The organism is Alkalihalobacterium sp. APHAB7, assembly GCF_048323755.1.
In the GTDB taxonomy this organism is placed as follows: domain Bacteria; phylum Bacillota; class Bacilli; order Bacillales; family Bacillaceae_F; genus Alkalihalobacterium.
In genome coordinates, this window is sequence record NZ_JBLWFS010000010.1 from 1 (window position 1) to 115,343 (window position 115,343).

At 37.6% G+C, this 115,343-nt stretch carries 113 protein-coding genes and 2 pseudogenes (1 of these 115 running past the window's edge); 89 read left to right on the top strand and 26 right to left on the bottom strand.

The window, feature by feature from the left end; translation table 11 throughout:
• The 6 genes and pseudogenes from ACNSTQ_RS11700 to ACNSTQ_RS11725 all read left to right on the top strand — a co-directional run.
• The coding region (locus tag ACNSTQ_RS11700) for an IS3 family transposase (protein ID WP_418200139.1) at positions 1-90 on the top strand (90 nt) is incomplete at its 5' end.
• 38 nt (positions 91-128) lie between these two features.
• A pseudogene (locus ACNSTQ_RS11705) lies at positions 129-536 on the top strand (SDR family oxidoreductase); the annotation flags it as partial.
• A gap of 482 nt (positions 537-1,018) precedes the next feature.
• The gene (locus ACNSTQ_RS11710; RefSeq protein ID WP_418199999.1) at positions 1,019-1,471 is read left to right on the top strand and encodes a BsuPI-related putative proteinase inhibitor; all 453 of its coding nucleotides are present in this window, start codon (positions 1,019-1,021) and stop codon (positions 1,469-1,471) included.
• 139 nt (positions 1,472-1,610) lie between these two features.
• Positions 1,611-1,844 carry a lipoprotein gene (locus ACNSTQ_RS11715; protein WP_418200000.1) on the top strand — a complete coding sequence of 78 codons (234 nt, stop codon included), beginning with the start codon at positions 1,611-1,613 and terminating at the stop codon, positions 1,842-1,844.
• 391 nt (positions 1,845-2,235) lie between these two features.
• A complete protein-coding gene (locus ACNSTQ_RS11720; RefSeq protein WP_418200001.1) occupies positions 2,236-2,577 on the top strand; it encodes a VOC family protein in 342 nt (113 codons plus the stop codon).
• Between the two features lie 196 nt (positions 2,578-2,773).
• Complete coding sequence (locus ACNSTQ_RS11725; protein ID WP_418200002.1) at positions 2,774-3,319, top strand: hypothetical protein; 546 nt, start codon at positions 2,774-2,776, stop codon at positions 3,317-3,319.
• Positions 3,320-3,420: 101 nt separating this feature from the next.
• Here ACNSTQ_RS11725 and ACNSTQ_RS11730 read toward each other — a convergent pair whose 3' ends face one another.
• From ACNSTQ_RS11730 to ACNSTQ_RS11740, 3 genes are all read right to left on the bottom strand, one after another.
• Positions 3,421-3,816, bottom strand: coding sequence for a hypothetical protein (locus tag ACNSTQ_RS11730; protein ID WP_418200003.1), 396 nt, complete (start codon positions 3,814-3,816; stop codon positions 3,421-3,423).
• Positions 3,817-3,963: 147 nt separating this feature from the next.
• Positions 3,964-4,143, bottom strand: a complete 180-nt coding sequence (locus ACNSTQ_RS11735) for an H-type small acid-soluble spore protein (RefSeq protein ID WP_418200004.1) — start codon at positions 4,141-4,143, stop codon at positions 3,964-3,966.
• Between the two features lie 116 nt (positions 4,144-4,259).
• Positions 4,260-6,704: a SpoIID/LytB domain-containing protein gene (locus tag ACNSTQ_RS11740; protein WP_418200005.1), complete on the bottom strand. Its 2,445-nt coding sequence runs from the start codon at positions 6,702-6,704 to the stop codon at positions 4,260-4,262.
• A gap of 301 nt (positions 6,705-7,005) precedes the next feature.
• On the opposite strand from ACNSTQ_RS11740, the gene ACNSTQ_RS11745 reads away from it, so the two are divergent.
• The 7 genes from ACNSTQ_RS11745 (at position 7,006) to ACNSTQ_RS11775 (ending at position 16,745) form a co-directional block, all read left to right on the top strand.
• Positions 7,006-8,106, top strand: a complete 1,101-nt coding sequence (locus ACNSTQ_RS11745; RefSeq protein WP_418200006.1) for a CapA family protein — start codon at positions 7,006-7,008, stop codon at positions 8,104-8,106.
• Positions 8,107-8,115: 9 nt separating this feature from the next.
• A complete protein-coding gene (locus tag ACNSTQ_RS11750) occupies positions 8,116-8,979 on the top strand; it encodes a nitroreductase family protein (protein ID WP_418200007.1) in 864 nt (287 codons plus the stop codon).
• Positions 8,980-8,981: 2 nt separating this feature from the next.
• Positions 8,982-9,992 (top strand): LLM class flavin-dependent oxidoreductase, encoded by a 1,011-nt coding sequence (locus ACNSTQ_RS11755; RefSeq protein WP_418200140.1) that lies wholly within the window; start codon positions 8,982-8,984, stop codon positions 9,990-9,992.
• A gap of 454 nt (positions 9,993-10,446) precedes the next feature.
• Positions 10,447-13,347, top strand: coding sequence for an EAL domain-containing protein (locus ACNSTQ_RS11760; RefSeq protein ID WP_418200008.1), 2,901 nt, complete (start codon positions 10,447-10,449; stop codon positions 13,345-13,347).
• A 260-nt stretch (positions 13,348-13,607) separates the two neighbouring features.
• Positions 13,608-14,102, top strand: a complete 495-nt coding sequence (locus ACNSTQ_RS11765; RefSeq protein WP_418200009.1) for a fasciclin domain-containing protein — start codon at positions 13,608-13,610, stop codon at positions 14,100-14,102.
• 670 nt (positions 14,103-14,772) lie between these two features.
• A complete protein-coding gene (locus ACNSTQ_RS11770) occupies positions 14,773-15,261 on the top strand; it encodes an RNA polymerase sigma factor (RefSeq protein WP_418200010.1) in 489 nt (162 codons plus the stop codon).
• Between the two features lie 62 nt (positions 15,262-15,323).
• Positions 15,324-16,745 carry a hypothetical protein gene (locus ACNSTQ_RS11775; RefSeq protein ID WP_418200011.1) on the top strand — a complete coding sequence of 474 codons (1,422 nt, stop codon included), beginning with the start codon at positions 15,324-15,326 and terminating at the stop codon, positions 16,743-16,745.
• Positions 16,746-16,875: 130 nt separating this feature from the next.
• Here ACNSTQ_RS11775 and ACNSTQ_RS11780 read toward each other — a convergent pair whose 3' ends face one another.
• Positions 16,876-17,331 (bottom strand): hypothetical protein, encoded by a 456-nt coding sequence (locus ACNSTQ_RS11780; protein WP_418200012.1) that lies wholly within the window; start codon positions 17,329-17,331, stop codon positions 16,876-16,878.
• A gap of 313 nt (positions 17,332-17,644) precedes the next feature.
• Here ACNSTQ_RS11780 and ACNSTQ_RS11785 point away from each other — a divergent pair, with 313 nt between their 5' ends.
• The 4 genes from ACNSTQ_RS11785 (at position 17,645) to ACNSTQ_RS11800 (ending at position 20,404) form a co-directional block, all read left to right on the top strand.
• Positions 17,645-18,943, top strand: a complete 1,299-nt coding sequence (locus tag ACNSTQ_RS11785; protein ID WP_418200013.1) for a chloride channel protein — start codon at positions 17,645-17,647, stop codon at positions 18,941-18,943.
• Between the two features lie 211 nt (positions 18,944-19,154).
• Positions 19,155-19,367: a GNAT family N-acetyltransferase gene (locus ACNSTQ_RS11790; protein WP_418200014.1), complete on the top strand. Its 213-nt coding sequence runs from the start codon at positions 19,155-19,157 to the stop codon at positions 19,365-19,367.
• A gap of 46 nt (positions 19,368-19,413) precedes the next feature.
• Complete coding sequence (locus tag ACNSTQ_RS11795; protein ID WP_418200015.1) at positions 19,414-20,034, top strand: NUDIX hydrolase; 621 nt, start codon at positions 19,414-19,416, stop codon at positions 20,032-20,034.
• A gap of 82 nt (positions 20,035-20,116) precedes the next feature.
• Positions 20,117-20,404 (top strand): TIGR04104 family putative zinc finger protein, encoded by a 288-nt coding sequence (locus ACNSTQ_RS11800; protein ID WP_418200016.1) that lies wholly within the window; start codon positions 20,117-20,119, stop codon positions 20,402-20,404.
• 410 nt (positions 20,405-20,814) lie between these two features.
• Here the strand turns inward: ACNSTQ_RS11800 and ACNSTQ_RS11805 are convergent, their stop codons facing one another.
• Positions 20,815-21,642, bottom strand: coding sequence for an ABC transporter ATP-binding protein (locus ACNSTQ_RS11805; RefSeq protein WP_418200017.1), 828 nt, complete (start codon positions 21,640-21,642; stop codon positions 20,815-20,817).
• Positions 21,643-21,870: 228 nt separating this feature from the next.
• Here ACNSTQ_RS11805 and ACNSTQ_RS11810 point away from each other — a divergent pair, with 228 nt between their 5' ends.
• The 12 genes from ACNSTQ_RS11810 (at position 21,871) to ACNSTQ_RS11865 (ending at position 39,126) form a co-directional block, all read left to right on the top strand.
• Positions 21,871-22,878 carry an ABC transporter substrate-binding protein gene (locus ACNSTQ_RS11810; protein ID WP_418200018.1) on the top strand — a complete coding sequence of 336 codons (1,008 nt, stop codon included), beginning with the start codon at positions 21,871-21,873 and terminating at the stop codon, positions 22,876-22,878.
• Between the two features lie 53 nt (positions 22,879-22,931).
• Positions 22,932-24,839, top strand: a complete 1,908-nt coding sequence (locus ACNSTQ_RS11815) for an iron ABC transporter permease (RefSeq protein ID WP_418200019.1) — start codon at positions 22,932-22,934, stop codon at positions 24,837-24,839.
• A gap of 203 nt (positions 24,840-25,042) precedes the next feature.
• Entirely contained in the window at positions 25,043-25,639 is a 597-nt protein-coding gene (locus ACNSTQ_RS11820; RefSeq protein ID WP_418200020.1) for an MSMEG_1061 family FMN-dependent PPOX-type flavoprotein, read from the top strand.
• Positions 25,640-25,749: 110 nt separating this feature from the next.
• Positions 25,750-27,450 (top strand): sigma 54-interacting transcriptional regulator, encoded by a 1,701-nt coding sequence (locus ACNSTQ_RS11825; protein WP_418200021.1) that lies wholly within the window; start codon positions 25,750-25,752, stop codon positions 27,448-27,450.
• Positions 27,451-27,778: 328 nt separating this feature from the next.
• A complete protein-coding gene (locus ACNSTQ_RS11830; protein ID WP_418200022.1) occupies positions 27,779-29,857 on the top strand; it encodes a hydantoinase/oxoprolinase family protein in 2,079 nt (692 codons plus the stop codon).
• Complete coding sequence (locus ACNSTQ_RS11835; RefSeq protein ID WP_418200023.1) at positions 29,857-31,620, top strand: hydantoinase B/oxoprolinase family protein; 1,764 nt, start codon at positions 29,857-29,859, stop codon at positions 31,618-31,620. The genes ACNSTQ_RS11830 and ACNSTQ_RS11835 overlap by 1 nt, the downstream gene beginning before the upstream one ends.
• 121 nt (positions 31,621-31,741) lie before the next feature.
• A complete protein-coding gene (locus ACNSTQ_RS11840; protein ID WP_418200024.1) occupies positions 31,742-32,989 on the top strand; it encodes a Zn-dependent hydrolase in 1,248 nt (415 codons plus the stop codon).
• A 14-nt stretch (positions 32,990-33,003) separates the two neighbouring features.
• On the top strand, positions 33,004-34,428 hold the full coding sequence (locus tag ACNSTQ_RS11845) for a cytosine permease (RefSeq protein WP_418200025.1): 1,425 nt from the start codon (positions 33,004-33,006) through the stop codon (positions 34,426-34,428).
• The gene (locus tag ACNSTQ_RS11850; protein WP_418200026.1) at positions 34,428-35,162 is read left to right on the top strand and encodes an aspartate/glutamate racemase family protein; all 735 of its coding nucleotides are present in this window, start codon (positions 34,428-34,430) and stop codon (positions 35,160-35,162) included. The genes ACNSTQ_RS11845 and ACNSTQ_RS11850 overlap by 1 nt, the downstream gene beginning before the upstream one ends.
• 107 nt (positions 35,163-35,269) lie before the next feature.
• Positions 35,270-36,505, top strand: coding sequence for a Zn-dependent hydrolase (locus ACNSTQ_RS11855; protein ID WP_418200027.1), 1,236 nt, complete (start codon positions 35,270-35,272; stop codon positions 36,503-36,505).
• Positions 36,506-36,521: 16 nt separating this feature from the next.
• Positions 36,522-37,916: a dihydropyrimidinase gene (gene hydA, locus ACNSTQ_RS11860; protein ID WP_418200028.1), complete on the top strand. Its 1,395-nt coding sequence runs from the start codon at positions 36,522-36,524 to the stop codon at positions 37,914-37,916.
• A 184-nt stretch (positions 37,917-38,100) separates the two neighbouring features.
• Entirely contained in the window at positions 38,101-39,126 is a 1,026-nt protein-coding gene (locus ACNSTQ_RS11865; protein WP_418200029.1) for a bile acid:sodium symporter family protein, read from the top strand.
• Between the two features lie 177 nt (positions 39,127-39,303).
• Here the strand turns inward: ACNSTQ_RS11865 and ACNSTQ_RS11870 are convergent, their stop codons facing one another.
• Together ACNSTQ_RS11870 and ACNSTQ_RS11875 are read right to left on the bottom strand one after the other, a co-directional pair.
• Entirely contained in the window at positions 39,304-39,963 is a 660-nt protein-coding gene (locus ACNSTQ_RS11870; protein ID WP_418200030.1) for a YpjP family protein, read from the bottom strand.
• Positions 39,964-40,292: 329 nt separating this feature from the next.
• Positions 40,293-41,315, bottom strand: a complete 1,023-nt coding sequence (locus ACNSTQ_RS11875; RefSeq protein ID WP_418200031.1) for a hypothetical protein — start codon at positions 41,313-41,315, stop codon at positions 40,293-40,295.
• A gap of 480 nt (positions 41,316-41,795) precedes the next feature.
• Here ACNSTQ_RS11875 and ACNSTQ_RS11880 point away from each other — a divergent pair, with 480 nt between their 5' ends.
• From ACNSTQ_RS11880 to ACNSTQ_RS11900, 5 genes are all read left to right on the top strand, one after another.
• Positions 41,796-42,650, top strand: coding sequence for a hypothetical protein (locus ACNSTQ_RS11880; RefSeq protein ID WP_418200032.1), 855 nt, complete (start codon positions 41,796-41,798; stop codon positions 42,648-42,650).
• A gap of 209 nt (positions 42,651-42,859) precedes the next feature.
• The gene (gene fosM / locus ACNSTQ_RS11885; RefSeq protein ID WP_418200033.1) at positions 42,860-43,282 is read left to right on the top strand and encodes a FosM family fosfomycin resistance protein; all 423 of its coding nucleotides are present in this window, start codon (positions 42,860-42,862) and stop codon (positions 43,280-43,282) included.
• 122 nt (positions 43,283-43,404) lie between these two features.
• Positions 43,405-43,593, top strand: coding sequence for a DUF4083 family protein (locus ACNSTQ_RS11890; RefSeq protein WP_418200034.1), 189 nt, complete (start codon positions 43,405-43,407; stop codon positions 43,591-43,593).
• A 95-nt stretch (positions 43,594-43,688) separates the two neighbouring features.
• Positions 43,689-44,123 carry a hypothetical protein gene (locus tag ACNSTQ_RS11895; protein WP_418200035.1) on the top strand — a complete coding sequence of 145 codons (435 nt, stop codon included), beginning with the start codon at positions 43,689-43,691 and terminating at the stop codon, positions 44,121-44,123.
• Between the two features lie 102 nt (positions 44,124-44,225).
• Complete coding sequence (locus ACNSTQ_RS11900) at positions 44,226-45,797, top strand: M3 family metallopeptidase (RefSeq protein WP_418200036.1); 1,572 nt, start codon at positions 44,226-44,228, stop codon at positions 45,795-45,797.
• 245 nt (positions 45,798-46,042) lie between these two features.
• On the opposite strand, the gene ACNSTQ_RS11905 is transcribed toward ACNSTQ_RS11900, so the two are convergent.
• Positions 46,043-46,396 (bottom strand): DnaJ family domain-containing protein, encoded by a 354-nt coding sequence (locus ACNSTQ_RS11905; protein ID WP_418200037.1) that lies wholly within the window; start codon positions 46,394-46,396, stop codon positions 46,043-46,045.
• A 163-nt stretch (positions 46,397-46,559) separates the two neighbouring features.
• Here ACNSTQ_RS11905 and ACNSTQ_RS11910 point away from each other — a divergent pair, with 163 nt between their 5' ends.
• A complete protein-coding gene (locus ACNSTQ_RS11910; RefSeq protein ID WP_418200038.1) occupies positions 46,560-47,021 on the top strand; it encodes a hypothetical protein in 462 nt (153 codons plus the stop codon).
• A gap of 224 nt (positions 47,022-47,245) precedes the next feature.
• Here the strand turns inward: ACNSTQ_RS11910 and ACNSTQ_RS11915 are convergent, their stop codons facing one another.
• Both ACNSTQ_RS11915 and ACNSTQ_RS11920 read right to left on the bottom strand, forming a co-directional pair.
• Complete coding sequence (locus ACNSTQ_RS11915) at positions 47,246-47,497, bottom strand: YjcZ family sporulation protein (RefSeq protein ID WP_418200039.1); 252 nt, start codon at positions 47,495-47,497, stop codon at positions 47,246-47,248.
• 124 nt (positions 47,498-47,621) lie between these two features.
• On the bottom strand, positions 47,622-48,470 hold the full coding sequence (locus ACNSTQ_RS11920; RefSeq protein WP_418200040.1) for a protein-glutamine gamma-glutamyltransferase: 849 nt from the start codon (positions 48,468-48,470) through the stop codon (positions 47,622-47,624).
• Positions 48,471-48,765: 295 nt separating this feature from the next.
• On the opposite strand from ACNSTQ_RS11920, the gene ACNSTQ_RS11925 reads away from it, so the two are divergent.
• From ACNSTQ_RS11925 to ACNSTQ_RS11940, 4 genes are all read left to right on the top strand, one after another.
• Positions 48,766-49,215: a hypothetical protein gene (locus tag ACNSTQ_RS11925; RefSeq protein WP_418200041.1), complete on the top strand. Its 450-nt coding sequence runs from the start codon at positions 48,766-48,768 to the stop codon at positions 49,213-49,215.
• Positions 49,216-49,246: 31 nt separating this feature from the next.
• A complete protein-coding gene (locus tag ACNSTQ_RS11930) occupies positions 49,247-49,657 on the top strand; it encodes a hypothetical protein (protein WP_418200042.1) in 411 nt (136 codons plus the stop codon).
• Between the two features lie 321 nt (positions 49,658-49,978).
• The gene (locus ACNSTQ_RS11935; protein ID WP_418200043.1) at positions 49,979-51,325 is read left to right on the top strand and encodes a diguanylate cyclase domain-containing protein; all 1,347 of its coding nucleotides are present in this window, start codon (positions 49,979-49,981) and stop codon (positions 51,323-51,325) included.
• A gap of 22 nt (positions 51,326-51,347) precedes the next feature.
• On the top strand, positions 51,348-51,863 hold the full coding sequence (locus ACNSTQ_RS11940; RefSeq protein ID WP_418200044.1) for a hypothetical protein: 516 nt from the start codon (positions 51,348-51,350) through the stop codon (positions 51,861-51,863).
• Positions 51,864-52,132: 269 nt separating this feature from the next.
• Here ACNSTQ_RS11940 and ACNSTQ_RS11945 read toward each other — a convergent pair whose 3' ends face one another.
• The 5 genes from ACNSTQ_RS11945 to ACNSTQ_RS11965 all read right to left on the bottom strand — a co-directional run bounded on the left by ACNSTQ_RS11945 (position 52,133) and on the right by ACNSTQ_RS11965 (position 56,298).
• On the bottom strand, positions 52,133-52,738 hold the full coding sequence (locus ACNSTQ_RS11945) for a hypothetical protein (RefSeq protein WP_418200045.1): 606 nt from the start codon (positions 52,736-52,738) through the stop codon (positions 52,133-52,135).
• 50 nt (positions 52,739-52,788) lie between these two features.
• Positions 52,789-53,280 (bottom strand): hypothetical protein, encoded by a 492-nt coding sequence (locus tag ACNSTQ_RS11950; protein WP_418200046.1) that lies wholly within the window; start codon positions 53,278-53,280, stop codon positions 52,789-52,791.
• A 78-nt stretch (positions 53,281-53,358) separates the two neighbouring features.
• Positions 53,359-54,834 (bottom strand): ATP-binding protein, encoded by a 1,476-nt coding sequence (locus ACNSTQ_RS11955; protein ID WP_418200047.1) that lies wholly within the window; start codon positions 54,832-54,834, stop codon positions 53,359-53,361.
• Positions 54,834-55,529 carry a response regulator transcription factor gene (locus tag ACNSTQ_RS11960; RefSeq protein ID WP_418200048.1) on the bottom strand — a complete coding sequence of 232 codons (696 nt, stop codon included), beginning with the start codon at positions 55,527-55,529 and terminating at the stop codon, positions 54,834-54,836. Before ACNSTQ_RS11960 ends, ACNSTQ_RS11955 begins: the two co-directional genes overlap by 1 nt.
• A 205-nt stretch (positions 55,530-55,734) precedes the next feature.
• Complete coding sequence (locus ACNSTQ_RS11965; RefSeq protein ID WP_418200049.1) at positions 55,735-56,298, bottom strand: DUF7010 family protein; 564 nt, start codon at positions 56,296-56,298, stop codon at positions 55,735-55,737.
• 323 nt (positions 56,299-56,621) lie between these two features.
• Here ACNSTQ_RS11965 and ACNSTQ_RS11970 point away from each other — a divergent pair, with 323 nt between their 5' ends.
• The 4 genes from ACNSTQ_RS11970 to ACNSTQ_RS11985 all read left to right on the top strand — a co-directional run bounded on the left by ACNSTQ_RS11970 (position 56,622) and on the right by ACNSTQ_RS11985 (position 60,408).
• On the top strand, positions 56,622-56,945 hold the full coding sequence (locus ACNSTQ_RS11970) for a hypothetical protein (protein WP_418200050.1): 324 nt from the start codon (positions 56,622-56,624) through the stop codon (positions 56,943-56,945).
• A gap of 497 nt (positions 56,946-57,442) precedes the next feature.
• The gene (locus tag ACNSTQ_RS11975; RefSeq protein ID WP_418200141.1) at positions 57,443-58,834 is read left to right on the top strand and encodes a protoporphyrinogen oxidase; all 1,392 of its coding nucleotides are present in this window, start codon (positions 57,443-57,445) and stop codon (positions 58,832-58,834) included.
• Positions 58,835-59,139: 305 nt separating this feature from the next.
• A complete protein-coding gene (locus ACNSTQ_RS11980) occupies positions 59,140-59,409 on the top strand; it encodes a hypothetical protein (RefSeq protein WP_418200051.1) in 270 nt (89 codons plus the stop codon).
• A 24-nt stretch (positions 59,410-59,433) separates the two neighbouring features.
• Positions 59,434-60,408 (top strand): alpha/beta hydrolase, encoded by a 975-nt coding sequence (locus ACNSTQ_RS11985; protein ID WP_418200052.1) that lies wholly within the window; start codon positions 59,434-59,436, stop codon positions 60,406-60,408.
• A gap of 55 nt (positions 60,409-60,463) precedes the next feature.
• On the opposite strand, the gene ACNSTQ_RS11990 is transcribed toward ACNSTQ_RS11985, so the two are convergent.
• Positions 60,464-60,910 carry a DUF2512 family protein gene (locus ACNSTQ_RS11990; protein ID WP_418200053.1) on the bottom strand — a complete coding sequence of 149 codons (447 nt, stop codon included), beginning with the start codon at positions 60,908-60,910 and terminating at the stop codon, positions 60,464-60,466.
• Between the two features lie 214 nt (positions 60,911-61,124).
• Between ACNSTQ_RS11990 and ACNSTQ_RS11995 the strand changes: the two genes are divergently transcribed.
• On the top strand, positions 61,125-61,487 hold the full coding sequence (locus tag ACNSTQ_RS11995; RefSeq protein ID WP_418200054.1) for an HIT family protein: 363 nt from the start codon (positions 61,125-61,127) through the stop codon (positions 61,485-61,487).
• A gap of 37 nt (positions 61,488-61,524) precedes the next feature.
• Positions 61,525-61,950, top strand: coding sequence for a hypothetical protein (locus tag ACNSTQ_RS12000; protein WP_418200055.1), 426 nt, complete (start codon positions 61,525-61,527; stop codon positions 61,948-61,950).
• A gap of 99 nt (positions 61,951-62,049) precedes the next feature.
• Here ACNSTQ_RS12000 and ACNSTQ_RS12005 read toward each other — a convergent pair.
• Positions 62,050-62,766: pseudogene (locus ACNSTQ_RS12005) on the bottom strand (zinc-dependent alcohol dehydrogenase); the annotation flags it as partial.
• A 191-nt stretch (positions 62,767-62,957) separates the two neighbouring features.
• Here ACNSTQ_RS12005 and ACNSTQ_RS12010 point away from each other — a divergent pair.
• From ACNSTQ_RS12010 to ACNSTQ_RS12025, 4 genes are all read left to right on the top strand, one after another.
• Positions 62,958-64,607, top strand: a complete 1,650-nt coding sequence (locus ACNSTQ_RS12010) for an ABC1 kinase family protein (protein ID WP_418200056.1) — start codon at positions 62,958-62,960, stop codon at positions 64,605-64,607.
• 1 nt (position 64,608) lies between these two features.
• Complete coding sequence (locus ACNSTQ_RS12015; protein ID WP_418200057.1) at positions 64,609-64,866, top strand: hypothetical protein; 258 nt, start codon at positions 64,609-64,611, stop codon at positions 64,864-64,866.
• Positions 64,867-65,369: 503 nt separating this feature from the next.
• Complete coding sequence (locus ACNSTQ_RS12020) at positions 65,370-65,525, top strand: hypothetical protein (RefSeq protein ID WP_418200058.1); 156 nt, start codon at positions 65,370-65,372, stop codon at positions 65,523-65,525.
• Positions 65,526-65,936: 411 nt separating this feature from the next.
• A complete protein-coding gene (locus ACNSTQ_RS12025; protein WP_418200059.1) occupies positions 65,937-66,431 on the top strand; it encodes a COG2426 family protein in 495 nt (164 codons plus the stop codon).
• Positions 66,432-66,591: 160 nt separating this feature from the next.
• On the opposite strand, the gene ACNSTQ_RS12030 is transcribed toward ACNSTQ_RS12025, so the two are convergent.
• Positions 66,592-67,833 carry a S8 family peptidase gene (locus ACNSTQ_RS12030; protein WP_418200060.1) on the bottom strand — a complete coding sequence of 414 codons (1,242 nt, stop codon included), beginning with the start codon at positions 67,831-67,833 and terminating at the stop codon, positions 66,592-66,594.
• Between the two features lie 354 nt (positions 67,834-68,187).
• Between ACNSTQ_RS12030 and ACNSTQ_RS12035 the strand changes: the two genes are divergently transcribed.
• Positions 68,188-68,427: a DUF3953 domain-containing protein gene (locus ACNSTQ_RS12035; RefSeq protein ID WP_418200061.1), complete on the top strand. Its 240-nt coding sequence runs from the start codon at positions 68,188-68,190 to the stop codon at positions 68,425-68,427.
• 444 nt (positions 68,428-68,871) lie between these two features.
• Positions 68,872-69,435, top strand: coding sequence for a hypothetical protein (locus ACNSTQ_RS12040; protein WP_418200062.1), 564 nt, complete (start codon positions 68,872-68,874; stop codon positions 69,433-69,435).
• A 191-nt stretch (positions 69,436-69,626) separates the two neighbouring features.
• Here the strand turns inward: ACNSTQ_RS12040 and ACNSTQ_RS12045 are convergent, their stop codons facing one another.
• The gene (locus tag ACNSTQ_RS12045) at positions 69,627-71,057 is read right to left on the bottom strand and encodes a sigma-54 interaction domain-containing protein (RefSeq protein ID WP_418200063.1); all 1,431 of its coding nucleotides are present in this window, start codon (positions 71,055-71,057) and stop codon (positions 69,627-69,629) included.
• Between the two features lie 203 nt (positions 71,058-71,260).
• On the opposite strand from ACNSTQ_RS12045, the gene ACNSTQ_RS12050 reads away from it, so the two are divergent.
• The 5 genes from ACNSTQ_RS12050 to rocF all read left to right on the top strand — a co-directional run bounded on the left by ACNSTQ_RS12050 (position 71,261) and on the right by rocF (position 77,045).
• Entirely contained in the window at positions 71,261-71,512 is a 252-nt protein-coding gene (locus ACNSTQ_RS12050; RefSeq protein WP_418200064.1) for a hypothetical protein, read from the top strand.
• A gap of 261 nt (positions 71,513-71,773) precedes the next feature.
• Positions 71,774-73,318, top strand: coding sequence for an L-glutamate gamma-semialdehyde dehydrogenase (gene pruA / locus ACNSTQ_RS12055; protein WP_418200065.1), 1,545 nt, complete (start codon positions 71,774-71,776; stop codon positions 73,316-73,318).
• 17 nt (positions 73,319-73,335) lie between these two features.
• Complete coding sequence (locus ACNSTQ_RS12060; RefSeq protein WP_418200066.1) at positions 73,336-74,529, top strand: ornithine--oxo-acid transaminase; 1,194 nt, start codon at positions 73,336-73,338, stop codon at positions 74,527-74,529.
• Positions 74,530-74,557: 28 nt separating this feature from the next.
• Positions 74,558-75,844 (top strand): Glu/Leu/Phe/Val family dehydrogenase, encoded by a 1,287-nt coding sequence (locus tag ACNSTQ_RS12065; protein WP_418200067.1) that lies wholly within the window; start codon positions 74,558-74,560, stop codon positions 75,842-75,844.
• Between the two features lie 301 nt (positions 75,845-76,145).
• Positions 76,146-77,045, top strand: a complete 900-nt coding sequence (gene rocF, locus ACNSTQ_RS12070) for an arginase (RefSeq protein ID WP_418200068.1) — start codon at positions 76,146-76,148, stop codon at positions 77,043-77,045.
• A 163-nt stretch (positions 77,046-77,208) separates the two neighbouring features.
• Here rocF and iadA read toward each other — a convergent pair whose 3' ends face one another.
• Positions 77,209-78,381 (bottom strand): beta-aspartyl-peptidase, encoded by a 1,173-nt coding sequence (gene iadA, locus ACNSTQ_RS12075; RefSeq protein ID WP_418200069.1) that lies wholly within the window; start codon positions 78,379-78,381, stop codon positions 77,209-77,211.
• A 22-nt stretch (positions 78,382-78,403) separates the two neighbouring features.
• A complete protein-coding gene (gene yfcC / locus ACNSTQ_RS12080; RefSeq protein ID WP_418200142.1) occupies positions 78,404-79,909 on the bottom strand; it encodes a putative basic amino acid antiporter YfcC in 1,506 nt (501 codons plus the stop codon).
• 594 nt (positions 79,910-80,503) lie between these two features.
• On the opposite strand from yfcC, the gene ACNSTQ_RS12085 reads away from it, so the two are divergent.
• The 9 genes from ACNSTQ_RS12085 (at position 80,504) to ACNSTQ_RS12125 (ending at position 88,408) form a co-directional block, all read left to right on the top strand.
• Positions 80,504-80,707, top strand: coding sequence for a hypothetical protein (locus ACNSTQ_RS12085; protein ID WP_418200070.1), 204 nt, complete (start codon positions 80,504-80,506; stop codon positions 80,705-80,707).
• Positions 80,708-80,792: 85 nt separating this feature from the next.
• Entirely contained in the window at positions 80,793-81,596 is an 804-nt protein-coding gene (locus ACNSTQ_RS12090; protein WP_418200071.1) for an SMI1/KNR4 family protein, read from the top strand.
• A 169-nt stretch (positions 81,597-81,765) separates the two neighbouring features.
• Positions 81,766-82,509, top strand: coding sequence for a class I SAM-dependent methyltransferase (locus tag ACNSTQ_RS12095; protein WP_418200072.1), 744 nt, complete (start codon positions 81,766-81,768; stop codon positions 82,507-82,509).
• A gap of 278 nt (positions 82,510-82,787) precedes the next feature.
• A complete protein-coding gene (locus ACNSTQ_RS12100; RefSeq protein ID WP_418200073.1) occupies positions 82,788-83,387 on the top strand; it encodes a class I SAM-dependent methyltransferase in 600 nt (199 codons plus the stop codon).
• A 151-nt stretch (positions 83,388-83,538) separates the two neighbouring features.
• Entirely contained in the window at positions 83,539-83,970 is a 432-nt protein-coding gene (locus tag ACNSTQ_RS12105; RefSeq protein WP_418200074.1) for a hypothetical protein, read from the top strand.
• Positions 83,971-84,249: 279 nt separating this feature from the next.
• Positions 84,250-85,041: an IucA/IucC family C-terminal-domain containing protein gene (locus tag ACNSTQ_RS12110; protein ID WP_418200075.1), complete on the top strand. Its 792-nt coding sequence runs from the start codon at positions 84,250-84,252 to the stop codon at positions 85,039-85,041.
• 168 nt (positions 85,042-85,209) lie between these two features.
• Positions 85,210-87,153, top strand: a complete 1,944-nt coding sequence (locus ACNSTQ_RS12115; protein WP_418200076.1) for an IucA/IucC family protein — start codon at positions 85,210-85,212, stop codon at positions 87,151-87,153.
• A gap of 98 nt (positions 87,154-87,251) precedes the next feature.
• Complete coding sequence (locus tag ACNSTQ_RS12120) at positions 87,252-87,647, top strand: rhodanese-like domain-containing protein (RefSeq protein ID WP_418200077.1); 396 nt, start codon at positions 87,252-87,254, stop codon at positions 87,645-87,647.
• Positions 87,648-87,910: 263 nt separating this feature from the next.
• The gene (locus ACNSTQ_RS12125) at positions 87,911-88,408 is read left to right on the top strand and encodes a nucleoside deaminase (protein WP_418200078.1); all 498 of its coding nucleotides are present in this window, start codon (positions 87,911-87,913) and stop codon (positions 88,406-88,408) included.
• A gap of 436 nt (positions 88,409-88,844) precedes the next feature.
• Here the strand turns inward: ACNSTQ_RS12125 and ACNSTQ_RS12130 are convergent, their stop codons facing one another.
• Both ACNSTQ_RS12130 and ACNSTQ_RS12135 read right to left on the bottom strand, forming a co-directional pair.
• Complete coding sequence (locus ACNSTQ_RS12130; RefSeq protein WP_418200079.1) at positions 88,845-90,533, bottom strand: formate--tetrahydrofolate ligase; 1,689 nt, start codon at positions 90,531-90,533, stop codon at positions 88,845-88,847.
• A gap of 594 nt (positions 90,534-91,127) precedes the next feature.
• Complete coding sequence (locus ACNSTQ_RS12135; RefSeq protein WP_418200080.1) at positions 91,128-92,378, bottom strand: erythromycin esterase family protein; 1,251 nt, start codon at positions 92,376-92,378, stop codon at positions 91,128-91,130.
• 277 nt (positions 92,379-92,655) lie between these two features.
• On the opposite strand from ACNSTQ_RS12135, the gene ACNSTQ_RS12140 reads away from it, so the two are divergent.
• The 8 genes from ACNSTQ_RS12140 (at position 92,656) to ACNSTQ_RS12175 (ending at position 99,388) form a co-directional block, all read left to right on the top strand.
• Complete coding sequence (locus tag ACNSTQ_RS12140; RefSeq protein ID WP_418200081.1) at positions 92,656-93,651, top strand: helix-turn-helix transcriptional regulator; 996 nt, start codon at positions 92,656-92,658, stop codon at positions 93,649-93,651.
• A 142-nt stretch (positions 93,652-93,793) separates the two neighbouring features.
• On the top strand, positions 93,794-94,366 hold the full coding sequence (locus tag ACNSTQ_RS12145; RefSeq protein ID WP_418200082.1) for a TetR/AcrR family transcriptional regulator: 573 nt from the start codon (positions 93,794-93,796) through the stop codon (positions 94,364-94,366).
• 140 nt (positions 94,367-94,506) lie between these two features.
• On the top strand, positions 94,507-95,379 hold the full coding sequence (locus ACNSTQ_RS12150; RefSeq protein WP_418200083.1) for an SDR family oxidoreductase: 873 nt from the start codon (positions 94,507-94,509) through the stop codon (positions 95,377-95,379).
• A gap of 15 nt (positions 95,380-95,394) precedes the next feature.
• Positions 95,395-95,796, top strand: a complete 402-nt coding sequence (locus tag ACNSTQ_RS12155) for a hypothetical protein (protein ID WP_418200084.1) — start codon at positions 95,395-95,397, stop codon at positions 95,794-95,796.
• Positions 95,797-96,082: 286 nt separating this feature from the next.
• Positions 96,083-97,411, top strand: a complete 1,329-nt coding sequence (locus ACNSTQ_RS12160; protein WP_418200085.1) for a DUF4139 domain-containing protein — start codon at positions 96,083-96,085, stop codon at positions 97,409-97,411.
• Positions 97,412-97,580: 169 nt separating this feature from the next.
• Positions 97,581-98,294 (top strand): SIR2 family NAD-dependent protein deacylase, encoded by a 714-nt coding sequence (locus ACNSTQ_RS12165; RefSeq protein ID WP_418200086.1) that lies wholly within the window; start codon positions 97,581-97,583, stop codon positions 98,292-98,294.
• Positions 98,295-98,341: 47 nt separating this feature from the next.
• The gene (locus tag ACNSTQ_RS12170) at positions 98,342-98,827 is read left to right on the top strand and encodes a hypothetical protein (RefSeq protein WP_418200087.1); all 486 of its coding nucleotides are present in this window, start codon (positions 98,342-98,344) and stop codon (positions 98,825-98,827) included.
• A gap of 177 nt (positions 98,828-99,004) precedes the next feature.
• A complete protein-coding gene (locus tag ACNSTQ_RS12175) occupies positions 99,005-99,388 on the top strand; it encodes a hypothetical protein (RefSeq protein ID WP_418200088.1) in 384 nt (127 codons plus the stop codon).
• A gap of 246 nt (positions 99,389-99,634) precedes the next feature.
• Here the strand turns inward: ACNSTQ_RS12175 and ACNSTQ_RS12180 are convergent, their stop codons facing one another.
• A complete protein-coding gene (locus tag ACNSTQ_RS12180; RefSeq protein ID WP_418200089.1) occupies positions 99,635-100,987 on the bottom strand; it encodes a cytochrome P450 in 1,353 nt (450 codons plus the stop codon).
• A gap of 261 nt (positions 100,988-101,248) precedes the next feature.
• On the opposite strand from ACNSTQ_RS12180, the gene ACNSTQ_RS12185 reads away from it, so the two are divergent.
• The 7 genes from ACNSTQ_RS12185 to ACNSTQ_RS12215 all read left to right on the top strand — a co-directional run bounded on the left by ACNSTQ_RS12185 (position 101,249) and on the right by ACNSTQ_RS12215 (position 107,817).
• On the top strand, positions 101,249-101,719 hold the full coding sequence (locus tag ACNSTQ_RS12185; RefSeq protein WP_418200090.1) for a hypothetical protein: 471 nt from the start codon (positions 101,249-101,251) through the stop codon (positions 101,717-101,719).
• 1 nt (position 101,720) lies between these two features.
• Positions 101,721-102,734, top strand: coding sequence for an alpha/beta fold hydrolase (locus tag ACNSTQ_RS12190; RefSeq protein ID WP_418200091.1), 1,014 nt, complete (start codon positions 101,721-101,723; stop codon positions 102,732-102,734).
• Positions 102,735-102,955: 221 nt separating this feature from the next.
• Positions 102,956-104,152: a M50 family metallopeptidase gene (locus ACNSTQ_RS12195; protein ID WP_418200092.1), complete on the top strand. Its 1,197-nt coding sequence runs from the start codon at positions 102,956-102,958 to the stop codon at positions 104,150-104,152.
• A gap of 83 nt (positions 104,153-104,235) precedes the next feature.
• Positions 104,236-105,411, top strand: coding sequence for an ATP-binding protein (locus ACNSTQ_RS12200; protein ID WP_418200093.1), 1,176 nt, complete (start codon positions 104,236-104,238; stop codon positions 105,409-105,411).
• 520 nt (positions 105,412-105,931) lie between these two features.
• Positions 105,932-106,705: an SDR family oxidoreductase gene (locus ACNSTQ_RS12205; protein WP_418200094.1), complete on the top strand. Its 774-nt coding sequence runs from the start codon at positions 105,932-105,934 to the stop codon at positions 106,703-106,705.
• On the top strand, positions 106,705-107,130 hold the full coding sequence (locus ACNSTQ_RS12210) for a DUF1801 domain-containing protein (protein WP_418200095.1): 426 nt from the start codon (positions 106,705-106,707) through the stop codon (positions 107,128-107,130). The genes ACNSTQ_RS12205 and ACNSTQ_RS12210 overlap by 1 nt, the downstream gene beginning before the upstream one ends.
• Before the next feature lie 33 nt (positions 107,131-107,163).
• On the top strand, positions 107,164-107,817 hold the full coding sequence (locus ACNSTQ_RS12215; RefSeq protein WP_418200096.1) for a hypothetical protein: 654 nt from the start codon (positions 107,164-107,166) through the stop codon (positions 107,815-107,817).
• A 171-nt stretch (positions 107,818-107,988) separates the two neighbouring features.
• On the opposite strand, the gene ACNSTQ_RS12220 is transcribed toward ACNSTQ_RS12215, so the two are convergent.
• Complete coding sequence (locus ACNSTQ_RS12220) at positions 107,989-108,537, bottom strand: helix-turn-helix domain-containing protein (protein ID WP_418200097.1); 549 nt, start codon at positions 108,535-108,537, stop codon at positions 107,989-107,991.
• 898 nt (positions 108,538-109,435) lie between these two features.
• Here ACNSTQ_RS12220 and ACNSTQ_RS12225 point away from each other — a divergent pair.
• The 6 genes from ACNSTQ_RS12225 (at position 109,436) to ACNSTQ_RS12250 (ending at position 111,911) form a co-directional block, all read left to right on the top strand.
• Entirely contained in the window at positions 109,436-109,927 is a 492-nt protein-coding gene (locus ACNSTQ_RS12225; protein ID WP_418200098.1) for a MarR family winged helix-turn-helix transcriptional regulator, read from the top strand.
• Between the two features lie 38 nt (positions 109,928-109,965).
• A complete protein-coding gene (locus ACNSTQ_RS12230; protein WP_418200099.1) occupies positions 109,966-110,484 on the top strand; it encodes a CBO0543 family protein in 519 nt (172 codons plus the stop codon).
• An 88-nt stretch (positions 110,485-110,572) separates the two neighbouring features.
• Positions 110,573-110,695 (top strand): hypothetical protein, encoded by a 123-nt coding sequence (locus tag ACNSTQ_RS12235; RefSeq protein ID WP_418200100.1) that lies wholly within the window; start codon positions 110,573-110,575, stop codon positions 110,693-110,695.
• A gap of 191 nt (positions 110,696-110,886) precedes the next feature.
• Complete coding sequence (locus ACNSTQ_RS12240) at positions 110,887-111,105, top strand: hypothetical protein (RefSeq protein WP_418200101.1); 219 nt, start codon at positions 110,887-110,889, stop codon at positions 111,103-111,105.
• 104 nt (positions 111,106-111,209) lie between these two features.
• Positions 111,210-111,455, top strand: a complete 246-nt coding sequence (locus tag ACNSTQ_RS12245) for a hypothetical protein (RefSeq protein WP_418200102.1) — start codon at positions 111,210-111,212, stop codon at positions 111,453-111,455.
• Between the two features lie 87 nt (positions 111,456-111,542).
• Positions 111,543-111,911 (top strand): hypothetical protein, encoded by a 369-nt coding sequence (locus ACNSTQ_RS12250; RefSeq protein WP_418200103.1) that lies wholly within the window; start codon positions 111,543-111,545, stop codon positions 111,909-111,911.
• 58 nt (positions 111,912-111,969) lie between these two features.
• Here the strand turns inward: ACNSTQ_RS12250 and ACNSTQ_RS12255 are convergent, their stop codons facing one another.
• Positions 111,970-114,027 carry a catalase gene (locus ACNSTQ_RS12255; protein ID WP_418200104.1) on the bottom strand — a complete coding sequence of 686 codons (2,058 nt, stop codon included), beginning with the start codon at positions 114,025-114,027 and terminating at the stop codon, positions 111,970-111,972.
• Positions 114,028-114,303: 276 nt separating this feature from the next.
• On the opposite strand from ACNSTQ_RS12255, the gene ACNSTQ_RS12260 reads away from it, so the two are divergent.
• The 3 genes from ACNSTQ_RS12260 to ACNSTQ_RS12270 form a co-directional block, all read left to right on the top strand.
• Positions 114,304-114,891: a histidine phosphatase family protein gene (locus ACNSTQ_RS12260; RefSeq protein ID WP_418200105.1), complete on the top strand. Its 588-nt coding sequence runs from the start codon at positions 114,304-114,306 to the stop codon at positions 114,889-114,891.
• A 50-nt stretch (positions 114,892-114,941) separates the two neighbouring features.
• Positions 114,942-115,088 carry a hypothetical protein gene (locus ACNSTQ_RS12265; protein ID WP_418200106.1) on the top strand — a complete coding sequence of 49 codons (147 nt, stop codon included), beginning with the start codon at positions 114,942-114,944 and terminating at the stop codon, positions 115,086-115,088.
• Positions 115,089-115,266: 178 nt separating this feature from the next.
• Positions 115,267-115,343, top strand: the 5' end (the start) of a protein-coding gene (locus ACNSTQ_RS12270) for an FMN-dependent NADH-azoreductase (protein WP_418200107.1). 559 nt of this gene lie beyond the right edge of the window; the window shows 77 of its 636 coding nt (coding positions 1-77); its start codon is at positions 115,267-115,269; its stop codon lies beyond the right edge, outside the window.

The following is a 115,343-nucleotide window of genomic DNA, read 5'->3' on the forward strand; positions in this document are numbered from 1 at the left end:
ATGACATACTATAACCATTTTAGATACCAATGGAATATGAAAAAGATGACCCCTGTTCAATACAGAGATCATCTTCTTAAAACCGCTTAGGCTTTTTTAAAATGTCCTTTACAAAGGGTACACATTAGAATATCCACTCGTTTTTTTTTATGACGAAATATGCCCTTCCTTATTTACAAGAAGGAGATAGCATCATTAATACGACATCGGTTGTTCCTTATGAGGGACACGAAACTTTAATCGATTATACTTCATCCAAAGGGGCAGTAGTAGCCTTTACAAGATCACTTTCTCAAAATCTAGCTGAACAAAACATTCGTGTGAACGCAGTGGCTCCAGGTCCGATTTGGACACCGCTCATCCCATCTTCTTTCTCGGCAGAAGAAGTCAAAACGTTTGGAACCGATGTCCCTTTCAAACGTCCAGGGCAGCCGTTTGAATTAGCACCATCCTATGTATACTTAGCTTCAGATGATTCGAAGTATGTAACTGGCCAAGTGCTGCACGTAAATGGTGGAATCATGGTGAGTTCATGAAATTTGATAAGTACTTTATTGATCCAACATTCACGAACAGTATGATGAGAGAATGCCGGTGCTCTTGACATGAGAGGGAAGCCTGAAAAAGCGGGTGCCGCGGGGGAGTACGTGTCGAACTTTGGCTGAATAGGTCGAGAAATCGATAAACGAGGTGAAGTTGAAAATAAAACGATAAAAGTTAAAAATAAAACGATAGAAGTTGAAAATATTTCATAGAAAGTTAAAAATAAAATCGCAAAAGTTGAAAATAAACTGCAGTTTCCTTTAGATAGAACCTATATTTATATTTAGGGAATGACCTTTTTTCATTCCCTTAACAAGAAAATTGCTCATTTCACCTGCTTTTCTATTAAGCTGAGTTTATTGAATAGGGGATATTCTCCTATTCTTTTAAAAAAGTGGACTAGCTTAAAAATTTCATGAAACTTTTTTTCTTTTAAAACGTCAAATAAGATAGATACAAACAAGGGGGAAGTTTGATGAAAAAGTTAGTTGCCGGTTTACTAGTAATGGGAATAATGCTGACGGGGTGTGGATTAGGTAGTGAAAAAGCAAATCAGGACTCAAGTCATGGAGCAAGTGAAGTAATAGAAGGCGGGATGGCCACACGTCTTGTTGAAGAAACTCCTCTGACTTTCAACTATGAAGTAATGAACCAATCAGAGAAGGCTGTTACGATGGAATTCTCAAGTTCACAACGATTCGATTATACGGTTATGACGGAAGAAGGCGAAGAATTGTTTTTATTTTCTAGTGTGTCGATGTTTCTTCAAGCTTTAGGTGAAGAAGAACTAACAGAAGGCGAAAAACTTGAATACATGATCGATTTAAATGAGTTAGAGCTAGATCCAGGAAAGTACTTTCTTTCCGTTTGGATGACACCAATGGACGGCGCTTCTTACAAGGTAACGAAAGAGTTTAAGATTGATTGAGTTTTAAAGAGCACTTATCAACGCAACGATATAATATAACATGACATATGAGGTGGAGGTGCTATCGAAATGAGATAAGTACCTCCATTAAGTTTTACATACGAAAAATTAAATTAACCAAATAAAAGGTAGGAGTGAAATGAAAAAATTACTGTTAATGCTCGTCTTTGTTTTCTTCTTGGCTGGCTGTAATTCGAATTTAACTTTTTCTGAAATTGAGATAAAAAATGTAAAAAGAGGTATCATTACCTTTTTTAAAAGTGTAGAGGATGAAAATGGGATCCATCTTTACATGGATGGAAAAGAAGTGATTTACGTGATGTTAAATGGAAAAAATGTTATGGAAGGTGAGCAGGCCATTCATTTTACATGATTTAGTGTCGATGCTGCTGATGAAAGTTTACTCATTTACTTTAATGAAGAAGAAACAGATGATTACTCAGACCAAACCTTAAAACACCAAGTGGTCTATAAAGTAAACAAAGATAGAGATTATGAAAAACTTCGTACCTTTAGAAATGGTGAGGAAGTTCCGATTGGAGTAGTGTCAGGAAACTAATGAATAGCAAGGGATACTATAAAGTGCCCTTTTACTAAAAAACTAGTAAAATCAAATGGTTCGTGCACCATTAGAGGAAAAACGTAGGAGAATATCGAAACTAAAAGCATAGATTTCTGCATATTAGAGGAAGAACTAGGAGAAACCATAACCAAAAGCGAGCAGGGTGCATCCTAGAGCAAAAATAAAGGAGGAATTTAATAACGTGAAACTAGTATTTTTGTATCACCCCGTTAAAGATCTTAATAAATCTCTTACATTTTATCTTGATACACTAGGCTTTGAAGAGGCGTGGCGAGAAGGTGAGCATACTGTGGCATTAAGCTTGCCTGGTTCAGATGTGAAACTATTGATTGAAGATGATGAACAGGATTTATCAGCTGGCGGAGTTTTCTTAGTTGATAGTGTAGATACATTTTTTAAAGAAAATAAAGATAAACTCGAATTTGTTAAAGAGCCAATTGATATACCACCAGGAAGATATGCGATCTACCAAGATAACTCAGGTAACTATATAAGAATTATTGATTTTACTAATGAGACCTAAAAGGTATGTGATCTCGATTACATCGTTCTTGGACAGTGATGTAAGGTAGCAAAATTTAGTATATGGACAAGTCCAACCTCATAAATTATTATAATATTAAGAAAACTAAACTAAATTCAGCTTAGTATTTCCTTGTCATTTGTCAGTATGGTATCGATATGAAGGATAACGACATAAAAGACATAGAGGTGATCTTATGAGTTTTGTTGGACGTTTTACAAATATTCAAGTGGATATGAATAAAAATTTAGTACAATCTTTCTTAGAAAAAATAGAGCAAGCCTATCCATATGAGTGGGTAACAAACGAAGGATATAAAACGCTAATTATTCATGGAGACAAACATTATCAGCTTCCATTTAAAGAAGAAAAAGATTTATTACGCTTATCGATAGAGGAACTAGTAACGAGTGAGAGAACCTTCTCCATTGCTTTTAATGAATTATTGTTTGAATCACGAAAAAAGATGATGGGCATTGAGAATGTATACGAACGAAAAAAGAGAAGATTAGAAAAAAGAGAACATGACATTCAAATGATCCAAAATCGTAGAACAGAAGAGAGTCAGAAAACATTAGCAGCGCCCATCCCTAATGAAACGAAAGAAAGAATGATTGAGTTAGAAATTAACTATTTGTTAATGGAATTACATGAAGCGATGAAATCTCAAGATAAAGATAGGGAGATCACTTGTAAGAATAAATTACATGAATTAGTGGAACAATCAAAGCGAATTTCTTAATTTAAAATGGCTCTAATAATTAGTGAAAAGTGCTGGTCAAAAGAGGAAACATAGTGTAAGAAAAATGCAGCATCTCCATAGGGGCGCTGCTGCATTTTTCATTAAAATCCGTCGGTAGCAGGTGTAACTGGAATGTTTAAGTTTCGCTCAATCGTCCGCACCCTTTGATTTAGACGATTTAAACGATCTGTATGCAGTTCATCATTACGATTTAGACGAGTAATCTCTCCATTAATTCGGCGAATTTCTTCATTGATCCGGTTAATTTCATTGTTAATGCGGCCAATTTCTTCATTTTGTCGAGTTAATTCGGCTGCTTGTTCTTGGTTTTGTCTCGTCAGTTGATTGACTTGTTGTTGAAGGTCCGGTTGTTGTCTCGTCATCGATAGTTCTGTTTGTTCTCCTTGTGCTTGTGATGCATAGTGGTTTTGATAATACGGACCATAATAATTCGTCGGATGTTGGACATTTGCGGGAGAATAAGGGTAATAATTCATGAAGGCAGCAACTCCTCTAAGTTTTGTTATGCAAAGAATACATAATAGCCTATGTTACGTTTGTGGGAGTGGCAGGGCGATCACCTAGATAACGACAAAAAAGAAACAGCTTGAAAAGTAGCGCACTTTTCAAGCTGTTTTTCACAATTACTGTTCTGATAAATTTTGAACAGAAACGCTCATTTTTTGATTCGGATCATCCATTGGATGAACAGTTGCCATTTCATTATCTTGATCGACATGTTCAATGTAAACTTGTTGACCATTGTAAGTAACTGTTTTCATGTTTTGTGAAGAAGAAATTTCTTGTGCGCGTTGTGCGTCCATTTGGGCACCTCCTGTTGGGTTTCTTTATACAGTACTACTATTTGTAGAAAGTGATGGACATATACTCAAAATGTAGTAAAAATTCCCAACAGTAACGTAAATACATAAGACGTCGACTACCTGCTAATCCAAACTACTCTATTTCTTGTATCCCAATGGGATCTCATCGAAAGAGTCTCATTCAATGTTCTAATGGATACATAAACCCTAGAGTGCAAGACTTCAGGATGATTTGTAAGTCGAATGTTCCTTGAATTGACTTTTACTTGCTTACTGCTCACTTTCATGTTGAGTGTTGTTTTTGGATCTCTAACGGTAATATTGTTCGTCGATTTGTTCCAGCTGTAAGACATTTTTAAATTCTCTACTGCGCCTTTAAGCGGAATGTACACTGTTTTATTTCGGGCAACTGGATTTCCTTGAACATTGGCAACTCTACCATTAATAACCACGGCAGTTTGATCGTTAGCTGCTAACGTTTGATTGAGTGTGAGCAAGTTGACATGAATAAATCCTCGAGTTTTACCTATTTGGATTTGATAGAAGTCACCTGAACGTCCAAGGATATTAACATTTTGACCTAATCGAGCGGTTCCGACAATAGCAGAACTTGTTGTTGCGCTTCTGCGGATATTCGCAGCATTGACATTGACTCTCGCGGTTACTTGAGTACCTACGCGAGCCACTTGCACAGACTGAGGCGTTGGCGATGGTGCGGGCTGTTGAGTCGTCGGTTGCTGAATTGCTGGTTGACTCGCAACAGGTTGAATTGCAGGTTCCTGAGTTGTTGGTTGACTCGCGACCGGTTGCACTGCAGGCTGTTGAATTGTCGGTTGGCTAGTTACAGGTTGAGAAACTACTTTTTGAACCGATTGCTGTACTTGTGCAGATACGGTTTGATTTTCCGCTCCTTTTGCTTCAATTGTAAATGAATACGTCCCATTTGGATGAGATCCAACGGTCCAAAATTGAGCAAGATCTCCAGCTTTTCGGTTCACATCTCGGATTAACGTAGCGATGACCCGATGATTCGCGTCTCTAACGGTGATCGTAACTAAAGCATCTTGATTCAATGTATAGCGAACTACGACTTGATCGTGTCTAGCATCGTATTCTGCTCGAGCTTGACTAATTTCAATCGGCTTCACTTCTGGAGTCACTTGAGAATCTGGAGCCGGAGATGGTTGACTCGGGCTAACGGGCTGACTCACCGGTTGAATTGGAGTTACAGCTTCAGTATTAGCTGGTGCATATTGAATAAATGAAGTTAGTGTAGTACCAGGGTAATAAAATTGTAGAATATCATTTACTCTAAATCCACTGTCTGCCATTCCTTTTGCACCCCATTGGCTCATACCAACAGCATGGCCGAAACCTCGTCCATTTACGATGATAGACGTATCGTTTTCAACAACAGAATCTACTAGGTAACTGCGAACTAAATTTATCCCAATCATGGCTCTCATACGTTGTGCCGTCGTGTTTTTAAGCTCAACGGTATGCAGCCTAATGGTTCCGTCGGTATTTCGAACAAAATCATTGGTAGCTAATGAGCGGACTAAGAAGTTTACCGTAATGTCTCCTTGACGTACACGACCACCTGTTGTCTTTTGATCCGAAAATTTAAACGTAGGGATCGATACAATTTTTATTTCCGTATTTGGATAACCATTTTGATATAGCCAGGTTTTAATGTTATTCGGTATCGTTGTATCTCGTTCTCTTGCCGTTGACCACCACAATTGCGGATTTCTAAGATCTCGATTCGTAAGGTCGATTTGATTTTTATTAATGGTAAAATTCCACGGTGCAATCGAGTCATAAGGATCTGCTTTTATAGGAAGATAGGGTAAATTCGTTCCGCCCCAAACATTCCCGTTTGATTCAGTAATCCCGCCATTACTAGATGAATAGACAGCTGAAATAAGTCGACCGTTATGAGTGAGGGTTTGTCCACTCGTTTCATTTACAGCTCTTGTGCTATTCGTGTGCCAAGCGTAACCTGCATATACTTGATAGTTAATCGTATCGTCGATCACTTTAGGACCTTGGGACATAACGTAGGTTCTCGCTGCAACAGCTTGAGCTTTTAAGGCTTCGACATTCCAAGAAGCCGGCATTTCAGAAGGAACCACACCTTTTAAATAATCTTCAACGGGCAGAGTGTTGATTGGACGAATGAAAGCTCCTTCTATAACAAAGCGTACTGTTCCCAGGTAGGGACGGTTATTAATTCTAACTAGATGTTGTTCATTATATTGAACCGGTGTGAAAGTGAGTTCAGTAAGACTGTGCATACGGTGAGTACCATCAAACATAGATATTCTTCCGTTTTCTAGACGTAATTGATAGGTTTTTCCACTTTCAACAGTACCTTCATTATTTAAGCGGTAGTTTCCTGAAAACTTGATGGAAAGGTTAATAACATTGCCTAAATAGTTCACCAACTTAACGGTAACAGTTGGTTGCTGAATGGCTTGTCCAGAAGCGTATATAGAATGAATTGGTAAAGACATGAGTACGAGTAAAACTACGATAAAACAAGCAAACAGCCTTTTCATGGAGGTCCCCCTAAATGTAATCTAGCAAAATATAAGCTAATCATATTCCGTTTCTAGGATAATAGATAGAGGGGAAATTTTTGAAAATTATAAATAGGTATAAAAAGCAGCACAAAAAGAACTAGAACTTACTAGATTTTGTCCAATGATCGAGCAAAAAAATAAAAAAAGTTGCCTGTGAGATTTTTATAAAACCTACTAAAAAACAATATTTTTACTTATCTAGAATGTATCTGTAATGATATGATGAAAGTAATAGATATATATAATTATTAAGTGGGGAAAAGTGAGGGGGAAATGAGTGAAAAAGCTACTTGGACTTATTATAATATTATTTTTAGCTGGGTGTAGTGAAACAACAACGGGGGAAAAACAATCAAAAGATTTAGCTTCTAAATCAGATGGAATGGGCATAGAAAGGCCGCTAAATGAAGAAGCTGTACCAGCATTTTTACAAAAAGAGTTAGATCCTATTGAGATTATATTCGTAGGTGATGTGATGATGGAATGGTCGTTAAAAAATACGATCAATACGAAAGGCGTCGATTATCCATTTCAAAACGTCAAAGAGGATATCCATAAAGCGGATTACGCCGTCGCCAATCTAGAGACAGCTATAACGACTAGTACCAACTCGTTTGGAAAACAATATAACTTTAAAGCGAATCCTATAAAGCTTGAAGGGTTAGTAAACGCTGGCTTCGACTTAGTCTCTTTAGCAAACAACCATACGATGGATTATCGAGAAGAAGGTTTACTAGATACGATAAAATACTTGAGAGAATATGGTATTGATTTCGTTGGTGCTGGTAAAAATAGCGAGGAAGCTTATGCGTCACATACAGTCGTCTTAAATGATCAAAAAGTAACGTTCTTAGCGTTTTCAAGAGTATTACCTGATGTTTCCTGGTATGCTACAGAAACAAAACCCGGAATTGCCAGCGGGTATCAGGAAGAAAGAGTCATAGATATTATAGAAAAAGAAAAAGTAGATACTGATTATGTTTTAGTGTATATGCATTGGGGAATTGAGCGTGCGAATCGACCGGAAAATTATCAACGAGATTATGCAAGGAAGATGATTGATGCCGGTGCTGATGCTGTCATTGGTGCGCACCCTCACGTACTTCAAGGGTTTGAATTTTATGACGGGAAGCCGATCGCCTATTCTCTAGGGAATTTCCTGTTTCCTGACTACATTACTGGCCCGACTGCAGATACTGGATTATTAAGCATAATCATTGAGGATGAACAAGTAAAAATGAGGTTTAATCCTTTTTATATCGATAACGATGTGATTGTTGATAAAGGACAAGCTTATCGAAATAGAATCTATCAATACTTAGAAGACATTTCATATGATGTACTGATTGAAGATGGTGAAATTAAACCGAAAAACTAGGAGGTTGTTATGAGTTTCCAACAATCTGTCATTGAAACGATGAAGAAACGTCAGTCCGTTCGAACGTATGAAACCCGGAACATATCAGAAACTCACCTTCAAAAAATTGAAAAATACATGACCGATGAAAAGCCATTCATCGGTCCTTTTGGAAAACAAGGAAACATACAATTGGTTCATGTTACGAATAATGTGACAGACAAAGGAATTAAGCTTGGAACCTATGGGTTTATTAAAAATCCAACTGCTTATATTGTCGGGGTATCGGAAAACAATAAGTACGCACTCGTCGATTTTGGGTATACGTTTCACCGCCTCGTCTTATACTTGACGGAACTAGAACTAGGCACTTGTTGGATGGGTGGAACGTTTAACCGAAATTCATTTGAAAAAGAGATTTCAATAAATGATGGACATTTCATTCCTTGTGTAACTCCAATAGGATACCCGAAAGAGAAACAGCGAATGTTTGATAAAGCACTGCGTTATGTAGTAAAAGCAGATAATAAAAAAGTGTGGGAAAAGCTTTTCTATAATGTTTCATTTGAGAAACCCTTAACGAAAAATCAAGCTGGCGATCTTGAAACACCGATTGAAATGGTACGTATCGGTCCTTCTGCCTCTAATAAACAACCATGGCGTCTAGTGTTAACGGAAGATCGAAAAACGTGTCATTTTTACATTGAACATACACCGAATTATAGTAGTAAATTAGGCTACGATATGCAGCTGTTAGATATGGGAATCGCGATGTGTCAGTTTGAGCTAGCGTGTAAGGAATTAGATATTAATGGTGAATGGCAAGTAGAAGAGCCGGCAATACAAGTTCCCGATGAAAATATCGAGTATATCGTGAGTTGGAGACGAAAGTGAAGATGAACTTAAGTATATTAGACCAAGCACCGATCTCTTCTGGTAAAACAGCGGGTGAGGCTTTACAAGCATCGATAAAATTAGCACAAGCTGGAGAGGCATTTGGTTACAAAAGATACTGGATTGCCGAGCATCACGATTTCTCGGGCCTTTCTTGTTCAGCACCTGAAGTCATGTTAGCTGCTATTGGTGCAAACACATCTAATATTCGGATTGGTGCAGGGGCTATTTTACTTCCGCACTATAAACCGTATAAAGTAGCTGAAGTTTTTAATATGCTAGCAACACTGTATCCAGGACGAATGGATTTAGGGATCGGCCGAGCACCTGGTGGTTCAGCTGAAGTCACGATGGCACTTTCCAATAATTTTCTGCAACAAGTGTACAAATTACCTGAGTCTGTACAAGAGTTGTTTCAGTTTTTACATCATGATTTTCCGGATGATCATATGTATGCAAACATTTCTGCAGCACCTCTTCCGACTACACCACCGCAACCATGGATATTAGGAACCAGTGGAAAAAGTGCGAAGCTAGCAGCGGATCAAGGAGTAGCCTACGCATTTGGTCATTTCATGAGTGATAACGAGGGCCCTGAAATTGTGAAATCGTATGTTGATCATTTTAAAGCAAGACGCACCTTAAAAAAGCCACAAACGATCATTGCGGTATCTGTCGTATGTGCTGAAACAACAGGAAAAGCAGAAGAACTAGCAACAAGTTCATTACTCTGGAAAATTCAACTAGGAAAAGGTGAAGGTAAAGAGGGTGTCCCTTCAATAGAGGAAGCTAAGAACTACACCTTTACAGACGAGGAATTAACGGTGACCTCAAAAATGAAACAAAAAATGATCATCGGTAACCCTCAAGATGTCAAAGAGCAGTTAATGGAATTACAATTGATATACGCTGCAGATGAAATCATGATTGTCACGATTACCCATTCTTATGAAGAGCGAATTCGTTCTTACGAATTAATTGCAAATGAGTATAGTGGTAGAAAGAATCTCTAGGTGTTAGAAGCTTTACGATGAATGTGTGTAGATCGTTGACTAGGTGTGTTTATCCAATAGGCAATGAACACTAGAAGTAGAAAAAGGATGAACGGAAATTGTTCGTCCTTTTTTCTATTCTTAGTTATATCCAATTGGAAATTACCATTAGATTTAAAAAATATTCAATCTATTAAATTCATAACCTATATGGTAATATAAAGAAAGATTAATAGGACAAAAGACACCTCAGAGCAGACCCAAATTGTGATGTCCAATAGTGAAAGCAATGAACATACTGACGCTAGAGGTGAACCTTGTTTTGGTTTGCTTTTTTTTGTGGTTAAGATACGACAACTATTAATGAACCTAAACAGATTGTTAGGAGTAAATTCCTAAGTGATGGAACGGGTTTTATATAAATAGGGGGTGGATTTAAGTGCTTGCTATTAAGTAAGTGCTTAAGTAGTAGTCTATGATTTGGAAATTGGTACCAAAGTGGATTGTGAACATGATGGGACGTGTTTCGTTTTCAAAAAAGTTTCTATTATTTTTTATTGCTTTTTCCGTCCCGATGGTCGTTAGTATATATGTTTTATCAACGGATATTAACAAGAAAATCACTCAGAACGAAATAGAGCAACAGGCATTAATTTCATTGCAACATTTTGCGGAACTTTTACGCCATAATCAAACACATCGTGGGTTAAAACAGTCCTATTTAAGAGGCTATGAGCAATTTAGTGATCCGGTATATGACCAAAAGCAGTTGGTTGACGCAAAAATAATGGAAATTGATCAACAAATTGAAAAAGATTGGAAAAGGTTTGTAGACATTACTAAGTGGAACTTGCTTAAGAAGCAATGGGAAGATGTTCATCACGAAACGAATGTCCTAAAAAGTTTTGAAGGTCATACTGAAATGAATTCAAATCTGTTAAAGATGATTGCAACGATCGTAAATGATGCGCAAATTTATTTAAATCCAGACCCTCAAATGAATCGTTTAAGTATTACCATTAATGAAGACTTACTATTAAGCACAGAACAAATCGGACAATTACGTGCTTTTTCTACACAGCTAACGTTACAAGCAGCCCCATTAACCGAAATGCAGCACCATCAGTTGTTAGAGATGGTTGGAAGTGTACAAATCCTTCTCGATAATTTGGATATGAAGGCGTATTATCTTCAAGATTTAAATGAAGAACATGTCCTATTAAACCAAAAGGAGCAATTCAGTGAACAAACCAAAGTGTTTCTTGATCAGCTTAAAAGTCATGAATTTCGATCAAAGGATCCAGAAATGGTATTTGAACTAGCAACTACAGCTATTAATAGTGGTTTTCTATTATATGAAAAAGGAAATTTTATATTAATTGAGCATTTACAAGAAGCTAACAAGTCCTATAAACAAGGTCAGTTCTTACTTTTACTATTATTTCTTTTCTCCATTTTATTAATTTACCTTTTATTCGGTGGAGCATTTATTTCAGTGGTTCAAACCCTTCAAGTATTACAAAATGGAACTGCTCGTTGGATTAAAGGGGAGTTAGGGACGAGAATTCAAGTAAATACTAAAGACGAATTAAAAACGATTGGTGATTCGTTTAATCAACTTGCTAGTAGTTATGAAGAAAACCTCGACCACAATATACGTATTCAAGAAGATTTAAAACATTCAATGAAGAAAAACAATCAACTAGCAACAGCTATTAATAATTTGGATATAGGTGTCGTCATCACGGATCCTCAACAACCGAACAACCCTATAACGTTTGTAAATGCCGGCTTTGAAAAATTAACAGGATATAAAGCAGAAGAAGTGATTGGGCGCAAATCAAGCCCGTTACAAGGTGAGAAAACTTCTCTTGAGGCTATACGACGAATTAGAGAGGGCATAGAAAAGGAAGAAGCCTTTTCTGTTGAAATCTTAAATTATCGCAAAGATGGCAACACGTTTTGGAATTATTTAAGCATTTCACCTGTCTATGAGAATGAAAAATTAGTCAATTTCCTAGGTTTACAAACCGATATTACGAAACAAAAAGAGGCAGATGAAGAGATCTATTCGCTTGCATATTACGATCAACTCACTAGTTTGCCAAACGATAACAAGTTAGAGTCAAGTGTAACTAGTGATATTCAATTAAATATGAAACAAGCGACTATCCTTCGTTTAGATGTTGCTCGGTTTAAAAATATTAACCATGCGAGAGGGTTTAGTTTAGGGAACTTAACTTTAATTGAAATTGCTAAACGGCTACAACAATCCATCAAGGATCAAGGAATGGTCTCTAGACAATATGGTGATAAGTTTACGATTTATTTACCAAACATTGCAGATCCAATAGAAATTAATAAAAAAATAGAAGAAATTCATCAACAGTTTCTTCAACCATTTGAGGTTAATGGTTATACCTTTTACCTAGAAGTTTCGATCGGTGTGAGCCGGTACCCGAATGACGGCAAGGACTTTATAACGTTAATGCAACATGCGGAAGCAGCGATGTTTCAAGCGAAAGAACATGATGATATGCAGTATGTGTATTATCAAGAAGACATGAATAAAGACTTTGAAGAAGAATATGTATTGGAAAATTATTTAAGAGTTGCGATCGAGAACGAAGAATTTTTCCTTACGTATCAACCAAAACAAGATATAAAAACAGGAAAAATTACCGGCATGGAAGCTCTTATTCGTTGGAGCCACCCTAAGCTAGGAATGATTTCACCTTTTAAATTTATTCCGTTAGCAGAAAAAACAGGTTTAATCTATCCAATTGGCGAATGGGTTCTTTTAGAGGCTTGTAAACATAATAAAAGGTTGCAAATGCAAGGTTTCGAACCGCTCATTGTTTCCGTAAATATATCAGCTAAACAGTTTAGTAATAAAGAATATTTACTTTCTACAATTGATCGAATCCTGGAGGAAACCAAATTAGACCCTAAGTATTTAGAAATTGAATTAACAGAAAGTGTTTTCCAAAACCCAACGGTAGTAAAACCAATTTTAGAAGAAATTAAACAGCGTTACATTCATGTGTCGATTGATGATTTTGGAACAGGCTATTCTTCGTTAAGTTATTTAAAACTATTTCCAATTGACGTGTTAAAAATTGATCGTGCGTTTATTAAAGACCTTTTAGAAAACGAAGATGATCAAAAATTGACAAAATCAATGATCGATATTGGTCACGGTTTAAACCTTAAGGTTATTGCTGAAGGGGTAGAAACAGGGGACCATATTGAGGTATTAAAGACAATGAATTGTGATGAAGTCCAAGGGTATCATTTGGCGAAACCGTTAACTGCTGATGAGTTTGTGGAGTTTCTAAATAAAACAGAAGCTAGAGAAGTTGGATTGAGAAATTAGAGTTAGCGATAGAATAATTTGGACAAAGGGGTGCGAACGAATGGCGGTTCGTGCCTCTTTTTTTGTTTTTAGGATGGATGAAGAACACACTTTGAAAAATTTTCTATTTTAAATATACAAGTTAGGATAAAAAAACCAAACCAACGAATACTACCATAGAGCATACATACGGGGGTGTGGCGACTACAAAAGTACAGGATGAATGTGTTGTTTTATTTCATTGTGTAAGAGCAAAAATAAAAAAAGTGGAGGTTGGATGAATGAATAAGAAAAAGTTTGCGATAGCTGCATTGGTTTTCATGATGATTATGTCATTTTCAGCAGGAGTATTAGCTGCAGAAAACCCCGGAGCTAAGAAGGATATTGTGGATACAGCAGTACAAGCAGGTGATTTCAATACGTTGGCTGCTGCCTTAGAGAAAGCAGGTCTAGTTGAGACGCTAAAAGGAAAAGGGCCGTTCACTGTATTCGCCCCAACAGATGCAGCATTTGAAAAACTATTAAAAGAATTAGGTGTAACGGCAGAAGAGTTATTAGCACGAAAAGATCTTGCTGAAATCCTTTTATATCATGTCGTTCCTGGTAAAGTGATGTCTGGTGATCTAAAAGATGGAATGAAGGTCAAAACGTTGGCGGAAAAAGAAGTAACGATTACACTTGATCCAGTTCAAGTCAATAAAGCAAATGTCGTTAAACCAGACATTGAAGCTTCAAATGGTGTGATCCATGTAATTGATGCGGTGCTATTACCATAAGGGATAGAAAAGACTATCTATTTTTAAAGTTTCAAAACATATAATGAGGCTGAATTCCTTTGTTTGTATGGGGTGAATTCAGCCTTTTTGTTTGATTTATAGAGCACACGGTAGAAAAAATCATGTGTTGAGCTCGGCGTGTGGGACTGGTTTGTTAATCGGTTTTTAGTGAGAGGGCAGTAAACCGATACAATGGTTAATGGATTCACCTAAAAAATTCCTCAAGTGAACACCAAAGCGTTGGATTGTTTAACGGAATCACCTAACATTCCTCGAGTGCACACCAAAGTGGCAGATTGGTTAGTGAATTCTCCTAGATCTTTCCTCGAACGTACAAGAAAGCGGTAGATTGGTTAGTGGAATCACCTAGATCTTTCCTCGAACGCACAAGAAAGCGGTAGATTGGTTAGTGAGTTCTCCTAGATTTTTCCGGAAGTGCACATGAAAGTGGTAGATTGTAATGGATTCTCCTAAAATTTTGCTCACTAGCACCCCAAACACTTATTTGTTTAATAAGTTTTTCCATTTAACGTTAAATAACCCCGGTAACTCCCTTACTCTTTATATTGTCTACTAATAATAGATAGATTTTTATAAAAAATGGAATTAAAGCATCCTTTCTTTAAACTATTCGTCTATAATTACGACAGATGAATAGGGGGATGAAGACATGAACGATCACGAACTCATACGTGAGATTCTTGCAGGTGATCAACTAGCTATTCAGGAACTGCACGACCGATATGTCGATCGTATTTTCCATTATATTTACATACAGACGAATAGCTATCACGATACAGAGGAGCTGTTGCAGGATGTTTTCTTTAAGGCTGCGAGGCAACTCGAACGATTTGAAGGAAAATCCTCATTTAAAACGTGGATTTTCAAAATTGCTCGAAATGTCGTGATTGATTATTACCGTAAGAAAAATAAAGAACGTCAGTCCGTTGCTATGGATCATGACAAGATGGAAGATTTCGGGGGAAAGAATGAATCTGCAGAAGATATCTATCTGCGGAATGTACATATGAATGAAGTTCTTGAAACCATTGATCAGTTGCCGAGCCATTATCAAACGGTTCTGCACTTAAGATTTATTGAAGACTTTTCTATAAAAGAAACCGCAGAAATTATGGGGAAATCTACTCTTGCTGTTTAGTCGATGCAGCACCGCGCTAGGAAGGCCCTTTTTGAACAAATTAATTTGGGGGTGAGCAGCAGATGAATGAGCGAAAACAGAGGGACGAAGAGCTTTCGTATATTATGAAACATAAGGAGAGGATGAAAGCACCTAAAGCTGCACGTGAAAAAAGTCTTCATGCCTTTCAAGACGGGCTAAAAGAAGCCGGTGACTTACAAAAAACGATTCAAAAGCGACAAAAGCTTCACCAACTCGTCATTGGAAGTACTGCTACTGTTGCTGCCGCCGGGATTGCTGGACTACTAATATTCAATACTACATTTTTACAAGATGAGAAACCACTAGATGAAAGGGATATAATCATTGGAGGCGGTGAAAGTAGAGAAATCCAGCCTGAAGAACATCTTGTAGTACAGAAGCCGGCCATTGAAAGTGATTTTTCAGTAGAAGCGGTTTTAGATCGACCGTCTTTTGATCATGATGATTTAAATAGGATGGGAGGCTACCCTATATTCAATAATACATTTACTGCTAAACTTCCTAGTAGCTGGACAGTAACTGAAAAACGAGAAGATGGTGTGCATTCGGTCAATATGACAGGACAGAATTCCGAAAGTATGAAGCTTTTGCTTTTTAATGAGACAGTGAGTAAAGATCAATTCAATGATGAGATTCAAAAAGTAACTTCTCAGTTTGAACATATGGATCAAATCACACTTGCTCCAGAAGTATTAATTGAGGAATTGAGGTTTAATAATCGGGTTAGTTTTCCTCACAAAGAGGTGTTTCCTTTTGAGATAGAAAATGCCCGGATATCTGTGTATATCGATGAGGAAGCTGGACGTTTTATTGAGCTTTATGCTTCCCAATTATTTGGATATCCGTTTATTTATACTGCAGAATTCCCGTTAGATAATTGGGACAGCTCGAATTTATCTTGGATCTTTTTAACTAATTTAACGGTAGATACACCATTTACGATTCCAGGTACAGTCGGGGCGCCCCATCCTGAATATGGACGTTCATTGGAAAAAAGTGTCGTGCTGATGGTTGGTGCTATGGGTTATGAGCAGGTGGATATGAAACTGTTTGAAGTTGAGGAACTTAAAATGACAGGCTATCTTCCTCGTAGTACCGATGTAGAAAAAATTGAACATCAACACTTTACCGAATGGAGGTTTACCGAGCCAGGTGTTTCGAACAATAGTTTTTATTCGTTTGGTAAACTGAAAGAAAGCTTCAAGATTGACCAGGGAAAAGAAATAATGTTTGATGCGTTTAATATTGATCTTGCTTATGAAGAAGATTTAGGTGGGGGTGCGTCTAGACACTACGCTTATGTAAGTCACATGGATGAAGAATTTATGGATGGCCATTTTCAACTGTTTGAACAATCAGGTCAATGGTATTATAAACATAAGCATGCAGACCGAGAAGATTATAATGGAGGAGTCTATTTTCAGAGGTTAGATTACTTTATCAACTCACTGGAATGGCATTAAGCTTTAGGCATTCTCGTAAGGCTATGGGTTAAATAAAAACCGTAATTCGAGAGGCGCTCAGATTTTGTCTGAGCGTTTTTTTGCATACTTTCCATTTAGACCATAAAACTGGATCACACCAATTCCTAACCTAGGAGTATTCATCAAATGGATAACTATCGAATTTCTCATAAGGATAATAGCTAGAAGTTCCCGTGAAAGGGTAGGCTGGTATTTCTTTGCGTGCTTTTTCTAGTTTTGCTCTAAAGTCATCTAGTTGGTGGTGTAATAGGTTAATCTTTTGTTTTTTCTGTAACCACTTTTTTCTATAGTGTCGCGTAGTGAAGAGAAGGATGAATAACGGTGTCCCAAAGAAAAGGAATAGCTGAAACCCTTCTTTTGGTGCAATCCAAATAAAAAATAAAAAAATAAAGGCCATCATCAACAAAAGCACCATAAAGCAACACATCAGCAACGGACTTTCTAGGTAACGTTCAATCTTTTGTTTTTCATTAAATTCGTGTCGGGACTGGTTAATCATGGCATAATAATGACTTTTGATTTCTTGGTCTGACATTTCTCGGATATCTTCTAAAGAAAACCACATGGTTAATCTCCCTCCTAACCTATCAATAATGTTCTACAAGCTAAATTATACAAGGTGTATTTCTTATTTAAGAATAATGTATGGAATGGGGAAGATAAAGACCTACTTTGATATATGTAAATAATGGATTGCCCCATGGTTTGAATGGATTCGTTTTAACGTAAAAAAAATGATTGTAAATAAAATACATGATTGGTGGTGTTTTGTAAAAAATATACAGTGGGAATCGTGCGTCCTTTACGTGTTTGTTATTTATATTAATTTAGACAAACATGAATTGATTTGCACATCTTTTGAAAAGAGGCCGATGACATTGAATGCTAAATATAAGTATAAAACATTGTTTACGACACTTTTTAAATGGATATTTTGGGGCGGGGTCGTTGGTGTGGTTATTGGAACGACAACGGCTTTACTTTTAACAACAAATGAATTTCTAGGAAATACACGTAAGGACAATGCTTGGCTCATTTATTTTTTACCGATAGGGGGCTTAGTCATTGGCTATATGTATATGCATTTTGGGAAGGAATCTGGAAATGATGCTGCGAAAGGAAATAACCTTGTCATTGAAGGAGTTCACGGTATCGCAAGAGTTTTACGGCGAATGGGACCGATCGTTTATTTAGGCACGTTTATTACGGTTATTTTTGGTGGGTCAACTGGAAGAGAAGGTGCAGCGATCCAAATGGGTGGAAGTGTGGCAGAAGCTGTAAACCAGTTTTTTAAAGTGAATTTACTCGATACCAAAATCATTCTTATGAGTGGGATTAGTGCGGGATTTGGAGCAGCCTTTGGAACACCGATTACCGGTGCTGTATTCGGTATGGAAATGGTCGCTTTAGGGAAGATGAAGTACGAAGCCTTTGTTCCTTGTCTGACGGCTAGTTTTGTCGGCCACTACATTACGGAATTTGCTTGGGATGTCAAACATGAATTATTTGTAGTTCAAAATATTCCTGAATTATCATTAATGACGTTTGGAAAAGTTATTTTTCTTGCGGTTCTTTTTAGCCTCCTGAGTGTGTTATATTGCCAATTGCGTCATGGACTTCAACGGATATCTGAGAACTTTTTTAATAAAAATCATATGAAACGAGCGTTTGTTGGTGGAATTATTATTGTCATCTTAACTTTAATCCTTGGAACACAAGAATACAATGGGCGAAGCTTAGACATGTTAGAACAGTCTTTCACAGAAGAAGTACCGCCGTATGCATTTATTGCAAAGCTGGTGTTTACCGCCGTTACGATGGGGATGGGTTTTGTAGGAGGAGAAGCGATCCCGCTATTTTTTATGGGAGCAACGCTAGGCAATGCCTTATATCCATTTATGGATTTACCGTTGTCTTTCTTAGCGGCACTTGGGATGATCTCGACTTTTTGTGCGGGAGCGAATGTGCCGATTGCAGCGTTTCTTTTAAGTCTTGAGATGTTTGGGGATAAAGGGGTAGAATACTTTTTTGTGGCCTGTCTCACTAGTTATATCGTGTCAGGACATCACGGTCTATGGCCTTCGCAGTCGATTCATGAACCGAAGAGCCGATTGTTTACCATTCCTGACGGAGAAACGATTGAGAGTGTGGAGAAAAGGGGGAAAGGGTCATCCTAGAATAAACCAGTATATAATGAAAAAACGGGTGTCATCCCAGTTAATGAAACTTGTCTTATTTGGAAAAATCGATCGTCAATAATGCTTATGACGGACGATTTTTTTATTTTTCTCAAATTTAGTAGGGAAGCTGTGATAAAATGAGATTATCAAATTTTACCAAATTATGATCTTTTAAAGAATATAGGAGTTATTTTAAAAGAGGGATGATATGTTTCCAATATTTGAGACAAAGAGACTAGTTTTACGGGAGATTACAAAAGAGGACGCGGCGGCTATTTATGCAAACTTTTCTAATGAAGCATCTAATCAATTATTGAGGAAATTTGGTTTTGAAAATGAGGGTATTTTAAGAGACTATATGTATCAAAGTGGTGCGCCGCACGACGCTTACGTATACTCAATATTAAAGAGGAATAGATGATAAGGAGTAAAGAATCGTTTCTATAAAGAGACTGATGGAGGAAAGAATGAAAAGAGAACAACTAAAGATATTTAATGAAGATCGAGTAGTAATTGGTGAAGCCAGCCGAGAAGACGTACATAAAAATGGATACTGGCATGAAGTGTTCCATTATTGGCTTGTTAGCAAAGAAGAAGCTGAAACTTTTGTCTATTTGCAACTTCGTAGTAAGGATAAAAAGGACTACCCGAACCTGTTAGACATTACAGCCGCAGGACATTTGTTAGCGAATGAAACGGTTGTTGATGGAGTGAGAGAGGTTAAAGAAGAACTAGGCATTGATGTAACGATAGACGATTTAATTTCCTTAGGTGTTATTGATTATTGTGTAACGAAAGATCATTTTATTGATAAGGAATTAGCAAATGTGTTTCTACATCTTAGTGACAAGAGCTTTGATAAATTTACGCTCCAAGTGGAAGAAGTTGCAGGGATGTTTAAAGCCGATTTTAACGATTTTTGTAATCTGTGGTATGGTGAAGTTGAAACCATTATGGTAAGTGGTTTTGAAGTTAATAACGATAGAAGCCAAATTTTAATCAAACGACAAGTGGGAAAAGATCATTTCGTTTCTCATCCTGAGTCGTTTTATCACACAGTGATTCATAGAATAAAAGAAAAGATATAGTTTTCGTTTCTTCTGCATTTCGTATATATTTTTTTAGTAACAAAACTAGTTTACTAGGTCTGACCAATGAGAGGTGCTGTAAATGCCAAAGTGTAAAAATTGTTACACTCGATTGAAGTGGAGTCAAATCTTAAAGGCGAATATGTCTTATAGTATGACAACGTGTGAGCACTGTGGCGCTAATCATCAAATCACATGGTTCTCAAGGTTTTTAGTCACTCTTTTGACGACTGTTCCACTTATTATTTTTATGTTTGTTTTAACGCCTTTTACGAATGCTTTTCTAACAATGGCTTCCGGTTTAGCTATTGCTTGTGTAGGTTTCTTACTGACACCTTTTGTTGTGAATTATGAGGAGAAGCATAAGTAGTATAATTGTATAAAAGCAAGCTAGATATTTAAATAAAAATTAGTCCGACTTCTATTGATGGTGAAGTCGGACTTCTAAAGATTTATTTGCTAGTTTTAATGGTGAAGTGGACAATACGGACATGCGTACATTATTGGCAATTCTTTATATAAGCAACACATCACTCGTTTAAATTCAATTTGAGCTTCCTGAACCGTATGGCCTCTTAAAAATTGAGCGAACATCGCCTTATAAACAAGCCATATCGACGCAAGAAAATCGATGTTGCTACAGCTTGATTTGGAGTTTCGTTTTTTTGCATTATTGTTTATATTAAGACGTTGTGTCTTTCAGCCATACTATCTGTAATGGTCATCATCTCAGTAGCTTGATCAACAACATGTACTTGATAATGTTTGATCTTCTCAAGATTACACACTTTTTGCTGCTCCATTATTGTTTGGTAAGACACATCGTCCACGCCCAAACGGAATGCAATGGGGTGTACCGAAAATTGGGTCTGTTGCAACTTGGCATTCCATTCCAAAAACAGCACGAACTAATTCACAGGTAATAATGCGCTCAGGGGTTCCTTGATCATGTACAGTTCCGTCTTTAATCGCAATAATATTGTGCGCATAACGGGAAGCTAAATTAATATCATGCAACACCATAACAATGGTCCGGTTGTGTTTCTCATTAAGTTCAAAAAGGAGATCCAATATTTCAATTTGGTGAGTCATATCAAGATAAGTGGTCGGTTCATCTAATAAAATGACTTCTGTATCTTGCGCAAGCGTCATCGCAATCCAAGCCCGCTGTCTTTGTCCCCCTGAAAGCTCATCTACTGGCCGATCTCGAAGGTCAGCAACACCAGTTGCCGTCATTGCTTCTTCTACTTTCAATGCATCTTCGTCTGACCATCGATTTAACCATGATTGGTGAGGGTAACGTCCTTGTTTCACTAAGTCATGAACGGTTAAGCCTTCTGGTGAAATAGGCGACTGCGGTAAAATCCCCATCTTTTTAGCTACTTGACGAGAAGACATGCGATGGACGTCTTTTCCATCAAGTAAAACAGAACCATTTGTGGGTTTTAATAAGCGTGCAATTGAACGAAGGAGTGTTGATTTACCACAACCGTTACTTCCAACAAAAACAGAAATTTCCCCATGTGGTATTGTCAAGTTTAAGTTTTCAAAAAGTGTTCGATCGTGATAGCCAATCGATAACTTATTTGTCTGAATGGATGCCTTCATTCCATATTCCTCCAACTATTAGACCTTTGATCTAAGCGATTTTGTATACTAAGTATAGTAACACAAAATCCCTCTAAGTGAGAATGATTTTTATTATTAAAATACTTTTAATTCCTCTTTACAATTAAACACTTCAGTTATATACTAATTTTTGTTGATATTGATAATGATTATCATGATCGATATAAGACTACTAGGATGAATGCATAATAATTGGAGGTCAAGAAAATGAAACAAAAATTAATGATTGTACTAGCTCTTGTAGCATTAGTATTAGGGTTAGCTGCTTGTTCTTCTAACAACGAAGAAGCATCTACACCGGAGGAAGAAAGTAATGAAGCAGTGGAAACGACAGAAAATACTGAAGTTACAATAGAAGGTGTAAATGGAGAAGTCACTTTAGATGCTCCTGCAAAAAAAGTAGTAGCACTTGAATGGACATATGCTGAAAATTTATTGGCTGTTGGGGTTCAACCAGCAGGTGTAGCAGATATCGATATGTACGGAGACTATGTAAACATCGAACCTCAGTTTGATGATACGGTTGTTGATGTAGGTGGTCGTCAAGAACCAAACTTAGAAGTACTAGCTTCAATTGAGCCAGATTTAATTATTGGAGTGAGCTTCCGACATGACAGTATGTTAACTGAACTAGAAGCGATTGCTCCGACTGTAATTTTTAACCCATACCCAGAGGACGAAAGCATTAACCTATATGAAGAAATGGAAACAACATTTAAAGAAATTGCAAAAGCGGTAGGTAAAGAAGCTGAAGCAGACCAAGTATTAGCTGAGCTTGATCAAAAATACGAAGAAGCGGAAGCAAAAATTGACTCTGCTAATCTAGCAACAAAAGATGTAATTCTAACACTTGCTTATTCAGGAGCTCAAGCACCAGAGATTCGTGTGTTTACTCCAAATTCAATGGCATCGATCATTATTGAAAAAATGGGATTAAATAACGTTCACGTACCCGACCAACATGAAATCTTTGGATCAAGTACATTTAACGTTGAAGGTTTAGTGAAATACGAAGAGGCAAACTATTTATTTACGGTTCCAGATGCAGATAATATTTACCAAAATCAATTAAGTGGTAATAAAGTATGGGAAAACCTAACGTTTGTAAAAGAAAACCGCCTGTATGACTTAGGAGAAGACACTTGGTTATACGGTGGTCCGTTGTCAGCAGGTACATTACTTGATCAAATTACGGATACGATGGTGAATAAGTAATGTTCGGGCAATCTATGAAGAAGTCCTTTGTCTTGCTGACAGGGGGCTTCTTCTTGCTCATTTGTTTATCACTCATTCATTTAACGCAAGGGCAAGCTGACTATACAGTTCCAGAGCTTTTGGACCAAGTTTGGGTGGAAGGTCGAGTCCAAGATATAGTATTATCTCTTCGTTTACCTAGATTAGTAATTGGTATTTTAGCAGGTGGGGCACTTGCTGTATCAGGTGCTGCCTTACAAACACTTACGAGAAACCCACTTGCTGCACCAGGAACATTAGGAATAAATGCAGGAGCGTTTTTCTTTGTTGTTGCGTCTACGATATTTTTTCCTAGTTTTTTAGGGAATTTTCCATTTTTAACGGCGTTACTAGGAGCGGTCCTATCATCGGCTTTGGTCGTTCTGCTTGCAGGCCGTCAGATGGAGCCAGTTCGTGTAGCTTTAACAGGGATGATTATCTCATTACTTTTTGCTTCGATTACCGGAGCCATGCAATTACTATTTGAAAACAAGACAAATGGTCTATTCCTATGGGGATCCGGAACACTCGTACAGTTAAACTGGGACGGGGTATCCTTCGCAGCTCCAGCTATTGCGATTGCATTTGTCTGTGCATTACTTTTAGCTAAGCCTCTAGATACATTATCTCTTGGTGAAGATGTTGCAACTTCCCTCGGGCAGAATGTGTCATTGATTAAACTAGTAACTTGGGCAGTAGCGATTGTCTTAGCTGCAGTCACAGTTAGTGTAGTTGGACCGATTGGATTTATTGGATTGATGGCCCCGCATATTGTACGAATGCTCGGTGTCAAAGGACATGTTATGATTTTCGTCCACTCTTTTTTATGGGGTGCCATTATAATGATTGGTGCAGATGTATTAGGACGGCTCATTCAACCTGGACAAGAAGTTCCTGTTGGAGCGATGACGGCATTGATTGGTGGACCTTGGTTACTTTATTTAGCATGGAGAACTGCACGCTCGTTGAAACGTAACGATCGTCCGATGGGTGGAACATCTACGCCAACACGCTTAACTGTGGTCGTACCCATCATTGTTGGTCTGATTGCCATTAGTATAGTTGTAGCGTTTTCCTTCAATGGACAAGCATGGACGCTGGAGTGGACCAATACAGCTGTATGGAATTTTAGGATCCCTCGTGTGCTAACTGCGTTTATTGTGGGGATGATGCTTGCAGTTACTGGGGTGTTATTACAAGGTGTCCTTCGAAATCCGTTAGCAGATGCAAGTGTAATTGGTGTTACTTCAATGGGCGGCGCGGGTGCGATGCTGTTACTCGTCATGTTTCCAGCCATTCCTCCTGCATTTATGCCGTTAGGGGCAATTGCGGGGTCAGTCGTTGCTTTACTAATTATTTTAATTTCAGGATGGAAGAATAATTTTTCTCCTATGCTTATTGCCTTAATGGGTGTGGCCATAGCAGCCTTTGGATCTGCAGCCACTCAAGTGTTTGTAGTTAAGGCAAAGTTAGCAGTTGCTGGTGCTCTCGTTTGGCTTTCCGGGAGTACGTATGGGAAAAGTTGGGATGATGTTTATATGGCGCTTTTGTTGTTAGGGATTTTTATTGGTCCCGCCATATATATGACAAGAAAACTAGACACCTTAACATTTGGTGATGATGTTGCTTCTGGACTTGGGTTATCCGTTAGGTCGACACGTGTATGGGCGTTATTAATTGGCGTTGCACTTAGTACAGCGGCTGTCTCTCTTGTTGGTGTTATCGGATTTATCGGGTTAGTTGCACCTCATATTGCAAGGAGAATAGTAGGTTTTCACCATTATCCTCTTATGATTGTGTCAGGGTTACTAGGCGGACTACTATTAGTTGTAGCTGACTTTATAGGTCGGATTGTTATTGCACCGAAAGATATTCCAAGCGGACTTATCGTTGCCTTAGTAGGTACACCGTATTTACTATATTTGCTAAGAAAAATGAAGTAATCGATTATAAGAATGAAACTGTCTCTTGAGTGTTAGTTTGCGTCTTACACTTTCCGTGGAGGCAGTTTCTTTTAATTGATGTTCTTAACTATTAAGTTGGAAAGTTTTCCGCAAAGATCAGATATAGTATAGTAGATATATGAGAATCAGTTTAATAGTTGTTAGTTTAAATAGGTTTACTATGCAGGAAGTGGGGTTTTTATATGGAAAAAATAAATTTTAAAGAAGATGCGGTTACTTCGGAAAAAGAGCTTAGAGAGTTGGTCGGGTCTCCTCATCAGTTTGTAAAAAATAAGATCGTTTCAGTCATTGATGACCAGTGTAAGAAGTTTATTTCGATGTCACCTTTGTTGTTTCTGGCCACTGCAGATGCAGATGGGAAATGTGATGTTTCACCAAGAGGAGATAAACCAGGAGCGGTGTACGTAATAAATGAGAGTCAATTGGTCATTCCTGATCGACCAGGTAATAGAAGGGTGGACTCTATCTTAAATATCTTATCAAACCCGCACGTTGGATTACTATTTGTCATTCCAGGCATGGATGAAGTCTTACGCATCAATGGAAGGGCAACGATAATAAAAAATAGAGAAATTCTTAGTCACATGACCTTGAACGATAAAACACCTGTACTTGGAATTGGCGTAGATGTAGAAGAATGCTTCATTCATTGTACGAGAGCATTGCAAAAGTCAAAAATTTGGGATGAACAATCGCGACCTAGTACAGACGACGTGCCTTCTATGATGGATATTTATCGTGCACATTTAAAAGTGAATGGATTTGAATTAAAAGAATAAACAATGAGACTGCGGTTTATTTATGTTTTTATTCAATGTCTTTTAGATAAAGGTTATAAGCAATATTTGTCGAAATGAAAGAACAATATGATTTTAGTAGAGGTGAGAAGATGCAAACGGTTATGAATCAAATGCCCTTTGGGTTAATTATGACATCAAATCAAGGTCTGATTACTTTTGCTAATCAAAAAGCTTCGGCAATGCTCTCACAAAACTTTGATAAGTTATTAAATAAAACGATCTTGAGTATTATCCCGGGTAGTAATGCGATTAAAGCAATTAAAACAAACCAACCCTTTTTATCTTCTATTAAGAAATGCAAACAAGAAGCAATTATCCTGTTTGAACAAGGAATAGTCGATGTTGATGGTGAAAAAAATGCAATTAGTTTTTTATTTGATACTTCATTAGTAGAACACCTCGCTTTTCAGACGAATAAAATCAATGAACTAAAACAAGAACTAGACCTTATCATGAGTCTTGTTGGTGAACTCGTTACGATTGCAGATGGAAGAGGTAATATTTTGCGGGTAAACGAAGCTTGTGAACGTATTATGGGGGTATCCCAGAAAGATTTTATCGGTAAACCAATGGATTTTCTAGTAAATGAAAAAATCATTGATCAATCTTCGACTCGAAAAGTGATTGAGGAAGGAAGAAATGTGACTATTGTCCAAACGACTAAGTCAGGGAGGCGTTTACTTGTTTCTGGTTATCCAATCTTTAATGAGGAAGGCGACTTGACAAAGGTAATTAATATTTCAAAAGATATAACAGAAACTGACAAACTGACTAAAAAGTTAGAAGAAACCAAATCTCTGGTTGAGCATTATCAAGTTGAATTAGAGAAAAAGGATAAGAATAAGGATCGCCCTCTTGTAAAATCAAAAATGATGGAAGATACATATGATTTAGTTCGACGAGTCGCAGATGTAGAGTCTACGGTCCTGCTCCTAGGTGAGTCAGGTGTTGGAAAAGAAGTATTAGCAAGGACTCTACACGAATCGAGCAGTCGTAGAAACCGTCCTTTCATAAAAGTGAATTGCGGGGCGATACCTGAAACACTAATGGAATCTGAGTTGTTTGGTTACTCAAAAGGAACGTTTACTGGAGCACATCGTGACGGGAAACAAGGACTGATCTTAGCAGCGAATAAGGGTACCTTGTTTTTAGATGAAATTGGAGAAATGCCGTTAAACCTTCAAGTCAAGTTACTTCAAGTTTTACAAGAAAAACAAGTTACACCACTCGGGAGTACTACACCAATTGATGTTGATGTACGGTTTGTTGCCGCTACCAATCGTGATTTAGAAGAAATGGTTGAAAGAAAGCTGTTTCGCAATGACCTTTATTACCGCCTCAATATAATCCCTATTCAAATTCCGAGTTTACGTGAGAGAAGAGATGAAATCCCGTTTTTAGCGGAGCATTTTCTAAAACGATATAATCAAAAATATGCCAAGTGGAAATTTTTTGGTGAAGGTGTATTAGATCAATTAATGGATTACACCTGGCCTGGAAATGTAAGAGAATTGCAAAATACAATCGAACGTTTAGTTGTAACTGTTTCGAGTGATGAAATTTCGTTTAACCATATTCCAGAAAAAATCATTCGTCATAAGTACTCCAAAGAGTATTTACCAGACCTAACTTTAAAGGATGCTGTCTTTTTATTTGAAAAAGAATTAATTGAAAACACTTTAAAGGATTGTGTAACTTTAAAAGAAGCGAGTAAAATTTTAGGGGTCGATCCATCTACTTTAACGAGAAAAGTCAGAAAATTTAACATAAAAATTGCAGAAACGCAATAGAAGTTGCAATAATGCAATTAACGCATTCGAATTAGTAATAATATAGTATGAAGTTAGGCTTGATTATATTAGAAGTTAGAAACCAATTGCAAAAATGCAATTGGTTTTTTGTTGTTTTAAATAGTATGTGAGATTATTTGTCGATACTTTCAATTTTATTTTTATTAATAGCTACAATCGTACTTAAGTTGAACGGGCAGTATTCCAGCCTAACTTAAAGTGCACTTATTAAGCAGATAAAAGGACAGTAGTTTTACATTTGGCACATTAATTGCAAAGTAGTTGTTAAATTCAAAATATTCAAAAACTAGTAAGGGGTGTAGCAGATATGAAATTAGTAGGTGTAGACGTAGGAGGAACATTTACAGATATTATGTACACAGACACTGAAGAGCGGAAGACGTGGATTAATAAGGTGCCCACCACGTTAGATGATCCTTCACGTGGAGTGGTTCAAGGGATATTAGAGTTATGTGATAAAGAAGGAATAACAAAAGAGCAGATAGATCACGTTTTTCACGGTACAACGATTGCGACAAATGCAATCCTCGAATATGACGGAGCAAAAACTGGAATGATCACAACGAAAGGCTTTAGAGACATTCTTCATATTGGCAGACATCAACGTCCGCAAAACTATTCAATTATGCAGGAAATTCCGTGGCAAAATCGACCGCTCATCGAGAGAAGACATCGAAAAGTCGTTAGTGAGAGGTTAGCTCCACCTAAAGGTGATGTTTTAGTAGCTTTAGATGAAGTGGAAGTAAGAGAGGCAGTTAGAGAACTAAAAAACGAAGGTGTTGAATCGATCGTTGTTTCGTTCTTGTTTTCATACATCAACCCTATCCATGAGCAACGAGTTAAAGAAATCATAGAAGAAGAATATCCTGAAGCGTTTGTGACAACTTCTGCTGATGTTTCACCGCAATTCCGCGAGTTTGAACGTTTTACCACAGCATCTATTAATGGCTTTGTAGGGCCAAAAGTGAAAAACTATATTGCTAACTTAAAAACAGGTTTAAAACAAGCGGGTCTAATGGCGGACCTCCACATTATGTGTTCTAACGGAGGTGTTGGAACGGCAGAAACCGTTTCAGAAAAGCCTGTTAATACACTTTTATCAGGTCCAGCTGCTGGTGTATTAGGTGGTTGGTGGTCAGGAGAACTTTCAAATAAACAAAAGCTGATTACTTTTGATGTAGGTGGAACGAGTGCTGATATCGGAATTATTACTGAGCAAGGTATTGATGAATCTTCCGCTCGAGACACTTGGATTGCTGGTTTCCCAGTCATGGTTCCGATGATTGATATTCATACGATTGGAGCTGGAGGAGGAAGTATCGCTCATATTGATGAAGGTGGCGCATTCAAAGTAGGGCCTAGAAGTGCGGGTTCAAGACCGGGACCAGCAAGTTACGGACACGGTGGAACAAAGCCAACGGTTACAGATGCGAATGTTGTATTAGGTCGTTTAGATGAAAGTAATTTCCTTGGTGGTTCGATGAGAATTTTCACTCAGGAAGCGAATAAAGTCATATCTGAGTTAGCGGGACAATTAGGGCTGTCGACTACAGAAACAGCGGAAGGTATTTTAACGATCGTGAATAATAATATGGCTAATGCAATTCGTGAAAAAACAATTCAAAAGGGTCAAGATCCCCGTGAATTTTCACTAGTAGCATTTGGTGGTGCTGGTCCGTTACATGCGGTGGAAATTGCACAGATTTTAAATATCCCTGAAGTTATCGTACCTCCACATCCAGGAATAACGTCAGCGACTGGCTTATTAACAACGGACCTAAAATACGATTTGATCAAAACAGAGTTTATGTTTAGTCACGAAATCGATTTTAAGAAATTAAATGCTGATTTAGAACAGTTAGAACAGCAAATTGCATCCCAACTAAACGAAGACGGCATTGATACTTCTAACATTGAATTTAAACGTACGGCTGATTGCCGTTATGTTGGTCAAGGGTATGAGTTGCGCGTTCAATTGCCAGATGGAAAAATCACTGAAGGGAGTATTGTAAACTCTTGGAAAGAGTTCCACATGCTGCATCAAGCCGAATATGGTCATCATTTTGAAGAAATCCCAATTGAAATTGTTAATGTTCGTCTAACTGGAAAAGGTGTTATGCCTAAAATTCAAAAACCATTTGTGCCAGAAGGCGGTACAGCTGAAGAAGGACTGATTAAGAAAGGAAAAACAGTCTTCCGCTTCAATGGTGAATTAAAAGAATTCGAAACAGATTTTTATCAACGTGAAAAGTTACCAGCTGGATCAAGCTTTGAGGGTCCTGCGATTATATTCCAAAAAGATACGACGACGATCATGCCACCAAATTGTACAGCTTTCGTGGAACAAAATGGAAACATTACGATTAAGATCGGAGGGAACGAATAATGAAATCTATCCAACAGCAAACGATTGATCCAATTACGTCTCAAGTTATTCGGGGGGCACTTGAAAATATTGCAATTGAAATGGGCCATAAGCTTGCAAGAATGTCATATTCCAGCATCATTCGTGAATCTGAAGATTTTGGGTGTGCATTAGTAGATATGAATATTCAACAGCTTTGTGAGTCAACGCAAAGTACACCCCTTCAATCAGGCCCAATTCCTGGGTATGTCAGAGGTATTTTGAAGATATTTGAAGAAAGAGGAGAAGAGTTTTACCCAGGAGATGTCATTATGCATAACTCTACGTATCATGGTGCTTCTCACGGTCCGGATATCGGTATTTGTGTTCCTGTATTCTACCAGGATGAGTTGATTGGATTTTCAGTAACAACGGCTCATCACTTAGATATTGGTGCTCTAACGCCTGGGAGCTGCGGGATCGTTGACGCTGTCGATGCTTATGCGGAAGGACTACAGTTTAAGGCAATTAAGGTATATGAAAAAGGCGTTAAAAATCGCTTCATCTGGAATATATTACGGGATAATATTCGTGCTTCTGATATGGTTGTTGGCGATATTGAAGCACAGATTGCTGCAGCTAAAATTGGGGCGGATCGCTATGTTGATTTAATAGAGAAATATAGTTTAGATACCGTCTTGGCTGCCAGTGAAGACTTGATGAAATATTCAGAGACCATGCTAAGAAATGAAATTGAGAAATTGCCAAATGGCACATATTACGCTGAAGGTTTTGTCGATGGTTATTTAGATAGTGACGATGTTCATAAGAAAGATTTAAAGATTGCAGTGACCGTTACGATTGACGGAAGTGATATTAGCATCGATTTAACGGGAACATCTCCACAAGTTGATCGTCCGATTAATATGCCATTTGAAGGTACAGTGGATTGTGCAATTTATTTAACGTTACGTTCTATATTACTAGATTCAAATACATTTGGTCATATTCCGCAAAACTCAGGGTTAATTCGCCCGATTAGCATTTCAGCACCAAAAGGAACCATATGTAATCCGATATTCCCAGCGCCAACTATTGCAAGATTTTGTCCAGGGAATATTGTGGCTAGTACGCTAATGAAAGCTTTAGGCCAGGTGGTTCCAAATCAAATTAGTGCAGGGGTCGGGAACTTAAAAGTTGTTTCATATAGCGGACTGAAGGAAGAAGATTATTGGGTGTTCATGGACATCATGGAAGGAAGTTATGGAGGAAGAAGTGGGATGAACGGGATGGACGCGGTGGATACGCTATATGCGAATACTCGTAATAACCCGATTGAAGATATCGAGTCTCACTATCCGTTGCGAGTAACTCGTTATGAATTAAGGAACGAAGCCTGTGCCGCTGGTAAATGGCGTGGCGGGATTGGTTCAGTAAAAGAAGTGACATTCTTAGAAGATGGCAGTGTCTCTTTAGAGGCGGATGGCCACAAACATGCACCATGGGGCTTTGCTGGCGGGGCCGATGGTTATGTAGGCGGGGTGGCATTAAACGCAGGAACCGACCGTGAGAAGCACCTGCCTTCAATGGTACCGAATACTACGATGAAGAAAGGTGATACTTTACTTCTAACAGGGCCGAGTGGTGGAGGCTACGGTAACCCATTTGAGCGTGACCCAGCGGAAGTCTTAGCAGATGTGATTGACGAGTTCATTACCATTGAAATGGCTGAGAAAGAATACGGTGTTGCGATTACCGAGCACCTGACTATTGACCAGCAAAAAACCGCAACCCTAAGAAGCTAACTACCACAGTACAATGCAGGGCATTAAAGAGGTGAAGGTGCCAGGCACCTGCGATATAGCAGAGCGTTAAAGGAATGAAGGTGCCTGGCACCACCCACACTAAGCGGGGGAAGGAGTTTATATGAGACAGTTATTGAAGGTTAATCAACAGCGAATGTTACAGCGCATTAAAGAGCTTTCCCAAATCGGAAAAACGAAGCAGGGAGGTGTGACACGAAAGGCGTTAACAGCTGAAGATCAGGCCGGTCTTGAGCTTGTAAAGAAGTGGATGGTGGAAGCGGGGCTGACCGTACGTACTGACCACGCGGGTAATGTTATCGGTAGGAGAGAAGGAACTGATCCGAATGCGCCTGCTGTACTAATTGGTTCGCATATCGATACGGTTCCGAATGGGGGTAACTTTGATGGGACGGTTGGCGTTATCGGGGGAATTGAAGTTGCGACTATCATTGTGGAAGAAAACCTGCAACTAGCCCATCCTTTAGAAATCATTTCATTTAGCGATGAAGAAGGTACCAGATTCCAAGGTGGTTTATTTGGTAGTCGAGCAATGGTGGGAAAAGCCACAGAAAAAGATTTACAAGCCAAAGATGAAAACGGAATTACACGAAGTGAAGCGCTTAAAAATGTCCAGTTGGACCCAGATCTTCTAGCAACGGTAAAGCGAACAACTGAGCAAGTTAAAGTATTTTTAGAAATGCATATCGAGCAAGGACCATATTTACAATCGGTTAATAAACCAGTTGGAATAGTGACAGGCATTGCTGGGCCAAGTTGGCTCTCAATTAAAATCCAAGGCCAATCGGGTCACGCAGGGACAGTGCCAATGTCATTACGCAATGATCCGATGGGAGGGGCAACAGAAATTATCCAAGCTATTGAAGCGATTGCGACGAAGGATCGCTCTGCTGTCACTGTTGCAACTGTAGGAAAAATTGAAGCTTTTCCAAATGGTACAAATGTAATCCCAGAATATGTTAAGTTTACTCTTGATTTACGAGATATAGACTTAAAAAGAAGAGATGATGCGCTGCACGATGTGAAAAATGCTGTTAACCAAATATGTGAAAAAAGGGGGCTCACCTATGACATAACAGAACATCTTATACAAGATCCAATTCAATGTGCAGATCATATTATCCAAGCAATGAGAAAAGCAGGTGAGACTATTGGCGTTGAAGCGCCACTTATGATAAGCGGGGCTGGTCATGATGCCATGATCATGAGTGAAATTACAGATATTGGCTTACTCTTTGTCCGTTGTAAAGATGGCATTAGCCATAACCCAAATGAATGGGCCGAGATTGAAGATATCGAGATTGGAACATCGTTGTTACTTGAAACAACATTAAACTATATGAAAAGTTGAAGGGAGTTTTATAAATGAAGGAAAATAAAGGTCTTAGTTTAACAGGAAAAGATATTATCCCGACCCTCGATTCAGAACGAAATATCGGCACATTTGGATTTTTCCTCCTTTGGGTAGGTATTGCCGTTCAACTTGTAACCTTTATTACTGCGGCCCAACTTTTTCCTTCCTTGTCACCTACCCAAATAGTACTTGCCGCACTTTTAGGAAACCTCGTGGTTGTCGCGCTCCTGACACTACTAGGGGACTTCGGAATTAAATATGGTATTCCGTACGCGGTATACATTAGAGCATGTTTCGGTTATTTAGGAACACATATTCCGGCAACCGTTCGTGCCATCCCTGCAATATTCTGGTTTGGTTTTCAAACCTGGATGGGTGCCTTTGCACTCAATGAAATTATGAAAATACTTCTTGGATATTCCAATATGACACTACTCATTATTTTATTTGGTGCCGTTCAAATCATAAATACTGCCTTTGGGATTAATGCAATTAAAAAGTTTGAAATGCTTGCTGCTCCAAGTATTCTAATTATTGGTGTTTATCTCCAATATCTAATAATGACTAAATTTGATATTACACTTGGATCATTATTTGCCCTTAGTGGTGACGGAGGTCTTTCGTTAGGATACGGTGTGGTCGTATTTATGGGTCTCTACATTACAATGGCACTCAACGCATCAGACTTTACCAGATTTTTAAAAGTAAAACCATCAGACAAAAAAGGGACTTGGATGCAAGCAAATAAAGGAAGTGCGATTGCCCATTCAGCGGGTCTACTAAGCTCGATGATCTTATTCACAATTATAGGTATGACGAGTGGCGTAGCAACAGGAAACTGGAATCCTATTGAAATGATGACGGTAGTACTTGGCGAAGGTCATCCGTTTATCTTAATTGTCTGTCTAGCATTTGTTATTTTAGCACAATGGTCTACCAATATTAGTGCAAACCTATTACCGCCAGGCTATATTATCGTAAACTACTTCCCGAAAAAGATAAAATTCGCACACGGCGCAATAATCGCAGGTATTATCGGTTTACTGATGCAACCATGGGCATTTGCAGATTTCTTGCCGACCATTTTAATCATTATATCGTCATTACTTTCCCCAATCGCTGGTATTATGTTCTGTGATTATTATCTATTAAGAAAACGTCAATTAAATATTGAAGAACTGTATAAATCAGGTGGTCAATATCGTTATTGGAATAATATTAATCCAGCAGCACTTATCGCCTATGTCCCAGCAGGTTTATCGGTATTCTTCTTCCCTGATGTAGGATTTATTACAGCTTTTGTGATCTCAAACATTCTCTACTACCCACTTATGAAATATTGGATTGCTAAAAAATACTATCAACCTGAGATCTTTGGAAAAATTGAAGTGAAACATCTTCTCGACGAGCAGTCAAAAGACAAGGAGGTCATTTAATGAAAATTAAAGTAATTAATCCAAATACGACATGGGAAATGACGAAGGGGATCGAAAGCGCAGCACTAAGCGTTAAAAGAGACGATACGGAAATTATTGCGGTTAGTCCACAAATGGGGCCGGCATCAATTGAGTCCTTTTACGATGAATACTTAAGTATTCCCGGCGTGCTAGAAGAAGTAATAAAAGGAGAAAGTGAAGGCGTTGATGCTTATGTCATTGCTTGCTACGGTGACCCAGGACTTCAAGCTGCTCGTGAGGTGACGAATGCACCTGTTATCGGAATTGCTGAAGCGTCGATGTACATGGCGTCGATGTTAGCGGCGAGATTTTCAGTTGTAACGGTTTTACCAAGAATTAAAACAATGTTAGAAGAATTAGTTGCAAGTTACGGAATGGAACATCGTGTTGTTCAAATTCGCACGACTCCAATGTGTGTATTAGATTTTGAGCGAGATCCTGAAAGAGGTATCGAAATGCTTAGACAAGAAGGAAAAAGAGCAGTTGCCGAAGATGATGCAGAGGCGATTTTACTTGGGTGTGCTGGAATGGCCGAGTTTGCAAATCAATTAGAGCAAGAGCTTGGCGTACCCGTAATTGATGGGGTTGTAGCCGGAGTTAAATTTGCAGAAGCAATCGTAGACCTTGGAAAAACGACAAGTAAGTTAAAAACGTATAAATCCCCAGAGAAAAAGCCGTATATAGGTCTACTCAACCAGTTTGGAAGTAAATAGACGTGGTCAGGTACGTATATTAAATTCATAATATTCGAAACTAGCAATTAAAATCTAAAGGGTGGACCTAGTCCACTCTTTTACCTTGAGTAAAGGAGGAAACCTATTTGAAAAGTCTTGAACAAAGAATTGAAGCCCATATAGACGAATTAGCCCAATATACCGAAACACCTAATCATGGTGTCACGCGTGTCGTGTATACCGAACAAGATACACTTGCAAAAGAATATATGAAAAAACAAATGGAAGAATTAGGATTGAAAATAGAAGAAGATGAAATTGGAAATCTTTTTGGTACTTGGAAAGGAACAGATCGAAAGCTTCCTCAAGTATGGACGGGATCTCATTTAGATGCCCCGACACATGGAGGAAAGTTCGATGGGGTCGTTGGTGTATTTGGTTCTCTTGAAGCGATTCGAATTCTACAGCAAGAAAACTTTAAACCGAAACATGATATTATACTTGTCGTATTTGTTGCCGAAGAACCAACTAGATTTGGTATTGGATGTCTCGGAAGCCGTGCCCTAACGGGGATGATCGTTCCAGCAGACCTCGAATCCTGGAAAGATAAAGATCACATATCTCTAAAAGAAGTACTTTTACAAAACGGACGTAATCCCGAGAAAGTATTATCGGAAGAACTTGCCCCCGAAAAAATTAAAAATTTCATTGAACTTCACGTTGAACAAGGTGCTGTACTAGAAACTGAGCAAAAAGAAATTGGCATTGTTGACGATATAGCAGCTCCAACTGACATTCAGCTTATCATTCACGGGGAACAACGCCATGCAGGCAGTACGCCAATGTCAATCCGTAAAGACCCTATGCCTGCAGCTGCGGAAGTCATTCTGTTGGTAGAGAAACTTACAAAAAATAATATAAGTGAAACGAGTGTAGGGACTGTTGGGAAAATGGTGATTACACCCGGGGCGAGTAATGTCATTCCAGAGCAGGTTGAATTGACAATTGATATTAGAGATGTGGATGCAAATAAAAAGAAACGGATTATTACTGAACTTTCTAAAGAAATAACGACAATATTGGATGAACGTGACTTATCTTATCAATTTTCAATTAAAAGTGATGATGTCCCGTCTCGAATGAATGAGGAAGTTGTTCAGTTTATTAAAAAAAGCTGTGAAGAAGTGGGCTGTTCTGCAAAAGTAATGGCTAGCGGGGCTTATCATGATGCACTTATCATGTCTCGACGAGTTCCTGCTAATATGATTTTTGTTCCTAGTCAGAACGGAATTAGTCATGCACCAACAGAGTTTACGGCAACTGCAGAAATTGCTACAGGCATTAAAGTACTGGCCCGTACATTAGAAAAGCTCAGTAAATAACGCAGGAGGGATAGAAATGAAAAAAATAATTAAAAACGGAAAAATCATAACAAGTTCAGACTCGTATGAAGCTGATCTTTTAATAGAAAACGGTAAAGTAGTTCAAATTGGTAGACAATTAGAAGAAGCTGGTGCACAAGTAGTTGATGCAACAGGGAAATTAATTTTGCCAGGGATGATTGATGAACATACACACATTGAAAGTCCATTTGGTGGTACGGTAACAGCCCCTTGGAAAACAGAATCTGTAGCAGCTGCGATCGGTGGAACGACGACTGTCGTAGACTTTGCATTACAACCAAAAGGAAAAAAATTAATGGATGGGATTGATCGCTGGAAACAACGAGCGGAAGGATCCTCTGCAATTGATTATGGCTTTCATATTGGGGTAACTGATTTAAGAGATGATGTTATTAAGGAAATTCCTACGATTGTAAAAGAAGGAATTCCTACTCTAAAAGTATTTATGGCCTATAAAGATGATTTAATGATTGATGATGCCACCATGTACAAAACGTTAGCGGCCGCAAAAGACGAAGGGGCATTGGTTATGGTTCACTGTGAAAATGGTGATTTAATTAATTTACTGCAAAAACAATGTATTGAAAATAACCAAACTGACCCTTTCTATCATGCGGTAAGCCGACCGATCGAAGTGGAAACCGAGGCAACCTACCGCGCCATTTCAATAGCTGAAATCGTTGGTGCACCTCTTTTCATCGTTCATGTAAGTGGATATGAGCCTGCAGAAGTTATTCGTGCAGCTAAAGCAAAGGGACTACCCATCTATGCAGAAACGTGCCCACACTATTTACTTTTGACGATAGATGAATTAAAAAAATCGAACTTTGAGGGCGGAAAATATGTATGTTCACCACCACTAAGAGAACAACGACATATCGATGCCCTGTGGAATGCTTTGAAAGACGGTACATTAGAGGCAATAGGCTCAGATCATTGTGCGTTTAATTTTAAAGGACAAAAAGAATTAGGCAAAGAAGACTTTAGGAAAATCCCTAACGGCGGAAATGGAATTGAACACCGCTTAACGTTACTTCACACATATGGAGTTCTTGAAGGAAAACTATCGTTAAATAAAATGGTTGAATTGCTTTCGACGGCTCCTGCAAAAGTGATGGGTCTATTTCCTGAAAAAGGAACGATTGCAGTTGGAAGTGATGCAGACATTGTATTATTTGACCCTAACAAAGAGCAAACGATCTCTCAAACTACCTCTCATCAAGGTTTGGACTATGATATGTTTGAGGGCTTTAAAACAAAAGGTGCACCGACTGATGTATTTCTACGAGGAAAACAGATCGTTTCAAATGGTAAATTCGTCGGACAACTAGGAGACGGTCAGTTTGTTAGAAGAAGCCCGTTTGGTTATTGTTATGATACAATTAAATGATCGGAATAGTACCTTCTCATTAAGATAAACTAGACTCGGAAGATGCAAGTTTTTTTATGTATCTTTCGGGTCTTCTTGCATTGCTTGATATATTTTTTTTGGAATTTTATTATTTCAATAATCAAAATGTTTAGTGTATAGTTAAAAAATAAGGTTTTTTCTGTGTTACATAGGATCACTCTGAATGGAAAAGTTAGTCCATATACGGAACAATATTGTTACCACTCAAAAGGTAGGTGAGGAAAGAATCAAACATCTTCATTCGTTTATATCAGGCAATCTGCCCCTTTTAATTATTTTTGTTGCATTCTTTACGTATTTTTTCCCGTTTCATTTACAAGTAGCGGGCTGGGTGCCAAGTGTTTTACTCGGTTTCGTGATTTTTTTTACGGGCCTATCGATGAATGTGGAAGCGATTAAGAAGATGCGGTCGAAGTACGGTGTGTTAGGATTAGCTACCTGTTTGAAGTGGACAATTACCGTAATTATTTCTGTTGCTTTGGCCCATTTATTTTTTGCAACACGTCCGGAAATAGCTGCCGGTGTTATTTTGTCAGGTACGGTTCCTAATGCTACCGCGGCAACTCTTTACACATTTATTGCTGGAGGGAATACTTCCTTAGTCATTGCGGCTTCTTTTTTAGATATCATCATAAGTCCGATTGTAACTCCTTTGGCATTACTAGGTATTGAAGGGGAAAGTGTCACCATCTCCTTTTTTAATTTACTGCAATCGTTTATTCTTATCGTCATCTTACCGATCACAGCGGGGCTCTTCTTTCAACGAAAGCTTCCTCATATAGTGGCAAAGTCAGTGAGTTATACAAAACTAGGTTCATCGATTACGCTGCTGCTCATCATTCATACGATTATTGGAAGTGCAAAAGGAGCGATCTCTTCAGAACTTATTATTTTTCCAATCATTACGCTTGTTGCCTTTTTACAAGTGACCCTGCCAATGCTGATAGCTTATTTACTGTTGCAATTAAAATGGCTAAAAGTAGAAAATGAAGATGTGACGGCGATTGTTTTTCATGTTGGATTATGTAATACGGCGTTAGCTGCAATTCTAGCGATTGAATTTATTAGTGAAATAGCCGCTATCCCAGCTATTATTAATATGGTTATTAATCTGTCATTTGGATCTTTTCTTGCTAATTACTTGTCCAAGAGAACACCTGACCCAGAGTTGATTAAACTAGCAAATTAATAGGAGAGCTCTTGTTTTTGGATACTATATTATTATTATGTAAACTTAAAAGTTCGATTTATGTACAGAAACAATATTAGATTTATTTTTCCATAATAGAAAAAGCCAGTCACTTCCATATTATCTGAAAGTAGCTGGCTTTTCTTAAGTTAAGTGCTTCCTCGTTTTAAACTATCGTTAAGACATCCAATTTGGCGGGGTGTTTTTATCCCAATAGATGGTACCAAGTTCATGATGGGTTTCAAAGTTGTCATTGGCTGTGTGATAGTGAAAGTTGAACCAATATCCTTGTTGTGGCGGGTGATCTCGACGGACATGGAAACGATATAAATCTTCCCCATTCCTCATATCATAGACATGAAATATTTTTTCACCTAGACCATCCGAAGGGTCATTCGTAATATATAAATTTCGTAGCAGTTCCTCATCAGCTTCCTGGCTAATGTCGGCAAGCGTTTCTTCTAACTTAGGGAGAATAAGCTCGCGGTATTCATCTTCAATCTTTGATTTAATTCTTGTTCCAAATTTATTAATCGTTTGTGAATCTGCATGGTAAACTGTGTAGTCTATCCATTTCTCAACGAGTTCCTCACTGTCTGTTCCTGCGGCAACTTCATGCCATGGGAGCATCATTATGTCTGTGTCTGAGCTTATATGATCTTCTAGGTCAGATAGTATATGTACTTCGTCTGAAGTTTTTTCCTTTTGACTAACTTCTGCATCGGAAGGTGATTTTGCTTCAGATTCATTCGAATGTAGGTAGGGAGGTGGAGTAATTGTTCCTAATGTTAAGACCGTAATCGCAATAAATAGTGACTTCCTTAACCAGTGTGGCATCTCTTTTCCTCCAGTTAATAATTTACTAGTTTATGTGTATCTTTTAATTTATGTAACTCTATTTTCTCACGATTGAAGCTAGATTACTAGGAACACATCGAATTTTTAATCAAATTGTAATGAATGAATAATGTATCTTTCTTGCAGCCTAAGTGTTGGGGTAAAAAGAGACAAAAAAGGTGACTGAGATTAAGAAGTTAGGCACCTTCATCGTAACAATGCCTGCTAATTACACAGACAATGATATAACAAAAAGGAGCTAGATCTTAGTCCCGTCACCTTGTAAAAGAGAATATAGTGTTGTAGTTTATAGCATATGAAACATGAATTTAAGTGGAAGGAGTAACTCCTTTATTATTAGGTGTAGACGTATCGCCCTTTTGCCGTTCGCCTTTCCTTTTATTAAATAATTCTTTGAACTTCGACGAAACGTTTAATAGTTTTTGCTGTAGATCAACGCTCGGTTCCATGCCTTTAATATTTAGCTGGAAGGTGCGAACCATCGCAATCATCGCAATAGGGTCAACGATCGCGCGTTTAATCATCGATGTAATAATAAAAGCACCGATGATGGCAAAATACCCAAGAATTGCTGCACCTTCAGCGCTACTCGTCATTGCAGAGGCGAGAGCCATCAATGGAAAGACACTAATAAAAAAGACACTGAGATTTAGTATAAAGACAAATGCTACGATTCCAGCTGCTGTAAGTACAATGTTTTTCCAACTTTGTGCATATAATACAACGCCATCACATGCAGATTTCCACACACTATCGTTTTCCTCTTCGCCGTTTTCGGTCATCTCGCTATTTTTAAGCATGATATAACTAAGAATGGCTTCGTCGATATAACGTAGACTTACTTCCATTACTTTACTTAAGATCGCAATGACCTTCTTAGCCCCAGGAATAAAATTAAAAAAGTTACCTATCCTCAACAACCATCTTTGAATTTGACGAACGGCAGCATATACAATTTTATCTACGACAAAAGCAACATTAGCAGAGCCAAAGTTCTTAACGACTTGATCTTTTCCGTAGGTAATCTGATTTTTTCCTTCTGGCACTTCACCTTTTCTAAGCAATTCAGTAACAACTGAAATATGGCCAACTTTAACCATATACAAAAAATATCTCTCAACAAACCGCAATACCCCAAATACGGTAAAAAATGTAACAATCATCATGATGATGAAAAAACCTGCTGCGAAATCAAACCATCTAAAAAGTAAGTTCCCTAACCCAATCATAAGTCCTAAGAAAATCAAAGAAACTAGCCCAAACAATGCATAAACGATAAGCCTAGAAATAAAGAAAGGCATCGTACGCATGATGAGTTGTGTAATTGACATTTTGCCTTACCACCTCTTTCAAAAATTTACGCAAATAATGGGCGTAACAACGACAGTGATCCTTCACCTCTCTTTCGTATAGAGTAGAAACATTGAGAAACGTGTAAAATATTGAGTATTTTGTGGTAAAAATCAAAATGGGATTTTTGAGGGGGAATTTAGTGAAATATGGAGAATTTTATAAAATCATACAATTAAAATGGTATTGTTTTCCTAAGTTTATGTAAAGTGACTTTATTCCTTAATTGGTAAAATATTACATAGATTGTCCTAAGAAATGAAAGGGCTAAAGTCATACTGAAATAGGGCCGTTAGCGATAGAAGACTTTTTGAAAAAAGTTGTTTCTTTATCTAAAAGTAAGAACAATTATTTTCCAATTGTTCCCTTACACATGTTACTATTAAAACCAAGTGATACTTATTAAATAGTAGGTACATTTTGTCATTCTAAGCTAGTGATAAAATAGGGGAGAGTCTTAAATGAAAAGAACAGTAAACGTAATTGTAGTGGTGGTTATCGCAAGTCTACTATTCAATTTATATAGTATTGTTAAAATGAACCAACTAGGGAAAGAGTTAGAGTATCTGAGAGAAAGTTATTCGAGAACCGAATGGCAAATGGTGAACGAAGTCTCTGGCATACAACAGCAACTCTACGAATGGAGAGAAAGCGATAAATGGATTGCAGATATTCATTTCTTACCAGATATTGAAGCGACTAGCCATCGTGCGATTTATTTGGATGTTCAATGGACATTTAAAGAATTAGAAAGTGATGCGGATGTGGTTTTCTCCTATAAAAAAGACGAAGAGGCCGAGTGGCGTGAAGTCGTGGCAAGTCTGATGTCAGGTACAACCTATGAGGCGGCTATTCAAATTGATCCTAAATTCAGTTATGTATATAAGATAGATTCCGTTGGTTCTTTAAACAGAGGAACGGGCACCGAATACCTCCCAGTGGATCTTTTTCAATCACGGGGATTAACGATCAGTTATTCAACTTTTATGAGTGGGAAGACTACTCATTTTGAAGCGATTATTGAACAGCGGGATGTATGGTTTGATTTTTATAAGGTCGAAGAAGCAAAAGCTTACGTACACCTAAATGATGGGTCGCAAAAAGTAGTTGATTTTACTTATGGAATTTTTGATGACGGAATTTATGATGATGAAATGCAGCATGAACTTGACGGTGAAGAAGTTTGGGCAGTTCAGGTGGAGATGGAAGATATGATGTTTGTTGAAGTAGAAGTCACATATGCAGACGGTCGTACGGAAAAAGAGACATTCGATCTATTGGAAGGTAATGTTGAAGAAATACGGGAACATATGTAGGTTTGGTAAAGGTAAAGGTCGATTTGGGAGAGTGTTAGAGTGGTAAGGGTATCATATATAAGTTTATTTTTATTATTAATGGATTAGTGAAGTGTCTCAGTTGATAGATCGAACGGTTCAGTAAGGGGTTTTGGAAAGTTATTAAGTCTTCGGATGAACAAATTCATACGAAGCTAGTGTGATACCAATATAAGAGTTGAGGTGAGACCGTGTCTATAAAAGGTCTAAATCATTTTTTATTTTCGGTTTCTGATTTAGAGCAGGCCATTATTTTTTACAAAGACGTTTTTGATGCGAGATTGCTAGTAAAGGGGAGAACGACAGCTTATTTTGACCTAAATGGGATGTGGCTAGCCTTGAATGAAGAAAAGGAAATTCCGCGTCAGGAAATCAATCAATCTTACACGCATATCGCATTTTCAATAGAAGAAGCCGATTACGAGCCAATGTACGAGAAGCTAGAAAGGCTAGGTGTAAATATCCTTTCGGGACGGCCAAGAGATGAAAGAGATCGAAAATCAATCTATTTTACAGATCCTGATGGTCACAAATTCGAATTCCATACAGGCACACTGCAAGACCGAATCGATTACTATAAACAAGAAAAAGAGCATATGGAGTTTTATGATTAGTACGGTTCTCAGTAATTGTAAGTGAGAAGCTAGAAGAATACAGGAGTCAGAGTTAGAGGCTCGTAGAAAAAACGGATCTCCAACATAATGCAAATAAACAAAAAGACACGAGGTGATACGAGATGTTTGGTGAAATTGAATTTAATGTATTTGATGCCATTTTCCAATTACTTAGTTTAGCAGTATTAATAGGTTTTATTATGCTGATTGTGTTTTTCATAAGGACTACCATCGAGAACAAAAAGCGCATGATACGTATTGAGGAAAAAATAGATGATATTTTACAAAAGCTGGAGAAGAAGCAAAGTTAACTATAAACTTTCTATTATATAATCCAAAAAAATTTTGTAATAGATTATAGCAATTTTCTGTATAAAAGAGAATACGATAGAAGGGAGGCCTGCGCATGGTGTTTACGGCTAAAACATCAAAGTTGCCACTTCTTTTACTTTTAGTTATAAGTATTTTTAATTTAATTAGATTTAGTTCAAGCTATTCTGAATGGCAACTAGTAGTGGGGATATTATTTTTAGTGCTTCTCTTCCTAACATTATTCTTAAACTATACATTCATTATTCATCCAACCGCATTCGTATTTTTTGTTAGATTGCATAAACTCCCAGTATTGACTATAAATACCAATTCCGATTATGTAGAAAAGATTAAATTTAGACGCTATGGTTGGGAAGTAAAAGGGGCTGTTATTGAAGTAAGAAAAAAACTAAATATGAGGATTATTAATTTCCATCCCTACGAAGTCTATGATGAACTATACCGGTTTGCCACACAACACAACATACCGGTTACCAAAACGAAAGATTATCAAATTTTAGAAAAATAAAGAGGTAAACTATTAGCATTTCAGTGGTTTTTTAGTATAGTATTATATTAAAAGTAACTCCCAATAAAGCTAGTCATTTTATTTATAAATGGAGGAAGATGCATGACGGTACAACAGTTTCTAAAGGATCAAAATTTGATGGTTGACAAGCTTTATCGTAATATTACAGATGCTAGTTGGATGGCACAAACCACGGGTGAAAAAGAGTGGGCGGATAAAGTAGGTGAAGCGCAAACTGAGTTTCGTACTTATTTTTCCAACAGTGAACTGTTTAACGCGGTTCAAAACTATTTAAGAGAATCGGAATTAACGGCGATCGAAACACGTCAACTAGAAGCTCTGCAAAGTCAGTTTAAAGAAAATCAACTTCCTAAAGAAAGCTTACAAGAGCTGTCGCAACTTTCAGCTGAGCTGAACCACATGTTTAATACATACGAACCAGAAGTTAATGGGAAGAAGTTATCGGCCAATGACGTTCGTAATATTTTGTTAAACAGTGAGGACTTGCAAGAACGTGAAGACGCATGGAAAGCATCTAAAGAAGTCGGTCAAGTCGTCGAGGAAAAACTATTAACATTAGTCATGAAACGAAATGAAGCCGCCAAAGCGGTAGGATATAATAACTACCATGAAATGTCATTTGAAAATCAGGAATTGGATCGAGAAGAGATTTTTGCTATCTTCCAAAAGTTAGTTGACTTATCAAATGACACGTACCGTCAATTAAAGAGTGATTTGGATGAGCAATTAGCTGCTAAGTTCGGAATGGACGTTTCTGACCTTCGTCCGTGGCACTATGTTGATCCATTTTTCCAAGAAGCGCCGGCTTCAGAAGAAACGAATTTAGATCCGTATTTTAAAAATGAAGATCTTGAGAAATTAACGGCTGATACATTTGCAGCCATGAATATTCCTATTGAAGACTTATATGCTAAAAGTGATCTGAACCCTCGTCCAGGTAAAAATCCAACAGCTTTCTGTATGGATATGGACAGAGAAGGTGACACACGCGTCCTATGTAACAATCAACCGAACTCTTACTGGATGGGTACGATGTTACACGAGTTTGGACATGCGGCATACTTCAAATATTTAGATACAAAATTACCGTACGTTTTGAGAGCACCCGCTCATACGTTAACAACAGAGGCGATCGCGATGTTATTTGGAAAAATGACTGAAAATCGCGAGTGGTTAGCGACTTTCTTGAAGCTAGACAATAAGCAACTCGACACACTGGCACCGGCTCTTGAAAAATACGAGCAACTAAAAATGTTAATTTCTGCTCGTTGGATTATTACGTTTGTCTTCTTTGAAAAAGAGCTTTATGAAAATCCAGATCAAGATTTAAATGCACTTTGGTGGAAGCTGGTAAGTGACATTCAGTTAATAAATGCACCAGAAGATCGAAACCTGCCAGACTGGGCAGCGAAAATTCACTTTACGTTAGCGCCTGTTTACTACCAAAATTACTTATTAGGAGAACTGACTTCTGCTCAGCTCCATCAATATATTAAGACGGATTTGTCTGAGCAATTTTTCACACCAACCGTTGGGAACTTCCTAAGAGAAGAGTTTTTCAAACCAGGCTCAAAATACCATTGGAACGAAAAAATCGAAAAAGTAACAGGTCAACCGCTCAACCCGCAATACTTTGTGGATGCGTATTGCTAACTAAACGAAAATGAATAGTGAAAAACAAAATCCAGGGGCGAAAGCTTTCACCCTGGATTTTGTTATTTCGGTATAAAAGTGGTGAAAGCAGTTATATTACGTGCTCCTGTTGCTTCGGATTAGGTATTGTCATATTTTGGACAATAAAATAAGAAATCGGACAATAAATCAATAAATCGGACAATAAAATGTGAAATCAGACAATATAACTATGAAACAACTATTTTTTCAAATAGATTCCGCTGCTACTCCCAACGTTTCAGTTGAGTTTCAGCTAATTCCTGTGTGATTAGCATTTTTTGCATGGGGGCAGGGCATATTTTATTGTATTTTTTCACTAGAATGTTGATGGCGTCAATTTCTTGATCAATTTCATTTTGTCTGTCGACGTTTTGCAAGTTAGGAATGAGCGTAATTAAGCGAGACCGAACTTCTTGTTGTAACGATACCCATTCTGGTAAATATCCTGCGTTTTTCACGGTACGATCGAGTACATTTCCTTCGAGTGTTTCCCTAGAAAGCGGTTTTCCCATTCCTTTTAATCGTTCACCGCTCTTTTCATTGTCTTTCAAAATATCTCCAAACCAATCACTATTCATATGAAGGCTCCTATCTTTTAGAAAAGTAAAAAAGTTCTCATATATTTATGGTATTATATAGAAACTGGTAAATCTAGTTAATTTTATAATCTAATAAAAATTAAAGTAGATACAAGAAGTTTAAATAAAACAATGACTGAAAAAGTGAGGGAGGAGAATTAAGATGAATTGGCGAAAAGCTGTAGCTTCTATAGCTGGATGTCTCATGGTAGCTGGGGGAATAGCTGCATTAATAAAAACGAACAAAAAGGAAATGTCTGCAGACGCTACATTACAACTTTTAGAATCGAAGATGAAGGAACAAAGTTTTGACCCTCATTTAATAGTGGAATTAATTTCCACTTTTAATAAGCGAATAGATACATATGGTGAAAAAGCATTTTCCAAGTGGTTGAGTAAGTTGCACTATTCTGTTCCAGAAGAATTTCAGGAGGAACAGGTTGCGATCACAACTTATGAAAAATACGAAACTTGGATGGATGAAGAAGTAGAAAAACTGGAAAACGAAACGAAATTACCATGGCAAACTCAAACAGAAGATCTCAAAATCTTAGATGAAAGAGCGAGAAAAGCCCAGCTTGTTCTAAGGCATAGAATGACAGAATTGGCTTATGAATTGATTTGAATAAGTTGCCTTAGTAGAGAACGGTTTAAATGATTATCGCGTGGGAGAACAATCCGTTCAATCCTTGCCTTTTTAATTATTGTAGAAAGTTTCGTTGTGGTATTGAAATAAGAAATCATATGAAAAGTGAATTGTTGAATGATGTGATCAACTAGAGGGGGCATCATGAAAACAAGGACATATTCAAAGAATATGTCCTTGTTTAGTAAGCAGAAGTTTTTAGATTAGTATTTTGTGAAGCTGGCACCGACAATAATTAATAAGATAAACAACACAACAATCAATACAAAGTTATCGACTCCGCGTGCTGGAGTAGGGCAACCATAACCATAAGAAGGAGCCATATAAGGGTGGTGAGCCATAGGAGCAGTCATAGTAGGTGGTACATTATCCATCATCATAGGTGATACATTATCCATCATCATAGGTGATACGTTTGCGCCCATAAAAGGTGCTGCATTTACGTTTGCGTACATGTTTATACATCCTTTCGTGTTTGTGTATTTACACTACATTATACTCACCTAATTGAAAGTGGAGCCCGTCTCCCTTAAAAATGGGTTAGTGTCTTGGGTGCCGCCTAGGCTTAAATAGATTTTTCTAACTTTGTATCTCGGTATTACAGTAGTGTAAATGCTGTACTAATGAGATACGATTTTTATTATGGTGGACTAAGCGCGGTGTCTTTTTATGAACGGTTCGCTCCCTATGGAGAGCTATAGAGAGGTTAGATAATCTGTCAAAGGAAGGTCTTGTAACTATACTTCCTAAATAAGCGGGCTGAATACTTCCTGGATTACGCTGTGTATTCAGGAAATCGATTATTTCTCGGCCGCTCATAATTCCAAAACCGTGCCCAAAGTAATGACCATCTTCTAATATAACCGCATTTAATCCTCTAAACCAAGGTGTTTGGATATGAAAGTCCGGATTATTAAAATAAATCACATCACCAGGTAAAAAATGACTTCCGTGAAAGGTATTAAGTCCAAGGTCCGGATCAGTATGCCAACTATATAAATAGAGATTTCGAAAAAAAGTATTAAAAGCAGTCCTGCCAATACTTTTTAAAATGGCATGATAATAGATGATGACGACAGCTGTTGCACATTCAAACGCATACAGTGAACTATTTCGATAAATGTCTAGAATAGCATCTGCTGGAAACACGTCAGGTCTAAGTAAAAAACCGCCTGCCCCCGTCAAATTCCAGTATGTAGGGTTACAACGGGCATACCTGAAAGTGGTAAACTCCACTTGGCTTTCATTCATAGCCTTAGCACTTTCTATAATATGTTTTCGAGCACTAATTTCAAACTGTAGTTCACGAACGGAAGGATATGAATAGACAACTGGAGCGTTCATCATTTGCTGAATAATCACTCTTTCTATCGTACCAAGCTGCAACAAGCTACTCGGTTGAAAAGGCACCCCTGCTACTTGTAACATTTACGTCGCCTCCTGATTTTTTTCCATTGTTACTATCGTATTCGTGTTTGGGCATAAAGATGTTCTAATTGGAAAAAGAGTGAAGGAACTAGAAGACAGTCAACCAAAGTCCGGTGCAGGGTACAAGGAGTAATGAAAAGTCACAAGGAAGAAATACATACTGGCTATAATTTTAAAATATAGAACTACTCACTTTGATCAACTAAAAACAGAGTGAGTATTTTTTGGAACTTTTTTGCCAGTCAAACGTACTACATACTAAGAAAAAAATAAGGAAGAGATGGATGACCATACAATGACACAATACATATATATTGCATCACCGATGAGATTAAAGGCAGGTTCTTTTGGCTCCAAGCCTGTTTCCGTGGAAAGACCTCATATTTTTCATAATGAATGGGATTTTACACATTTGTTTTTTGAAAATAATTATGACGCAAACACAAAAAAGCGATTTTCATATAGTACCCATTTTTCGTTTAAACACCAAGTTGCGTGTGACCACAATCATATGCCGCTAAAAACACAAATTACGAGGCGGTCTGTCGAAACGAAGTGTTTAACTATTCTTTATGACTATATGGAAGAAGCACTTGAAGCTAGTGGAATACTAGAATATTTTACTAGTTTAAATGGACACGAAGACCGACCATTATATAAAAAAAGAACCATTCGATGGGCTAATATTCAAACCCCATATGACCTTGTTTTAGAGGACCGGGAATTTTGGGAGGTAACCTACTAATTTTAATGGTGACTAGCGGGAGGGGATTACAATGACAGATCTTATAACTGGTCGTGAAGATCTTGTTTTACTGATATATTGTTTTATTTTACTTTGGGTGAATGTTAGTTACTTGAGGGAACATAAAAAGATTAAAGAAAGTTTGGCAGAAATATCATCTGAGGAAGAGTTGGATATTAACCCACATAGTTTTTCCTTATTGTTGTTTGTGATGGCTTTTTCATTTTTGCGCAGCTGGTTGTTTTATATTTTGGCAATCTTGATTACAGGCAGCCTTTTTGTCATCATCCTATCTGCCGTTCTCTTCATTGCCAATGTCTATCTAATTTTATTCGAAACGAGCTTGGCAAAAGTCAAAAAGTCCAAAGTACGTTTCTACCATGTGATCGGTGATACGGTTTTTATCGCTGGTTTTGTTATTTACTATTTTGCACTAGTATAATACCTTAATAGGATCAAGACCAGAAGGAGCGTTTTGATGTGCAGTAGAGGGAAAAATCAGGAGAATGGTATAACCATTACGAAAACCTACCGGAAAGTGACAAAAATTATATAAACATGTTACTAAATTAAGAAAATTTCACTTTAAAATTTCCAATGTTAGCCTAATATAGTATAATTAAACTAGATAAAAAGTCACGTTTCAACTCAGGTAAGTTCAGTTTCTAATTACACTAAATCATATTATATAGGACGAGATGATACAACCAACTTGTTTGTTGGTCTTTTTTATAGAGAAGAATCGGGATAGGGGAGACATAGGATGAGAAATCCAATTTTAGCAAATTTAAGCAAGGGTGAAGATCTTTTTCAACTTATTGCTGAGTATTCAAGCGATATGATCACTGTACACGACTCAGCTGGAAGGTACCTTTATGTATCTCCCGCCGGAGAAAAAATCCTGCAGTATACTAGTGAAGAATTAGTGGGCCAAGACAGTTATCAGTTTATACATCCAGACGACCATGAACTGTCGAGAAAAAATCATGAAATCCTCCTCAATACCGGATATGTCGTGTCTACTTATCGAATAAGAAGAAAAGACGGAGAATACATTTGGTTTGAATCTTCCATCCAGAGTTTGTACGGGAGATCATTTGGAGAAGAGGACAATTTAGAAGCAGTCAATGAGCCTAAACTAATAGTAATTTCTCGCAACATCACTGAGAGGAAATTAGTAGAAAAAAAGCTTCAGGAGATTGAGGAACTGTTCCAAATCATTACGGAATACTCAAGAGATATGATCACGATACATAATGCTGAAGGTGAATATCTATTTGTCTCTGCTGCAGTTAAAGAGATTTTACAATATGATGATAAAGAGTTAATCGGGAAATGCGGATACGCCTTAATCCACCAAGAAGATCATAAAATTGTGAGACAAAATCACGAGCTGATGATGATAAATGGTACGGGTGTTTCTACGTACCGGATTCAACAGAAGGACGGGACATATATTTGGTTTGAGTCTACCGTTCGATTTCTACCGGGACGTGACCCGGCTGACCCGCAACTGATTGTCATGTCCCGTGACATAACCCAAAGAAAAATTGAAGAACAAAAACTCCAGGCAGTAAACGAAAAGCTGCAACATTTGTCTACTAAAGACGGATTGACAGGAATAGGTAATCGGCGTTATTTTGATGAAAGATTAATTAAAGAGTGGAAGCGAGCGATAAGATATTCCAGCGATATTTCGTTATTGATGATTGATATTGATTATTTTAAGCCATATAACGACACATACGGTCATCAAAAGGGGGATGAATGTTTAAAGCAAGTAGCTTCAGCAGTACAAAAAACGTTGAAGCGTCCCATCGATGTCGTCTGTCGTTATGGTGGCGAAGAGTTTAGCGTCATCTTACCGGATACAGATGAAAAAGGAGCCAAACATGTAGCCGAAACGATAAGGGGAACTATTGAAAAGTTAAAAATTCCTCATGCAGGTTCATTAATTAATAGTTTTCTAACGATCAGTATTGGCACAGCCAGTGTCATCCCGACAAAGGCTAGTGACCCTGCGACGATCATCAAGGCAGCTGATGAAGCATTGTACCAAGCCAAACAAGGCGGAAGAAATCAAGTTAGATCTTTTAAGAGAAAAAAATAGATCATTCGTATGGAGGTAAGGTATGTCAAAAATCTCTCTAGCAGAAGCGGTAAAGCTAAAAAGTATTTTGTCAAAGCGAATTCATGAATTGGAGGAGGAAATGTACCGAGTCGCCTTTGTTCAAATCGATAACGGAAGTAAAATCCCAGCGCAAGTTCGTACCCTCGCAGATGTCGAGAAAGAACTAGACGACATCCGCAAAGACTTTCGTCTGTTGGATAAATTAATGTATCAAGCGAACTATGAAAATCAGGTGGAATATAATCAGGAAACTTTAACGATTGTTGAAGCGATTGAGTTAGCGACTCAGCTAAGAGCTAAGGCAAGAAAATGTAAAGAATTGGGCGCTTCCCCAAAAGAAGAGCCATTATATCCTTTTGGTGACAATGTCTTGGTCGTAAAAGTTGCAATGTTTGAACCAGAAGATTATCGTCAGAAAGGGTTAGAGCTTGAGCGTCAGGCTAATAAACTTTCAAACCTCATCAATGCCAAAAACTATGCAATCGAATTAGATTTTGATAGTGAAAAGTATTTCTAAACCTTGAAATGGTGAGAGTCCATTTCAAGGCATAGGAGAAGAACTTCATTTCTTTCAATGGGATCTTGTAACGGCGAATGGTCCAACCAATTACCCATCACCGATTACACTTTTACCTGTGACCAATCACTATCCATTGTCATCGATGGTCGACGACCAATAATCGTATATTCTGCTTCTCCTATGAGTCCCCTAATTTTTTAGGGGACTTTAAATTTGCTCATTAATCGTTGTTTGTGAGCGTATAGGTAATGGATAGGAGCTAAGAGTTATTCCGTTTCAATTTTATCTAGTTCATAAACTGAAATATAATCAATTTTAAGGTCACTATAGCCTCTTTCACTATTATCGGAACGTGGAATGTAAAAAGCAGAAGAGTCTTGGTTCCAGTGCGCTAATAATTTTATTACCGCTGGCAGTTCTGCGTTTTGAATGATTTGAATACTTTTTGATAGTTGATTGTTCTCAATGGATGCAATAAAGACATTATCTAAAAATTGATCGCCTTTATGCAGGATCGTATTAAAAAGCAACTTTGTTCCATCAGGGGAGATACTGTAGGATGGAATCCAAGTTCCTTCCGAGCTCGTGCCGCCTGAGACGACTTTCGTTACCGCCTTTTTATTCAGGTCAAAAAAGAAAATACCTGGTTCTTCATCATAGACACCATTAAATACGAGTAAGTCGTCATGAATGAATTCAAAATCAAAGATATTATCGTTGATGTTTTTTAAGGTAATCACTTTTTCAACTTGGTTGTCCGCAGAAAGCTTATATAAGGCAGTGCCTTTATCTTGGATATGAGCGGCTAAGTAGACATCTTTATTATGGATCGTGCCGGCTGGAAATGAGAAGTTCCTAGGACTATCAAACAATTGATTAAAGTCATACAATGTTTTTTCAGTCGTGTCGGTGTTAATTAAGACTAAATTGGAGTCTGTAAATTCATAGTAAAATAGATAATCTCCTTTTGGGTCAGCGAAGCTAACATCCCATAGTTTTCATCTAATTCTGCGACTTTTTTCTTTTTACCCGTTTCAAGCGTTACTACGTATGCGCTGTTATTTTCTACACTTAATGCTTTTTTACCATTTCTAGACAGCTGTTGGGCAGAGATTTGTTCAATTAACGTAGAATTTGTACCATCGATGCTTGTAGAAAAAAGTGAGTTTTCTTTTGTGTAGTAAAGTTTTTCACCTTCAATTTTAAGTAGTTCACCATATGTGATATTTTCTTTCAGTGTGATTTGTTCGGGTTGAGAAACCGCAACCTTCGCATCAGAAATGATACTTTCGAGAATAACATCTTCGCTAACGATAACTGTTGTTCCCTCTCCTTGTACATTTCCTTGCGTGTTACAACCAGCTAGAACGGATACAGCGAGTGTTACTCCTAAAATTCCTTGAACGACTTTCATTTGAAAAACCTCCTCTTATTTTTTACAACTTGATTGTACGAAAGAGTTATTGCCAGAAAGAGTGTATATGTTGCCAAGTTATTGCCAAAGTGGGAGGGAGATCGTTAAAGTAATAACACCGTTCTTTTCTTCAATGGCGATGGTACCCCCATGTTCATGAACGATTTGTTTACAAATATAGAGTCCAAGTCCCGTACTGCCCTTTTCTGCTTTTGTTGACTGACCACCACGGAAAAATGGTTCAAAAGCATTCTCTAGAATGGCTGGGTTAAAGGTTTTACAGTGGTTCGATACTTTGATCATGGCACGATTTGATTGTTCATAGGCAACGATTTGAATGGTAGAGTGATTTTCCCCATATTTAATGGCGTTATCTATTAAGTTCATAATGACTTCTAGTAGCTGGTTTTCAATGCCTATGATAAATAGAGATGGTTCTGTATCATATGTGATGGACATTCCGTATTTTGTGGCGTTCATTTGCAAGTCTTCGCATAACTGCTTGATCAGATGAGAAACATCAACTTTCTCGACGTCGTAGTTCGTTTGTTTGGATAGTTCGATTACATCAACGACCATTTCATGAAGCCGGTCACTTTCTTTTTTTATACGTTCGGCTGCCTTTTTCAAAAAGATCGGATCGTTAAAATCTTCATCCGATAATATTTGCGAATATCCCGATATTGTTGTTAAAGGTGTTTTTAATTCATGGGTGACATTATTAAAAAACTCACGCCTTGTTTTTTCTAGCTTTTCGACTTTTTCCTTTTCCTCAGTAATGACTGCAATTTGTTCTTTAATTTGTTCTTTCATCTCATGAAAGCGGTCATTTAGTTCTTCTATTTCATCACCGGTGTTAATTTGCAGTTCCGTATCGTACTTCCCTCGAGCCACTTCGGAGAATGCTTCAGTTACTTTCGAAAGTGGTTTCGTGATTTTCCGCGATAATATATAAGAAAACAGAAAAATAACAGTAAAGAGCACTAACGTAAAATAGGTGAGACTGGTCAAAACTTTTTGGTTGGAAGCAAATAAAGCAGAGTAATCTTTCGTTAAACGGATAATGCCGTAATGCTCGCCGTTAATATAAAGAGGGTAGGAGAAGTTAACAACCCATTCATTGTCGATTTGATTGATCGTGTAGGCCGATTTATTGTTCAGGGCCAACTGCAGGTCATGGCCACTGCTTTCTTCTAACCGTTTACTCGGTTTCGTATTGACAATCACATATTCTTGTTCATCAATTGCTTCGTAAAGAAAATTTCCCTCTATATCATACAAGGTGACATTACTTCGCAGATTTTCACTTAATTCCTGAACTAACGAATTTCCAGAGTGGGAAAACACATCACCCGTTAAGTTTTTTAAAAGAAGATGCTGCTTAATATATTCTCTCGAGTACTGTTGTGTATTTTCCATCTCGGCTTTAATAATGTTCTCGCTGTTTTTGTTCAGCATATTGCTAATAAATGCATTGAGCAACAGCAGTGAAATAGAAAAAATAAGTAAAAAGCCGAGCAGAAACTTTCTTTGGATCGTCCATTTCCTAACCATCATTGCAATCCTTTCATCTTATACCCAATTCCAAACACCGTTTCAATAATCGACGGGAGAGACTCGCAATCTAGTTTTTTTCGTAGTCTTTGTACATGGACATCGACCGTCCTTAAATCGCCCTCATAGTTCATATCCCAAACATAATCCAGGATCTCTTCCCGTGAAAACACTCGATTTTTATGCTCAGCAAAAAGCAAAAGCAGTTCATATTCCTTCGGTTTAATTTTCACTTCATCATCTCTTTTGAACACCGTACGGGAGGCAGGATCGATTTTTATGTATTCGTTAATTTTCATGAAGGTTTCGATGTTTGCTAGACGTTGCCCCCGGCGCAATGCAACTTTTACACGGGTTAAAAGCTCACGAATGTCAAATGGTTTTGTTATATAATCATCGGCACCTAGCTCTAATCCAAGAATTTTATCAACAATGTCATTTCGAGCGGTCAGCATTATTATCGGAATATGAGGGAAGTCATGTACTGTTTTTTTACATAGATCAAAGCCATTCGTGTCTGGCAGCATCACATCCAACAAAATTAAATTTGGCTGCATCATCTCCATCAAGCTGTACGCTTCTTTGCCGGTAAACGCACATTGTACAAAATAGCCTTCTTTCCGCAGTGAGTACGAAATGATATCTGAGATGGATTCATCGTCTTCAATTACAAGAATTCTCTTAGTTTCTGTCATAAGCGTTACTCCTTTTTAAAGGTCGATCGTCCACACTCTATTGTACTACCAAGTTGTTGCCAAAATATAAACATTTTTAGAAGGATCCTATAATTACAATTTTCTTAAGTGTTAACATATCCGCATGTCATCAACCTATAAATTTAAACAACAAAAATGAGGCATGGAGAACAGCTCTCCATGCCTAACGTATTTTTAGTAACTCTCAAATAGATAGCGTAGTATCTTGCGTGGCCTTTAATCGTTTAACCTCTAATGATAAAAAGCAGGTAATAATGGAATACTCAACCACTAATGCGAACGGAAGAAACACCATCAGTCCATTCGGGATATAAAAAGAGATGAGGGCAATACCAATAATCGCAAAGGAGTGAATGAGATACCATTTTGTTTGATAAATCCAGGAAAAAGGTAAAAAATGAGCGCCTGTTAGAACCGCTAACACATAAGGGATAATTGCTGGATTTTTGGCAATAAAGATAAGAACAACGGGAATAAATAAAATTTGCATTGCCCCTAATAATCCAGCCAGCGAAGACAGAGGATTGTCATGAACAAACAGATCTTTTTTTAGGATTTTTGAAATAAGTATCCCTAACGGAAAGATAATTCCAACTCCATAAATATACACCCAAAACCTAACGTCTTCAGGGATAAAAAAATAGGAAAGCCCCGCAAGAAACCAAAACAAAATTCCCGCATACAGCATAGGTGTTCCTTTCGCAGTAGAAATGGCTAATTCCCTTTGAAGCTGTTGAAGCGACTTCATTCGCATCCCTCATTCCTTGTATAGAATTGTATGACATATGTACAAGAGAATCACACCTTTTTTGTCTATAGATATATGTAGGATGCTATGAGTAAATTTATACCACTATATAAGATTATGTAAAAAATTACATTTTGAAAGGGAGCACTAAAATTGAGAAACTCTAATAAGCAAATAACGTATACCGATTGAGTGGTTGAAAATTGATTGGAAGCTGTATAAGCCAACTTTTTTAAAATTTTTGTTAAGGTGGTTTGGCGACAAGTCATTTTGTCATACAGCATGATATAATAAAGACTAGAAATAATAAGGAGGTGATCACGTTGAGTGATATGAATAAAAAATTAGATGAGATTTTGAGGCATTTAGTAGAGTTCAAAGCATCGACCAATAACAGATTTGACCAAATGGAAGCTAGTACGAATCAAAGGTTTGAGCAAGTAGATAAGAGGTTTGATCAAGTAGATAAGAGGCTTGATCGGATAGACACTACCCTGGGACGAATTGAGAAAGACCAAGCCGAAGATGTAATTGCCTTACTAAAGCAAATGAACCATAAGATGGATGTACGTGACTCAGAAATACAAGCACTAAATAAACGTGTTTTTAAAGTAGAGTCAGAAATTGAACGTCTGTCACATCAATAGTTCGGCGTAACCTTCAATATAATAAAGTTGCGCCGATAAATTGATGTCACGCTGATAAAAAAGTAAACTCCGCCCATAAAATGCAGCAGTTACCGTAAAAAATGCATCTACACCGATCAACCACGTTTCTATGCTTCCGCAAATCAGGGTGACCCCAAGGAGTTACATTTCAACGCCAAATCCCCAGTTGATAACATGATCAACTCAACCAACATATCTTATAGAATGGCCCTTTTTCAAACATCCATTACCAATTGAATTCCCAATTGAAACCCTCATCCGTTCTAAAGCTGAAATCGTTGGATTCCCTAAATTCTTATATTCCATCACAACCTTACCAAATCTCTGCCATAGCTAGAAAAATGACAATTTGATGGACACGAATGATCCCCATGAAAAATATGTTAAAATTATGAAGAACAAAGGATAATAATGCGATAAGTAACAAAGAAATAATCATAATACATAATTGAAACTTGGATCTAGGAGTGAGTACGCTGAAAACAGTTGTAGTTATAGGTGGAGGAATTACTGGTCTAACGACAATGCACTACTTACAAAAACTAAAGAGAGAGCACAATCTCGACCTTCAATTAAAACTCATTGAAAAAAACGAACAGTTGGGCGGAAAAATTAAAACGGTACGCAATGACGAGTTTATTATAGAAGCTGGAGCAGATTCCATGGTTGCGCGGCACGAAAGCGTGATGCCGCTTGTTCAAGATTTACAACTTGAGGACCAACTCGTTTATAACGCGACGGGTATCTCATACATCTACACGAATGACGAATTACATCCGATCCCAGCTGATACCATCTTTGGAATTCCGACAAGCGTGGAATCCCTTTATAACAGTACTTTGGTATCGGAAGAAGGGAAGCAAGCAGCCTTAAAAGATTTACAAACTAAAAATGAAACGTTCACAAAGGAAAGTTCCATCGGCTCTTTTTTAGAATACTTCTTAGGTAAAGAATTAGTTGAGAAACAAATTGCTCCTGTTCTATCAGGTGTTTACTCAGGGAATATTTATGAGCTGACATTAGCTTCAACCCTTCCTTATTTGCTCGATTATAAAAATAAATTTGGAAGTATCATCAAGGGTTTAGAAGAAAATAAAAAACAATTCCAAGGTGCGTCCGATAAAAAATTCATCTCCTTTGATACGGGCCTTTCGGCGATCATTGATAAGCTTGAAGAAGAACTGACCGACTGTACTATTCTGAAAGGTGTTACGACAACCAGTGTACATAAAGAGAATGAAAGCTATCAACTGACATTTTCTAATCATGAACCAATCGAAGCGGACTATGTCATCTTATCGACTCCGCATGATGTCACGCAGCGAATACTAAATCATGATCAATTAGACGATGTTTTTAACGAATTTAAAAATTCTTCGCTTATTAGTATTTACCTAGGGTTTGATATTCTGGACGAGGAATTACCGGCTGACGGAACAGGATTTATCGTTTCAGAAAACGGAAATCTAAAATGCAATGCTTGTACGTGGACGAGTCGCAAATGGGAGCATACGTCAGCTAATCACAATTTATTAGTCCGCCTTTTTTATAAAAGTTCAAGTGAAGTCTATTCTTCCTTAAAACAGATGACGGAAGACGAACTTGTGGAAGCCGCATTAGCAGATATCCATAAAGGGTTAGGCCTTCAAGGAAAACCGAAAACGGTTCAAGTGACGAATTGGGATGATTTAATGCCAAATTATCATTTAAATCACAGCCAAGCGGTTCAGTCACTAACAGAAAACATGTCGGCTCTATATCCTAATGTTATTTTAGCTGGTTGTTCTTATTATGGCGTCGGGATTGGCGCTTGTATCAAAAATGGTGAAGATACAGCAAAAGAAATTGTCAATCGAATCATGCAGTAAGATGTGTAATACAAAAGCTGTTGAGACATTCAACAGCTTTTTATTCGTTAAATTGCATACTAGTTGCTAACTCACAAATTAAATGTCAACCACAAAGATCGTATATTCTTCATGAGTTCTTATCCAAAGGAATACACCAAAGGGAAATCGCCCCGAGTCGCTCACTTTATTTACTTTAAAAATTTCTATTAATATATAGGTAGTTTTTGTAAAATAAAGGTAGAGAATTTTCGGCCTCACTAGTTATATATCAACTAGCAGGAAAAAATTACACGGTTATCTTATGCGAAAGAAGGAAAGGAAATATGACGACAGATGTATGTAAAAGGTTTATGAGCGTAGGTGCTACAATGGGGATCTTTGGAGCTATTCTACTTTTTTTCAGTGTAGATATAGGAACGAAATTGGCTCACTTTTGGCTTGTCCGCCAAGGGAGTGCTGATCCTACTGTCTTCCATCTTGTCAATGAAGGCTATATTCATGTTTTTATCATTGCTGGGAGTATATTGTTTACGATTGGCCTTGTTACAGTTTTACTCACTTCCTTTAGATATATGAGTGGCACATTAAAGTAAGACGTTAAAGGGAGGACAGCTGCTATGGTGCAAACGAAAAAAATCTCGATCAACAGAAATGGAACGAAATTGAAATCAAGAAAAGGTATCATTCTAAAAATCATTTTAGGTTTTCTCGTATTTTCGGTAATTATTACATTCATTATCAACACGGTCATTGCGTACAATATTCTTTCTTCAATGTCAGATGGGAGAGTGGAATTTAACGAGGCAACTTTGGAGGATTTTCATTTGGTTGGCGAACAAATAGAAGTTTTCAGTAGTGACGGTTTGAAGATCAATGCTTACATCGTACCGCATGAAAACTCCAGCGGAACTGTGTTAATCCTTCATGGTATGCATGGAATGGATGCGACATCGTTATTTGGGTATGCTCAATTTTTATTTGAAGCGGGTTATACTCCGGTTGCCGTCGATATGAGAGCACACGGAAAAAGTGAAGGGGAGCGTTTGTCCTTTGGGTATCATGAAGTGAATGACGTCAACGCAGTTGTCAATTACTTAAAAACCGATGATCGTTTTAAAGGTGCTCCAATGATTTTGTACGGATTATCAATGGGGGCAAGTACAGCGATAAACGTGGCAGCAAAAAATGACGACATAGATGCTGTTATTGCGGACAGTCCTTATCTGTCCATGCAACGCCAAGTGGCAGATTATATGAAAAGAGACGGGGCGTCATCTTTTTTTGTAAAACTATTTGAGCCTTCTGTTAACCTGGTCTTTTGGCATTTATTTCGTATCAATCCCGTCGATAACATTCCAGAGAAATCGATAACGCAACTAAATCACATACCCATTTTTATTATCCATGGCGATGCAGATACGCAAACAGCTGTGTACCATGCGAGTACGTTGTATGAACGATCTAGTAGTGACATGACGGAACTATGGATTGTAGAAGGGAAAGATCACCTAATTATTGAAGATGTATTAGATGATGAGAGTCTGTTTTATCGAGAACGAATTATTGGTTTTTTAAATGGTATTGGTAAGTAAAAACGCTAAGAGCTGGAGAATGTATTTTCTCCAGCTTTTTATTACACGCATAAGATTATTTGTCCTCTTCGTTTTCTTTTAGTGAGTGGATATCTTCTTCTTCAGCGATTTCCGTTTGTAAATTAGGGCGGGTTGGAATTACCGCTGTATCTTCGAGTTCCCCAATAAAGACGTACATTCCTAAATATTTATGGAAAAACCATTCGCCGGCTCCAATGCCAATCGCTGAAATAATTGATGATCCTAGAAGGGGAACTGGAGAAAACGTCCAAGTGACTAAAAAGATAATGATAAAGGCAACCGCTGTATCGATTAGACAGGTGAGAATGTTATTAATCCGTGGCAATGCACGCAAGTCAATTACATAATAGGAAAACAGAGTATAGGTAATTGAAATAATCATCACGTAGCCGATGGGAACACTTACACCTAATGTTAAGACGAAAAATAATAATAGCGAGGCAACTAAAAATTTAATCAGTAAGGGACGAGCGTGCTTCATCGAAAAAAATCCTTTCTATTTGATGATTTTGTTTCTTGTACTATGCCCTTGAATACAGAGTGCTATTCAATTCAGTTTTTAGTTGATCATATATATATTATGTAAACTAATTAGATGCAGTAAAAATCTAGCCTCACATCAACCATAATCGATTATACTTAATTTAGAATTTTTTTATATCTTTTATCTTATTACCATACATGGAGGTCAGCTGATGGAGTGTCCATTTTGTAATCCAGAAAACATTGTAATATCGAATGAACTTGCATTTGCTATTTTTGATAAATATCCTGTTACGGAAGGTCATTTACTGATCATTCCAAAGCGACATGTCAGTAACTTTTTTGACACCAGCCTTGAAGAAAGGGCCGCAATTAATCAGCTATTAGAAGACGGTAAAGCATTACTTGAAGAACAGTATCAACCGGATGGTTATAATATTGGTATCAATTGTGGTGAAACTAGCGGACAAACGATTTTCCATGTTCATGTCCATCTTATCCCGCGGTATAAGGGAGATATGGAAAATCCAAGAGGCGGAGTGAGAGGGGTTATTCCAGAGAAGAGAATGTATTAATGATGGACAAACCTAATGAAGCGCGTTCCTGTTATTAATGGCAGGAACTTTTTTACCTGAGAATGTTTCACTTAAATGGTTGTGGGCAGATACGTATACTGATGTTGAAAGCTTAAGAGAAATCAATACAGTGGATGGAGATGGAGAGGAATATGTTGTTCCGGCTTTTCCAGAGTTAGCAGATCGTATTTATGGTTTTAGCGAACGCCCTGATGGTCAAAGTAAAGGGGAAGAATGGTTTGGCCAAGCGATTGAACAAGGAATACAAGTAAACGATGGAAAGTACTATCGAGAGTTTGAACGAATTTATCAATACCTAAGAGGAGACTCTCAATCGATTGACATAACAAATGTTAAAGTGTTGGGAGCTGTTGTTACGGGTACATCAGAACAATTAGAAGTATTAAAAGAGATGGAACAAGTTCGATCATCTGTTTTTGGAGTGATGGTGGAGAGGTTTTAGTAGTTCAAGCGGTGCTCAATATGGACCCCTAATGAAATAAAAAAAGCAGAGTAGACATTAGCTTCTACTCTGCTTAAAGATAGGGGTGTTGTTATTACATTAGAACTCTATAACAATACGACCGTTAATCTTCCCTTGTTCTAAATCATCAAATATTTCATTGATTTGATTAAGTGGTGCTACTTCGACGATCGTTTTCACTTTTCCGTCTGCCGCAAATTGGAGGGCTTCTTGTAAATCCATTCGAGTTCCAACGATCGAGCCGACAATACTTACCCCGTTTAGGACAGTGTCAAAGATAGGGACTTCCATCATTTCAGGAGGAAGGCCTACTGCTACACACTTCCCACCTCGTTTTACAGCACGATAAGCTTCGCTAAAGGCTGGCTTAGAGACTGCAGTACAAATGGAAGCTTGTACACCGCCAACTTCTCGTTGTATCCAATCCGCTGAATCCTCTTCTTTTGGATTAATGACTAAATCAGCTCCTAAGTCCTTGGCTAACTGTAACTTTTCATCAAAAGTATCGACGGCAATAACTTTATAGCCCATCGCTTTGGCATATTGAACCGCAACATGACCAAGACCGCGAACTCCATAAATCGCAACCCAGTCACCTGGCTTCGCTTCACCAACCTTCAACGCCTTATAAGTAGTCACACCAGCACAAAAGATAGGGGCAGCTTCTACATAATTTAAGTTATCAGGTATTTTCACAACATATCGTGCATCAGCTAAGCAATATTCAGCATATCCTCCATTTACTGAGTAACCAGCATGCTGTTGATTGTGGCAAAGAGTTTCGCGGGTTTTTAGTGGGATAAACGTCCTTGAACTCATAAACTCGATAATCAATAGAAGTAATTGTGGTGGAGTAAATACTATACAAAATTTATACATATATTATACAATGTGGGTATAGGTCAACAGGAAGATGTTCTACTGTTGTTTGAGAGGTCCAAATTATATCTTGTACCCAGCCATTTTCCTTGAAAGGAGGGACATGATTGAAAAGAATTGCCCTCTATCGAATTTTTGTCATCGTTTTTATGGCGGTTAAATTTTTTATTCAGATTACTCTTTTTCAAAAACGATTTCACTCAAAAGGGTCTGATCAATTACAAGTTCAATGGGAAGCACTGTTAAGAAAACAGGCGATTGAGTATCGTGAGACAGCTTTAAGGTTAGAAGGGCTTTTAATTAAGTTAGGGCAATTTCTAAGTACGCGAGCAGACATTATGCCACAGGTTTTTATAAAGGAATTAGAGGATTTAGTGGATCATGTCCCTGCTGTTCCATGGAAAGAAGCGAAAAAAGTACTCGAAAACGAGTGGGACCGAAACTATGGCGAGATCATCCAAAAGATTAGTATTGAACCCGTAGCATCAGCTTCAATAGGCGAAGTGTATCACGGATATTTGCACAACGGCGAAGAAGTTGCGGTTAAAATACAGCGCCCCGGAATTGAAAAAGTTATTAGGACTGATTTTAAAGCGATTAAAATTATCATGTGGCTTGCAAATCGACTTACTTCTTACGGAAAAAGAAGTGATTTACCGAAGCTATATAAAGAAATGAAATACGTAATTGGTCAAGAGTTAAACTTTCGCAAAGAGTTAGAAAACGGACGGTACTTTGAAAAACGATATGATGAGTTTGATGACGTGCAAATTCCATCTTACTATAAAGAGTTTTCAACTAGAAAAGTCCTTGTGATGGAATGGATAAATGGGAAAAAGATTACCGAACTATCTTTTCTTGAAAAACATGGAATTGACCGTCAAGAACTAGCGGAACGATTATTTAAAGTGTTTCTGGAGCAATTACTGCAAGAAGGAAAATTTCATGCTGATCCGCACCCAGGAAACATCCTGGTAAAGAGCGATGGAACGATCGTACTCATCGATTTTGGAATGATTGGTGAAGTCAAAAAAACAGATGCCCTAGCCATTCGTGAGGTAGTTGAAGGAATTATATTAGATGATTATGACAAAGTAATCAATGCCTTAGAAAAATTAAGGTTCTTACTGCCTCACGCGAATAAAGATGAGCTGAAGAGGGTGTTAGTTACATTGATAAGCACCTATGTTGAGCATGATATTACACAGATGGATGATCTTTTGGTCCAGCAAATTTTTGAGGACGTCCAACGTGTGGTTAAGAATGAACCCATTCAATTGCCTAGTGAATTAGCATTCTTTGGTCGAGCCTTATCGACGTTTGTTGGCATTTTATATATCCTACATCCAAAGATTAACTTAATACAGTTAAGCCAACCGCTTATAAAGGATTGGCTCAGTCGGAATCCAGAGGGTACGAGTGATTCAGTCGTTAAACTGCTACGCGAATATGCAAGGCCGCTGCTTGGTATTCCACGCCAATTGCAAGAAGCTTTGAATGAACCAAAGCGCTATCGAGAATGGCAAGAAAGAAAAGACCGTACGGATAGAACCATTTCTTACTACCAATCAAAGAAGCGAGATGCCTTTCTTTTTATGGTGCTTACTTCTATTGCCATTTACGTATCGTTTTTACTGTATGAGATTGAACTTGCATACGGAAGTGTAGCTGTTTTTACTATCAGCTTTCTTTATTATCTACGTTCAACTCTAGTGTATCGCCGATTAGTAAATCAATTATCTCGAAAGGATGAGTAATATGTCAGAAGCAAAAGTACAAAAAGAAGCTGCTGAGGAATTTGGATCGTACGAAGTGAAGTTTGAGGGACTCGAAGATGGTTATCGAGTGACCGTACGGGGCGACAAAGAAAAAGTAAAATCACAACGACGCGTCGGGGCATCCTTTATCAACTTTCTTCGTCAAGCGGAAAAAGCAGGTTGGCCCATCCCGTTCCCATTTCGATTGTTGCTGAAGTTCTGGGGGAATTACAATTCCAAAGGTGTAAAGGGAGCATAAACTAAACAAAGAAACGATCATCAAGAATCAAGTGCCAGCCGTTCATGGTGAATAAGCAGAAACGATACTAAAGAAGAAAAAAATGATAATAAAGGACACAAACGAAATGAGTAGTGAGATGAACCCGACTCTTCTTTTCTCTTTGTCGGGGTCACTGATCCAAAAGGCAAAGAACACTAAGCCAACAAATGGAAAGATGGATACTAAATAGCACAGCCATTTTTTAGAGGGGGTCAATCGATCAGCTCCTTATAGTATTTTTATTTTTTGAATCAGATTTATGAGAGTTTTTTCTATAAATGATTTACCATCAACGACAAGTAGCATCTTTCAATAAATAATATTATGTACTGTTACAAGTGTTTTATAAATAACATAGGTCATTCCCTTTAGCTTCCATTCACAAAAAAATCTTCCGTAACGTATCACAGTACAACTTTCTTCACGAATATCCTAAACATACAACTGCTTTTAATCTTAAAACAGAAAGGAAGAGGTTGTATATGGAGAAGAAATTAATCAAAAAGCTGATTAAAAAAGTCCGGAAGAAGCAAGAAAGGAAATATAAGATTTCACTGAAACGATTAGAAGAGTTTAAGGCGAATAATGGTTCGGAAGTCAACGAACCATCATACATGAGCAGGAGAGGGAATAAATAATCTAGCCAAGTTGAGATGGAACTTTTTGTTCAAAAAATATTGATTTGGTTTATAGCGACAAAGAAAGTATAGAGAAACCAAGTTGTTGAGTAAGAGGAGTTACTCCTACGAGTTGAGTTGATGTGAAATAAAATTTTAGTGGTGAATCATTAGCGTTCCTGTTGCCTTACCTTTGACAGGGGCGTTTCTTGTTTTACAAAAGATAAGGATGTTTATCCAATAAACTAGCTGGTTTAAGAAGAATTACTTTACTTATTGAATTGAGTTATTACTAGAAAACAACAAATTAACTTCTACCAGATTTCAACTTAACTATTGATAATACCAAAAATTAGGTATATATTTACTGTGTTACTCAGAATAATACAGTGATTAGCTTGGATTTTACCAATTATGGAGGAAGTTGTTCGAGTGGATAATTTTAAGAAAGCCATACAAGAGGGACTCATTGAACATTTAAGTTTTTTACCACCAGAAGCTATTATCGTTATAATTTCAGCATTGCCGATTATCGAATTACGGGGTGGGTTACCGGCAGGAGCATTCTTAGACTTATCATTTCAATCAGCACTCGTATACAGTATATTAGGGAATCTTCTTCCGATTGCACCGATTTTACTATTGTTCCGCCCGATAAGTAAGTGGTTGGTCAGGTTTAACTTCTACAATCGTTTCTATCAATGGTTATACGAGAGGACGATGAGTAAAAGTCGTAAATTAGAAAAGTACGGAGCCTTTGGGTTAGTTTTATTTACAGCGGTTCCTTTTCCAACGACAGGGGCGTATAGCGCATGTTTAGCGGCAATCTTGTTTTTCATTCCATTTCGAGTCGCTTTTCTATCGATTAGTTTTGGAGTTTTGGTATCTGCGGTAATTATGGGGATGATTACATATCCATTGTATTAAGGATTATGTTATAGGACATTGTAAACTTAATACACCGTCTAATAGTCTTGTTAGTTTAGTAGCAATAAGTAGGTGCATGTAACGAAAATTTCATCCCTAGAAGTTAGAAAAGGCTGCATTATCACGATCAAATCGTCGATGACGCAGCCTCTTTCATTATCTATCTTTTTAACGCATTATAAACGTTAACAATCCCATGTCCAAAATGTTGACGGCTAGTACCTGTACCACCATCAGCAGTTTGCTGAAGTAGAGCTCTAATTTGAGCTGGTTTCATATCAGGATTTTGGGCTTTTACCACTCCGATTGCAGCAGCTACCTTTGGAGCAGCCATACTTGTACCGATCATATAGCCGTATCCACCTGAAACTGTTGATAATGTTCGTGCTGAAGTATCTCCACCAGGACCTGCAAGATCAACATTACCGTAGTTAGAGTAAAAAGCGAGCTCATCGTTAATTGTAGATGAGGAAACACTGATGACCCAAGGGATATCTGAGAATGTGTCGTGTAACGGGCCCGACCACTGTGCTCCTTCTCCAGGGACCGTATGCATTTTTTTGCCTAAGTCAATTGCGTTGTTTCCGTTTGCACCAACTATAAACATGCCTTTGCCTTGTGCATATCTAACCGCGCGAGATGCCGTTAAGTGAAGTGTTCTTTGTTGTTCGTTATTCATGAAGCTGTATGTACCTAAGCTTAAGTTCGCCACATCGACCCCATCATCAGCAGCGGCTGTAATACCAGCTAAAATACTTGTCCAATTTGAAACGCGGTAGGAAGCAATGGCTAACTTAGGACCAACGCCCATTACTCTTCCATTAGCGGCGATTGTACCAGCAACATGTGTACCGTGATTTCCGCTATAAGAATTATCAGCAGTGCCTGGGACGAATGATTTTGCATATAATAGGTTTCTTTGTAAATCTGGATGTGTTGTATCCACACCACTGTCAATGATTGCTACTACAACATCATGATTTCCTGGCTGAATGTCCCAAGATGCCCCGTTGTTTGTCACTCTTTTAATATCCCACTGATATTCTTCATACAAATCAGGACCAACCGTGTCCACACGTAAGCCCTCGTCAAAACGGTAGGCAAACTCATATTCTGTTTCAGGGGAACGAATTTCAACATCCTCTGATATAGCTGCTATGCCAGATTGACTTTCGGCCCATGCTTTAAAATCAGGGTTTGAAGAACTAACATTGACAACACCAATTTGCGGTACTTCTTGAATAATTTCAGCCCCAAAACCTTCCATTTGTGTGATAAGACTTTGAGGAATGGATTGACCTGAGAACGTGACGATATAGTCCGTTTTTTCCGCTGCCATTGCCCCTGAGCCTCCAAGTGCAAGTAAACCTGCTAATGATAATCCAGCTAACCATTTCTTCATAAATGACCTCCATAAAGTTACAAATTTTTTAATAACTTGCTAGAAGGTATATTCGTGTTGCGAAATAGTTTCCCTTTAGAAACATATCGTTTTTTGAAAAATGAGAAAATAGTATTTTAAGATACTAGTAGATATTTAGTGATTTGAAAAATCCGACTAAATCATCGTACCTAAAGATATTAATAGAGACTGTAATTGAGAGTAGGGTAAATGTACTGTATAACATTCAGTTAAAAAAAATTGAGGTTGAGAAGGAACTGCTTAATCTCGTATCTGTCATAAACCTTATTTCATACCAATATATATCTATTAAATGGGTTAAAAAAGTAGCGAACTAGTGGTAGGAGGTAGAGTATGCTAAAAAAACTTAGATTGGTCTCATCTATTATGGTAACAGGATTGGCGCTATTTAGTATGATCACAGGAAACATGGCGACTTCACCTTATTTATTATTGTTTCTATCAAAAACGATTATGTTGACAGGAATCCTTGAACTGCAAAGAGATAGAAAAGCGTTTTGGGGATATATGAGCATCGGGGTATCTTTATTTGTTCTTTTAGTATCTATACAAGGGTTTTTACTTCATTCATAGAAAAAGGAGTTGTTGCACCAACTCCTTTTTCTATTGGAAATTTGTAGTCAATTCACGTTATAATATTTCCAATTCTTCACAACGTTTGCAATATCACGGTTATAGAAGGAGATGCTACTAGTTTAGCAGGGAATCAACTGTAACATATTGAGGGGGATTGTATGGAAAAGCACTCATTTAAATACGCTATCACTATTGGCTTTGGGTATTTTATAGGTACGGTGTTAGTCAGTCTGCTTTATATAGGTACAATTTGGTATGGCGTTTTGAGCGGTGTAGTAGGGTTTTTCATCATATTAATAGTTTCAATTATAATTAGACGAAGGAAAAACAGTAACTCAAATCGAACTTTATAAAGGGAAACCCCTAGAGGTAAAACAGATAATGGCAGCAACTACGAATATAGTACTCTAGTATTTTATATTGGATATGAAGGTGAAGGAAATGGATTTTAATTATATAGTAAGCGGGACTGGTTGGGCTACGTGTAGCCTCGAACTGAATTCGCAAAAGCTAGAGTTTACAGCAAGTTATATTACCAACTGTTTGGATGATTTTTTAGTGGCATTAATGGAGTTAAACTCAGATTGTGTCCCTAAAAGAGACGTAAAGAAAATCAGTAGCTGTCAGTGGGACGGTGAACCAGATGGGATTGTCTGGATTTTTGAATTAAAAGAGAAGCGCCAACTGTCTATAAAAGTAGAATACTATGATGAATTAAGCTTTAAAAACAAGGCTGAAATATGGATGGATACAGAATGTTCCTATGACGAGTTCTTAAAGTGCGTGATCAAAGAAGTAGATTTATTAATTAAGAGACAAGGAATCGTCGGTTATCGTACCGATTGGGATGACTGTGATTTTACGTTAAGTACATTTTTACGATTAAAACACTCGATCGTTTCACAGGAAAAATACCCAGTGGAAGAAGTGACGGGTGATGTGGACTTGGAAACGAGAAGCAATTTAAAGTATGAGTTGGAATTGTTATTACGAGATATTGATTAAAATAGGTGGTGTATAACTTAAACAAGGACTACATCCAGCTACGCTTGCGGTGTCATGGATGATCTCACATCCGGTAGTCACTGCACCAATTATCGGCACCGGCAACTGATCATACAGAAGAATAAATTAATTCAAAAACCATTAGGATCCTAGCATCCTAATGGTTTTTATTATTGATAGATGATGCAGTATTAGTTAGTTTCTAAGCGCTTCATTCTATATTGAAGACTTTGTCTGCTAAGCCCGAGTTCTTTAGCAGCGTTTGTCACGTGAAACTTGTGTTTTTCAAGTGCTTTGTTAATGTAGTAGTTTTCAGCTTCTAATAAGAAATCTTTAAGGTTTCGTAAAGGTTGTTGTTTATCGTTAGCTGTAAATTGATGAACACCAATAATCGACGGTTCTTTTGGGTTTGTATCATAAGACTTACTCACAGACTTATTTCGAAAATTATAAGGTAAGTGGGAAACCTCAATTACCTCTTCATCGATCATCAAATTTGTCGCTCCTTCTATGACATGTTCAAGCTCTCTTATATTTCCTGGCCAATCATAGTTCGTTAAAAGAGATGACACTTCATTAGAAACTCCTTTTATATTCATTTGGAACATATGGTTATATTTTTGGATAAAGAAGTCAATGAGTTGAATAATATCTTCTTTTCGTTCACGAAGAGGTGGGATAAAAAGTGATACCACACTAAGTCGATAAAAGAGATCCTTGCGTAATCGTTGATTCGAAATTGCCTCAATCGGGTCTTCATTAATGGTTGAGATAATTCGAACATTTATTTTTCGGTCAACCGTATCTCCAACTCTTCGTATTGATTTTTCTTGGATAGCTCTTAATAACTTGGCCTGTAGCATAGGACTTAGAGAGTTAATTTCATCAAGTAAGAGGGTTCCCCCTTCCGCTTGTTCAAATAATCCCGGACGATCAATCGCTCCTGTGAATGCCCCTTTCTTCGTACCAAATAATAGGCTTTCTATTAAGTTATCAGGAATGGCAGCGCAGTTTTGAGAGATAAAAGGTGCTGAAGAGCGATCACTTCCATTGTGAATACTTTGAGCAAATAATTCTTTCCCAGTTCCAGTTTCTCCAACGATAAGTACGGAAGATGCTGTACGTGTTGCTCTCTTTGTGTTTTCAATTACATCTTTAATAGCTGAGCTAGATCCAATAATGTTGTCGAAAGAATAGCGCGTATTCACGTTGATCCCTAAATTTTTTCTGACTAGTCGCTCTATCACTGTAACATCTTTCGCGATCTCAATTGCTCCTATTGCAGTTTTTCCAGCATAAACCGGGAAAGTGTTATTAATGGTTGTTATTTCTTTTCCTTTGTTGTTGTAGTAGGTTTGCTTTTGATTTTTTACTTCTTTTTTATGGTGTAAGGCGTTTAGTAAAGTACTTCCTTGTCCATCCTCAAACATAAATACATCTTGAAAATTTTTGTCAATTACTTCTTCTTTCCTCATTGACTCAATTTCCATCATTTTGTCATTATAGATCATCGTTCTCCCTGTATGATCAATGGCATGTACACCTACATCTATTTCATTAATTAAAGTTTCATAGATTTTTTGAGTTTGCAACAGCTTATCGATCGTTTGTTTATTCGTCATTTCACCAGTCCTTTTTATTTCACTTTTCTATTATATTAAAATTTTCAAATTAATTTGGCAAATATTTTTTCGATTGTAAAAAGAATGTGTGATTATGGACAAAAAAATTGTCGTTCGAAGCTATTATTTGAATAATCAAAGTGTTTCTAAAATTGGCATGGAATTTGCATTGTTATTAACAAATAGAAAAGGAGGTAAGAAAATTGAGCAGTTATCGTATTGTCACAAGCGAGTCAAATGGAGTTGTTGAAGAAGTTCTTGTCAATGAAGGGGAGTACGTATATGAATGGGAACCTTTATTTCTAATTAAGTCTCAGAATGGGACCATGAAAAAAATCGAGCTCGGGGTAAGTGGGAAGATCAATTCGATCAGAGTCATCCCGGGAGAAAAGATTTTATCGGATATGACGTTAGCAGTTGTAGAAGAAGATGATTTTCCGCGGGGGTGTGATTAAGTAGAGTTAGGTTTTAGATCGTTTAACGATTCGCCAAAAAAATTGTCTTTTTTATTAGGAGATCTGCAGAGAGAAAAATATTTTTGCGAAAATGGATGGGATAATAAGACTTTGACTGCAAAATATCAAAATGTAAATAAGTGAAGATTAGGGTTTAACGAAAGATTAACAGTAAATTCAATAGTTTAAGTAGTTGGCATGGAATTTGCAATAGCTTAGGTGAGAAACAAAAAATCTTAAAATATAAGGAGTCGATTTAATATGTACCAAGATTATACGCATGAGTCATTCACAGATTTTACTGTAGAAAAAAATAGAGAGGAATTCCAACTGGCTTTAAATCTAGTTGAAGCAGAACTAGGTAAAGAGTATCCACTCATTATTGGAGGAGAGCGAATTACGACTGAAGCGAAGATTATTTCAGAGAACCCGTCAAATAAAGAACAAATTGTAGGATCGGTTTCTAAGGCCAATCAACATTTAGCTGAACAGGCGATGCAAGTTGCAGACAAAACATTTAACACTTGGAAGAAGTGGCGCCCAGAAGTTCGAGCAGATATTTTATTTAGAGCCGCAGCCATTGTTAGACGGAGAAAACATGAGTTTTCAGCTTACCTTGTATATGAAGCTGGGAAGCCATGGAAAGAAGCAGATGCTGATACAGCAGAAGCGATTGATTTCTTAGAATATTATGGGCGTCAAATGCTGGAACTAAAAAAGGGGTATCCAGTCAAAAGCCGTAAAATTGAGAAGAACAAGTTAGGTTACATTCCGCTAGGTGTTGGTGTTGTTATATCCCCTTGGAATTTTGCGTTTGCTATTATGGCAGGAATGACATCAGCTGCACTTGTAGCAGGAAATACGGTTCTATTAAAACCAGCTAGTACTACACCAGTAGTCGCCTATAAATTTATCGAAGTGTTAGAGGAGGCAGGTCTTCCTGCGGGGGTTGTCAATTATATCCCTGGTAGTGGAGCTGAAGTTGGTGATTATTTAGTTGATCATCCTCGGACGCGATTTATTAGTTTCACGGGTTCACGTGATGTGGGCATCCGCATATATGAGCGGGCGGCAAAAGTGCATCCAGGTCAGATTTGGTTAAAGCGTGTCGTTGCTGAAATGGGGGGCAAGGATACAATTGTGGTTGATAACAATGCGGACCTTGACCTTGCTGCACAATCGATTGTGCAATCTGCATTTGGCTTTTCAGGTCAGAAGTGTTCTGCTTGCTCAAGAGCAGTTATTCATGAGGATGTGTACGATGAGGTTTTAGAAAAGTCGATTGCATTAACAAAAGAGTTAACGGTTGGTAATCCAGTTCACGATACGTATATGGGGCCAGTTAATGATCAGGGTGCGTTTGATAAAGTGATGAGTTATATTGCGATCGGTAAAGAAGAAGGGCGCTTAGTAGCTGGGGGAGAAGGAGACTCAACCAATGGGTATTTTATTCAACCAACGATCTTTGCTGATGTTGATAAAAATGCAAGACTGATGAAAGAAGAGATCTTTGGTCCTGTTGTTGCGTTTTGTAAAGTAAAAGATTTTGACCATGCGTTAGAAGTGGCGAATAACACAGAATATGGCTTAACAGGTGCAGTCATTTCAAATCAACGAGAGCATATTGAAAAGGCTCGCGAAGAATTTCATGTCGGTAATCTATATTTCAATCGTGGTTGCACGGGGGCGATTGTCGGGTACCATCCATTTGGTGGATTTAACATGTCAGGAACAGATTCAAAGGCAGGTGGACCGGACTACTTGTTACACTTCACACAAGGTAAACTAACAACAGAGCAACTTTAATCAAGGAGGTTAACTACATGACGACTGTAACAGATACGATTATTGGAACAACGGAAAAATACGGTGCAAAAAACTATCATCCTTTACCGATTGTTATTTCTAAAGGGAAAGGCGTTTGGGTGGAAGACCCAGAAGGTAATCGATACATGGATATGTTAAGTGCCTATTCTGCAGTGAATCAAGGGCATTGCCATCCAGAAATTATTCAGGCACTAAAGGATCAAGCGGATCGAATTACCTTAACATCACGAGCGTTTCACAATGACCAGTTGGGACCTTTTTATGAAAAAATCTCAAAGTTAACAGGGAAAAGTAGGCTGCTCCCGATGAATACAGGAGCAGAAGCGGTCGAAACAGCTGTAAAAGCTGTTCGCCGCTGGGCATACGATGTAAAGGGGGTTCCTGTCAACCAAGCCGAAATCATAGTCTGTGAAAATAATTTTCATGGCCGTACAATGACAGCGGTTTCACTTTCTTCGAATGAGGAGTATAAAAGAGGTTTCGGTCCAATGCTGCCAGGAATTAAAGTGATTCCTTATGGTGATCTAGATGCACTTGCCAATGCCATTACACCAAATACAGCCGCATTTATGCTAGAACCTATTCAAGGTGAAGCGGGAATTATCGTTCCCCCTAAAGGATTTTTGAAAGCAGCCTATGAATTATGTCAAAGAGAGAACGTGTTATTTGTTGCAGATGAAATCCAAACAGGTCTAGGAAGAACAGGGAAAATGTTTGCGTGTGATTGGGAAAATGTCATTCCTGATATGTATATCCTAGGTAAAGCACTCGGAGCTGGTGTAATGCCCATCTCGGTTGTTGCTGCCAATGAAGATATTCTTGGTGTTTTTGAACCGGGTTCACATGGTTCAACATTTGGGGGGAATCCCCTTGCTTGTGCAGTTTCTATTGCTGCTATAGACGTTATCTTAAAAGAGCAACTTGTTAATCGTTCACTTCAATTAGGTATTTATTTTAAAGAAAAATTGAAAGAAATCAAAAATCCAGTCATAAAAGAAGTTCGTGGAAGAGGGTTATTTATTGGCGTTGAGTTAACGGTCCCCGCAAGAGAATATTGCGAACAACTTAAGCAGGCTAGATTGTTATGTAAAGAAACACATGTCAACGTTATTCGCTTTGCACCGCCTTTAGTCATGTCAATAGTAGACTTGGACTGGGCCATCGATCGAATCAAAAGAGTATTAGCTTAGTTTATTTTAATATAATGAGGTGGAAGGAATGGCAGTTAAAACTTCTGTAAGCCAACTACGTACCGAGCAAGTGGATCAAAAAAAGAGTTTGCTAGACTCTACTCAGATTGTCATAAAAGAAGCGCTGTCTAAATTAGGTTATTCTAACGAAGTGTATGAATTGATGAAAGAGCCACAACGAATGTTAACGGTTAGAATACCTGTTCGCATGGATGATGGGAAAGTGAAAGTTTTTACTGCTTTCCGTGCACAGCATAGTGACGCTGTTGGACCGACAAAAGGTGGCGTCCGCTTCCATCCCGAGGTGACAGAAGAAGAAGTGAAAGCTTTATCCATTTGGATGAGTTTAAAATGCGGGATATCAGATTTACCTTACGGTGGAGGTAAAGGTGGTATTGTGTGTGATCCTAGAGAAATGTCTATGCTTGAATTAGAGCGTTTAAGCAGGGGGTATGTAAGAGCAATCAGTCAAATAGTAGGGCCAACAAAAGACATTCCAGCGCCAGATGTTTTTACAAATTCACAAATTATGGCGTGGATGATGGATGAGTATAGTCGTATCCGAGAATTTGATTCTCCAGGTTTTATTACGGGGAAGCCGTTAGTCTTAGGAGGTTCGCACGGACGTGAAACAGCGACTGCTCGCGGTGTCGTCATATGTATAGAAGAAGCCGCTAAGCGTGTAGGGATAGAGTTAAAAGGAGCTCGTGTTGTTGTTCAAGGATTCGGAAATGCGGGCAGCTATTTAGCGAAGTTTATGCATGAAGCAGGAGCGAAGGTAATTGGGATCTCGGATGCTTACGGTGCTCTTTATAATGAGAATGGATTAGATATACCATATCTTTTAGATCGTCGGGATTCTTTTGGAACAGTAACAAACCTCTTTAAAAATACAATTACGAATCAGGAGCTGTTACAGCTGCCTTGTGACATTTTAGTTCCGGCTGCCATTTCTAATCAGATTACAGCGGATAACGCAGAACAAATCAAAGCGAAAGTTATTGTTGAAGCTGCAAACGGACCTACAACTTTAGAGGCTACTACCATACTAGCTGACCGAGGAATTTTGTTAGTACCTGATGTATTAGCTAGTTCGGGTGGGGTAACAGTTTCCTATTTTGAATGGGTACAAAACAACCTAGGATATTATTGGTCAGAAGAAGAAGTTTCCAAAAAGCTGTATGATGTGATGGTAAAATCCTTTGATGATATTTTTAACGCGGCAAGATTCCACAAAGTCAATATGAGGTTAGCGGCCTATATGGTTGGTGTTCGCAAAATGGCAGAAGCTTCACGCTTCCGAGGTTGGGTGTAGTCGATCTAGTAATCTATGTTCTTTAAATCTAATTTTCATCTAGTTTTTTGTACTTATTTATAACTATAATTTATCTAGTACGCGTGTTTTAGGGGGCTCAACTTTTGCCTTATGAAAAAAACGGGCCCCGTATAACAATACATATTTTAGAAAGAACGTTTAATAAAAAATAGATTGTGATGGTCATTTACAAGACTGAGTATTGATAGTCATAACCTATTCTAAAGCTACCATATAACTGGCATGGTTTTTGCATTTAGAATAGTGTAATAGATTTTGACAAATGAGAGGAGTTACTAACATGAAAAAGTTTCAAAAAATTTCGGTAATCGGGGTACCGATGGATTTAGGTCAAAAAAGAAGGGGAGTAGATATGGGCCCTAGTGCCATGAGATATGCAGGGTTAATCGAGGAAATTCAGTCACTAGACTTCGAAGTAGAAGATTACGGAGACATCTATATTAATCGTCCTGCTTCAAATATACAAGATGGACTAAGAAATTTAGAAGAAGTCATTAAAGTAAGCGAGGAACTGTGCAGAAAAGTGTGTGAAATAGAGGCAGAAGAAAGCTTTCCGCTTATCTTAGGTGGGGACCACAGCATAAGTATTGGCTCGATTGCTGGGATTAGCCAGCGACATAAAAACCTTGGTGTGATTTGGTATGATGCGCATCCTGATTTAAATACAGATGAAACGTCACCATCTGGAAATATACACGGAATGCCCCTAGCGGTAAATCTTGGGATTGGTCATTCTAGACTAACTGAAGTTGGTGCAATAGTACCTAAGGTTAAGCCTGAAAATATAGTTATTATTGGTGCCCGCTCCATAGATGAAGGGGAAAGAGAGTTAATTAAAGAACAAGGTATAAAAGTATATACGATGCATGAAATTGATCGAATTGGGATGACTAAAGTAATTGAAGAGACCATCGAACATTTTAAGGGCAGGACAGATGGGGTGCATTTAAGCTTTGATCTAGATGGAATTGATCCACACGATGCACCAGGCGTTGGTACACCGGTTATGGGGGGGATTTCATATCGTGAAAGTCATTTAGCGCTCGAGATGTTAGCCGAATCAGAATTGATAACATCTGCTGAGTTTGTAGAGATCAATCCTATCTTAGATAATAAAAATCAAACAGCTGATGTAGCGGTTGCACTAGTTAGCTCTTTATTAGGTAAAAAATTATTATAACATTTCGTCTACTTAACAGTACGGATCTATTCTTAGAATAGGTTTGTACTGTTTTTTACTCTTTGTTCAAGGTGAATAGTAACACAACGCTAAAAAAATTGCCCTTTTACATTAAACTTGTAAAAGAGCAATCGTTTTCTATACCATCTATTATCATTTTAAATTATTCAAAAGTTCCTTTTACGATTATTTCTCCTTCAGACATCATTACTTGACCTTTAGCAACTACTGACTGAATTTCTAGATTGTCTTTAGATAATAAAACAAGGTCGGCATCTTTTCCTTCCTTAATATATCCTTTACTCTCTAATCGAAGAATATCTGCAGGGTTAGAGGTGATGACCCGTATAGCTTTCTCAATAGAAACCCCTTCTATTAAAATAGCATCTCTAACTTCATGAAATAGGCTTTCTACTTTTCCGATTTGTAACCCAATCAGATTTCCTTCAGAGTCGAAGTCTGGTAAGCTTGCTTGACCGTCTGAAGTAAAAGTAATGTTTTCAATAGGTACTTCGTTTTCAATCATTATTTTTAACCCTTTACTACATTTCACTTCATCTTCCATTAAAAATTTTTCGGTCGTGCTTGTAGTGAAATCTACATAACCGCCTTTTTTAGCGTAATCGATTGCAGCTGTAAATAGTTGTGCATTCCGATTAATATGAGTAGGCAAAAATTGTTTAATCGGGATATCCGTTTGTTCTGAGACTTGCTCTAATAAGCTTAGTTTGCTAGGGCTATCGCCAACATGTATGTTTACAATTCCCGATTTTCCTGACAGCATACCGCCAACTCTTGCTGCTGATGCAATTCTGGCCACTTCATGAGCGGTTGGTTGTGACGAACGGTGGTCTGCGATAGCGATCTCACCAACTCCAATAATTTTATCAATTAAAATAATGTCATCTTCAATTTTTCCAGTTAGAGTTTTCACGGGGATTTGATAGGAGCCTGTTTGAACAAAACAGGTAATTCCTTCTTCATCCAGTGCTCGTGCTTTAGCGATTAAATCTGGCATCGTTCTCGTTATTCCATCAGTACCGATCACACCGATTACGGTTGTTACTCCACCTTTAATCGTGTCAGTCAGTTGAAGCTCAGGGGTACGAGTTTTGAAGCCGCCTTCACCACCGCCTCCAGTAATATGAACATGAGAGTCAATAAAGCCAGGAGTGATAACTAATCCTGTTGCATCTATAACTTTTACATCGATAAAGGTCTCAGGAACTTCAATTGTGTTCTTAATTGCAATAATTTTTGAATGCGCAATTAGAATATCTTTTCTTCCGATATAGTCTGGTGTATATAGTTCACCGTTTTTTAAAAGTAATAACAAATGGATCCCTCCTGCTTAATCTTTAATTGAAACCAATAAACGCAGCACCAATAACGAATAAAGACCCAAGTATAAATAATATAATTTGAAATTTAATTTGGAACCTTAACCATTTACTCCAATCAAGTCGTGCTACACCTAAAACGCCCATTAATGCTGCAGATGTCGGGACGATTAAGTTTGTAAACCCGTCACCCAGTTGATAAGCAAGAACAGCAACTTGTCTTGTTACACCAGCCATATCTGCTAACGGTGCAAGTAGGGGCATTGTTAATGCGGCTTGCCCAGTACCCGAAACGACAAAAAAGTTAAACGTTGATTGAAAGACAAACATTAACCAAGCTGAAAATTCAGTTGGTAACCCGTTAAACAATTGACCCGTATGGAATAATATCGTATTTAAAACAGAAGCTTGAGCAGGGTCGTCACCACCAAGAATGATGACAATTCCTTTTGCCATCCCGACAATTAAAGCTGCAGGTAATAAATCTTTAGCTCCGTTTTTAAAGCTGCCAGCAATGTCATTTATATTCATATTATTTAATTTGAAAATTACACCAATAACCCCCGCGACTAAACCAATGGTAAAAAATTGAGTCGCAATTTCTGGAATATAGTACGCGTGGTTGACAACACCCCATATGATCCAAGTGATTCCTAAAACTAAAGATAAAATAACTAAACCGTGACCAACGGTAAATTTAGCACTAATTTTTTCTTCACGAAAATCTTTTCTAAAGTGATCATCAGACTCATAAGATAGGGAAGATGTTGGATCTTTTTTAATTTTTGAAGCATAAATCATCGTGTAAATAATTCCGACTAATGTAAAGAAAGCCCACATCGCGATACGAAATGGAGATCCACTTAGTACGGGAACATCAGCTAGTCCTTGTGCGATGGCAACCCCAAATGGATTCATCCAAGATGTCGCAAAACCGATTTGAGTCGCAACATATGTAATCATAATGCCTGTGATCGCATCATAACCTAAGGCAATCACGAGCGGAATGAGAATGAGAGCAAATGCAATCGCTTCTTCTCCCATACCAAAGACTGCTCCACCTAATGAAAATAAAGTGAACATCACAGGAATGATTAACATTTCTCTTCCTTTTGTTCGTTTGATAACAGATAAAATCCCTTCTTCAACTGCCCCTGTTTTCATAATAACTCCAAATGAACCACCGATAATTAAAATGAAAGCAACGACGCCAATCGCCGATCCCCATTTACTACCAGAAACAAGTCCTTCAAAAAAATAATTTAAGAACCCTACACCACCACCCGGTTCAAATAAACGTACTCCATCTTTCACTGGATTTCCGTCTGGATCAACTACTACGGAGAAACTCTCAGGGTCTAATACTGTTCTTGTGGATTCAGTTCCTTGATACTCATATGTAATTTCTTTTGTACCAAATTCACCTAGTGGAATGAGGTAGGTTAGTAATGCGGCCGCTACCACTACGAAGAAGATAATGACAAAGGTATCAGGTGTTTGAAAACGCTTTCTACTTTTTGGCATTTTCAAAAAATCACTTCCTTTCAAAAATAAATAAATTCTATATTAATATTGCAAGAGTTGTGCCAGAACGGCGAAAAGGGTCTTAATCACGAAATTGTCAGTTAATAGCAGTATTTGTATATGTTTAGGGTTTTTATTGGTTCTTTTAGGTCTTTGATTGGTTATATAGGTTGTTTGATAACCATTAAATAAGAGAGTGGATTGCGATAAAAGTAAAAGAATAGATTAGTTTTAGAAAATTAACATAGCTCTTTGAATAGTACTTTTTCAAATCGGTTTCTTGGTCTATAACCAAGAAGACCTATAATAGGTAATTTTCCACAATAAACTCTTTAATATTACAATATATGGTACTATTAAATTAACTTCACTTCTTAGTTGGAATAAACTTAATCGTGGTTGAGAGGAGAACATCAAAAGTGGAACCAAAAGCAAGAAACATGAACCGAAAGCCGAGAATGGAGTGCGGTAGAGGGAGAAATTAGGAGAAAGCGTGAATCAAAGGCACACAATGGCGATCAGTAGAGGGGAAAACAGGTTCACAAAGATCTGCTGTCTCAGCAAAAACAAATGTGAAAGGAATAGTTTAAATAAATGCAATCAAAGAGAGCGTTATTTTCCCTTGTTTTAAGTTGCATCCTTTTTACCGGATGTTCAGTCGGGGAATACGAGTCGAAAAAACTGGAAACGATTAGTGCATTAAAGGCAGATCAAGAGGGAGTTGTTTTTATATCTACTGACATGGGTGAAACGGAAAAATTCTTAGAAACAATACCTGATATTGAGTATAAGAATTAGCTAGTTACTACAAGAGAAGCTCTTTTACTTCATCCAAAATAATATAATGACTAAGATCTTATTTAATTGTACATATGGAGGCACAATGAAAAGCATTTGGCAGAAAGATAATTATTTTTACACGTTAGAGCCTTTAACACAAAATATAGTTACACAAGCAGAGGAAAGTCTAAAAGTAAAATTACCGAAGTCCTATATCCAACTCCTGAATAAACAGAATGGTGGTCACATCAAATACACTACTTACCCTACCAACGAACCAACCAATATGGGGGAAAACTATATTCATGTTGACCACCTGTTAGGTATTGGTGAAAAGGATAGTATACTAGACAGTCAGTATTTAATTCAGGAATGGGGGCTGCCTAAGGATATTGTCATTTTATCAGGTGAGGGTGAATCCTGGATTGCTTTTGATTACAGGAATACGAAAGAAGATCCACTGGTCATTTACATAGAATGTGAGAGCGAAGAGGACAAGGTGATCAAGCTTGCAAACTCGTTTGAAGAGTTTTTAAACGGATTAACTTTGCATGATGATAGTCACCAAGAGTTAATAGATGATATTAATGAAGAAAATCAAAAATCGTGGACGACAGAAGCAATAGTTCAAGCATTGTCCTCCAATAATAATGAAGAAATCGTTCAAGCATTCAATTACCTGCACGCGCTTAAGAAGAAGCAATTGATAGAATTAAAATACATAACAATACTTGAAAACAAGATTATCGAACTACTTGGAAACAGTAATGAACAGATTAGAGAAATTGCTGCGCTATATGCTGTGCACTTTAATGAAAAACGATTATTTTCACCAGATTATATCGAACAAATTCTCAAAGTCCTTCGTGAAGATGAGAACTTAGCGGTTTACGTAGAAATGTTTTAATAATCTATTTAGACCAAAGATTGCTGACTCTCCACTTGACGGTACTTCAATTGCTAATTAAGATGGAAGTATCTTACTTAGGAGGGTTTTGTTTGAATCACTTCTGTTTAGAACTGGTAGGCGCCTTTTCTATATAATAATAAAATGATAGAGGAGCGTGTTTACGGATATGAGTCTATACTTTTTTGAGGCATTTGAAAATTTAATTAGGTTAGCACCAGGTAGCGAGACATCAACTAAAAAAGCTATTTCTATGCTAGATGTAGATGTAAAAGATCACCTGAGAATACTAGATATTGGATGCGGTACAGGAAGTCATACAATGATTTTGGCGGAAATGTTTCCTGCAGCCGATATCACAGCCATTGATACGCATGAAGGATTTTTAAATGAACTAAAGAAAAAAGTGGTAAAAAATCGTCTTGAAAATCGAGTTGAAGTAAGGAATGTATCGATGTTTGAGCTAGATTTTCCTTTAGAACATTTCGATCTCATTTGGGCAGAAGGTACGATCTATATCGCTGGGTTTCAAAATGGCTTAAGAGACTGGAAAAAGTACCTTAAACCGGATGGGTATCTTGTTTGTAGTGAAATCTCTTGGCTAAATAACCATCCTTCTTTAGAGTGTAAAACGTTTTGGGAGACAGCGTATCAAGAGATGGATACGATTGTAAATAAAATAACACAAGTCGAACAAAACAATTATCATTACCAATTTTCTTTTGGCCTTCCGAAAGAAGATTGGACAGTGCAATACTACAGTCCACTTGAAGCAAATCTCAATAAAATGGTGCAAAAATATCCACAAAACGAGGATGCTTTAAAAGTGGTGCAAATGTTGCGCGAAGAAATCGAACTGTACGATAAACATTCCGATGATTACAGCTATGTGTTCTATGGAATGAGAAAATAATAAAGTAGATTAAGGACGAGAAGGGCTGACGCAATCGGCCCTTTTTTACATTCAATGATTAAAAATTAAGGAAACTCTATCGATAAAGAATTAAAAATAAGTTGGACAAGAGCAATTCTGTAAACAGTTTAATTGAATTGATACCTATAGTGGTATAAGATGGGTTATATAAGTAACGGTATGAACATAACATAACGCTGTTTATTAGCATTAAACAAAAATATTTAATTAACGATTACCCGTAATAATAGCTAAGTGAATTGGGAGGAGTATCTAGAATGAGCGACTGGAATACACGTTTTAGTAGTGAAGAATATGTTTACGGAACAGAACCGAATGAATTTTTAAAAGAAATGCAGAAAAAGTTAAACCTTTCTGGCCAGGCTTTGGCAATTGCAGAAGGCGAAGGTCGTAATGCCGCCTTTTTAGCTGAACAAGGACTAAACGTTACGGCATGGGATTATGCGGAGTCAGGTTTACTTAAAACGAAAAAGTTAGCTGAAGCTAAAGGCGTATCAGTGAAGACGGAACTCGTTGACTTAAATGATGCCAAGTGGCAACCTAATCAATGGGATGAGATTGTTTGTGTTTTTGGACATTTTCCAGAAGAACTTCGAAAGAAAACACTTAAAGGTGTAAAAGAAGCAGTAAAGCCAGGAGGCTATTTTATTACCGAAGTTTATTCCCATTATCAAATTCCTTATCAAAGTGGCGGTCCACAAACCGTTGAGCTTCTTTACGAACCAGATGAGTTTTTACGGTGCTTTTCAGATTGGCGTATTGTCCACTTTTTTATGGGAGAAGTTGTTCGACACGAGGGGAAGTTACATAATGGATTGTCGCATGTCATTCAGTTTGTTGGACAAAAACCAGAGTAGATAACCGTATTTATAATAAAACTTAATATTAATTTCGATCATTCATTACTATGGTGTTTTTTACGGAATATTGATCAGAAAAATGAACAATCCGAAACTTTCTTTCTACTTATACACATTGTACGAAATCAAAAATGATAGGGGATAAGAAATGGAGAAACTACAAAGATATCTTTTTATCTCTATTATTTTGATAGTTGCTGTCGGTATAGCCTCCATGTTGTGGAATGCATATGAAAACGAGCCGGAACTGACCATTCCAGAATGGGGGATGGTTCCTCATAATGATACCGACTATGCTTATGCAGTACTCATTTTAGATGAAAAGCATAAACAAGTGAAAACTTTAGATGAGGTAAAAGTGGGGAGTACGTCAATATTAGACCAATATGGGATTGCAGCAATACCTCAGCGTTTTCCTAACTTGTGGGAGCAACAAGAAAAATTACAGTTTCCCCTTGAACTGGAGCCTAATACCGAATACCATATTATCTTGTCTTCGAAGGACGATGATTTTTTCGAACAGGTGGACGAATATGGAATCGATATGTACTTTAATGACTTTTGGTATAATGTCAACTGATCTAAAATAGTTTTGACATACTACACATTCTTAATAGTATAATTAAAAATCTTTAATAAAAAGACGACGAAAACCAATAAGGTCTTCGCAGTCTTTTTGTTTGTATACCGATTTGTATGAACTTATTTTTTCTAATTATCGCTTAATAATTGACAATGATTATCATTACAGATACGATTGTACTGTACTAAAAACTGACTAAAGAATAGGTGAACGACACCTGTTATAAATAAAGTGGCACGAGAAGGCGACTAATGCTTAACGTTTTTGGAGGTTCGTATGTGTACTCAATTGATGTCATTGGAAGAACAGCAAAAATTGGCAGACTACCGGGTTTGTTTTGAGGAAGAAAGCGCATCAATGTTAAACATTGATGTCATCGATCTGTTTGATAAGGAAAAGCTCCTATCTTTTTTAGAAGAAGTACAAGAGGAGTTACAAGCTCCAGACTTGATGGTCACGGGTTCTGCCTTTTCAAAACGATACAGTTACCTTATTATTGCCTCTGCGTTTTATTCGTTTTTAATGTTTAATAAAAAATTAAAGATGTCGCCTGAAAATTTAGCGATTTTATCTTCTACTTCTCAAGAGAAATGGTTACCTCGTCTTTTCTTTAATGATCAGACGGCTTACATACCTGAGACAAAAGAGGATCGTAAAACTTGCAGGGATGATTTAATTAAAGAGCTTTTCGTTGATCATTTAAGTCCTTTATGGGACAATATTTCAGAGCTTTGTAAAGTTCCAAAGCCCATTTTGTGGGAAAATACAGCGATTTATTTATTTTGGATTTTCGAGACGCTACTTAAGCGGGACGATCTTGCCCCAGAGTTAAGGGATATAATTCAACTTGATTTTGATTATTTTCTTTATGCGACCGAACATTCCATTTTTAAAGAATACAAAAGTCACCCAATCACTGGTTTCTATTGTGATATGACAAGCCTGGGGGGACAAGCTGTTCGAATACGAAAAACATGCTGTCTCTATTATGCTCTTTCTGAGGAAGGGAAAATGTGTAAAGGCTGTCCACGAAGAGGAAGTTATCAGGCTTGTAACAATCTTGCCTAAATTCCCTTGAAACAAAAAGGATTCTGCTCCTTAAACTCGAATTCATTCATTAAACAGTGCTAGGGACGGTCAGCTTAGACATAAACATTAATAGGATTACATAACACAACAGCGGCTTATCGTTGTTGTGTTATTAGCAACCCTAAAAAGTAGAGTGGGAGTGGGTAAATGTTACTTACTGAATTAAATTTAGAAACAAAAGAAATGAAAATCCATGATTTCATTGCAACTTCATATCCAGAGTTAGTGAATACATATTTAACGATCGTACCTAAAGCGCGATTTATGATCATGGAGCGAATGATCAATGCCCTGTTAAGAGAAGGGTTTATTCAAAAAGATCAAGTCGAAACGCAGCTTTCACAGTCGAAGCCAATCGAATTAACTTTTCAAAAAGGCAAGATCATCATTCCAATCGCTGAGAAGTATAGTTATGATCGATATAGGCTTGGGGTAAATGTTACATTTGTTGATCATAAGCAGGCAGTTACTGAGGTTTTACACCCGATCTTTTTAGTGGAACTATTGAAAGAATATATGGAAGAGCAAAACATCACGTATTCCAATTTAGAGGGATTCCAGCTAGAGCTCGCCGATAGTGTGGCTAATATGGGATTAGGGTTGTTATTTCAGGAAACGAAATATGAAGAGCTGAAAACGATTAGTCAGAAAAACTACTGGCAAACGACGTTAGAGCTTATCAACGGCTTAGCAGTTACAGACCCAACTTTTGATCGGGCCTTATTTTTTGAGCAGTCTTGTGTGACAGGACACCAGCTTCACCCTTGTACGAAGTCCAAAGGTGGATTAACGATCGAAGAAGTTATGCAGTATTCTTCAGAGTTTGATCAAGTGGTTGAACTGTCTTTTGTGGCCCTTCATAAAGATGTCGTTTATGTAAATCCGCAGTTTGAACACCGACAAATGAACGAATTCTGGTCCAATGAATACCCGGCACTCTATGAATGTTTTATTAATAGTTGTATAGAAAAAGGAGTAAATGCTGACGAATACGTCGTTTTACCTGTTCATCCGTGGCAGAAGGATCAAACATTACCGGAATTATATGCAAGTGAGTTAGAAAAGGGCGATATCTTTTTTATTGACAATTATAAGCTCCCAACAAAGCCGACGTTGTCAGTCCGTACGGTTGCACCGATTTCTGTCGATAAAAAATACCACCTTAAATTACCGATCAACGTACAGATGACTAGTGCTGTCCGAACGATTTCTCCAAACTCTGTCCATAATGGTCCAGAGTTAACAGGCATTATAAAAACCATTTTAGAAAGAGAAGAATACTTCAACGGAACATTTGGCGTTGCAGGTGAAGACTTTGGCATACGTTTTAACTCCACAATCGAAAATGACACCCAATCGTATCATCGAAATAAAAATTTATCACTGCTCATTCGTCCCAATCCGGAGTCGCTCGTCAATGAAGATCAAACTGTAATGGTCGCCTGTGGATTATACAGCCCGTCTCCTGTTTCAAACCGTTTAGTCGTGTATGAGATTGTCGATCAATTCAACTTGCGCCGTCCGTCCCATTCCTTAGAAGAGAATGTAAAATCCTTCTTTAAAAAATATATCGATGTCGTTCTTTCTGGAATTATTCCATTGATGACCCGCTATGGGATTGGCCTAGAAGGACATTTACAAAATTCATTGATCGTGTTTAAAGACGATGAGCCTGTTAAAGCGTTGATTCGAGATTTAGGCGGTGTAAGGGTTTATAAAAAAAGATTAGAACAACAAGGGGTACCTGGTACCTTTTATCCTAATTCCGTTACGATTGGTGACGATTTTGTTGAAATGCAAAACAAGGTCATCCATACGGTGTTCCAAAGTCACATCGGTGAGCTTACGGCTCATTTAGCGAGACAATATCCGATTGATGAGCAAGAGCTTTGGGATGTTGTAAGAGAAGTGTGCATCGACATTTTCATCGAACTTAAACAGGATAATACCTTACGAGAAGATATAGAAATGGATATGGCGGCGTTGCTTGGCCAAACGGTGGAAACAAAGGCATTAACCATTATGCGGTTAAAAGATGATGTGACCGATTATGCCTATATCGGTGTACCTAATCCGTTGTATAGAAGATAAAGGTTTAATATAAGAAATTAAGGGCAATAAAATAAGGGTATCGAATAGAAAGTGTTCGGTACGTCAATAATGTTGTTGTTAAAAATGGAGGGATTTTCATGGCATTAACGTTTAAACAAATGGTGGGAACGGCTAAAGAAAATGTTTCTGGCATTTCTTCAGCTGACGCACGCGAAAAGATGAATCAAAACCCAAATACACTGGTCATTGATGTTCAGGACGCAGCAGATGCAGGTGCTTGTGGTTTAATTCCAAGCAGCATGAACATTTCACTAGGAATGTTACCGATCCGAGCAGATCTTGAGTTACCAGAACACCTAAGAGCATCTGAATTAGCAGATCGTAGTCGTCCAGTCATCGTCACGTGCGGGGCAGGCGGTCAAGCCGCTCTTGGCGCCTATCTTTTAAAGCAAATGGGCTTTGAAGATGTAGCCTACATAGAAGGTGGAACGACAGCTTGGAAAAATGAAGGGTTTGAAGTAGAGAACGCTTAATCATAAGGTATTGAGGTCTATTTTCTTAACAACAAGTAAAAAAATGACGATCGACCAGTTAAGGTTTGATCGTTATTTTTTTGCCTATTTTTGGCTTAATCTGGAATGAAATTAGCACTAGAGTAGGAAAATATAAGGGCCTTAGAGAGGAAGCTTTTATATCATGAAACGTTGTTGAAGAGTTACTCATCTACCTAGAAACGATGAGATATAATTAGAAAGCCACTCAACTATATCCATGAAATAATGAAGGAGGTAAAAATGTGATCGTCAACTTTAATGAAATTAACCATCACTTTTATATGCAAGTGGCATTAAAGGAAGCTGAAGAAGCTGGTAAGCGCGGGGATACACCAATCGGTTCGATCATTGTACATAATGATGTGGTTATATCACGAGGTTCTAATCGGACGTTCACACAAGGAAATGATTTAGCGCATGCAGAAATCAATGCAATGAATAACTGCAACGCTTTCCTTAAACAAAATGCTTTGAACTGTATCCTGTACACAACCGTTGAACCGTGTATGATGTGTTTATCTACGATAATTACTGCAAACATTAGAAACGTTGTCTTTGCCTTAGAGGATAAAAGCTTGGATATGGAGCATTTTATAAATTCGAACACTTTCATAAATAAACGTTTGCAAAACTATCAAGGTGGGGTGCTGTCAGATCAATCGGCGCAAATTTTGAGAAGCTATAATTCACATTTAGCTACGATTATGATAAATGGGTTAGAGGCAGAGCCATTACCGTGAGTGGTTGCGGTTTTAGGGTGAAGCAAGTAGTCTAGTGGTAGTATGTAAGTTGAGGTTATCGGGTGAACAAAGTGCCAGGGGTGACAAGTGAGTTATCGGGTGAACAAACTGCCGGGAATGAAAAGTGAGTTATCGGATAGACAAAGCGTCAGGGATAAAATTGAGTTTAGAGGACTGAGAGGCCTTTATTTATGCAAAAACTGCCCATTTTACTCTTTTGGAGGACTCAGAGGCCTCTATTTTACTTATAAGCCACGGTTTTCTCCTGAATATCAGTGAATAAGGGCCTGTGAGTCCGCTAAATTCTAGAAATCGATGCTTTAGTGCCAAATAAGAGCCTGTGAGTCCTCTTAAATTACATTACAGGTAATTGACGAACGAGCTTTCAACATGAAAACCGCATGGGAAGCGAATCCCACACGGTTTAGAGTATTATCTAGAACAGCCCTAAAGCACGACCGTCTTCATCGACATCCATCTTTAACGCAGCTGGTTCTTTTGGAAGTCCAGGCATTGTCATGACATTACCAGAAAGAGCGACGAGGAAGCCAGCTCCAATTGAAGGTTTGAATTCGCGGATCGTAATTGTAAAGTCAGTCGGCCTACCGAGCTTCGTTGGATCATCTGATAGAGAAACTGGAGTCTTTGCCATACAAATCGGCAAGTTATCCCAACCTAATGCTTCATACTGGGCCATTTGCTTTTTGGCTTTATCGGAAAACTCAACTGTTTTGGCTCCATAAACGGTTTGGGCAATTTTTAAGATCTTATTTGGAATCGAGTCACTCACATCATATAACGGTTTGAACGAATGAGTATTTTGCTCCATAGCTTGAAGAACTTGTTGAGCTAGTTCGAGTCCACCTTCACCGCCTTTTTCCCAAACTTCAGTAAGGGCAACCGCGTATCCTTCTCCACTACAAAATGCTTTTAAAGTATCTACTTCTTGGTCTGTATCTGACGTAAATCGGTTAATCGCAACAACAAACGGCAAGTTAAATGCTTGGATTGTTTCGATATGTTTCTGTAAATTACTTAATCCAGCCTTTAACGCTTCGATATTTTCCATATGTAACTCTTGTTTAGAAACGCCGCCATGCATTTTTAACGCTCGAATCGTTGCTACGATGACAACAGTTTCTGGCTTTATATCAGCAAATCGAGATTTAATGTTTAAGAACTTTTCAGCTCCTAAATCAGCACCAAATCCTGCTTCAGTAATGACAATATCGCTCAACTTCTGCGCCATTTTCGTTGCGATGACACTATTGCAGCCGTGAGCAATATTTGCAAATGGTCCGCCATGGATTAACGCCGGTGTGTGTTCAATCGTTTGTACGAGATTTGGTTTAATCGCATCCTTTAATAAAAGCGTTAGAGCGCCTTCTACGCCGAGGTCTGCAACGGTTACAGGTTCTTGATCGAAATTGTAAGCGACAACAATTTTTGCTAAACGTTGTTTTAAGTCTTTCAAGTCGGTGGCTAAACAGAAAACAGCCATAATTTCTGAAGCGACCGTAATATCAAATCCATCCTCACGTGGTACCCCTTGAATAGGGCCTCCTAAACCAACCACGACTTGACGTAAGGCACGGTCATTTAGGTCCACAACTCGTTTCCAGACAATCCGTCTCGTATCAATACGAAGCTCGTTTCCTTGGTGAATGTGGTTATCTAAAAAGGCCGCTAATGCATTATTCGCGGTTGTAATCGCATGAATATCGCCAGTGAAATGGAGGTTAATTTCTTCCATAGGTAACACTTGCGAGTATCCTCCACCTGCAGCACCGCCTTTAATCCCCATCGTTGGTCCAAGCGATGGTTCACGTAAAGCAATCATTGCGTTTTTACCTAGCTTGTTTAAAGCTTGTCCTAAACCAACCGTTACTGTTGATTTTCCTTCACCGGCCGGGGTTGGGTTGATCGCCGTAACTAACACGACTTTTCCGTCTGGTTGATCAGCGAGACGCGTCATTATATCGAGTGAAATTTTTGCTTTATAGTGACCATGTAACTCTAATTCTTCATCTAAAATGTTAAGCTGTTCTTTAAATTGTTGAATGGGCTTTAATGTTGCAGCTTGCGCAATTTCTATATCTGATTTTATTTTTTTATTTGTCTTCATAGTTCATCCCTTCTCCACTCGTAACAGTAAATTGATGTATCTCAGAAAAGTATATTCGGGCCCCTACTTAAATATAGCAAAATAGGTATAAAAATCAAAGGAAATCAAAGAGAGGATTGGGAAGTAAGCTGGAGGTGTGACTTACTTTAAAGCGTTAAAAGGTGAGGGAGAGCTAAATGATATTTTGAAAAAGTAAATGAGATAGAGCTGGGAGTGTTCATTCACCAAATTATTTTTTCTCATAGAATGTTGCTCCTTGCTTGGTCGAGAGCCAAGCAGAGGCTCGTCTCTTCAGCTGTACGTGAGGGATTGAAAGCAACTAAGGTTGGGAAAACAGCCAAACACAGAAAGAAACTTCACTATAAAAGTGAAGTAATTGAGGAGAAATGATAATAATAGTGGCCTCTTCTTAGGAGGAATAACATGAAGGAGTTTGTTATCCGATAGGTTTAACGAGGCCAGATTAAACCTTTAAATTATATATATGTTTAGATCCTTAGTTTTATGACTAAAGTAAATGAAATTCATATAAAATTTTATAGATCGAAAAATGCACGCCATATTTTGTTAAAAATTAGCGCTCAAAATACTCTTTTAAAGCGGGGAAAGAGCTGTTGTTTTATCGATATGAATAAAGGCATCGTAACGTTGGGATATCCGGGATGGAACATAATTGCCGTGATGTTCAAGTTCAGGATGATAAACAACTCCAATCGCACGATGGCCAATCACATTAGAGAAAAGCTCTTTATTCTCTTCTGTAAACAGTAAAAATTGGTTAGATGCATTTGCATGATGAAGTACTTCTTCCCAGCTGCCTCTAACGCCTTGAGGGACAGTCATAACTTGAGCAGGTGAACCCCATTCCGTTCCCGCAATAACAGTACCTTCGTATGTACCAAACCCTACCGCATACACTTGATTTTCCCCGAAAACCTCTCGAGTTAATTGTCCGACATTGACCATTCCCTCTTTAGCCATATCGGTAGCGCGCGCATCGCCAATATGGGTGTTATGTTCCCAGACAATGCCCTTAGCAGAAGAGCCATAAAACTCACTAATATGTTGTAGCGCTTCGACCATATGACGATCGCGAATATTCCATGACTCATTATCGTTCGTCACCATCGTGTGGTAATAATGTTCAGCATTCATAGCTGCGATCGCATTAATATTCATATTTAAGTTTGCTTCAGGATCCTGATCGTACATCTTCTTGTTTTCTTTTATAGTTGATAACAGTTCCATCACTTCACTCATGCAGTCTTCGCCATAAAAGGCCGCTGAAATCCCATAGTTTTCAGGTTTCCTGTGATAAGGTTCAAAGCATTCGATTGCTTGTAGCGCTATGTCCAAATCAGGGGATTTAATCTTTTTTAAATAATCAACAATCGCTTCCATAGACTCCCATAAGCTATACACATCTATTCCGTAAAAGCCTATTTTTCGATCGGTTTGTTGTTGATTGTAAGCGTGAAGCCATTCGATGAGATCGACCATTTCGCGGTTCGCCCACATCCAACTCGGCCAACGCTTGAACGATTTTTTTAATACATCTTCAGCACTTGAGTACTCGGGGGCCATTCCTTTAATGTAACGATTGACTTCATAACAAGCAGGCCAATCTCCCTCGACGGCAATAAAGGAAAATTGATGCTCTTGAATGAGCTGCTTCGTAATGTCAGCCCGGACTGTATAAAATTCACTCGTTCCATGACTCGCTTCACCGAGCAGTGCATACTTCGCTTGACCAGCTTTCTGGATTAACGGTTCGAGGTCCGCTGTCTTATTAAATGGAACCGCATGTTTTTTAATATGGTCAGTTAATTCGCTTGTTGTAATCAATTTCTTCACCTCGGGCTTAGTATGAGCGGGAATGAGCCAAGGAATTCCAGTTGGTGGAGGAAAGAAGAGGTGGGGTGGGAAATTAAAAAATGGGAGAAAGCGTTAATTAGAGTATCTAAAATCTTGTAGCTTAAGGACAATGGTTTGGAGACTTCTATTGAATACCTAATTTGTTCTTAATAATAAACTGTAAACACCTTTTAAAATCCTTAACGACACCTTTAAGTAATAACGCTATAATAAACCTATAAATCCATTCTCCATGGAGGTTACCTCGATGAATGAAAAGCAATCGACAAAACAACGACTATTGATCATTAGGGATTTGTTGAAAAAATACACCGACGAACAGAATGAACTAACAATAAGAGAGTTAGTAGACTTGTATTATGAAAACACGGAAGAGACGGTGGGGCATAAGGCAATCCGAGACGACCTCAAAGAGTTAGCAGAATCAGGTCTGTTTGATGTTATAGAAAATCACGAAAAAAACGGGGTTGAAAAATATTACAGCCACCAAACCCGCTTATTCGAAATTCATGAGTTACGCCTTTTAATTGATGCTGTTTCTTCAGCGAAGTTTATCACGCAATCAGAAACCGAAAATCTAGTAAATAAATTAAAAAAGATGACGAGTTATCATCTAGCAAAACAACTTGAAAATCGAATTTTACTACCAGCTGGTACAAAGACAGAAAATAAGAGTGTCAGAAATACGATCAACTCCTTGCATGAAGCCATTTGGAAACAACAGACGATCCAATTTCAATATGGAAAATATAATCTTTCCAAAGAATTTCAACTGAATAGAAATGGAGATTCTTATCTGGTTAAACCGTATGCCCTTGTCTGGAATAATGAATTTTACTATCTGATTGGCGAGTTTGTTCCAGAAGGCGATATTCGTCATTATCGAATTGACCGAATGCGAAATGTTGGGGTGACTGAGAATACGTTTATTCTCGATCCTCATTTTAATATGAATCATTATGCGCAAACCTTGTTTCACATGTACTCGGGAGAAGAAAGAAGCATTGAGATTGAGTTCGTTAATCAATTACTTAATGTGGTGATCGATCGGTTTGGTTTAAATGTAAATATTCGTCCACATACAGAAGATACGTTTCGAATAACGACCAATGCGGTAATTAGTGACGGATTAGTGCGCTGGTTGCTAACATGGGGCAGCGACGCAAAAGTACTTACGCCACCGTCATTGGTTGAACGGATGAAAACAGAAGCGGAAAAGCTGTATAAACAGTACCAGCAATAACTTAGATTACATTATAAGCACACGTAAAACGCAATAAGAATAAAAAACCACAGCCTGTTTAGTTTAAATAATGTTGACAAAATGAACAGAACGCAATAAATTATATATAGACCAGTTGTTATAATTTCAAGGTGGTAGTTGTATGAGTGAACAGAAAAAATCGTCTAAAGAAAAAATTATAGAAACTGCCTCAAGGCTATTTCAAACCCAAGGATACCATGCGACAGGACTCAATCAGATTACAAAAGAAAGCGGATCACCTAAAGGATCTTTGTATTACTATTTCCCAGAGGGGAAAGAACAACTTGCCAGTGTTGCAGTCGAACGGACTGCTGAATTAGTTTCCAACCGGATAAAAGAAGGGTTGAAGAAAAGTAAAGACCCGGCCGAAGCTATTCAAAATTTCATAAATGATTTAGCAGATGCCTTTGAAAATCGAGAGTCCCAACAAGGATTACCAGTTGCGGCAGTAGCATTAGAAACTGCACATTCAAGTGAAGTCATTCGTCTATCATGCCAAAAAGCTTATGAAACATGGCACCAAGTCTTTGCGGAAAAGTTATTAGATAGTGGTTTTGAAAAAGAAAAAGCATTGGAGCTTGGTTTAGTCATCAATGCGATGATTGAAGGTGCATTTATTAATGTGTTTACAAAAAAAGATAGTGAACCGTTACGTCAAATCGCCCGTTATATTCCACTTTTGTTAGCTAAATGAGAAGGTGTACTTTATAAAAAAAGTAGACCTTTTATTTTAGACCTTTATTATATAGACTGGTCTACTAACAAAATGAGACTACATCATTTTAGATACTAGACATTTATCAAAAATAAAACTGAAGGAGGAGGAGTATTATCATGAGTCAATCGATTCTAGTGACAGGTGCAACAGGAAATATCGGTTATTATGTTGCAAAAGAGTTAGCAGAAAATAAACAACATGTTCGAGTGGCCGTTCGCAATGCAGAAAATGAAAGACGAACTTTTGCTAACCTGAATGTTGAAATGGTTGAATTTGATTTTCTTAAGCCCGCAACGTTTACACAAGCACTTGATGGAATTCATAAAGTCTTTTTAATAAGACCGCCTCAACTTGCCGACCCGAAAAAAGATATGCAACCATTTATCGATGCTCTAAAGAAAAATAACATTGAGCAAATAGTGTTTGTGTCACTAATGGGAGTAGAAAAAAATCCAGTTGTACCACATCGAAAAATTGAGGGTATGATCCGAGAAGCAGCGATTGGTTATACCTTTTTGAGATCGGGATTTTTTATGCAAAACTTAAATACTACGCATCGTGAAGATATTGCTATTCGAAATGAACTGTTTATGCCAGTAGGTAAAGCAAAGACAAGTTTTATTGATACAAGGGACATTGCATCAGTGGCAACGGTTTGTTTAACAGAGGAAGGACATATAGGGAACAGTTATACGTTAACTGGTGCTAAGGCGTTGGATTACGACGAAGTCGCAGAAATACTAACCAACACATTGGGGCGAGAGATTGTTTATAATAATCCTGGCGTACTTAAGTTTCGCCGAACGATCATACAAAGAGGAACAAAAAAAGAATTTGCCAATGTCATGACAATGCTTTACGTCCTAACGCGATTAGGAACAGCAGAAAAAGTAACGGCAGATGTGGCAAATATTTTAAAGCGGGAACCGATATCGTTTGAGCAGTATGCAGAAGATTTTAAAGAAGCTTGGAAATATATCGTTTACTAGGGGGAGAGAATTATAATGTACAAGGAAAAATTTACTTCGTATTTAAAAATAGGGGCACTCGCAGGAGTAATTACTACTATGCTTGTTAATGTTGTGTTTATTCTAATGGGATTGATTGTCGGACATGAAACCAATTTTATTGGCCAAGACCGTGATACTTTGTATATCGTCTTCATATCCTTTGCAACCTTTATGGCTTTATTTTTAGGTGGTATTATTTTTTACATGCTCCAAAAAACGACAAAGAAACAGTTGTTATGGTTTTCGATTGTTGTTTTACTAGGCTTTTTATTCAACACATATACAGCAGAAGTAGATCTACATGAGCAATATCAACTTACAGCTCATATCTTACATGTTTTTGTTGGAGGTTTAGCTATCTATTTAATACCGAAGCTTTCAAGAGAGAGACGTTAAAGAAAATACCAAAAAAGTAATAAATATAATTTTTATGATGAAACCGACTAACAGTATGTGTAGTCGGTTTTTCAGGTTTTGGTCGTATAGCCTACTTCAAAACACAACATGTATTTGCTTCTTTTTATAACCATACCCAAAAAAGGAAAAGGTCCCATCTTTCATCTGTGTAAAATAAGAGAAGAAATGGAAATCGAGAAAGTTCATCGAAATTTAATAATTGCACATAGGATAAAGTTTTCGTTTGCTCGAATAACATACTAATTGGAAAAAAGGAGAAATGACAATGAGACTGCAAACAACGAATGAGGATTGTCAAAAGCTTAGTATTACGATATATAATGATGGTTTCGGTCTTGTGAAAGAGGAAAGAAAGCTTTATAGTACGGATGCCATATCAGAAGTTCAATATGTGGATGTAGCTGAAAAAATAGAAACCGATTCTATCATTGTGAGTGGTCTAAAAGTAGAGGAATTTAATTTTGACTATGATCTTGTCAATCAAAGGAAACTTCTAGAAAAATACTTAGAACAAGTCGTTACGGTCCATGATAAAGAGCGGGGCGAAAAGACGAGACTTCGACTATTAAGTGTAACCGATGGAATAATTGGTGAAATAGTGGATACGAAAGAAATCATCATAAATCCTGCAGGTGAGCTCATTTTGCCTTCCTTGCCATCAGGACTAATGGTCAAGCCCGCTCTAATATGGAATATCAAGCCACAACGGTTGAACCATGAAATTAAAGTTTCGTATTTAACAAAAGGAATACAGTGGAACGGAAACTATGTTTTAGAGCTGCAACACAATACATTTCAACTCACTGGCTGGGTACAGATTAACAATCAATCTGGTACAACGTATAACCAAGCCCAATTAAAACTCATTGCGGGTGAAGTAAATCGCGTTCATGATATACGTGATTTTGATCACGATGAGCATGTCGTTTATAGTCAAATGTCAATCGAAGAAGAAGCCGAGAATTTCACTGAAAAAAGTTTTGCGGACCAGCATATGTACACCTTAAGCAGACCTGTGCAATTAAAAAATCAGCAAGAAAAGCAAATTAATTTTTTGAATATTGCAAACGGTGAATACAAAAAATATTACGTTGTTGATCGTTACACTGAACAACCACCGATTATGATTGAAATGATGAACAGTAAAGACAACCAAATGGGAATACCGCTTCCTAAGGGCAAAGTCAAAGTGTACCAGGAAGATGAAAGCGATCAAACGTTAGAGTTTATCGGGGAAGACGAAATTCCGCATACCCCGAAAGACGAATTAGTTACACTAACGATTGGAAAGGCATTTGATATTGTAACAGATAGTAAGGAAAAAAAGCGATACAGAGCGTATGATTTTGAGGGTGAGTATGAGTATGTCGATTACGAATACGTCATTAAAAATAAAAAAGATGAACCGGTTATGATGAAAATTGAACATACGATATACGAACGATGGTCGAAAATCATGAGAAGCAGTCATTCGTTTGAACAAGAGAACGCAAGACAGCTTGTATATTGGGTTGAAGTCCCTGCCAATCAAGAAACAATCGTTTCATTCACTTATGAAATCGACCAAGTGTTCCATGTAAAAGTGCATAAATAATAAGGATGTTGCTACTCATTTTCATGTTTTGAACAGCTCCCTTTTAACAAGGCTAGTACATGGAAAAGATGGGAATGTAAACTTGTTTTATAGGGACTCATTTTGTAAGTGGACAAATGATGGTTCATACCATCCAGGCAATGGAAACTATGATTCGGTGGTGATATCAGTGAACAAAATCGATCAACTTTATCAGGAATTAATGGATTCCAACCATACGGTCGTACTTACTGGTGCGGGTATGAGTGTGGAGAGCGGGATTCCAGATTTTCGCTCGAAATCTGGATGGTGGAAGAACATTGATCCTCTAACCGTGGCTACCGTCGATGCGCTAGAAGAAGATTATGATTTATTCCATGAGTTTTATTCAACTCGGCTTCAAACACTTGGAGACTGCAAGCCCCATGATGGACACCGTATACTCGCTAAATGGGAGCAAAAGAACCTTGTTCATGAAGTCGCAACACAAAATGTCGATGAGTTTCACATGATGGCTGGCAGCAAACAAGTAGATCAATTGCACGGCTCAATTCGGACGTTTCGCTGCCATCAATGTGGAAGTTCAGCAAGTTTTGAACAATTTAAAAACAAAGAAAGCTGCAGTATTTGTAACGGACAGATTCGCCCGAATGTGGTTCTCTTTGGTGAAATGCTGCCGGAACATGCGTGGAACAGCGCTCTTCATCACATCGAGCGAGCTGATCTTGTCATCGTCATTGGGACGAGTTTAAAAGTGTATCCTGTAAGTCAATTACCACAAATGACGCAGGGGAAAACCGTTTATATCAATAAAGAAGTGAATGACCATCACTCATTTTTTGATTTGATCATCGAAGGAAGCGCAAAAGAAATATTGCTCGCAGTCGACCAGTTAATTCGGTAAATAGTGTAGGTATTAAAAGACTAACCTAAAAACGGGAGGTATTAAGAGTGGATATTATCGATATAGCTAACCTTCGAATGGAGAAGATGGTCCATAAGGTTGAACATTATTTGAGAGAGTTTGACGATGATTACGAATATTGTTTTATAAAAGATTATGAATTGCTGTTTGACGAATTTAAAAGTCAATCCATTCAAGTTGCGGATTGTTTTGTTACGCTGTTAGAGGTAAAAGATAAGACATTTCTTACCTCCTTACTTTTTCCGAAATCGTATGACGTCTTTGATATCGCCCGGTGGCTCGATTCTCATACCGTTTCTTACAATAACCGTGATCAGACGGGTTTTTTTGTTAAAAATGCAGGAAAGATTATCGAAGCCGTAAAATTCAAAGGCGCCCCAATCGTACTAGCAACCCGTGGAAAGGAAAAGCTGTATTATGACGCGGATCCTTTAGTAGAGGTAACAAAGCGTTATGAGCATTTTACTCAAATTGTAAATACTGCTGATGCAAATTCGATTCAAATGATATAGTGTGCAAGAAATATAAAAGCTATCGAATAGGTCCAGATATGAATCTTTTGATAGCTTGTTTTTTTACGGATCAACGAAAGTACAATATAAAGATCGATGATTTACGAAAAATAAATTCTTTTTTGGATAATTCTGTTAAACTACAATTGTAGGAAAAGGGGTGATCAAATTAAAAAATTGATCATTTTTATATTGCTAGGATTCGTAGCTGGGTATTACTTCACATCGTTGTTCGATCGAGGCTTCAAGGTTGAAATTCGCAACGAAACCAACTCAGAAATTTCGGGGATGTATCTAACCTACTATACTAGCATTCCTAACGTAGACATACCTGCAATACCAGCGAACAAAAAACATAAGTTGAAAGTCAAACCAACTGAAGATTTTAGTGAAACCTCGATGGAATTACAGTATCAGGATAAGCAGGGGAGACTGCATCAAGAAACGGTATTTGGCTATATTGAACAAGGTTATTCAGGAGAAGCAATTGTTACAATTCAGTCAGTAGATGAAGACGGGAAGCTACAAATCCAAGTGGAAGAGAATACATCGCTTTATTGATAGAGTAGTGCTATCAGTCCAATAGCATTATTCTAGCAATGTAATACAAACGCTTATTCTAAAGAAACAGTTAGTGTTTATGTTTCATCATCATTCATCACCATTCAGTTTTATCCCTAATGATTCGTGCTGCCCACTTAAAAAGAATTTGTAGTTTAGGTGACCGATTTTTTAGTCGTATGTAACTGAGAGTTGGAAAAATGGTGTCCACCTCTCATGAAAACTTACTATCAACCAATAACACATTTATTTTTTCGTCACAATCACTCTTATTCCTTGTTTCGGTCTCAGTGTTATGAGTGGTTGGGGTTTGATGTCGTGATGATCGGGAGCAAGTGTTAAGTTGAAACGCTGGAAAATAGAAGCTAAAACGAGAACAGCTTCCATGACCGCAAAATGATTACCAATACATACTCTCGGTCCGCCACCAAACGGAAAAAAAGCAAATGACGGCAATGTTTTTAATAAGTTTCCTTCAAATCTCTCAGGAATAAATGAAGTCGGGTCCTTAAAATAAAGCGGATTGCGGTGAACGACGTAGGGGCTCATTAAGATCATTTCGCCCTTCTGAAAAAAATAATCCCCAATTTCTACCTCATCCTCTACCTGTCTCCCAATGACATAGGCTGGCGGGAAGAGTCGAAGTGACTCCCAAAACACATTTTGTGTATAAGTCAGCTTACTAAAATCATCAGGTTGAATGTTCCGGTCACCAATTACTTCGCTAAGTTCTTCATTTAACTTTTTCATAACATGAGGATGCTGTGTGAGTAGGTACAGAGTCCAAGTCAGTGCATTGGCAGTCGTTTCGTGTCCGGCTAAAAATATCGTCATCAGTTCATCCATTAATTGCTGATCAGACATTCTCAGACCATTGACGTCAGAACGTGCTTTCATTAACATCCCCAGTAAATCTTCGTGTCTGTTTTTACTTTTTCTTCTTTCTTCAATGATGTTGGCTAAAGTTTGTTCCAGTTTATCGATGGATTTTTTATATTCCCTATTGTTTTTAGTAGGTAGCCAGAGCGGTAAGCGAACGATTGCACGCATTCTTTTAACTGCTAATTTCATATACGTTTCAATGGGTTGACCAATTGCTTGAGAACCTTCATCAAAGTTCATGCTGAACATTGTCTTTGTAATGATACCAAGTGTTACATTCATCATCTCTTTTGACATGAGGTATTCCCTTCCATCTGCCCAATGAGAAATATAATTAGCAGTTACGTCTATCATGTCCTGTGCGTAATGAGTAATATGAGCTTTTTTAAAAGCAGGTTGGATTTGTCGTCTCTGTTGCAAATGCAACTCTTTTTCACTTGTAAGGAGGCCTTCGCCGACAACGTCTTTTAATACGTTTAAGTCTTTAGATTTTATAAAGCTCTTTTGTTTCGTAACTAGGATTTCTTTAATTAAATCAGGATTTGAGACGTGATAGACTTTCTGAAAGGGACCTAAACGAAATTTAGCCACATCCCCATAGACATTAGATATTTGGGTAAGAAAAAGTAATGGATTTTTTTGAAATGCTTTGAGGTTGCCATATAACCAGCTGCCTCTTGGTCCGTTTATCTGATGCCAATCTCTTGAATTCTCCATACAACTGAACCCTCTCTTTTTTTAAGTCTGCTTTATTAGTGTATGAATAAAAATGATGTCCGCTTGTACAAATATCTACTCTATAAAATTATTGTTAATAAATAGGCCACCATGACCAAGAAGTAAACTATTGAGGATAGACAGTTGTGTCTGATGCCTAAAAATAGTCAAAAGTAGGCAAAATAGAAAACCAATCGGTAAAGATTTGAATAGTTTAAAAGTGTATCTTTTTTAGTATGAGAAAATAAGGAAGTGATACGATTGGTACAAAAGAAAAAAGTAAAACAACTACAAGCTTTAAAGCCGATAACTAAAAAAACTGAAGATACGATTAGTGGTGTTGTTCATAAGTTGCTAAAAGACCCGAAACTGGTTGAGGTTATAAAATTAGGGTCTAAATCACATTATGAATTTGTAAAGTTAGCTCGGGAGTATGCTGATGTGATAGCGTTACATTTAAACACACCAACCAAAGACGATGTAGCGAATGTTGCACAGCTAGTTAAACAACTAGAGGAAAAAATAGATAGTTTAGAAGAGAAACTTAATGACGCAGCAGGAGACGTAGAAAAATATACGCCAAAACATCATCAGGAACAGTATAGAAGTAACGATAAAGATAGGAAGAAAGTATGGAAGGATATGTTCAAACAAAACATGTTTGACACATCAGTTGATAACTCCTTAGTAACAAAAGAGTTACTTGAACGACTATTAGATCGGAGGAGATGATGTGAAAAATAAGCATGACAGAAGTCGGTTGAAATGCCAATCCACTGATAAAGATTATTTAGATTTAAAAGTGGGACAAACACCTAGAAAATTAATCTGGCGGTTAAATAAGGCCACATTATGGTACTATCCTTCCCAAGCTAAAAAGTTTAAAACTCCATTGTTACTTGTGTATTCATTAGTTAATAAATCATATATTCTTGACTTACATCCTGGAATGAGTATGATTGAAGCTTACCTAAAAGAAGGATATGATGTGTATTTACTCGATTTCGGTGAACCTGGATACGAAGATAAGAACTTAACTTTAGACGATTATATTCTGAAGTATATGGATCGAGCGGTAAAACGGACGCTACTACATTCTAATGCTGGAGAAATTTCTTTAATTGGTTATTGTTTAGGCGGGACACTTACAGCCATTTATGCAGCAATAGCTGAAACACCGATCAAAAACCTTATTATTTTTGCTACACCGATCGATTTTAGTAAATTAAATATCCCTCCAGACTGGAAGAATGCTTTACAGAAAAATGAATTTGAGTTAGATGAAATCATTGATGAGTATGGTATTATCCCGGCAAAAGTTGTTGAAAACGCAATAACCCTAGCAACAACTCCGTTTACGATTAAATCTAAATTATCTCTTAAAAAGAAACCAAAGAACTTGAAAATGAAGTTGTTATACCATTGGATTAATGATCAAATTGCATTTTCTGGAGCATTGCTTAAACAATTAATCAAGATGGTTTTGGGAAACCAATTAGTACATGATGAATTAGAGATTGGTGGAAAAAAAGTAAGAATAGCCAACATTAAAGCTAATACACTAGTTATATCAACAACGCATGATGAACTTGTTCCTGAAAAATACACAAAAACGATCATGAGTTTATTAACTTGTAAGGACCAAACATTCGAGAGAATAAATGGCGGTCATGTTACCATTGCCATGACGGGGAAAATACCTCATGTCTTGAAAGAATGGTTAATGAATAGGTCTACTCCCTTATAACGTAAACAATTAAAAATAGGCTGTTTAGTTCCGGGCTTCAATTGTTCTTTTCCGAAGCCCGTTTTTTTGTTTTCACATTAAGTGTGGCGTAGCATAATAAAATAAAAATACATCTTTCTTTGAAACTATTATCGTTTTTTATACGTATATTAAGTGAGGATGAACATCATTAGAAAACTAACTAGCCGATGAGCTCATAAAATTAGGAGTGAGGGAATGAGATGAAAAAACAAAAATTCAAAAAATACCTTATTTTCATAGCTTACATGATCATTGGTGCCATTACAGGCGGAGGAATTGCTTATAGTTTGTCTAGCATCGAGTTCCCAGCTGAATATATGGCATTCCCTTTTTATGTGAATCTATTAATCGTTGCATGTACGTATTTTATGGCAGTGGCTTTTCACGAGTTTGGTCACGCCTTTAGTTTTTCTAAAAATGGTGTTAAGATGCGGGCTGTTATTGTTATGTTTTTATTTTTTATAAAAGAAAATGGACGTTGGAAGGTTAAGTTTCGTCCGAATAAATTAACAGCGATTGGTGGAATCGCTATTCCTGATATTCGAGCAATTAAGGATCAAGCTGACTTAGAAGAGACACAGCGGGCGTATGCAAAAGCAATCATTGCGGGTCCCATTTCTTCTATCATTCTTTGGGCAGGCGTTATGGTCCTGTCTGTACTGATCTTTTTTACAGCAACTAATCCAGTCATTCTATCAACAACATTTACCGTTATGGTGTCTTTAACTATTATTACCTTGTTTTTACTTGGGACTAGTTTCATCAAGAATGAATATGCGGTAGGAGATTTTCCGGCATACAAGTTAGCTAAAAACGATCGGTTTTTTATTGCGATGCAGCTTTATCAATATGCGCTTTTCTCGACTGAACATGAACGGGTTAGAAACGAAAATCATTATTTAAGAAGTGTTTTGTTAGGTGAATTGGAGACAAAGTTACAGCAAAGAAATAACCATATTTATACGCTTGGTCTTGTCGATCATTTTATTATTGAACATTTAACCGGGCGAATAGAACAAATGCCTTCGGTTATCGTCGACTATGTGGATTACTTGCAGGAAGATGAAGAGAGGTTAGCGAAAATAAAAGCTAATGACTTTGGGTTAAGCATCTATTTTCATATTTTAAGATATATGTACACGAAAAAAGAAACGAAGCAAAAAGCTCTGGATCTTCATGAGTCTCTTAAGAGGGAATTAAAACCAAAAACCCCGATGAGGAACTACTTATTAAAGCAAGCTGACCATGCATTTGGCCTTGCCGATCACACTGAATTCTTGCACAATATAGAAAATATATGTATTTCCCCAGCACATGAGATTTGGAAAAATTTCGATGGGTATTTTGTTGACGAACTGAAGTTAAATCAACTAGACGTCAAAAGACAAGTATTCTAGACGAACGTTATGTTAAAGTTATATTATAGTAGTAGTATAGATTGTGTAATTTTTTTACATTTATGCATGAGTGGGGTGAGAGCTTGAATACGAATAACTTGAAAACGGTTAAAGAACCAAAAGATAACGAAAAAAGTGAAATTGATAGGTTACATCAAGAAATTGAACATTTAAAGCTGGAACTCAATGCATACAAGCAAATGGCTCAAAACTTTAGTGATAGTGAAAAAGCATTTGATCAGTTATTTAACAATATTTCGGATGGGATCTATTATTTTAAACTGTACAGAAATGGTAGAGCCGGAAACTTTATTAACGTAAATCAAATTGGTTATAGTAGGTTAGGCTACACTCGTGAAGAAATGCTTAAAATGTCCCTTGTTGATATTGATGTACATGAAGAAGATGAGTACCTTCAACTAGTTAATGCCATTTTTCATAATGAAACTCACTTTTTTGAAACGATACATATTAGTAAAGAGGGACAGCAAATTCCCGTTGAAATTAAGGCCCACACGATTGATGTTGAAGGTGAGAAGTACATATTATCGGTATGCCGTGATATTACGGCAAGAAAACAAACCGAACAAATGATGATACAAGCCGAGAAAATGAATGTTGCGGGGCAACTTGCGGCTGGCATCGCTCATGAGATAAGAAATCCCCTTACTTCATTAAAGGGATTTGTTCAACTTTTTCGTTCCGGGACGATTCCCAATGACGTATTCCTCCATATTATGGAGGATGAATTAGAACGAATCGATTTAATTTCAAGTGAATTTCTTACACTTGCGAAACCGGTAAACACCGATTTTTCTAAAGTTAATCTATATCTTCTTTTAAAAGATATAGTTGCCCTTTTAGATACGGAAGCTTTTAAGCAATCGATTTCCATCGCTACCGTTTTTGAAAGCGAAGAAGCCACCGTACTAGGAGTAAGTTCCCAACTTAAACAAGTATTTATCAACCTAATAAAAAATGCCATTGAAGTTATGCCTGATGGTGGTACTATTTTGATTAAGATGGAGAAAGAACAGGATTATGTGAATGTCTCTGTTCAAGATGAAGGAATAGGCATGACAGAAGAGCAGTTAAGTCGAATAGGCGAACCGTTTTATACGACGAAAGAAGCGGGTACAGGAATTGGTTTGATGGTTACTTATACGATTATTGAAAACCATAACGGAATTGTGCACGTAAAAAGCAAATTAAATGAGGGTACGATGTTTACCGTACAATTACCTGTTATTCCTGAATAAACTTCATATCAAACGGAAGCATTACTTCAATAGTAAGTAATGTTTTTTATTTTCAAAAGCTTCACGCATAGCGTGAAGAGCCAAGCATTCGCTTGGCTTACGGTCCAAAAGAACGGAGCAACAATCTTTGTAAAAAGAGCCTATCAAAAAGAGTAAAGGGATATGCTAACTCTTGGGTATTAATGGTAAAATATAGGGAAAACAGTTAGGTCGGAGGGGGATCGATATAAAAATCATAAGGTTTCTTTCTAATTTAGTTACAGGTGGATCTGTTTTTCTTTTTTCGCTATGGATGAGTGGACCGGGGATAGCTGAAACGGATGCTCCTAATTACAGATGGTATTATATGTTGTTTTTTATTTGTTGGACCATTGGCTTTTTACTGCAATTCAAAGGTCGAACTCGAGTAGTAGGTGTTGGTCTTACGCTCATTCCGGCATTGTTTTATATAGTGTTATTAATTAGATCTACTACTTTATAGTAAAAAATCTATTTAAGTATGCGAGCATTGGAGGGAACTATGAATCAAGCCAAAGAAAAAATTGCCGTTATTACGGGTGTAAGCCGTCTACAAGGGATTGGAACAGCTATTTGTCAGGAGTTAGCTGAAGCCGGATACGATATCTTTTTTACATATTGGATGAAGTACGATCAAACGATGCCGTGGAAGATGGATGAAGATGAACCAATGAAAATAAAAGATTTGTTAAGCCAAAAAGGGGTTAACGTGTCATGTATGGAGCTGGATCTAACTCAAGTTGATGCACCGCAACTACTATTACAACGAGTGACCGAGGAACTCGGTTATCCAGACATATTAATTAATAATGCAGCACATTCAACAAACAATGATTATTCGAATATAACAGCTGATGATCTAGATCAGCATTTTCTGGTCAACATTCGTGCAACCACACTGTTAAGTAGTTTATTCGCACAAGGGTTTAATAAAAGGTCTGGAGGCAGAATAGTCAATATAACATCTGGACAATTTCAAGGACCGATGCCTGGTGAATTGGCCTATGCGACGACAAAAGGGGCGATTGATGCGCTCACGATTACATTATCTGCGGAGCTCGCCCCATTAGGTATAACAGTCAACGCCGTCAACCCAGGACCGACGAATACGGGTTGGATGACAGAAGAAATAAAGAGGGAAATACAACCGCGGTTTCCGTTTGGAAGGATTGGGGAACCACAGGATGTTGCAAAAACGATAAAATTTTTAGTGAGTGAGGATGCCGCTTGGATTACAGGTCAAATCATACATTCTGAAGGTGGGTTTCGAAGGTAATGGCATACGAATTAAAAACAAAAGAAAATGATAAAGATGTTACAGAATTTATTGAGAGTGTTGACAATCCAAAAAAAAGAGCGGATGCTTATCAATTACTTGATATTTTTGCTGAAACAACAGGCTGTCCTGCGAAAATGTGGGGGACGAGTATTATTGGGTTTGGATCTTATCATTATAAATACGCTTCGGGTCATGAAGGGGATGCACCACTCGTTGGTTTTTCACCGCGAAAAGCGAAGATTAGCTTATATATGGCAACGGGCTTTACAGAAAGAGACTATTTTCTGGAGAAGCTTGGAAAACACACGACTGGAAAAGCGTGCGTGTACATTAACAAAGTCGCAGATATCAATATAGATGTATTAAAGGAGTTCATTAATGCATCGGTTAAGTTTTTACAAGAGACGTACCCAGAACAGTAGCTTGTTATAAAAAAGGAAGAAGGTAGAAAAGAAATGAATGGATTGATCGAAATAGAGGAACCTAGTAGACAGGATCAAATGGAATGTGGTCCATTCACAATTGAAACAGTACAGTGCGGGAAGAAACTTACTGATATGACGGCTGTTTGTCAATTCTTTGCTGCTTATGATGTGATGACTGGACAAGATGCACTAACCATTTTACCAACACCGACTAAAGAGGCGGAAGACATCATTATGAATGAACTGGTGCCTCATTACCAAGATGTGAAAAAGATAGTTGTTGATGAAAAACTAGTAGAAATCAATGTACGTTTTCTGAAAGAAGGATCGAAAAAAATAGTGAAACAAAGACTAGTGCAAGGGGAATTACCGTTAGTACACGACCTATATCGTACGGAACAGTTGAATTTACCTGCTCAACCCCGAGAGTTAAAATACTATTTGATTGATAAAAAAAACGTACAAATCATCCATACGAAAGAAGCCCAAGAGATTGGAGATTTTATAAAGAGCTCTTTTTTTGCTAGAGACGGCGTGCTTTCCTTAATACCAAGGGGCTGGAAATTAAAAGAGGATTTATTAGAAGCGGTTTCCATTAGAACATTTGCCTCTTTTGCTGACCGCATCATACTCGTCGTCGATCGTGAAGACCTTAGCGTAGTAGGGTTGGATTTATATGGATAATTGATCGATATCAAGGTTGTATACTACACAATAGAAGTTTAGATAAAAATAAAAGCAAAACGAAAGAGGTTATTTCTTCTACGCTTTGCTTTTTTATTTATTTATTTATTTATTTATTTATGTAGTTTACTAACGTGCTTGTTAGGTAATCTCTGCATAGTATAGTTTGTTTTATTCTTCCTCATCCGTTGTGAATTCGGTGATGTCCATTGAAGCGGTAACGACTCCAACAATTTGAGAGTTGCTGTCTACAAGAGGTTCGGCGAACACATAATAACAATGCACGCCATCAGATAAAGGAAAATAAATTTTTTTTCGCATTTTTTTACCTTTTCTTATGACTTCTTGTTTTAAGGCCATTAAATCCAGTGTACCTTCGTTGATTGCCAATTCGTCATCTCGTTTACCAAGACTATTTTCTGGTTCAAAATCAGGATGTGGATTAAAAATCCAAGTATATCTTAACTCCAAATCACAATGAGCAATAATCATTGGAGAGTTTCTCAAAGCGAGCTGAAAAGGTTCACTAAACTCATTTGTAAAAAAAGCAGATGGGCTGATTCCTAATGTAGTTGCAATATTTTTAGCCACTTCAAAACTAGGATTACGACTGCCGTTTTCGATTTGTGAATAGAATGCGCGATTGATGAATGCTGATGAAGCGACTTCTTCTTGTGTTAAACCTCTTTCTTTTCTAACATTTTTTAACCAATCTCTCATAAATAAACTAGTCCTTTCTAAATCGCCAATATCACTGGGTGTAAGTAGGTGTATGTATTGTAGATTATAATTATATTCGTATCAGATGTAGCAACTAGCCACTTTTAAATACGAATAGATGAAGTATGATTAATATACCAAATATACTAGATAAGTAAAGGAAGTTGCTTAGTACTAATGAATGTGGTGAGAATAAGTGAGAGGGATAAAAGTCATTTATAAAAACCAAATACATATTGTTTTGCATGACTATGAGAATGGGCAAATCGAGATACGAAAAGAACAAACCACTTTGTATTCAGATATACAACTAGTTAAAATAGAAGACGTTGTGTTTCTGAATGAGGAACAAGAGTGAGGATTTTAACTGAGCCAGTGAAGATAAACACTGATAATGCTCAGTGTGGTTTTCTACACGTGATAATTTACATACAAATATGAATGTTCCTAATCCAAGGACTGTTATTTCAACAGTCCTTTTTGTATTTTTAAAATGTGTTCTTCGTAAACTGCGTTGCTATTAAGCTGCATATTAAATCATCCCAAAAGAGCTAATCATTTATTCATCTAGTGAGCAGTTCCAAAGGGCTGCCTCAGAATAAGCGTGAATCGTGGAGCGGAAGAGGGGAAAATTAGGAGAAGACGTGAACGAAACGGTGTAAATCGTGAGTGGTAAGGGAAAAACCTAGGAGAGCCCGCAAACTAGTCGGTGCGAATGGTGAGCATACTTTGAGCTTTGAGAAAGAGTCATTTAACAACTGCGCACCTCATTAGTTAAATTCTGATTAAATATAAAAATTTTAAAAGCACCAAACGAAAGTCCCTATGTATATGACTTTAGTTTCAGGAGAATATTACTTGTACATGCAATTGTAGATACAAGTGAGGAGGGTTAAGATTGAATGTCTTTCTAAAACAACAGCTGTTACTAACAGTTAGAGCCTTGTATTTTTGTATGGAAAACCAGTGGGCAGAGATAGGAAAGGAATACGATATATCACCAGCTCAACAGCATATTTTATTTCTTCTTTCTACGAATCGAAATGAGTTAACACCTTCAAAGATCGGTGAATTAGGCTGTTGGCATGCATCAACAGTTACAAGATTACTTAAGCGTCTTGAAAAAAGCGGATATATCCATGTGAGAACGAAAGAACATCAAGCTCGATATAAACTCGTGTCCATGACAGATAAAGGAAGGTACACTCTTGAAAACATCTTTGAAACCGTTAAGTCCATGGAGCAGTTTCCTTTTGATTTGCGACATTTATCTGAGGATGAAGTAGTACAATTTTTAAATTACGGTAAAAAAATATTGGATGTTCATAAAGGAGAAAGCTTCATGAGGGACGTGATTAGTAAACAATCGAAAGACCTGGATTATGCTTAACCTATAAATCTCCCCCTATAAACACAGGAGGTGAAATTATGTCAAAAGATAAAGGAATTTTACTGTTGTCTTGGGTAGTTACAATTGTTTTTTTAGTTTTGAATGTACCAAGAAACAGAGTCAAACATGCAATTCTCGCTTTTCTCTATAAACAAATGGTAACGTGGCTGTTTGGTTTGCTCGTTGTTGAAAAAGGACTAATTAAATATCCTGTAAGGTTTTTTAAGAAAGCGAATAAAACGAGTTTTTCATTTGAATATTTTATATATCCTGCATTATGTGCCATATTTAATATGAATTATCCAGAACATAAAAATAGGTTACTGAAATTTTTTTATATTATGTTCCATTCAGGAGTAGTTACTTTTGTTGAGTATTTAATTGAAAGGAACACAAGATTAATTACATATGTTAAATGGAAGTGGTACTGGAGTTTTGTTACAATGTCGCTCACTTATTACTCCTCAAGGTTATTTTATCGTTGGTATTTTATAGATGAATTTTCCAGGGGTAACGTCAATTCCTTGAACGTCCCAACTGGGGAAAATTTTAGTTGAGTTTCTGTTACCATGATAGAAGTAATAAAAATGGTGGATAATTAAATTAGATGCTGTAAACAAATTGATCTCAAGAAGGAGGACAACAATGGCTAAAAAGAAACGAGGTCGTAACGAGGCAGAAATTACAAATAACGCAAGTGATGCCGAGTTTGGAATAGAGTATATAGAGAGTAAGAAAAGTAAAGTCAAAAAAGACAAGAAAAAATGAATAACAAGACAAGACCGGATGGATAGCCTAAATTAAAAGAGGTTATCCATCTTTATGTTAAAAGTTAAATATACGTAAAAATTGTAGAATTTAGAGGGGTTTTGATGATAAAACAAGAATAGTAAGGCTGATAGCAATCAAAAGTCGCCCAATTGCAAATGATGAATGAGGTTTTCGAAAGTGACGATCTGATGATCTATCTCATTTACCATTCAATTTCTCCTGAAACATTAGTAAGGGTTTTGTCTTCCATACAAGATATGAAAAAGGGTGAAGTGACGGTTACATCTTTACCGTGGAAAAGCACGGTTCAAGTCAGTTATGAAAGCAGCAATGAAACGGGAGTTAGGACATTTACTTACGGTCGTTTCAATGAAGGCTGGAAATTAGATGGGATGTTTAAGAAGTAGTTGGATTTAGTCAATAATTATTTAAAGGTGTGTTTCACTACTGAGATTAAGATGAAACCATCATCTTTTTCATTCGTATGAATAGTTGAGAGGAGTTGAGCGAGTTGCGTTTTATTAGACTATTATTCTCAAAATATAAGTATTTGTTATATACAGCATTCGGCAATGAAGCTTATATAAAGATAGCCAGTCGTTTAAAAACAGCTGGAATTAAGTTTCAAACGGAAATTGTCAGAAACCCTAATACGTATCAAGCGATTGGTCACAATGACAAGGCTTACTACGATATTTATGTGAAAGAAGAAGATAAACATAAAGCACATGAAGTCATCCATAAGCGTTTTGAGTAAGAGGTATTTAATTAATGTAAAAGGAAATGGGGAAGCAGCCGGCAGCAATTACATCCTATCGTTCGAATAATCTCAGGAGGCCCCGATGTGAAACGATTTTTAATAGTCAGTACGACCGTACTCGTACTTCTAATTAGCTTTATTGGATTAAGATTTGGAAGTGCGTTATTCCAAGAAGAACGTCCGTTACTAATGCTTTATACCGTGATGAAACTTGAATTCTCGGATCATGATTTTGAACTAATTAGTGATACTAGCACATCAAAAAGATATATATCCAAGACAAGAGTATCATCAGAAGAGATCTTTCACATCTATATGAGTGAACGAGGCTGGAATTTTAAAGAACAAATGGGTTCTGGTTTTATTTTTGAAAAAGATGGAATGGTGAGGGTTGTAACGACGAGGATGTATACAAGGCATTATTTCATCTGGTCAGTGCCAAACGAAATTTAAGAGGCAATCCTCTAACAAAAAGAGCTTTCCCAATAGAGAAAGCCTCTAATAAAAGTATCTAACGCCTATCCCAGAAACGGCGGGTAGCGATGGCCGTAACAAAATCTCTACCAAAATCAGGGTTGCTCGCAGCAAATACGACTCCAGCCAAATTATTTCCTTCTGATGGGTGGATATAGGATTGGCCTGTCGTGGCTACACCAATGGGCTTATAGCGACTATATGCGCCATTAATAAACTCAGTGACATTACTATCGAATATTGCTTGATTGTCAGTACGCCCACCAACAACATAAAGTGAATCATATAAAACATTATAAGTGCTGACAAAGATTTCGTCGACTTTTATTTTAGTGCCGTCTGTCCCTGTGACATAGCCGAGTTTTTCACTAATAAATTCAATAAATACCCCATGTTGCTGTAGTGTCTCAATTGCACTCCGTACTTCAGGTCCGTCAAATCCGTTCCCGATTAGAACACCTATTTTTAAGGTGTTTGGGTAATGTGGTGTATTTGCTTGACTAACAGCTGGTGAGGAAGAGGTGACTGGTACATGCTCTCCAACTGGAGGGTTTGCTCCCACATTGTCAGCAATGGTTGTTGCCATATCCTTATCTACATTGACGAACATATCAACTACTTGCTGGCGAACAGACTCGTTTTTTACTTTCGCGAGTTCAAAGCTAAATGCTTCAATGATGTGTTGTTTCTCGACAGTCGACATACTGTTCCAAAACAACCTGGCATGGGAGAAGAAATCTTTGAATGACTCACTGCTGGCTTTCACTTTATAACCTTCCACTCTGTCTGGATAGTCAAAATATCCACCTTCTTCTGGCGGTGTAGGGCCTGGCGTATTACCGGCCAATGAATTGCGAATATAATTCACTTGATCGACATCAATTCGATGCCTACTAAAGCTATCGCGCTGGTTATTATGGAATGGACAAATGGATCGATTAATCGGTAAGTCTGGGTAATTGGAGCCACCTAGTCGATGTTGTTGCGTAATTTTATAGGTGAACGTTCTTCCTTGTAAAATTGGATCATCCGTAAAGGTGATTCCTGGAAGAAGATTCGTTACATCAAAGGCTACTTGTTCCGTTTCCGCAAAGAAATTATCGACATTTTTATTTAATGTCATTTTCCCAACGATTTCTACAGGTATTAATTCTTCTGGCCATATCTTCGTAGGATCTAACACGTCAAAGTCAAACTGAAACTCATCCTCTTCATCAATTAGCTGCACACCTAGCTCATATTCAGGAAAAGCCCCTTTTTCAATCGCATCCCACAAATCTCGTCTGTGGTAATCTGGATCTAACCCGCCAATCATTAGTGATTCTTCATTTAAGAAAGAATGAACTCCAAGTACAGGCTTCCAATGAAATCTTACAAAGGTTGCTTTCCCGTGTTCATTGACAAATCGGAAGGTGTTGATAGCGAACCCTTCCATCATTCGGTAACTTCTTGGAACGGCTCGATCTGACATGGCCCACATGACAAAATGCGCTGATTCCGGATTATTGGCGACAAAATCCCAAAAGTTATCATGAGCAGCAGAGGCAGTCGGCATATCATTATGCGGTTCAGGTTTCAACGCGTGTTGTGAATCGACGAACTTAAAGGCATCGAAAAGTACAAATATAGGAAATTGGAGCCCTAATATATCGTAATTTCCTTCTTCTGTATAAAATTTCACGGCAAAACCACGTACATCTCGGGCTGTATCCATTGAACCTTTTCCGCCTTGAACGGTTGAAAAGCGAGCGAAAACAGGCGTCGTTGTTCCTGGTTCTTGGAGAAAGCCAGCGATCGTATACTTTTTCATCGACTTATATAACTCGAATTCCCCATGTGCGCCGTAACCCCTAGCATGAACGACCCTTTCTGGGATTCGCTCAGTGTCAAAGTGCATCTGTTTTTGAAAAAAGTGAAAGTCTTGCATAAGTACAGGACCACGATCTCCCGCTTTCAGGGTCGACTCGTTATTTGCGACCTTTAGTCCCTCGTTTGTCGTCATTCTATTCCCCGTATTTTGGATACGGTGTGCTTCTAGCTGTTCTTGTTTGCTGTTTCCATCCACTTTCTTGTTGTCTTTTGATGACTGATCCATGAATTCACCTGCCTCGGAAATTTATTAACCGATCTATATGTATGATTTTTCTATGGGTTTAGACCGATTTATGAAATTCTTCATTGTCTAGATTAGCAATATTTATTAGAAAACAACTCTGAGTATCAGCTATACAGTGTATTATATTGATAGGTATAACAAGACATGAAAGGTGAAAAGCAAGGTTCAACCAAGAAAAGTTCATTCATATACTTAAAACAGAAATTCTAGAAAAAAGACAGTGAAGTAATCTGTAAATCGAAGGGAGGGTGAGATATGACAACGATAGGTCTCATTAGGCACGGGATTACGGAATGGAATGTACGCGGTCTCGTGCAAGGAGTATCCGATATCCCTTTAAATGAAATCGGGAGGAAACAAGCATTGGATGTAGCTAATCGACTCGTACAAGAAGAAGTGTGGGACATCCTTATTACAAGTGATCTATCAAGGGCGGTTGAAACGGGAAAAATTATTCAATCGAAACTCAACATACCAATGAGTTTGACGGACTCACGAATTCGCGAAATTAATTGTGGACAAATCGAAGGAACGAACGAAGAAATACGTGTAGCGAAGTGGGGGGGAAATTGGCGGGAACTTGATCTTGGAATCGAAAAGTTTGAGGATGTAGGTAAACGAGGCGTTTCCTTCCTAGAAGATGTAGTAAAGACCTATAGTGGAAAACGGGTACTGGTGGTCAGTCACGGGACATTCATAGGATTAACCCTAAAAAAAATCCTTCCAGATAAATTCCGAAAGACGATGATTGATAATACTTCTCTGACTATTTTAAAAAACATGGATAATACATGGGATTGTGAGCTATATAACTGCACAAAACATTTGAAATATGAGATATAGATAATTAGTAAAATAGTTGCACAAACTATTCGTACGGAGGTGAGGTACATATGGAAGGTAAGCCAAATCATTATGACGGAAGTTTTCATAAAAGTGAAAATTCATTAGACCAATCGAACAATGAGGTGTTTAAATTAACGGATGAAATGAGCGGGAGTATCAGTGGAAATCCTTTTTCAGGCGGGGATCAGGAGTAATGGTTGGTGGAAAGGTTGTCTTTAATAAAAAGGCGCCTTTTTTTATTGGGCCAAAATTTCAATAGTACGAAAAAGGAAGTCAAATAAGTTGAACTAATTTTTAGGATCACTTACATAAATGATCTCTTTTTGCAGAACCTAAACTGTAAACATTATAGGAAAAGAAAGGATACATATAATGACTAAAGTATTGTACATCACAGCACACCCTCATGATGATACACAATCTTATAGTATGGCAGTTGGGAAGGCTTT

Coding starts and splice junctions, on each gene's coding strand:
- ACNSTQ_RS11710 (WP_418199999.1), top strand. CDS start 1,019: ATGAAAAAGTTAGTTGCCGGTTTACTAGTAATGGGAATAATGCTGACG.
- ACNSTQ_RS11715 (WP_418200000.1), top strand. CDS start 1,611: ATGAAAAAATTACTGTTAATGCTCGTCTTTGTTTTCTTCTTGGCTGGC.
- ACNSTQ_RS11725 (WP_418200002.1), top strand. CDS start 2,774: ATGAGTTTTGTTGGACGTTTTACAAATATTCAAGTGGATATGAATAAA.
- ACNSTQ_RS11730 (WP_418200003.1), bottom strand. CDS start 3,816: ATGAATTATTACCCTTATTCTCCCGCAAATGTCCAACATCCGACGAAT.
- ACNSTQ_RS11735 (WP_418200004.1), bottom strand. CDS start 4,143: ATGGACGCACAACGCGCACAAGAAATTTCTTCTTCACAAAACATGAAA.
- ACNSTQ_RS11740 (WP_418200005.1), bottom strand. CDS start 6,704: ATGAAAAGGCTGTTTGCTTGTTTTATCGTAGTTTTACTCGTACTCATG.
- ACNSTQ_RS11750 (WP_418200007.1), top strand. CDS start 8,116: ATGAGTTTCCAACAATCTGTCATTGAAACGATGAAGAAACGTCAGTCC.
- ACNSTQ_RS11755 (WP_418200140.1), top strand. CDS start 8,982: ATGAACTTAAGTATATTAGACCAAGCACCGATCTCTTCTGGTAAAACA.
- ACNSTQ_RS11760 (WP_418200008.1), top strand. CDS start 10,447: ATGATTTGGAAATTGGTACCAAAGTGGATTGTGAACATGATGGGACGT.
- ACNSTQ_RS11765 (WP_418200009.1), top strand. CDS start 13,608: ATGAATAAGAAAAAGTTTGCGATAGCTGCATTGGTTTTCATGATGATT.
- ACNSTQ_RS11770 (WP_418200010.1), top strand. CDS start 14,773: ATGAACGATCACGAACTCATACGTGAGATTCTTGCAGGTGATCAACTA.
- ACNSTQ_RS11775 (WP_418200011.1), top strand. CDS start 15,324: ATGAATGAGCGAAAACAGAGGGACGAAGAGCTTTCGTATATTATGAAA.
- ACNSTQ_RS11780 (WP_418200012.1), bottom strand. CDS start 17,331: ATGTGGTTTTCTTTAGAAGATATCCGAGAAATGTCAGACCAAGAAATC.
- ACNSTQ_RS11790 (WP_418200014.1), top strand. CDS start 19,155: ATGTTTCCAATATTTGAGACAAAGAGACTAGTTTTACGGGAGATTACA.
- ACNSTQ_RS11795 (WP_418200015.1), top strand. CDS start 19,414: ATGAAAAGAGAACAACTAAAGATATTTAATGAAGATCGAGTAGTAATT.
- ACNSTQ_RS11800 (WP_418200016.1), top strand. CDS start 20,117: ATGCCAAAGTGTAAAAATTGTTACACTCGATTGAAGTGGAGTCAAATC.
- ACNSTQ_RS11805 (WP_418200017.1), bottom strand. CDS start 21,642: ATGAAGGCATCCATTCAGACAAATAAGTTATCGATTGGCTATCACGAT.
- ACNSTQ_RS11810 (WP_418200018.1), top strand. CDS start 21,871: ATGAAACAAAAATTAATGATTGTACTAGCTCTTGTAGCATTAGTATTA.
- ACNSTQ_RS11820 (WP_418200020.1), top strand. CDS start 25,043: ATGGAAAAAATAAATTTTAAAGAAGATGCGGTTACTTCGGAAAAAGAG.
- ACNSTQ_RS11825 (WP_418200021.1), top strand. CDS start 25,750: ATGCAAACGGTTATGAATCAAATGCCCTTTGGGTTAATTATGACATCA.
- ACNSTQ_RS11830 (WP_418200022.1), top strand. CDS start 27,779: ATGAAATTAGTAGGTGTAGACGTAGGAGGAACATTTACAGATATTATG.
- ACNSTQ_RS11835 (WP_418200023.1), top strand. CDS start 29,857: ATGAAATCTATCCAACAGCAAACGATTGATCCAATTACGTCTCAAGTT.
- ACNSTQ_RS11840 (WP_418200024.1), top strand. CDS start 31,742: ATGAGACAGTTATTGAAGGTTAATCAACAGCGAATGTTACAGCGCATT.
- ACNSTQ_RS11845 (WP_418200025.1), top strand. CDS start 33,004: ATGAAGGAAAATAAAGGTCTTAGTTTAACAGGAAAAGATATTATCCCG.
- ACNSTQ_RS11850 (WP_418200026.1), top strand. CDS start 34,428: ATGAAAATTAAAGTAATTAATCCAAATACGACATGGGAAATGACGAAG.
- hydA (WP_418200028.1), top strand. CDS start 36,522: ATGAAAAAAATAATTAAAAACGGAAAAATCATAACAAGTTCAGACTCG.
- ACNSTQ_RS11865 (WP_418200029.1), top strand. CDS start 38,101: ATGGAAAAGTTAGTCCATATACGGAACAATATTGTTACCACTCAAAAG.
- ACNSTQ_RS11870 (WP_418200030.1), bottom strand. CDS start 39,963: ATGCCACACTGGTTAAGGAAGTCACTATTTATTGCGATTACGGTCTTA.
- ACNSTQ_RS11875 (WP_418200031.1), bottom strand. CDS start 41,315: ATGTCAATTACACAACTCATCATGCGTACGATGCCTTTCTTTATTTCT.
- ACNSTQ_RS11880 (WP_418200032.1), top strand. CDS start 41,796: ATGAAAAGAACAGTAAACGTAATTGTAGTGGTGGTTATCGCAAGTCTA.
- ACNSTQ_RS11890 (WP_418200034.1), top strand. CDS start 43,405: ATGTTTGGTGAAATTGAATTTAATGTATTTGATGCCATTTTCCAATTA.
- ACNSTQ_RS11895 (WP_418200035.1), top strand. CDS start 43,689: ATGGTGTTTACGGCTAAAACATCAAAGTTGCCACTTCTTTTACTTTTA.
- ACNSTQ_RS11900 (WP_418200036.1), top strand. CDS start 44,226: ATGACGGTACAACAGTTTCTAAAGGATCAAAATTTGATGGTTGACAAG.
- ACNSTQ_RS11905 (WP_418200037.1), bottom strand. CDS start 46,396: ATGAATAGTGATTGGTTTGGAGATATTTTGAAAGACAATGAAAAGAGC.
- ACNSTQ_RS11910 (WP_418200038.1), top strand. CDS start 46,560: ATGAATTGGCGAAAAGCTGTAGCTTCTATAGCTGGATGTCTCATGGTA.
- ACNSTQ_RS11915 (WP_418200039.1), bottom strand. CDS start 47,497: ATGTACGCAAACGTAAATGCAGCACCTTTTATGGGCGCAAACGTATCA.
- ACNSTQ_RS11920 (WP_418200040.1), bottom strand. CDS start 48,470: ATGTTACAAGTAGCAGGGGTGCCTTTTCAACCGAGTAGCTTGTTGCAG.
- ACNSTQ_RS11925 (WP_418200041.1), top strand. CDS start 48,766: ATGACACAATACATATATATTGCATCACCGATGAGATTAAAGGCAGGT.
- ACNSTQ_RS11930 (WP_418200042.1), top strand. CDS start 49,247: ATGACAGATCTTATAACTGGTCGTGAAGATCTTGTTTTACTGATATAT.
- ACNSTQ_RS11935 (WP_418200043.1), top strand. CDS start 49,979: ATGAGAAATCCAATTTTAGCAAATTTAAGCAAGGGTGAAGATCTTTTT.
- ACNSTQ_RS11940 (WP_418200044.1), top strand. CDS start 51,348: ATGTCAAAAATCTCTCTAGCAGAAGCGGTAAAGCTAAAAAGTATTTTG.
- ACNSTQ_RS11950 (WP_418200046.1), bottom strand. CDS start 53,280: ATGAAAGTCGTTCAAGGAATTTTAGGAGTAACACTCGCTGTATCCGTT.
- ACNSTQ_RS11955 (WP_418200047.1), bottom strand. CDS start 54,834: ATGGTTAGGAAATGGACGATCCAAAGAAAGTTTCTGCTCGGCTTTTTA.
- ACNSTQ_RS11960 (WP_418200048.1), bottom strand. CDS start 55,529: ATGACAGAAACTAAGAGAATTCTTGTAATTGAAGACGATGAATCCATC.
- ACNSTQ_RS11965 (WP_418200049.1), bottom strand. CDS start 56,298: ATGAAGTCGCTTCAACAGCTTCAAAGGGAATTAGCCATTTCTACTGCG.
- ACNSTQ_RS11980 (WP_418200051.1), top strand. CDS start 59,140: ATGACGACAGATGTATGTAAAAGGTTTATGAGCGTAGGTGCTACAATG.
- ACNSTQ_RS11985 (WP_418200052.1), top strand. CDS start 59,434: ATGGTGCAAACGAAAAAAATCTCGATCAACAGAAATGGAACGAAATTG.
- ACNSTQ_RS11990 (WP_418200053.1), bottom strand. CDS start 60,910: ATGAAGCACGCTCGTCCCTTACTGATTAAATTTTTAGTTGCCTCGCTA.
- ACNSTQ_RS11995 (WP_418200054.1), top strand. CDS start 61,125: ATGGAGTGTCCATTTTGTAATCCAGAAAACATTGTAATATCGAATGAA.
- ACNSTQ_RS12000 (WP_418200055.1), top strand. CDS start 61,525: ATGGCAGGAACTTTTTTACCTGAGAATGTTTCACTTAAATGGTTGTGG.
- ACNSTQ_RS12015 (WP_418200057.1), top strand. CDS start 64,609: ATGTCAGAAGCAAAAGTACAAAAAGAAGCTGCTGAGGAATTTGGATCG.
- ACNSTQ_RS12020 (WP_418200058.1), top strand. CDS start 65,370: ATGGAGAAGAAATTAATCAAAAAGCTGATTAAAAAAGTCCGGAAGAAG.
- ACNSTQ_RS12030 (WP_418200060.1), bottom strand. CDS start 67,833: ATGAAGAAATGGTTAGCTGGATTATCATTAGCAGGTTTACTTGCACTT.
- ACNSTQ_RS12035 (WP_418200061.1), top strand. CDS start 68,188: ATGCTAAAAAAACTTAGATTGGTCTCATCTATTATGGTAACAGGATTG.
- ACNSTQ_RS12040 (WP_418200062.1), top strand. CDS start 68,872: ATGGATTTTAATTATATAGTAAGCGGGACTGGTTGGGCTACGTGTAGC.
- ACNSTQ_RS12045 (WP_418200063.1), bottom strand. CDS start 71,057: ATGACGAATAAACAAACGATCGATAAGCTGTTGCAAACTCAAAAAATC.
- pruA (WP_418200065.1), top strand. CDS start 71,774: ATGTACCAAGATTATACGCATGAGTCATTCACAGATTTTACTGTAGAA.
- ACNSTQ_RS12060 (WP_418200066.1), top strand. CDS start 73,336: ATGACGACTGTAACAGATACGATTATTGGAACAACGGAAAAATACGGT.
- ACNSTQ_RS12065 (WP_418200067.1), top strand. CDS start 74,558: ATGGCAGTTAAAACTTCTGTAAGCCAACTACGTACCGAGCAAGTGGAT.
- rocF (WP_418200068.1), top strand. CDS start 76,146: ATGAAAAAGTTTCAAAAAATTTCGGTAATCGGGGTACCGATGGATTTA.
- yfcC (WP_418200142.1), bottom strand. CDS start 79,909: ATGCCAAAAAGTAGAAAGCGTTTTCAAACACCTGATACCTTTGTCATT.
- ACNSTQ_RS12085 (WP_418200070.1), top strand. CDS start 80,504: ATGCAATCAAAGAGAGCGTTATTTTCCCTTGTTTTAAGTTGCATCCTT.
- ACNSTQ_RS12090 (WP_418200071.1), top strand. CDS start 80,793: ATGAAAAGCATTTGGCAGAAAGATAATTATTTTTACACGTTAGAGCCT.
- ACNSTQ_RS12095 (WP_418200072.1), top strand. CDS start 81,766: ATGAGTCTATACTTTTTTGAGGCATTTGAAAATTTAATTAGGTTAGCA.
- ACNSTQ_RS12100 (WP_418200073.1), top strand. CDS start 82,788: ATGAGCGACTGGAATACACGTTTTAGTAGTGAAGAATATGTTTACGGA.
- ACNSTQ_RS12105 (WP_418200074.1), top strand. CDS start 83,539: ATGGAGAAACTACAAAGATATCTTTTTATCTCTATTATTTTGATAGTT.
- ACNSTQ_RS12110 (WP_418200075.1), top strand. CDS start 84,250: ATGTGTACTCAATTGATGTCATTGGAAGAACAGCAAAAATTGGCAGAC.
- ACNSTQ_RS12115 (WP_418200076.1), top strand. CDS start 85,210: ATGTTACTTACTGAATTAAATTTAGAAACAAAAGAAATGAAAATCCAT.
- ACNSTQ_RS12120 (WP_418200077.1), top strand. CDS start 87,252: ATGGCATTAACGTTTAAACAAATGGTGGGAACGGCTAAAGAAAATGTT.
- ACNSTQ_RS12130 (WP_418200079.1), bottom strand. CDS start 90,533: ATGAAGACAAATAAAAAAATAAAATCAGATATAGAAATTGCGCAAGCT.
- ACNSTQ_RS12140 (WP_418200081.1), top strand. CDS start 92,656: ATGAATGAAAAGCAATCGACAAAACAACGACTATTGATCATTAGGGAT.
- ACNSTQ_RS12145 (WP_418200082.1), top strand. CDS start 93,794: ATGAGTGAACAGAAAAAATCGTCTAAAGAAAAAATTATAGAAACTGCC.
- ACNSTQ_RS12150 (WP_418200083.1), top strand. CDS start 94,507: ATGAGTCAATCGATTCTAGTGACAGGTGCAACAGGAAATATCGGTTAT.
- ACNSTQ_RS12155 (WP_418200084.1), top strand. CDS start 95,395: ATGTACAAGGAAAAATTTACTTCGTATTTAAAAATAGGGGCACTCGCA.
- ACNSTQ_RS12160 (WP_418200085.1), top strand. CDS start 96,083: ATGAGACTGCAAACAACGAATGAGGATTGTCAAAAGCTTAGTATTACG.
- ACNSTQ_RS12180 (WP_418200089.1), bottom strand. CDS start 100,987: ATGGAGAATTCAAGAGATTGGCATCAGATAAACGGACCAAGAGGCAGC.
- ACNSTQ_RS12195 (WP_418200092.1), top strand. CDS start 102,956: ATGAAAAAACAAAAATTCAAAAAATACCTTATTTTCATAGCTTACATG.
- ACNSTQ_RS12205 (WP_418200094.1), top strand. CDS start 105,932: ATGAATCAAGCCAAAGAAAAAATTGCCGTTATTACGGGTGTAAGCCGT.
- ACNSTQ_RS12210 (WP_418200095.1), top strand. CDS start 106,705: ATGGCATACGAATTAAAAACAAAAGAAAATGATAAAGATGTTACAGAA.
- ACNSTQ_RS12215 (WP_418200096.1), top strand. CDS start 107,164: ATGAATGGATTGATCGAAATAGAGGAACCTAGTAGACAGGATCAAATG.
- ACNSTQ_RS12220 (WP_418200097.1), bottom strand. CDS start 108,537: ATGAGAGATTGGTTAAAAAATGTTAGAAAAGAAAGAGGTTTAACACAA.
- ACNSTQ_RS12230 (WP_418200099.1), top strand. CDS start 109,966: ATGTCAAAAGATAAAGGAATTTTACTGTTGTCTTGGGTAGTTACAATT.
- ACNSTQ_RS12235 (WP_418200100.1), top strand. CDS start 110,573: ATGGCTAAAAAGAAACGAGGTCGTAACGAGGCAGAAATTACAAATAAC.
- ACNSTQ_RS12240 (WP_418200101.1), top strand. CDS start 110,887: ATGATCTATCTCATTTACCATTCAATTTCTCCTGAAACATTAGTAAGG.
- ACNSTQ_RS12255 (WP_418200104.1), bottom strand. CDS start 114,027: ATGGATCAGTCATCAAAAGACAACAAGAAAGTGGATGGAAACAGCAAA.
- ACNSTQ_RS12260 (WP_418200105.1), top strand. CDS start 114,304: ATGACAACGATAGGTCTCATTAGGCACGGGATTACGGAATGGAATGTA.
- ACNSTQ_RS12265 (WP_418200106.1), top strand. CDS start 114,942: ATGGAAGGTAAGCCAAATCATTATGACGGAAGTTTTCATAAAAGTGAA.